The organism is Candidatus Kosakonia sp. 282A-S69, assembly GCF_029433855.1.
Lineage (GTDB): Bacteria > Pseudomonadota > Gammaproteobacteria > Enterobacterales > Enterobacteriaceae > Kosakonia > Kosakonia cowanii_A.
In genome coordinates this window covers 1,256,957-1,371,450 of the sequence record NZ_JAROAU010000003.1, presented here as the reverse complement: position 1 = coordinate 1,371,450, position 114,494 = coordinate 1,256,957, and the positions used below count along the sequence as shown (strand labels likewise).

Sequence of the window (114,494 nt, the reverse complement as noted above, 5' to 3'; positions counted from 1 at the left end):
AGTCTGACAGTTCAGCGTTAGCGGGCGCGATGGAATTTCAGGCTTTGAATAATTTCCTGATACTGCTGTTGGTAAGACTCACTGAATTCTCCCGGGCAGGTGCCGACATAGCTAACCATTTTTTGACCCGCAGCGGGATCGGCCAGCAAAATGATGGTCTGACGCTGATAAATGATCCGGTTGTCATTGCTGAACTGATAAAAGAGCTCGACGGCAGGATTACCGTCAACGTCTAACATTTGGGAGGATTCGAGGTGAAAATCGGTGAGCGTCATCTCCAGCTCGCGGATCTTTCTGGCGGCGACGGTATGAACCTTATCATCGGCTTTGGCGCTGGCACGAGAGACAACAAACGTAAATTCACTGCCACCGTTATTACTGTGTGTTAATACATTCATAGTTCTGTCTTTTTTATATGTCGGACGAGACTAAGGTCGTTTTGAAGAAGAAGCCATAGCTCCCTGAGGCAAGGTGAAATGAAACGCGCGGGATAACGTTCCCGCGCGTGACCGGGCCAGGCGGCCCGGGCGAACCACGGCTATCGCGGCTGCGGATTGATAAGCCAGGTACCGGGGGTAGCTATATCGATAGTCTGGCTGCGAGTCTGACCATTGCCTTCCAGCACTAGCTCATAGCGACCCGGCTTCACTTTCAGAGAGGCGAAACCGTTGGTGGCCGGTGAAACGGACTGGCTTTCGCCGTTGAGCGTCAGCTTCTCGCCCTCGTTCATACGAACAAAGAGTTGCGCTATCGGAGCCTGCGAGGCCGCCGGCGCGGCGCTCGCCGTTTCGCTCTGGCTTTGCGCTGGCGGTGTCGCAGGCTGCGTGACTGGCTCGGTCTGGCGCGGCTGCTCAACAGGTGCGCTGTTCTGCTGCGGCTGCGTGTTACTCACGTTTTCCGTCGCGGCCTTCTCTGGCTCTGAGCTGCCGCTGAACAGCAGCGCGCCCGCGATAACGCCGACAACAACACCTGCGCCGACCAGCGCAGGAAGTTTGTAGCGCTGCCAGCCAGCAACGTCGACTTTTTCCGGCGTCTCTTCAACCGGCACCAGCATGGTGCCAGGTTGCTTCACGTTCAGCACATCGTCAATCCCGGCGACTGGCATCTCAATCAGCGCGGCAAACTCGTCCACCGACTGCGGACGATCTTCCATCTTAAGCGCCAGCGCGCGATCCACTGCCTGCAACAGCGCCATGGAGTAGCCTGGCAGTCCGCGCTGGGTCAGCGGGACGTAGGTATCCTGAATGCTACGCACCACACTGACCGGCGGCGGAGAGCCGATGATCATGGTGTGCAACACGGCCCCCAGGGCATAGATATCGGTCCATGGCCCCTGCTCGCTCTCATTGTCGTCGGTATATTGCTCTATCGGCGCATAGCCCGGACGCAGCATGGTTTCGGTTTCATCAGAAACAGAGCCAATACTGCGGCGCGCTGAGCCGAAATCGAGCAGCACCGGCAAGCCATTTTCCTGAATCTGAATATTATCCAGCGAAATATCGCGATGGAGATAACCCTCATCGTGAATGGTCTTGATTGCCCCCAGCAGCATCGGCAGCATGCGGCGGATCCACGCTTCATTGATCAGCGCCGGATTCTTCTCGCGCAGGCGCGACAGCGTCGTGCCGCTGTAGAACACCGTCCCCATGTAGGCGGTGTCGTTCTGCACCCAGAAACGCAGCACATGCAGCAGGTTCGGGTGGTTAAAACGGGCCAGTAAACGGGCTTCCTGAATAAAACTGTTCAAACCGGCAGTAAACGCTTTGCTGAAGCGCTCGCTACGCAGCACCAGCGTCATGTCGTCGTTACGCACTGCCAGCGAAGAGGGCATAAACTCTTTAATCGCGATGGTTCGCTCAAGCTGGTGATCCCAGGCGCGATAGACGATGCCGAACCCTCCACCACCGATCACTTCCTTAATTTCAAACTCATTGAAGCGATATCCCGGTGGCAGCGCGTTCGGTACACTCCGGTTGTTATCGTGATCCGTCATATTGGAAAACTCTCTTGATAATGGCGTTACGCCGCAAACTGACAGTGAAACTCACCCTGCTCAAACGTGACACGTAAACGCTTATAATGCTCGTCTCGCGCGCTGGCGTCGAGTAATAGCTGGCTCATAAGCGGCAGCAAAGTGTTGGTAAGAATGGCGTCTACCATACGGCCGCCCGATTCCACTTCCGTACAGCGCGCAACGATCTGTTCAACCACGCTCTCATCAACTTCAGAAATGATGCCATGGTTCTCTTCGAGACGACGCTGGATGCGCTTAAGCTGCAGACGGACGATCATCGCCAGCATCTCATCGCTCAGCGGATAGTAGGGCACCACCAGCAGACGGCCCAGCAGCGCAGGCGGGAAAACCTGCAGCAGCGGCGCGCGCAGCGCGTCACGCAGTGCGTCCGGCTCCGGCATCAGTTCAGGGTCGGCGCACATGCCGGTAATCAGATCGGTACCCACGTTGGAGGTGAGGATGATAATGGTGTTACGGAAATCGATGTGGCGACCTTCGCCATCTTCCATCCACCCTTTATCGAACACCTGGAAGAAGATCTCATGCACATCCGGATGCGCTTTTTCAATCTCGTCCAGCAGCACCACGCTGTAGGGACGACGGCGCACCGCTTCCGTTAATACGCCGCCTTCGCCATAGCCAACGTAGCCCGGAGGCGCGCCTTTCAGGGTGGAGACCGTATGCGCTTCCTGGAACTCGCTCATATTGATGGTGATGATGTTCTGCTCGCCGCCGTAGAGCGACTCCGCCAGCGCCAGCGCGGTTTCGGTTTTACCGACACCAGACGGGCCGCAGAGCATAAATACGCCGACCGGCTTGTTCGGATCGTCAAGGCGCGCGCGCGATGTGCGAACACGTTTGGCAATCAGCTCCAGACCGTGACGCTGACCGATGACGCGTTCATTTAAGGTATCGGCCAGTTTCAGCACCGCGTCGATCTCATCTTTCACCATCCGGCCCAGCGGGATGCCGGTCCAGTCAGAGACCACGGCGGCAACCACGTTGGCATCCACGGAGGTAAAGAGCAGCGGCTCATCGCCCTGCAATGCGCGCAGCGCGTTTTGCTGCTCGGTAAGAGTGGCGCGCAGCTCGGTCAACGACTCTTCCGGTGCGGTATGAAGCTGTGCGCGCTGGGCGATAATGCTGTCCACCAGCGCCTGCTCCTGCTCCCAGCGCTGCGTTAACGCATCGCGCTGTTCCGCCAGTTTCTCCAGATCGGCCTGCAGTTTCACCACGCGCTCGCTGTCACCCACGGCGACTTTGGCTTCACGGTTAGCGATCTCGATCTCCACGTCCAGCGCATCAATGCGGTGCTGGCAATCTTCCAGCTGCGGCGGGGGTGAACTCTGGCTGACGGCCACACGGGCACAGGCGGTATCCAGCAGAGCAACTGCTTTGTCCGGCAGCTGACGTGCCGGAATGTAGCGGTGCGACAGCTTCACGGCCGCCACCACGGCTTCATCCAGCAGCAGTACGCGGTGATGTTTCTCAAGCGCCGACACGGTGCTGCGCAGCATCAGCACCGCTTTCTCTTCATCTGGCTCGGCGACCTGTACGGTCTGGAAACGACGGGTCAGCGCCGGATCCTTCTCAATGTATTTTTTATACTCAGCCCAGGTCGTGGCACCGATGGTGCGCAGCTGCCCACGCGCCAGCGCCGGTTTCAGCAGGTTGGCGGCATCGCCGGTGCCCTGCTGGCCACCAGCGCCAATCAGCGTGTGGATCTCATCGATAAAGAGAATGATCGGCGTCGGGCTGGACTGCACTTCATTAATCAGCGCCTGCAGACGCGCTTCAAACTCCCCTTTCATCCCCGCGCCCGCTTGCAGCATGCCGATATCAAGCAGCCACAGCTGAACGTCAACCAGCGGCTCGGGAACGTCGCCGCTGGCAATACGCAGTGCCAGACCCTCCACCACGGCGGTTTTCCCTACCCCGGCTTCACCGGTCAGCAGCGGGTTGTTCTGGCGACGGCGCATCAGGATATCGACCATCTGGCGGATCTCTTCGTCGCGACCGACAACCGGATCGATCTTGCCGTCACGCGCACGAGCGGTGAGATCCTGACCATACTGGGCAAGCGTCCCCTGCTGAGCGGGTGCGGCCACGCCGCTGTCGTCACTCAGGGGAACCGTTGCCTGCTGCGTCTCTTTGCTATTGGCGAAAATAGTGTCGAAATTGTCCAGCAGCGCATCGGCACTGACGCGATCAAACTGCGCAGAGATGCCTTTCAGAACGTTGGCGAGACTCCAGGTTTTCAGGATCCCCGCGAGCAGGTGTCCGCCGCGAATGCGGGTGACGCCGAATTTCAGCGAACCGTAGACCCATGCACGCTCAACCGCTGTATCAATATGCTCTGACAGGTCGGAAACGGAACTTGCGCCGCGCGGCAGTTTATCCAGCGCGGCGACGATATCGCGGGTCAGCGCCTGCTCATCAAGGGAAAAGTGGCGGATAACCTGCTGCAGATCGCCATCCGACTGCTGCATCAACTGATGCAGCCAGTGAACCAGCTCCACATAAGGGTTACCACGCAGCTTACAAAACGCGGTGGCGCTCTCCAGCGAGGTGAATAAGAGTGTGTCGAGTTTGCCGAATAACACGGCGCGGCTGATTTCTGACATGGGTTCTTCCATTATTCATAATTAATTAGCACTTCATCCTTCGTGCTGTCTCGTCGATGGCGGCCCCATCTCCTTTGTCGCTTACGGGTGTAAGCGTCCGGGATACGCTGGCTTACCGTGCAACGCAACGCGAATGATTTTGTGCAGACGTCAGACTGGGATGCAAAATCGAAGGATTACCCCTCCGGGCTAAATACCAAATCTCCACGCGCTTCTGGCCTCGGTTGCATACCGAGCCAGGCGCTATACCCCAGACGGCTGTCGCCGCCCAGCGCTGCGCCGACCACATCTTCGCTGCGCAGAATCACTTTCACCGCCCACTGATACTCAATGCCCAGATACTGGCGCACCCAGTCACGCAGCGCGGCGATATACTTCTCTCCCGGCAGAAAGCGCCGGTAGGTTTCAGCCGGGAGCGGGCCGATCTCAATGCGAAATTTATGGCACACGTCGCGCACCGCCTCGCCAAGAAAGGTCGACTGCCCCAGACGCGGCGCATGTCGCCCTCCCTGAAGGCGCGCGCGCTCACGCGGGCTGAGCGGCATCCACTGAGGCACGTTCTCGACAATGTTTACCGGCACGTTGAAATAGCCGCGCAGGATCTTCGCCAGCCCCTCTGGATCGCGGCCGTTGCGGGTTAGATGCCCCGCCAGCGCGAAGCGGGAGTGGGGGCTGAGCGTCCCCTTCTCCAGCTGTCCCGGCTGCCCCATACCGATCAGCGAAGCGATATAGTGCTCGAAGCGGTTATTGTCTTTGCGATCGAGGGAGACCGTCGGCTGGGCATCCGCCCACGCACGATAAAAGAGGAGCGTCAGCCGGTGATGGAAGAGATCGGCAAAGGCGCTCATGCTCTCATCCTGATGGTGATCGATACGCTCGCGCGCATACTCTGTCAGGTGGATAGGCAGCGGGCCGTTGGGGCCAAAAAGGCCAAAGCTGTAAATCGACACATCATACAGCGGCGACGCTTCGCGCTTTTTCACCCCGGCGAGCGTTGCCGGCGCGAAGCTGAGCGACGGCGTTTGCCCGATGCGCAGCGACTCAAAGCGCGGCAGCGGCGCGCGCCCTAGCGGGTAGCGCTCCCCGCCGCGCGCATCCACGCGACGCAGCAGGGTAAAGAGATCGTAACGCCACGGCGTCGCCATCACATTCTGCCAGAAGGCATCCGGCAAGCTGTTAACGCGGATAATCGCAGGCTTGAGCGCGGACGTCTCGGTCATATCAGTGCCCTCTTGCCCATCCGCGGCGGCCAGTAACCCACTTCGCCGCGCTGCTGGCTCTTGAGGGTAAACTCCGTAAAGCTGTTCATGCCGACCAGACGGGCAAAGACGCGCTCCAGTACGCTGCCAAAGAGCCATGGGCTGAAGCCGGAGAAGGCCTGCTCATCCACGGTAAGGGTAATGCCAACACCTCGGGCAAAGACAATCGGCCCCGGCTCCGGCACCCGGCGGTGCACCGGCTCCAGCACGCAATGGCGCACCCCCTCAATCTGGCGCGCCACCGGCGCTTCCGCCAGCCGGGTATAGAGCCCAAGCAGCTGGCGCAGCGCCGCAGCGCCCTCGCCGTTTTCGCCATCCATCAGGCTGAGATAGTTCATCTGCAGCTGGCTGATTAAGCGCCAGGTGCTGAGCCCTTCCGCCAGCGCGGGTCGCGGCGGCGTCGGTCCTTTACGCAGCTTGAGTGATTTTACCGGCAGCGAATCGGGCAGCACAAATTGCCCCATATCCTGCTGCAGCATCAGCGGCAGATCGCGGCTGGTGCACAGCACTTCGGCGGTGATGTAGCGTAAATCTTCGCGCCACGGCGCATGCTGCTCATCCACCAGCGAAGCGAACACCTCAGAGCCGATATAGCCGGTGCGGGTGCCGTAGCGCTGAGCGTGCTCAGAGAGCGCGCGCTGCTCGCGCCTTACCGAGAAGTAGGCACCGTAATTGCCATCATCCTGGCTCCAGCTGCTCCAGAAAGGACGGAAAGTCTGCTCATCGCGCTGACCATCGACACTGGCGTGAATTTTGCCAACAGAGTAAATCTCATAATCGAGCGGACGGATATTATCGACCACCAGATGGTATTCGTGCAGGCTTTCGCTCAGCTTCTGCCGCTCGGCGACCTTCGGAAAGAGGTTGATGACCGGTGTACAGTGCAGCGCCAGGTGATTCTTATCCACCACCCGCTCCAGCTGACCGTCCGCTTTATCAAGCAGGATAATGATGTCGAAAGATTTGGCTTCACCGCTGCCCTCCAGCATCGTGCGCAGCCCCTGCAGGCTGATGAAGAGGAAACGCGACGGGAAAGCAAAATACTCTTGCAGCAGCCGGTAACCGTCAAAATTGCGCAGATCGTCAGGTAACAGAGACTGGTTCGCTTCAAAGCCCTCCTGGCGCAGCGCATCATCCGCCAGCACGTGCAGTGCCGCCTGCGGCGCATTTGCCTGGCAAACCATGCCTACCTGATGCTCCATCAGCAGCTCAAGCAGTTGCAGCGCCTGCATATCAGGCCCGCTCAGGAAGAGCTCCAGACGATCGAAATCGAGATGGCTGAGGTTGACCGGGCCATCGCAGCTCAGGCGAATACGCAGCGCGCTCTGCGCCCCGCGCTGGCTTAAACCAACCTGCGCCAGAGGGAGATCGGCAGGTACGCCGCCAAGCTCTACCTGGCTAATTTGCAGCGGCAGTAGCGTGACGTCGTGCGCGGTGGTGTAGCTACAGGTGACGCCATTCTTCTTCATCACCTGGCTGTCCATCATGGTGCCGCGCGGCACCATAAAGCCGTTGCTCAGATCGCCTTTGGCACTGTCCGGCTGCAGTTCCGCAATCGCCATTGAGGGCGTTGGCGCCAGGTAGTTTGGCGCGACCATCTCCAGCAGACGCTGGGAAAAGCGCGGAAACTCGGCGTCCATTTTTAACTGTACGCGGGATGTGAGAAAGGCGAAGCCCTCCATCAGACGCTCGACATAGGGGTCGGAAACGTCCATCCCACGCATGCCCAGACGTCCGGCCACTTTTGGGTAGCGCCCGGCAAACTCCTGGCCCATTTCGCGCAGCCAGGCGAGTTCGCGGTTGTAGTACTCCAGTAATTTGCTTTCCATGAATTACCCCGCGTCTTTCAACTCGAAATGCCCGTTTTCAAGATCCACATCGGTACGAAAAAGGAACTCCAGCGGATAGGGCACACACCACAGACGACCTTTGATCTCAATCGACAGGATATTGTGCAGATCCAGCGATTTGGTATCGGAGATGCAGCGCACCTGCAGGCCCTGCGGCAGGATGCGCGGCTCAAAGTGCAGGATCGCATCGGTGAGCTTGCGCTGAATATCATTCCATTCGATATCGGACATCCGCTTGCCCGCCAGCGGCGAGACACCGAAGTTGACCACCGAGCGGCGCACCTCATCGAAGCCGGAGAGATCCTGCTGCGCTTCGTTATTGATGGTATTAAACAGCCACTGCAGATCGCGCAAAACATTGCGGCGCAGGGCCGAGTGGGTAATCAGATTGTTATTCGCAGGCTCCTGCTTTTTGTCCGGCGCGTCGTCCGTCAGACGATCAAGCAGCGAGGGCTGCATTTTGTCGCGTGCGCCAACGGTATCTTTGCCGCGACGCGAGCGCCAGCCGCTGCGCAGCAGATCGCCCTCATCGTGTTGTGCAGAGTTACTCATTCGTCGCATCCGCAGCGAAGGTCACCGTAGCGAGATCGAGTAGTGAATATTCGGCACCATCATTGAGCCACACCTTTTGCCCGTGCCCGAGGTAGTGCGCCGACTCGCCCGCCAGAGGCTGCCATTCGGTGACGCGACAGAGCTTGAAGCGATCTTCCGAACTGGCATCGAGCGGATAGCGCGCCGGGATCTGGCACACCTGTTCGCTGCCATCGCGCAGGCGCACCAGCGTGTGACGCCACACCAGGTCAGTGACACTGGCAGGTGCCTGAAACTGCATCGCCGAAATGGCGCTAAACGGCAGCCAGAAGTAGCGGCCATTCACAATCGCTTCGCATACCGGCCCGAAGCGGCCATCACCATCCATTAGCCAGTCGAATGCCACCGTCTGCCCATCCTGCATCGCGAGCTGGCCGGGGTTAGCGTCGGCCTTCTCCAGCGCCGCGTCACGCAGCGCGTCGACATCACTGCCCTGCGGATCCAGCGCGCTAATCATCTCTGCCAGCCACGGATACTGCTCGATTGGCGCAACCGGACGTGCGCGACCGGCCATTACATCGGCACGCTGACGCTCGCCTTCGATCGCCTGCTCAAGGAGGGTCACGGTCGGCTGTGCCTGCGGCTTGAGCCCCTGCCAGCTTTTTAACTGCGCCTGGGCACGTGTCCAGTTGCCATCGAGACAGAGCAGCTGCGCGAACGCGGCGCGTAAGTCAGCATCGCCCGGCTGGCTGCGGATACGGCTTTCGAGCTGCGCGAGGCTATCCTGCAGTGATTCACCCGCCAGTTGTTGAAATAAGGTATTCATAGCGGTTCCTTAGTTGACGGTTTTGTAAGTCCCGACGGCGGGATCGCGCAACTGCGGATGCAGGGAATCAATCAGCAGAATATTGAGGCGGGTGCCTGGCTCGAACCACGGTGTCCAGACTTTGCGCACTTCATCCAGCCGCGCTTTTAAGCGCGTGGCATCGCTGGCGACTTCGCGCGAAATCTCTACGGCGACGGTGCCGTTAGCCTGCCAGCCGTTGAGGCTGTTGACGTAAGGCAGGATCATCCAGCTTTGCGCCAGGCTGCCTTCGCTCACCACCATACGTTCATTATTCACGGTGGTGATCAGCAGACGGTCGGCGTCCACTTTGTCGCTCAGGCCGCTCACCGGGAAGCCGTGGACGAAGGTCATGGTAATTTTCTTTTCAGCGCCATTGCTGACCTGCGTAACATCGCTGCGACCGTTCAGCCAGCCGCCCTTCTCGCACTTGCCATCCTCTTTAGCAGGGATGAAGAGTGCCGCCGCGCTGGCGTCGCCCTGCCAGAAGGTGCGCAGATGGCAACCATCCTGCAGGGTGAACTCCTGCCACGGAGCGCGGTTGGCGGGCGGGGAGAGATCTTCAGGGCGACCAACCGGCTGTTGCAGCGTGGAGGTTTGCGCTGGCGCTGCGCCGTTTGAGGTGACAATCGGCTGCCACTCTTTGGCTTTATCTGCGGTCCCTTCGGCCAGCATCGCGCCCTGCGCGTCGGTCAGTTTCCAGTGCACCTGCGTCAGGGCACCGCACTGGTTTTCCAGCAGCGCACCAAGGCGGGGTAAGAAGTTGTTCAGAACGGAAGGCTTTTTCTCGCCGCCGGTGACAATGCGCAGCGGCAGCGTCTTGCCGCACCAGCTTTTGGGGGTGTTATCCTCAACATTGTCGATCCAGACATCCAGTTTTTGCGAAGGCGATTGCACGATGCGGTAGTTTTCTGCCTGCGCGCTGCCACATGCCGCAAGCAGGGCCAAACCCGGTAGCCAAAGTTTCATAAAAGTCCTTGTAAGCTGTATCAATCACGAAGAGGGAAAAACTGAGCGGCTTCAGAGATCGTATGCAAAAGCGTGGTCTCCTGAGGCGTACCCATCCACACCGCCACGGCGCTGTAGTTATCCTGCTGGGTTTGTGACCCGGCACCGTTCTTTAGCAGGATCTGATTCATTAATGTCAGCCACTCGTCTGGCGTATTAACCATATGCAGCGACTGTTGCATCTGCTCTTCGGTAACGCCGTGCCAGAAACCATCTGTACACAGTAAGAAGGCGTCACCATCTTCAATCGGCACCACATCGCTGTAGCTCGGCTCACGCTCATCTTCGCCGAGGCCAAGCGCGAAATAGAGCAGGTTACCGTTAATACCTTCGACCTGATGTCCGGCATCTTTCATCTGCTGGACCAGGCTGTGATCGGTGGTGACATGGTAGAGCCAGCCGCGGCGAAAAAGATAGAGGCGGCTGTCTCCGGCATGGGCCCAGTAGGCCAGCTCATAATCGCGATCGATAAACAGGCTGACCATGGTGGTACCCATGCGGTTGTAATCCTGTACCGCTTGCTGCTCTTTTCGAATTGCACGATTCGCGCCGTTGATGTAGTTGCGAATGTACTGGGCATTGAGGTGCTCATCGCCGTCAAACTCGGTGATGATGGCATTACGCGCCAGCTCGGCCGCCTTGTCACCGCCGGGCAAACCGGCGATGCCATCGCAGACGACAAAACAGGCGGCGCGCTCGCCGATGGTTTCTCCGGTCTGATCCTGATTACTGGCACGCTCGCCTTGTCGTGATATTGAGGCGGTGCTGATATTCATTCTTCCGATCCGCTTTGTGAGTCTTTGTACTGGTTAACCTCCATGTCGTAAGCGTGGAGGAACGCTTCACCGAACAGGGTATGGAAGTCATCGTCAATCTCACCGGCGGTTTGCGCATAGGTGCGCACAAAGTAGTCCCACATTGCGGCCTTGCGGTTGGAGAGTACGCCAAGACGTGAAGTCGCACCATCACGTTTCGCGTCCTCTTCCAGCTGCTCAGGATTAAAGGATTGCAGCATCGCCGCGATAATGGCACGGATACCGGAGATCATCCCCAACTGGTGCGCCTGCAGATCGATCAGCGCATCGCGCACCGATTTTTTCGGCGGCATAAAGCCCGGCATGCGGTTGCCGAACATCTGCATCAGAACGGTTTTACCCGACGGCAGCAGTTTGAACGGGTTGTTTGCATCGTCCAGCACCATTGTCATATCCGCTTTCACGCCGCGCTTTAAGATCGAACGCGAAGAGAGCAGCGCGACGGTGCCCTGCGAAAACATACTCAACATCTGGCCAAACTGGCGCATGTTCTCTTTATCAAACTGCGGAACGGGCTGCATGTCGCCAAGCCCCATCCCCTCCAGCAGCGCTTCAAGCAGCTCGCCTTGCAGCACATCGCCGCTGTCGCCGGAGGTGCTGGCAGGGGCGGCTTTCGCGCCGGGGCTCTGCACCGGATCGATACGCAAGCGCCCTTTCGGCGTCTGCGCCGCGCTGCGCTGAACTGCCTGCGGCGTCGGCAGCGTAATACCAGCATAATCCTGCGGCTCCTGCTGCTCCTGCACGCCTTCCTGCAACGGCATCGGTTCTTCTTCGGCGAAGAGCGGTGTGCCGCGCAAATCTTCTGCGTGCAGGTCGGTAATAATCGGTTGCTGCTCTGCCGGCGGCTCGCTGGCCTGCAAGTCGGTAATGATTGGCTGCGCCGGCTCCTGCGCTTTCGCCGGGGCAATCTCATCAGCATGGGCCAGCGGGACGGCACCGCTCAGCAGCCCAAGCGGATCGTCGCTACGCGCCTGCGGGGCACTACCACTGCCGCCAAACAGCGCCAGCGGATCGAGTTCGTCACTCTCAGGCGCACTCTCTTTAGGCGCCTGTACCGGTTCAACCGGCGGGACCAGGGTCGATGGCGTGGCGTCGTTAAAGATGCTGTCGTTTTTGAACAGCTGCTCGTCGTTGAACAGATTGTCCGAATCAAGCGATTTCGGTGCCACCAGCGGCTCATGGTTATTTAACAATGAGAGCGGATCTTCCGGGTTGCGCTCCGGCTCTTTCGGTTCGGCAAAGGGGTTGAAGTTTTGCGGCTCGGCGGGCCTGGCGCGGCTGCTGGAGATGCTGTCAGAGATAGAGAACTCCTGCATCAGGCTGTCCCAAATCTCCGTCGGCACCGAGGCTGGCGCACTCTCTGCGGCGTTTTTTGGCGCAGCAGTGGGTGCAGGTGCAGGCTTCGCCGCCGGAGCAGGCGTCGGCTTCGGATACATCTCCTCGGCCATGCGGCTTACCGGCTGGGTGTCCTGAATGAGATCGCTCACTTCGATGCGGTATTCATCGATACCGAGAATATCCCCATCCTGCAGCTCCACCTGACGGCCGCGCTCCAGCGGAATGTCGTTCAGCACAACGCGCGTAACGTTGCCGCGGTTGGTGACACGGCATTCACCCGTGCCGGAGATATGAACAATGGCCTGCAGACGGGAAATAGAGCGGTCGTTATCCGGCAGCACCAGATTATTGTCGGTGCCGCGGCCAATGGTGCCGCCCGGAGGATAAAAGTCGCAGCGGCTTTGCGGCGGCTGATGACCGGGTTTATTGGTGATAATAGTGAATCGCATCGCGTATTCCTGCTGGAGTTATGTGCACTCAAACGGCGCCGTTTTAGGTAAAGCGGCTGCGTTTGAATACGGGCCCTGAAAGCGTTTACTCAGCCCAATGCGGGGAAGGCGGTACGCCCTCCCCGTTAGTGTGAAACGGCTCAGACGCCATCGAGGCTGTGTGCCAGGGTTTCAAGACGATCGGTCATCGATTTTTTCAGGCACTGCGTGTCCGCATTACAGCTGTTGCGCTGGTTTAACCACGCTTTCTGCTGTGATTGCAGCTGTTTGTCGAGATCTTTATTACCGACTTTCACCGCTTCCTCGCGGAAAGAGCGGTACGAACGCGCGACGCTGTTGTCCAGCGATGCCAGTTCGCGATCGCTGCAGATCGCTTTTTCAGGAGCAGAAGCCGCTTTAGCACAATCAAACGATGCTTTCGGTTTGCTGTTTTTATCTACAGGCGCGAGTAACAGGATGGTGCCATCAGTCCAGTTGAGCAGTACGCTTTTGTTAACGACTGCAAGCGTGGCATCGGCGCCCGGATCACCGTTAGAAAAATTTCCCGATGCACAGGTAATGTTTTCCACCTGCACCTTCGCTTTGCCGTCTAAGCCCAGCTCATAGGTTTTGGCTGCGTCTTTCTCCGGAATAGATTGCGTTGCCGCAATCCAGGCGTTGAGCGTGGAGCCGCTCTCTTTTAGCGTTGGTGTCTGGCAGTTTGTTCCCCCCGGCAGCGACGTTGAGATGCCGTGATCGGTGACGCTTAAAAAGCGCCCTACAAGGCGATCGTCATTGAACTGGTAGTTCAGTGTGCGTTCCGATTCGGTATTGATAAAAGCTTGCTTAACCTGCCATTCGCCGTTGACGAGTGAATTATCTGCCCGCGCAAGTGAAGGTAACAAGGTCGCTGCGGAGATTGCCGCCGCCAGCATCACGATTTTATGCGTCTTCATCGGTCAGTTTTTCCCATAGTCGCCGTTTAAATAAAGGTTTACTTCAAAGTTACGACGATTGATCAAGCCTTTCATCACTTTATGCTTACTGGTATTGGCGCGCTTAATTTCTGTCATCGCGTCAGAGATCTGGCCGCGGTTGATAAAGCTGAATACGTTGTCCAGGCGTCCTCCCGGGTTATAAGCGAAGGAGACCAGCGCATCAAACTCATACTGTTTGAGCTGCACAAAAATACCATTTCTAACCTTGCTGACGTACGGAGGAACCGTTGCGCGCAGTAAGTTTGTCTCCTGCTCGTCCGTAAGGCGCACCAGTGTGGCATTGTCTTTCACAAACTGGCTCGCTTTGTCATCATGCAGACCGGAGGCTTTGCTGATCTTCTCCGCCGTGACGCTATCAAGACCGATTTCAATCATTTTCGCTTTGATGGACTGCTCAGAGCGCCCTTTCATATCGTAGCCCGGCCCAAGCGTAACGCCGCTCGCGCCGCCTGGCCAGTGCAGATAACAGCTTTTGTTCGCCCAGGCTTCGCGATGAAAAATGAAGCTCATACCGCTGGCGGAAATATCCATTGCGCCAACCGCCTGACGCCCTGCGCTGCCGGAGATGGGCGGCTGCGGTGCGCGGGTTGTCACGGGTTTGCCCAATGCAGCGAGCGTACGACGCCCGACAATACCGTCCACATGGAGATTCTGTTTTGCCTGGAACTGTTTGACGGCCGTTTCCGTTTTGAAGCCGAAAATACCATCATCACCGACGTTGAACCCTGCCTTACTCAGCAGTTGTTGTAACTCTTTAACATTCGTACCACGATCACCCTTGCGCAGAACACTCATTCGTTCATCCTCAAAATATTCTTTAATATTTATACGCATTCAAACGACACAGCTTTCAGCAAAGCTGCTGCGTTTGAGTAGCAATAGCTCTGTCGCAGGAAGCAGGCTATTTGATAAGAGGGAGTCAAAACTAAAGAGGAATTTGTGGTGTTGGCAGACAGAAAACAGGGTGAGCCCTTGCGGGCTCACCGAAGCAATTACGCTTCTTTGTTTTCTTTGATGTTCCAGCCAGCGCTGGTTTCAGCACCTTTACCGCCGGAAGAGGACTGCTCCCAGTACTGCTGTTTCACTTTCGCAGCCTGGAACGCATAGGTCACACCTACGGTGTCGCCGTTGTCAGCACCGGTGTACTGAACGGAGGTCACCAGCACGTCTTCCAGAGTGATGCGCGCATATTCAACCTGCTGACCACCTGCTTTGCAGACAGATAGTTCAACTTTGGTCAGATGCTTGCCGCTGGAGCAGTGCTTCAGGATAGCGGTAGTAGATTTGTCAATGAGTGCATTTACATGCAGGTCGTTGAAATTGACTTTACCGGCACCGCCGCCACCGCCAACGCTCATGTTCCCTGGCTGTGAAGCACCCCAGGAGAAAGATGTGATATCAGTCCAGCCGGTGTGGTTAGAGTCTTTAGACTCACCCGTAACTCCATCGACCTTCAGAAACATATCAATAGCCATAATATTTACTCTTCGTTAATGATAAATATTGCTTTCGAAAAAGCGCTTATATGGCAAATGGGTAAGCATGGGGCTGAATAAAACCGTCCATATTTTACCTCTGCCTCTTTACATTCCGAAAAAACGGTTGTTTTTCCAGAAATCCTATTCTCTCACACAGAGAAATTTAATCTTTTAAAGTGATGGTTTGATTACCGTAATTAGTTTAATTCCCAGAACCAGATTTCCTTGCAATGCGGAAAACAGTTTGAATTGCAAATAAACGAATTACTTGTTAGGGGCTCAAGCATATCAATGTGTCCACCGCCATAACCATCAATTCTATTGAAAAAAACGACACCACGACGTTTTAAAAGGGCCCGACCACCTTCTGCTTTGTCAGTGTAAATTTCCGCACTACCAAAAATATGGGGTTTATTGAGTTGGTCGGCCAGGAGTTTGGCTCCCATTTCAAATTTTTTACCTTTTAATGGGCCTTTTCTGATTGTAAAACGCCCTGAAAACTCAATGTTACATTTTAACAGTGCCAGGCTCATTCTTACTGCGCAAGTGTTTTCGTACTGGCGGCCTTGCCGCAGCAATGCCTGAAAATCATAGCCTATCTCTGAAAACAGGTCATCAGAGTCAACAAAACCTGTTCGCACATCATTTGAAGAGTAATGTTGCTTTTTCAACTGTTCATATAACGGCCTCATTTTTTACTCCTTTCAGCACAAGGAAGAATATCGGCCATCGATCTAACAATATACTCAGCTGCAGGTTGTTCTCTTTCCTCTGATTTCATTTTTGATAAACTTGAATAAATATATTCATGCGCGGAGCTGGGAAGTATTTTTTTGTAGTCACACCACCTTTTACCTTCAGTTGCATCCAGTACGCCTAAAAAATACATATCAGCTTTAATGCGCTCACGTTCGTTTTTTTTATTGTTCCAGGCATTGAAAAAACGCTCGGCGGTGAGTTTAACATCATGGCCTGTTAACAGTGTAGGATCGCGCGGAAATACGGAAGTATCATCCTCCGGTAAAGATTCAGCCCGGGGATATTCATAAGATTTAGTGGCCGCTAAAACCATCACTGGCAATGCTATTAAACTAATAATAAGTACTGCTCTTATTTTCATCACAAATCCCTCTGTTTCGAAAAGTGTTAGTTGACCGTAAGCGCATCGCGCTTACGGTCTTACAGCCTTACGCCTCTTTAGTTTTCAGCGACGGCAGTTTTGAAACCAGACGCAGAGAAACGGTCAGACCTTCCAGCTGGTAGTGCGGACGCAGGAAGAACTTCGCCGCGTAGTAGCCTGGATTGTCTTCGATCTCCTGCACCTGCACTTCTGCAGCAGCCAGCGGTTTACGCGCTTTGGTCTCCTGCGAGGAGTTCGCCGGGTCACCGTCGACATAGTTCATCACCCAGTCGTTCAGCCAGCGCTCCATCTCATCACGCTCGCGGAAGGAGCCGATTTTGTCACGTACGATGCACTTCAGATAGTGCGCAAAGCGGCAGCAGGCGAAGAGGTACGGCAGACGGGAAGCCAGACGCGCGTTAGCGGTGGCATCAGCGTCGTGATACTCCATCGGTTTCTGCAGCGACTGAGCGCCGATGAAGGCAGCAAAGTCGGAGTTTTTGCGATGGATCAGCGGCATAAAGCCGTTTTTCGCCAGTTCCGCTTCACGACGATCGCTGATGGCGATCTCGGTCGGGCACTTCATGTCCACGCCGCCGTCATCGCTCGGGAAGGTGTGGCAAGGCAGGTTTTCTACCGCACCGCCAGACTCAACGCCGCGGATGGAGGTGCACCAGCCATACTCTTTAAAGGAGCGGTTGATGTTGGTCGCCATGGCATAAGCAGCGTTCGACCAGGTGTAGTTGTTGTGGTTAGCGCCATCGGTCTCTTCTTCAAAATCGAAGCTGTCAACCGGGTTGGTACGGATACCGTACGGCAGACGAGCCAGGAAGCGCGGCATAACCAGGCCCAGATAACGCGCATCTTCAGACTCACGCAGCGAGCGCCATGCAGCGTACTCGGTGTTCTGGAAAATCTTCGTCAAATCGCGCGGGTTAGCCAGTTCCTGCCAGGACTCCATCTGCATTACGCTTGGCGCGGTGCCGGTGATGAACGGGCAGTGTGAGGCCGCACCGATGCGCGCCATTTCACCCAGCAGCTCGACATCCTGCGGGCTGTGGTCGAAGTAGTAGTCGCCAACGAGGCAGCCAAACGGTTCACCACCGAACTGGCCATACTCTTCTTCGTAGATTTTTTTGAACAGCGGGCTCTGATCCCAGCCAACGCCTTTATAGCGCTTCAGGTTACGTCCCAGCTCCTGCTTGGAGATGCTCATAAAGCGGATCTTCAGCATCTCATCGGTTTCCGTGTTATTCACCAGGTGGCTCAGGCCGCGCCAGGCGCTCTCGAGCTTCTGGAAATCTTCGTGGTGAATAATCTGGTTGATCTGCTGTGACAGCTTCTCGTCGATACCGGCAATCAGGTTCTGAATGGTGCGGTAAGTGTCGGAGGAGAAAGTCACGGTGTTCTCCAGCGCCTGCTGCGCCAGGGTTTTCACCGCGCTTTCAACCGCGGAGCGCGCCTGATCGGTTTTTGGACGAAACTCTTTATTGAGCAGAGAGCTGAACTCGTCCTGGCTAAAGGACTGGGCACCCTGCTGCAGTTCTTGTTGTTGAGAAGGATTGCTCATCAATTATTCCTCTTTATTACCTTGCGCGCTCTCGTCACTGTTCGGCATCTGGCTGAGTGATTTCAGCAGGGTCGGATCCTGCAGCACTTTTGCAATCAGCTCTTCAGCACCGTTTTTACCGTCCATATAGGTCAGCAGGTTAGAGAGCTGGGTACGCGCTTCCAGCAGCTTGTTCAACGGTTCCACTTTGCGGGCAACGGCATCCGGCAGGAAGTCATCCATGCTTTCGAAGGTTAAATCCACGTTCAGACGACCATCACCGGTCAGGGTGTTGTCTACGTTAAACGCAACGCGCGGTTTCAGCGCTTTCATGCGCTCATCGAAGTTGTCGACGTCGATTTCAAGGAATTTACGCTCTTCAATAGAAGGTAAGTTCTCCACCGGTTTCCCTACCAGATCCGCCATTACGCCCATCACAAACGGAAGCTGGATTTTGCGCTCCGCGCCGTAAACTTCCACGTCGTACTCGATCTGTACGCGCGGCGCACGGTTGCGGGCGATAAATTTCTGACCACTGTTACTCATTGCCATGATGTTCTCCATCGAATATACGCGGTGAAGGTTTGATGGCAGGCAACATGCCTGCCGTCATAACGCGGTTTGCGTCACTCCTGACGCCCAAAAATATTTTGTAGCTGATTGACGCCGTCCGGCGCCAGATCGCGAATGATCTCCATAAAATCGAGCTCGATTAATCGCTGCACGCGGTCGATCATCAGCGGTGCGGGGTGGCTCGGCTCATGCTGGGCAAAATACTGTTTTACCTTCTCCAGCATTAACTGCGCATCCGCACGCGTGGCGACCTGCGCGGTACGCCAGTCGGTCATCGCAGCTAACGGAACGGCAGCTGCGGGTTGCGCAGTGCTCTGCGTAGGTTGTGGCTCTGATGTCGTCTCGACAGGCTCTTCAGAGCGGGAAGCGCGGCTGACACCCGCAATCATACCCACGGTCTTGAGTAACTGTTCCATTTCCGGCACCCCGCTTTCGCCCAGTTGTTCCAGCAGCCATGTACGGATGGTTTGCAGACGCCCTTCGATTTGCCCGATAGCCTCAATGCCAGGCTGACCGCCGCGCGTCAACTCATCAATCAGACGCACCCGTCCACCGGGATAGCCTGCACACTCAGTTTTGCTGCCATCGAGCAGCGACTGCGCATCACGCACGATAATCTCATCGCCGTTGCTGCGCAGTAATACGGACTGGCGCAGCGTGGTAGTAAGCGACGATTTATCGCTTAACCCGGCCAGCGCATTGATGCGAAAGAAAGGATCAAACTCGCCGCCGTCGGTCAGGGATGGCCAGAGCTGATCCCAGTAAAGGGAGAGCGCCTGCCCCAGCAACAGCAAACCATCCGCATACCCTTCAAGGCCGCGGCGGTGGGTCCAGGCGTGGGTCAACGCCATCATCACACGGATATCTTTAGTGCGTGACAACAAGCCGGTGGCCAGTTTTTCAACGCGCGTCCAGTCAGCGGGTTCAGCTGGAATAATGGTGCTGCCAAACTGCTGCTCGGCTTTCCCCAGGCTTGCCTGCTCCATCGCCTGAAAATCGGCGTCGTACTCAAGGTTTTCGCCGCACGGCTGCTCCGCAGAAACCGGAGCCAGTAACGTTTCAATAGTCATCCGCAACCTGCTTATTCATCAAACATCGGTGGGTAAAGACCGTGGCGCCCCGGTCTTGCGCCGCCTGCCGGTTCAAACAGTAGCGTAAAGAGTTGGCCGGTAAAGTTGCCGCTGTGCACATGCGTGTAGAGCGGATAACCATCGCTACGGTTGGTCCACCAGAAACTAATCTGACGCTGCGGATCAAAGCACTCGGCGGCCTGCTGCCAGCCGATCGATGATTCGCCATCGCCCTCATAACCAATCACATCGAGAATCTCCGAGCGCGCTTCCGGCTCCGCCAGCTGCACCGGCGGGATAGCAAGCAGCGCCTGATCCAGCTGCTCCGGCGAATAGCCGTTGCGCACGGCGTGCAGCATGGTGCGGCCCAGTTGCTGATACCAGTCACCCGCTTGTGCCAGGTGACGCGGCGACCACTCCAGCGGGTTGATCGCCATCAGCGCACAGAGCGGATACTGGCGGCCAACGCTGTCACGCCCGGGAAGCAGACATCCCATCTGCACCTGCTGTCCGCCCAGCATCGGCGGTACAACGAAGTTCCAGATTGGCGCATTGCTGAACTGCCGTTCACTGCCGCGCTGCTCCTCTTTTTGCCAGTTCATCAATCCCACCTGAAACCAGTGGGACCATTGACGCTGCAGAGCGTCGGGAAAGCGGCGCTGGAGAAAATCACCCGCACTGGGCAATTTTCCATACCAGCTAATTGCAGAAGTCGTAGTCATTAGGCGTTCCTTTGCAGTTCAAGGACATGCGAATCGGGGAAGCTGGAACGGATTGCGGATGCTGTTCGGCGCAAACTCCAGCGTGACCTGATGCCCGTCAACCGTGAATGTCGCCTGGCGGCTGAGGCTGCTGCTGCCAGGGCTTACGCGCGCTTTATCGAAAAAGCGGTTCAGCGCCCAGGCGCCGTTGGTCACCAGTGTTGCCGTTGTACCATTGGCCAGACCCAACTGCATGCGCACCTGATTGGTGCCGCCTGTGCCCGGCCAGCTAACAATTTGTACCGCCTGCGGACCGTGGCTGTAGCGCAGGATCTGCCCGTCCACATCCAGCGTCATATTGAGGATAGTGTTATCCATCCGCACTGTACGCACCGTGGTACGAAAAGAGGGTGTTGCACTGCCATTGGCGAAGAAGGCATCGCGAATCGACTGCGCCTGCTGGAACGGTACCAGCACCCCTTCGCTTCCCGGCAGCGTTTTGCCATCGATGCCCGGCATAAAGCGCCATGTAGCCTGCGTGGTATCGACTTTATTTGTCAGGTTGTCGCGAAAGAAGACATCCATCAAGCCGGTGCCCGGGGCAAACATGCGCGCCAGATCGTCCGGCGTCACCTCTGCGCTGGCGGAGCGCACCAGCGGGTAACGCCCGGCAATAGCCTGTCGGCAGAAGCTGCCTAGCTCGACGCTAATACGCTTACGCACATTTTCCATATCACGGCGTTGCGTATCGCTGCTGGCACCCACAGCCATGTTGCTGAACATGGTTTGCAGGCCGCCCGGCAAGCGCCCTGCACTGGCCTGCAGGCGGCTGATCGCCTCCCCGCCCGGCGCTGGCATACCGCTGTTCGCCGCATCCTGCACCGCTGTCAGGTAGCGATAGAGTTCATCAATCTGCTTGAGAAAATCATCAAAGACGATGGTTTTCCCGCCCTTCTCCAGCGGCTGCGCCAGCTCAATGATCGGCGCAAAGTGCTCGGTCACGCGCTGTTCAGGCGTCTGGTTAGCGGCCGCGTTGCCCGCGGCGCTGTTTTCGTGATTGCTGAACAGCGATTCGAGCATCTGCGTACCGCGATTGCTGCTTTCAGGCGTTTTCTCTTTCTCGCCCGCAGCGGGCTCATCGCGCACCAGTGTAAGCTGCTGGCTGAGGTTAACCACCAGACGGCGCAGCGGTGAGTTATTGCTGGAAAGGACGCGCGCAGTGTTAATACGCTGATTGAGATCGGCGCTGTTGTTCAGCTGAATATCGCTTAAGAAGCTGTCCCAGAGGGTAATGAAGTCGCGCGCATAGAGCTGGCGTACCGCGTTATCCGTCTGCTGTTTATCCTCCGGCTGCGTGGTCGAGCCCAGTACCCAGGCGTCATCTTCATGCAGCGAAGCGGTCACTGGCGCAATCTGCGCATTGAAACTGTTCCAGTAGCCGTTCGGCGTATAGAGCCCCGGGATGCCATCATTCACCGGCTTGCCGCTCTTACGCGAGAAGACCAGCTCACTCTGCGGACCACCCAGCGTTGCCAGCGACACCGGCTTCAGGTTTTCATCACGCTCCAGCAGGCGTTTAAGGCGTCCATAGACCCGGGTTGAGAGCGGCTGCTGGTTAATCATTGCCTGCTCGCGGCTGATAAGCGCCTCATCTTTTGCGTAAGGTGAAGCCTGAATCTGCGGCTCCAGCAGCTGCGTCAGGTGCCACTCCAGCTGGCGGATCTGCGCTTTGGTCACATTTTGCGGCAGATTGCGCTCCAGGTTGAGCATCACCCACGAGTGCAGGAATTTGCCATCGTAATGTTTCGGCTGGTAGAGCATCTGATACGCTTTCAGCGCTTCATAGCTGTACTCCACATCGCTGCCGTTATCGTTACGCAGCCAGGTTGTGACGCGCATTGCCACTTCCGGCAGCAGCATCTGCTCAAGTGCTTTTCGGTACAGGGCCTGCGAGGCATCTGACACATCGTTACCACGATAGAGCCCCATACGGCGGGTGATTGGCGGGTGATTGATGTCGAACTCTTCACTCTGCGGCAGTTCGGCAAGACCATTCAGCAGCGGCAGTAAGGCAAACAGATCGCCCTGCTGACGATTACGCAGCGCTTTGATCTCCTGATCCAGCGCCGGCACTTTCGCCTGGACTTCATCAAGGTAATCTTTGTTATTGCCGTAGCTGGTGAACCAGAGCGCGCTGAGGATAACCAGCAGCGCCAGCAGTGCGGCATAACCAGACCAGATCACCGCCCTGCTGCGCAGCTCCCACCAGCGGTTCTGCCCGGCGATCCCCGCCTCCTGAAAGATGACATTCTGCAGCAGGTGTTTAATAAAGAAGCTCTGCCCTTTACCGCCCGGCACCGGCTCATCTTTGCTGACGGAATCCCAGTTGTCGCCCGACTTGCCCTGCGGCAGGGAGAGCGCACGGTTAAGCTCGCCCATCACCCGATCGAAGGGCAGACCTTCCTGCGTACCGCTGGCGAAATAGATACCGCGCGGCGAGAACTCGGTTTCAAAGTTGGAACGGGCAAAAATCGTCTCCAGATAGTCTGAGAGCAGCGGACGCAGCGCGGCAAACTCTTGCGGGAAGAGGAAGCACTCAGCGCGCGCCTGCGGATCGCTCTCACGCAGCATCGTGTCCGGCAGCCCGGCATCAAGACGCTGCTGCAACAGGGCAAACTCCTGAATAAAACTGCCCTGCAGATCGAAATCGGCGAGCTTCGCTTTTTCCCACGGGAAGGTGAAGCCCCAGATCTGATCGCGCTGCGCTTTATCAAAACCGGAGAAGTAGGCGCGGAAGCCTTTAAGCAGGTCAGCTTTCGTTACCAGCACATAGACCGGGAAACGGATGCCCAGCTGCTCGTGCAGTTCGGTCAGACGCTTGCGCAGGTTGAGCGCCTGCTCCCGCGAAGCCTCGGCAGACTGAGTAAGCAGATCGGCGATGCTGATGGTGATAATCACACCGTTAATTGGCTGACGGCGACGATATTTCTGCAGCAGACCAAGGAATTTATTCCACTCGCTGGCATCCTGAACCTGTTCGCTCTCCTGCGTGGTGTAGCGCCCGGCGGTATCGAGCAGAACCGCTTCATTAGTAAACCACCAGTCGCAGTTGCGCGTTCCGCCGATGCCGCGCAGCGCTGTTTTACCAAAGCGGTCGGCAAGAGGGAACTGCAGGCCGGAGTTGACCAGCGCGGTGGTTTTACCGGAGCCTGGCGCGCCGATAATGACATACCACGGCAGTTGATAGAGGTACTGAGTACTGAAGCGCTGCGTCCAGAGACCACGCTGGCCCGGCTGATTGAAGTGCGCTTTTTTCAGTACCTGCGCCGCCTCTTCGAAACGGTCGTTCAGCACCTGATCGTCGCTGGTCAGACGTTGACGCTCAGCGGGATCTTTCGCCTCTTCACTTTTGAGGTTGTCCATCAGCTTGCGATTAAGCCACGCGTTATAGAGACGCGGAACAATGTGGCTGTGAACCCAAATCAGGTACATCACCGCAATGGCGATCATGCGGTTTTGCTCGGACTCCAGAGGACGGGAGTCGACTACCGACAGCAGCGGCCCGATCATCCAGATAACCGCCGCCAGCCCGGTAACGCCAAGGAACCCCCACAAAATGCGGTTAGTCAGCAATGAAAGCAACATGTTCATCCATTAGTTTCCTTGCGGCAGTCCGTTCAGCTCGGCGGCCGTATTTTCCGGCGACACAAGCAAGGTGATTTCGACACGGCGGTTACGCGCGCGGTTTTCGGCCGAGTTGTTCGGCGCGATGGGATCCATCTCCCCTCGCCCTTCGGCTTTCACACGCTCCGGCTGCGAAAGGTGTTTTTGCAGCAGAGACTGCACAGAGCGCGCGCGCTCCAGCGAGAGCTCATAGTTGGAGGCGAAACGTGCGCTACGGATCGGCACGTTATCACTGAAACCGACCACCAGGATTTTACCGCTGACGTTGTTCATTGCCTGCGCGACGCGGTCGATGACCGGCTCGTAACTTTCGCGGGCGACCGTCGAGGCAGAGGCAAACAGCCCGTCGCCTTTCAGGGTCACGACGCTGCGATCGGCCTCATCACGCACTGCCACCAGCCCGGCCTTGATTTCAGGACGCAGGAACTCACGCAGGTTAAGCACTGGCTGCACATGCTGCACCGGCTGTTGAACTGAGACTTCCGGTAGCTGTGTCTGGTAGATCTTCGCCAACACCGGGTTGGTGTTGTCGCCCAGCCGCCAGTTGAGCACGATATAGAAGAGGCAGGCGAGGAAACCGGCAAGCCCGGCGCAGGCCCACAATGGGATCACCGGACGCCACAACTTGCGCATCACCGGCTGATCTTCCGGGTGCGACGAGAGCGGCGGTGGGTAGTTGCCCCGTACGCCGCGGATCATCTGCCACAAACGCTGCTTGATGGTTTCAAGCTGCGTACGACCGTTGTCCATTACCCGATAGCGCCCTTCAAAACCAAGCAGCAGGCAGAAGTTGATTAACTCAAGCAGCGCAATATGCTCGCGCGGGTTTTGCGACAGACGCGCCAGCAGCTGGAAGAACTTCTCGCCGCCCCAGGTTTCGTTATGAAACGTCACCAGCAGGCCGCTACCGGACCACACGCCGCGGCTGCCCCACGGCGTCAGCGCGGCGGCTTCATCCAACGCGGTGCAAAGACAGTAGCGTGCGCCCACGATGACTTCGTACGCCAGGCCAGATTGCTGGCAGCGCACTTCAAAACGGCGAATTTCATCAATCAGGTGCTGACGTAGCCCGCTTTGGTCGTCATGAGAGACCGAATAGCGGATCTGCGGTATCGCGTTGAGCAGCGGATTTGCGGCCGCTACCAACGGATTGTTACCACTTGCTCCTGCCAGGACGGCATCGCTGCCGGAGGCGTGTTGTTGCTGCATAGTGTGCGCTCGCTGTGTTATTCCGTCGGGCTACGGATGGCCCAAAATTCCATATCAAGACCGGGGAATTCGCCCGCGAGATGCAGTGCGAAAGCGCCCGATTTTTCCATTTCGTTCCAGAGCTCGCCGCCCTTTTCCAGTTCAAAATAGTTATAACCGGCGTGCCATGGAATTTGCGGCGGTGCAACGGGCATGCTGCGTAGCTTCATGCCGGGCAGCTGAAGCTGCACCAAATCGCGAATTTTGGTTACCGGCGCGACTTTCATCTGCGCCGGGAAGTGGGTTTGCAGAAGTTCGCCCGGCACGCTGGCTTTCACTGCCAGCACAAAACCAAACTCACGCGCCATCGTGGTGGTTGGCAGCGTGGCGATATTCAGGCCGTGGGTGCGTTCGGTAAGCGGCAGCTGGATGGCATGCTCTTCCATTACCAGTGACAGACCCTGGCGCAGCATCAGCTGCAGTTTGCTGAAGCAGCCAGCAAGATCGTCATGGTCATAAATCGGTAGCGTCTCTTCCGGCGAGCGCGCCGCGGTCCAGGTGGTGAGCTCGGTGGCAAACGCCAGCCAGCTGCGCCATAGCTCTTCCGGGTGGATCATCGGCAGCGATTTCAGGTGCGACATCTGCCCGACATGGTGGTTGATAAGCGCCAGCAGCGAGAACTCCACCATTTCGGAAGTGTTGAAACGCCCCGGCTGGCGCAGGCGCTGGCCAATCTGCTGGCTGCGCTGCATCAGCAGGCTCTGCAGATCGTTCATAACGGCGTAGAGAGAAGGGTTATTGACCGCGTTTAACATCGGCGGAATGTAGCGGTTGTCGATACGCACCTGGTTGTCGTTGCGCTTTTCCAGCACATGCGCCACGCCAATTGCCGTCCACTCCGCGCTGAGATCCTTCTCCAGCATCAGTTTCAGGCGCAGACGGCCAAACTGCACCGCGGCTGGCCCAACGGACATCGCGTTGTCGTCATCGACTTCGCTCTCCCAGGTGATGTAGCGCGCCAGCGAATCTTTCTCTTCGCTGAAAATCACTTCATCACGGCCGCCACGTCGGGCTGGCAGCGCCAGCACCACGCGTTCGTTAGTGAGATTGTCCGGGATCACCAGAGGGGTTGGTGCCTGGCGCGCATCGTTGAAAGAGAAGAAGGTGCCGTCTGGCAGCAAGCCGCTGGCATAACTGACGGCAATGCATCCCTGGCGAAGCATCGCATCATCCAGTTCGATATCAAGGTAGCCCCACAGATAGGGGCGCTGCAGGGTTCCCCACTCGCGAATATGGTGCTGGAGATAGCTTTCCGCGCGTTGAAAATGGTGAGGACGCAGAAACATACCTTCGGTCCAGACGACCTTTTCTGCTTTATTCATACTGTATTCCTGTCAGGATGGCGCTATTTGGAAATCACGCGTATTCCGTTAACGTCGAGAAAGATGTTGGCTTCCAGCGCATCTTCTGACGATTTCCAGAACTCATAGAAGTGAGACTCGCCCTGTACCGGAAGCGGCAGGGAGATTCGCCATTTTTTGCCGTCGAGCGCCTGATACTCCGCCATCACGCCGATGTAGCGCGCTTCAGGCGAACTGTTGCCGGTCAGCGTTTTTGACAGCTGACCGGGCATCAGGAAGAACTCATCACTGTTCAGCAGATTGCCGCCCAGTGCGCTATCGGCGTTGTTTTGCAGCGACCAGAAATCGGCGGACATAAATGTCGCGTCCGATTTCAACAGCAACACCCTGACTTTAAGGGGAGCGGACTCATTGATTTGCGGATGAGCCCTGAACTGAAGGTTATAGCTGGTAGGTACGCTGTGTGAAGACGATCCACAACCGCTGGCCAGGGTGGCCAGCACAAAGAAAAACACCAGGCTAATCTGGCGTACAACCGAATTATTATTCATAGCAGGTACTCATCACGGCTGGATTAATCGATGATCCAGGTCCCGGATTTTACGTTTTTGCACGCTTTACCGCTGCCGTCGACCGTTACGCAGTTCGCTTTTTTACGCTGAACTTTGCGGCGATCGTTACGCAGGGTTTTTTCGTACAGTTCGCTTTTAACGACCGCACGCATCGGCACGTAGCCAATCAGCTCTTCCTGACCTTCATCGGCCAGCGCCATCCAGAAGTGTTCAACCTGGCCAAGCACAACATAGGTTTTGCCCGCTTCCAGCTGGCGAATCACTTTGCCGCCGAAATCAGGTTTGCTCATGACGGAAGCCGGGTAGAGCGCGCGGTAATCTTGCTTAACGGGTTCGAACTCTTTCGGCGGCAGTACGGCATAACGGTGAGTAAGGGTTACGCCATTAACTTCACTGGTAACAATGGTGTCGTCGGAAGGTGCGGGTTTCGGGTGTTTTACACAGCCAGAGACGCCAAAAGCAAAAAGAAGAGCCAATACGATTCGCATGTTCATAGGGTTTGTTCCATTGCAAATATATTACTGTGTTGACGTGCATCGTTATGGAGAGGGGAAATGAAATCGTTATGAATGACTCAGTTCCTTGTCCGATAAACGACCTGATAATGAATTAAGGGCATAGCTACCGCACGAGCCTGTCCGCAAGGACCGCCGCAACAATATTACTTTTCATTGACTATCGTGACATGATTTTACAGATCGGATAATTCAATTCAATATCATTGCCGAGCCGTTGAAAAACTATTACTTAATTCTTTTGCAAATTAGGATAAATCTCAAGAAATAATTTCACTTAAGCAGATATTCGGCAAAATTTTGTTCTGAGATGAATACCTCTTTGCCAATTATAAGGCTAACGCGATGAATAATAATAGAAATTTTATATGCAAAAGCAGTTAGTATGTAGCCTCAAATATGAGATAGGAATATTCCTAAAAGTCAAAAGCAACCACGCAATACTACAATATTTGGTAGCTCATATACCACCTTGACCGTGTAACCTTTGCATCAGGAATGTTTATTTGGGACTTTTCTCCGCTAACGCCTCTTTTTTTGCGAAATATATCGACTTTTACTCTTCGAATTCTGCAAAAAAACGATAGTTACGGACAAAACTATTACTCCGGTAAATCGCTTTTACAAGGTTCATACACAAATTTATTTTATTCAGTGTGGCTAAAATCTAATAAAGTGCTCTTAACGGAATCCATTCAGCCGCCCGACCGGGATGAAAGATGATGCAAGCGCCAGCGTGCTCTCTTTAATGTATCGCTCTCCTGCCATACATTCTGCCCCCTTACCCCTCTGAAACACATCAAACAAGTTGCCAGCTCAGGTGCGAGAGGTAATTACTCCGGATTGACACAAAATGGCGGGCACCGCACACGAATTGTCTGAGATTCGTCTATGGTTTTGGTCAAGGTTGAATGCAGCGGCCCGCTGCGTGTTCGCTAAGGAGAAATCGATGATAAAACCTGTTTTGCGCCAGCCGCGCACCCTTTTTCTGGTCATACAACTTGCGTTGGGTGGAACACTATTTGCCGCAAATGCCCCAACGTTCGCTGCTGAGGCGCAAAACCCGCCGCAAACCCCTGACATTCTTCTTGGTCCGCTATTCAGTGATGTGCAAAGCGCGAAACTCTTCCCCGATCAAAAAACCTTTGCCGATGCTGTTCCCAAGGGCGATCCGTTGATGATCCTCGCGGATTACCGCATGCAGCGGAACCAGAGCAGCTTTGATCTGCGCCATTTTGTCGAGGTGAACTTTACGTTGCCGGAAAAAGGTAAGCCCTATGTCCCGCCTGCCGGACAAAGCCTGCGTGAACATATCGACGGCTTATGGTCAGAACTGACACGCACCACAGACAGCGCGGGCAAATGGGATTCGCTGTTGCCGCTGCCTAAACCCTATGTCGTTCCCGGCGGTCGTTTTCGCGAAGTCTATTACTGGGATAGCTACTTCACTATGCTCGGCCTGGCTGAAAGCGGCCACTGGGACAAGATCGAAGATATGGTCGCCAACTTCGGGTATGAAATTGATACCTGGGGACATATTCCTAATGGCAACCGCAGCTACTATCTCAGCCGTTCTCAACCGCCCTTCTTCTCATTGATGGTGGAGTTACTGGCAACCCATGATGGCGATGACGCGCTGAAAACCTGGCTGCCGCAGATGGAGAAGGAGTATCAGTACTGGATGGAGGGTGCCGATGCGCTGCAGCCGGGTGAGGCGAATAAGCGCGTGGTGAAATTGAGCGATGGCAGCGTGCTGAACCGCTACTGGGATGACGCGTCAACGCCGCGCCCGGAGTCATGGCTGGCCGATGTCACCACGGCGAAAAACAATCCGAACCGCCCGGCCACGGAGATCTACCGCGATCTTCGCGCGGCGGCGGCCTCAGGCTGGGACTTTAGCTCCCGCTGGATGGACGATCCTCAACAGCTTGGCACGATCCGCACCACCAGCATCGTACCGGTCGATCTCAATGCGCTGATGTTTAAGATGGAGAAGATGCTCTCCCGCGCTTATCAGGTCTCTGGCGATAGCGCTAAAGCGAGCCACTACGATGCGCTGGCAACAGCCCGGCAAAAAGCGATTGAAACCAATTTGTGGAACACCAAAGAGGGGTGGTACGCCGATTACGATCTTAAAACCAAAAAGGTGCGTAACCAGCTGACCGCTGCAGCCCTCTACCCACTGTTTGTTAACGCGGCAGCGAAAGATCGCGCTGACAAAGTGGCAGCGGTAACCGAAGCGCGTCTGTTAAAAGCAGGCGGCATATCCACCACAACCGTAAAAAGTGGTCAACAGTGGGATGCTCCGAACGGTTGGGCACCGCTACAGTGGGTCGCTACCGCCGGGTTGCAGAACTACGATCACCAAAAACTGGCGATGAGCGTCAGCTGGCGCTTCCTTACCAATGTTCAGCACACCTACGATCGCGAGCAGAAGCTGGTGGAAAAATATGATGTCAGTTCCACCGGCACGGGCGGCGGCGGCGGCGAGTATCCGCTGCAGGATGGCTTTGGCTGGACGAACGGCGTGACGCTAAAAATGCTTGATCTCATCTGCCCGAAAGAGAAGCCGTGCGATAGCGTGCCGGAACAGCAGACTGCTGAGAGTGCTAAGCCTGTCGCTGAACCGGCTGCCCAGAAAGTGGCACAGTAGCGCATAAAAAAAGGCCGCGTGAGAGTGCGGCCTTTTTTCAGAGGAGATCTGTTACCGGCGTAACAGGCGGAAGACCGCCAGCACCACAATCGCGCCGATCACCGCGACGATAAAGCTGTGCATGTCGAAGCCCGTAATGTCGCCGCCATAACCGAACATTGTTGCCAGCCAACCACCGACCACTGCCCCGACAATCCCCAGCACACAGGTCAGAATGAAGCCGCCGCCGTCGCGTCCAGGCATAATGAATTTCGCGATCACGCCCGCAATCAGGCCAAATACAATCCACGCGAGAATACCCATATTCACTTTCTCCTTTCGTTTATGACGTGTAAATGAACACACCACCTTGCAGTGCGTTGCGTACAGTATAGATGCCTTACGCAAAAGCGCTGTCATCTCACAGACTTAATTAAAACCTTAATGAAATAATTACTACCATTTGTATTAAGTTCTGGCATAGATTGCCGATAACCCAAAGACGTTGTGTCAGTATTGAGGAGCCATTCGGCGTGAGCAATTACAGTGAGCAGTTCCTGAAACAAAATCCTCTGGCCGTGCTGGGTGTCTTGCGCGACCTGCAAAAAAATCAGGTGCCGGTCTGCATCAGCTGGGGTAGCGGTCAATTTATCAGCAAAATTCTTGAGGTGAATCCCGAGATGCTGGTGATGGATTTTGGCAGTAGGGAGTATGAGAACAGCGTCGTTCAGCGTGCGGGGAAAGTCACTATTACCGCTGAAACGCATGGCGCTAAGGTTGAATTCACGCTTAATGCGCTCACTACGGGTGATTATCAGGATCTGCCTGCGTTTATCACGCCGCTACCGGAAACGCTCTGGTTTATTCAACGTCGGGAGTATTTTCGTATTAGCGCCCCCCTCCACCCTGCTTACTTCTGTAAAGCGAAGCTGCCCGATAAGAGCCAGCTGCGTTTTCGTCTGTTCGATCTCTCATTGGGCGGCATGGGTGCTCTGCTGGAGGGCGAATTGCCGGAGAGTGTGCAGCCTGGCATGCGTTTCTCCCAGGTTGAGCTGGATATGGCATCGTGGGGGCAGTTCTACTTTGACGCGCAGTTGATTGCGGTGGGCGAGCGCAAAGTGGTGGACAGTAAAAATGACACCATCGCCACGCCAAGACTGAGCTTTCGTTTTTTAAATGTCAGCCCTGGCGTCGAGCGCGAACTCCAGCGCATTATTTTTGCGCTGGAGCGCGAGGCGCGCGAACGCGCCAGCCGGGTGCGCTGATTACATCGCATCCATCGCTTTTTGTACTTTCCAGATATAACGCGGAGCTTGCGGCGCGGGGTGCTTTTCCGCTACGTGCTGCAAAAAGCCCTTCGGACTTAACGAGTTAATTTCGTCAATCGCCTCCTGGCGGTCTGAAGAGAAGGTGCGCAGCAGCGCGCCCGCGCCATTCACATACGAAACGACCAGCGCGTACTGCATTACCAGCGGATCTTTAATACCGGCAAGGGGGCCATGTTCAAGAATGCTCAGATAGGCCGCGCCCATCGAGATATTGCGCTCCGGGTTTTTCAGCTCGCGCGTTGAGGGTTGCCCGCTCCAGCCCATACGACGATAGACTTCGCGCCCCGCCGTAGACGCCTTCAGTTGCATCAACCCCACCGCATTCGACTTACTGACCAGCTCCGGGTTGCCCCCGGACTCCACGGCAATCATCGCCGTAATCAGTTCCGGACTTACACCCCACGACGCGCCCGCTTTTTCGGTAATTGGCATCCACTGCATCGCCCGTTTGACGGGGACTTCCGGGTTCCAGTCGGGATTACGATAATCCTGTTTTGTCGAGCTGCAGCCCGCCAGCAGCAACACTAAAAAGGCAAACCATCTTAATTTCACGCCAGAAAATCCTTATATAAGCTGTACATCACGGCGGATGACAATGACCAGGGTTAGCGGCATGATAACTGTTTGTTTAGAGATGTCAGCAAGGAAATGCCATGTCCACTTTCCATTTAGTTGCCCCCTCCGGGTACTGCATTAATCAACGTGCTGCGGCGCTGGCCGTTGAACGGCTGACCCGCGAGGGGCACCAGGTCAACAATCAACAGGTGATTACGCGACGTGAGGAGCGTTTTGCCGGCAGTGAAGCTGAAAGGCTGGCAGACATTAATGACCTCTCCCGCCTGGTTGGGGAGAATCTGATCGTCATGCCGGTGCGTGGCGGCTATGGCGCGAGCCGCCTGTTGGCTGACATTGACTGGCAGGCGCTGGTGAAACGCCAGCAGCAGCAACCGCTGGTGATTTGCGGCCACAGCGACTTCACTGCTATCCAGTGCGGCCTGCTGGCGGCGGGCGGCACCATCACCTTTAGCGGCCCGATGCTGGCGGGCAACTTTGGTGCTGAACCGCTTAATGCCTTTACGCAAGAGCACTTCTGGCGAGCAATACGCAATAAAACCTATACCGTTGAGTGGGACGGCGACGGGCCGCGCTGTCATGTAGAAGGGACGTTATGGGGCGGCAACCTGGCAATGCTGACGTCACTGATTGGCACCCCTTGGCTGCCGACACTGCCTGGCGGCATTCTGGTGGTTGAAGATATCAATGAGCATCCCTACCGCGTTGAGCGCATGCTGCTGCAGCTGCTCTACAGTGGGATTCTGGCGCAGCAGCGCGCGTTGATCCTCGGCAGTTTCTCCCATGCGCAGCCTAACGATTACGATGCGGGCTACACTTTAGAGAAGATGGTGGCCTGGTTACGTTCACAGGTGGCGATCCCGGTGATCGCCGGGCTGGATTTCGGCCACGAAGCGAAGACCGTCACATTGCCATTGGGTGCGCACGCCACGTTGCAACACGCTGAAAAATCAACGCTGACCCTCACGGGTCATCCCACAATCTCGGCGTAAAAAAAGCCCTTAATGCCCTTATTAAATTGCTTTTTCTGCCGTTATTATACTGTGTCGTACTAAATCCGGGTCCGTGCCGGGAACTCACCGAGAAGAGAAGGAGATGCATACCATTGGACGCTGGGGCGATAATTAGTCTGTTTATTCTGGGTTCTGTACTGGTAACCTGCAGTATTTTATTGAGTTCGTTCTCATCGCGCCTTGGTATTCCGATTCTGGTCATTTTCCTGGCAATTGGCATGTTGGCAGGCGTTGACGGCATCGGCGGCATCCCCTTCGACAACTACCCATTGGCCTATATGGTCAGTAACCTGGCGCTGGCGATCATCCTGCTTGACGGCGGTATGCGCACGCGCGCCAGCTCGTTTCGCGTCGCACTTGGCCCCGCGCTCTCGCTGGCGACCATCGGGGTATTAATCACGTCCGGCCTGACCGGCATGATGGCCGCCTGGCTGTTCAAGCTCGATATCATGGAAGGCTTCCTGATTGGCGCGATTGTCGGCTCTACTGATGCAGCGGCGGTCTTCTCGCTGCTCGGTGGTAAAGGGCTGAACGAGCGTGTCGGCTCAACGCTTGAGATTGAATCCGGCAGCAACGATCCAATGGCGGTGTTTCTGACCATCACGCTGATTGAGATGATCCAGACCCACCACGCCACTATCGATTTCACCTTCTTTCTGCATATTTTGCGCGAGTTTGGTCTCGGCATTCTGCTGGGTGGCGCGGGCGGTTATTTACTGCAACAGATGATTAACCGCATTGCCCTGCCGCCCGGCCTCTACCCTTTATTAGCCCTGAGCGGCGGGATTCTGGTTTTCTCCGTCACCACGGCGCTGCATGGCAGCGGCATTCTGGCGGTCTATTTGTGCGGTTTTGTGCTGGGCAATCGTCCTATTCGCAACCGTTTCGGCATCCTGCAGAATTTCGATGGCCTCGCCTGGCTGGCGCAAATTGCGATGTTCCTTGTGCTGGGCCTGCTGGTCACACCGTCCGATTTAATGCCGATTGCACTCTCTGCGCTGATCCTCTCTGCGTGGATGATCTTTATCGCCCGCCCGCTCTCTGTCTTCGCCAGCCTGCTCCCCTTTCGCGGCTTTAACCTGCGTGAGCGCGTCTTTATCAGTTGGGTGGGGCTGCGCGGCGCGGTGCCAATCATTCTTGCCACCTTCCCGATGATGGCCGGGCTGGATAACGCTCGTCTCTTCTTCAATGTTGCCTTTTTCGTGGTGCTGATTTCGCTCCTGTTCCAGGGAACCTCGCTGGGCTGGGCGGCGAAAAAAGCGAAAGTGGTGGTGCCGCCGGTTGGCTGGCCGGTCTCGCGCGTTGGGCTGGATATCCACCCCGATAATCCCTTCGAGCAGTTTGTTTATCAACTGAGCGCCGATAAGTGGTGCGTCGGCGCGGCGCTGCGTGACTTACATATGCCGGAAGAGACGCGCATTGCGGCGCTGTTCCGCGACAACAGCCTGCTGCACCCGACTGGCAGCACGCGGTTACGTGAGGGGGACGTGCTCTGCGTAATTGGTCGCGAAAACGATCTTCCGGCCCTCGGGAAACTCTTCAGCGAGTCGCCGCCGGTGTCGCTGGATCAACGCTTCTTTGGCGACTTTATCCTCGAGGCGAGCGCCAAATTTGCCGATATTGCGATGATTTACGGTCTTGATGAGGGGCTTGAGCATCGTGATAACCAGCAGACGCTTGGTGAGATTGTGCAGCAACTGCTGGGTGCCGCTCCGGTGGTGGGCGATCAGGTTGAGTTTGCTGGCATGATCTGGACCGTGGCGGAGAAGAGTGAAAATGCGGTATCAAAGGTGGGTATAAAAGTGGTGGAAAGCGAGGCGGAGTAAGCGCCTCGCCAGAAGTTACATTGTCACAACAGGCACGCGCGGTGCCAGCGCGCACATCAATTCATACCCAACCGTATTGGCCGCCGCCGCGACATCATCAATCTTGATCTCCCTGCCCCACAGTTCCACCGGCGCGCCGATACTGGCGTGCGGGCACGGCGTGAGATCGACCGTCAGCATATCCATAGAGACTGCGCCCACCACCGTAGTGCGAATGCCATCCACCAGCACCGGCGTGCCGGTGGGTGCCTGGCGCGGATAACCATCCGCATAACCACACGCGACCACACCGATGCGTTGCTCCGTCTGCGCACGATAGCGACATCCGTAGCCGACGGCATCGCCGCTTTTCAGTGTCTGTACGGCAATGATTTCACTACTCAGTGTCATCACCGGGCGAATACCGCTGTTTGCCACATCCTGCCATCTGCCTGACGGAGAGGCACCGTAGAGAATAATGCCGGGACGAACCCAGTCAAAATGCGCCTCCGGATGCCATAACGTCGCGGCTGAGTTCGCGAGAGAGCGCGGTAATGGCAGCCCTTCCGCCGCCTGCTCAATGCGCCGCATCGGCTGCGAAATGCCGTCCGGGCGCTCCGCTTCAGCAAAATGCGACATCAGTGTGATATTGCCGACGCTGGTAAAGCTGCTCAGCTGCTGCCAGACGCTGTGCACGCGCTCTGGTAGAAAACCGAGGCGGTTCATGCCGCTGTTGATTTTAAGGTAGATATCAAGCGGTGCCTGCAGCTTCGCATTTTTCAGCAGATTAAGCTGCCAGTTACTGTGAACCCCGCTGGTAAGACGATACTGGTCATAAAGCGCCAGCTCTTCAGCATCGAAAAAACCCTCCAGCATCAGAAGAGGCCCTTTCCAGCCGCGCTCGCGCAGCAGGATCGCCTCTTCAAGATTGAGCATCGCAAAGCCATCGGTTTTATTGAGCGCTGACCAGATACGCTCCAGACCGTGACCGTAAGCATTTGCCTTGACCACCGACCAGACTTTGGCATCAGGAGCCGCGCGGCGCACTATTTGCAAATTGTTGGCTAACGCCTGTAAATCGAGGGTCGCCAGTACCGGACGAGACATGTCTGTTCCTTACGCCTGTCAGCTATGTACACCGTGAAGATGCTGGGCACGCGCAGGCGTGAACCCCGGAAGATAACGCGCCACGCTCAGATCATCTGCGGCGATAGCCGGCGTATTGCCGGTCATCAGGTCACTGAGTAACTGGCCTGAGCCGCAAGCCATTGTCCAGCCGAGCGTACCGTGACCCGTATTGAGCCACAGGTTTTTAAACGGCGTGCGGCCAACCACCGGGGTGCCGTCCGGCGTCATCGGACGTAAACCGGTCCAGAACGTCGCCTGCTCAACATGCCCGCCGCGCGGGAAGAGATCGCGTACCACCATCTCCAGCGTTTCGCGCCGCGGTTGTAACAGCTCGGTATTAAACCCGACAATCTCTGCCATACCGCCGACGCGGATGCGCTGATCGAAGCGGGTAATGGCGATTTTGTAGGTCTCATCAAGAATGGTTGAAACGGGTGCGCCATCCTCTTGCGCCACCGGAATGGTCAGCGAGTAGCCCTTGAGCGGGTAAACCGGGATATCGACAATCCCCTTCAGCAGGCCGGTGGACCAGGAGCCAAAAGCCATCACGTAAGCATCGGCTTTCACCACCTCTTCGCCGCACTTCACGCCGTAGATCTTTTCGCCTTCATAGAGCAGACGATCGACCGGCGTGTTGAAGCGGAATACCACTCCGGCTGATTCAGCCATCTGCGCCAGCCGCTGTGTGAAGAGCTGGCAATCACCAGTTTCATCATTTGGCAGCCGCAACCCACCCGTCAGCTTGTGCGCCACTTCGCCCAGTGCCGGTTCCACCTCGGCCAGACGCGCCGACTCCAGCAACTGATAAGGCACGCCAGCTTCCTGTAACACAGCGATATCACGGGTGGCGTTTTCATACTGTTCGGCGGTGCGGAAGAGTTGCAGCGTCCCGCCCTGTCGCCCTTCATACTGGATGCCGGTGGTTTCACGCAGCAGTTTCAGACAATCACGGCTATATTCAGCCAGGCGCACCATACGCCCTTTGTTTTCCATATAGTGCCGGGTATCGCAGTTGCGCAGCATTTGCCACATCCATTTCAGCTGCGATGAGGAGCCGTCAAGCTTGATGGCGAGCGGTGCATGGCGCTCAAACATCCATTTGATCGCTTTCAGCGGCACGCCGGGCGCGGCCCACGGTGCAGCGTAGCCCGGTGAAATCTGCCCGGCGTTGGCGGCACTGGTCTCCAGTGCCGGCCCCGGCTGGCGATCGATTACGGTGACATCATGTCCGGCCTGGCGCAAATACCAGGCGCTGGTGACGCCGACAACGCCGCTGCCCAAAACAACAACTCGCATATCCCTTCTCCCGTGAGTAAAGCACAATCATCTGATTACAAATTGATAACTCAGATGAAAATATTATTCAACATATGGCTTTTTTATGGTGACCCCCCTCACAACATCGCCGCCCGGTAAGGGCTGCGGATATTCAGCATCTCCTGCTGCGCACCCTTACGCCGCAGCATAATATTTTACCAACATGCTTTTTTACGCGGTGAGTGAGCGGGAATATCGTGAAGATTTGGTGAGGGCTGGCGTACACTTTTAAATCAGTGTTCTATGCTTGAAATGAGACGCTCCATACAGAGAGTGTCGAGAACAATGAGGGCGCGCTAATGGCTACGATTGACTCAATGAATAAGGATTCTATTCGTCTGAGCGATGGACCCGACTGGACATTCGAACTGCTGGATGATTACCTGGCAGAGATTGACCGGGTGGCGAAACTCTACCGGCTGGATACCTATCCGCATCAAATCGAAGTGATCACCTCAGAACAGATGATGGATGCCTACTCAAGCGTCGGCATGCCGATTAATTACCCCCACTGGTCATTCGGCAAGAAGTTTATCGAAACCGAACGGCTCTATAAACATGGCCAGCAGGGCCTGGCCTATGAGATTGTCATTAACTCCAATCCCTGCATCGCTTATCTGATGGAGGAGAACACCATCACCATGCAGGCGCTGGTGATGGCACACGCCTGTTACGGGCACAATTCCTTCTTCAAAAATAACTACCTGTTCCGCAGCTGGACCGATGCCAGCTCGATTGTCGATTACCTGATCTTCGCACGCAAATACATCACCGATTGCGAAGAGCGCTATGGGGTGGTCGAAGTGGAAAAACTGCTCGACTCCTGCCACGCGCTGATGAATTACGGCGTTGATCGCTACAAGCGTCCGCAGAAAATCTCGCTGCAGGAGGAGAAAGCACGGCAAAAAAGCCGGGAAGAGTATCTGCAAAGCCAGGTGAATATGTTGTGGCGCACCCTGCCAAAACGTGACGAAGAGGTCGCGGTCGCCCAGGCGCGCCGCTACCCGGCGGAGCCGCAAGAGAACCTGCTCTACTTTATGGAGAAGAATGCGCCGCTGCTGGAGCCGTGGCAGCGCGAGATCCTGCGCATCGTGCGCAAAGTGAGCCAATATTTTTACCCGCAAAAGCAGACACAGGTGATGAACGAAGGGTGGGCAACGTTCTGGCACTACACCATTCTTAACCATCTCTATGACGAAGGGAAAGTGACCGACCGCTTTATGCTGGAGTTTCTGCATAGCCACACAAATGTGGTGTTCCAGCCGCCTTATAACAGCCCGTGGTACAGCGGCATTAACCCATACGCGCTGGGTTTTGCCATGTTCCAGGATATTAAGCGCATCTGTCACTCACCGACGGAAGAAGATCGCTACTGGTTCCCGGATATTGCCGGTTCCGACTGGCTGGAGACGCTCCATTTCGCGATGCGTGATTTCAAAGATGAGAGTTTTATCAGCCAGTTTATGTCGCCGAAGATCATGCGTGACTTCCGCTTCTTTACCGTGCTCGATGACGATCGCAATAACTATCTGGAGATTGCCGCGATCCATAATGAAGAGGGCTACCGCGAGATCCGCTCGAAACTCTCTTCACAGTACAACCTCAGTAATCTTGAACCCAATATCCAGGTGTGGAACGTCGATCTGCGCGGCGATCGCTCACTGACACTGCGCTACATTCCGCATAACCGTGCCCCGCTCGATAAAGGACGCCGCGAAGTGCTGAAACATGTGCACCGTTTATGGGGGTTTGATGTGCTGCTCGAGCAGCAAAACGAAGATGGCAGCGTTGAGCTGCTGGAGCGCTGTCCGCCGCGAAGCAACGTGCTGTGATGTAGAAAACCCCTCTTACGAGGGGTTTTTTGTCACTATCGACTTTGTAGTGCGAGATCGCCTGGCATTGTTTTCTGCATCTTATGCCAGATCTCCCCGCTGTCATGACCGTAGCGACGAACCAGTTCGTAAACCTGATCGTGCTGGGCATGCTCGCAGATCTCTGCCAGTCGATGGTAAAAACCGAGTGCCAGGCTGCGTGCTTCCGGGCTGGAAAAGTAGTGGCGACCAATGCGGGTATAGAGCCCTTTCATGCCGTTCAGGATCAAACCATAGATCGGGTTACCGGAAGCAAATGCCAGCCCACGAAAAATGTTGTAATCCAGCTCCGCAAACGCATCGGCGTGATCTTCTACTTCACGCGCGGTGGAGAGCACCTTTAATGCATCTTCAGGATGCTGGCGAAACGCGGTACGAATGAAAATCGTGGAAATGTTGGTACGCACGGACAGCAAGTTATCGATCAACTGCGGTACGCTTTCGTGATCCAGACGTGCCAGCGTTTCCAAAATATTCAGACCTGAGGTTTCCCAGAAATTGTTCACTTTTGTCGGTTTGCCATGCTGGATAGTAAGCCAGCCATCCCGGGCAAGTCGCTGCAGAACTTCACGCAGTGTGGTACGAGTGACGCCAATCAGTTCAGAGAGCTCGCGTTCAGCAGGAAGAATCGAACCGGGAGGAAAGCGACTATTCCAGATACTTTCAATGATGTACTCTTCCGCGAAACCCGCCGGGCTCTGCGCCTTAATGACCATATAAGATTTCCATAACACAGCTAAGCAACGAACACTCATCATACCAAAGCATACAGTGGTCAGGTAGCGTAGGGGTGGAAGAAAAAAGGCGATCATCGTTTTATTTTCACGAATTTGCTACATGAATATTTCTCGGAAATATGCGTTAAATCCAAATAATTAACTGCAGATCGGCCAAAATGGCGTAGGCGATGTTTCACTTTTTGCTGACTAAACATTCCATTACGCATTATTTTGCCCCCGCTAGTGGCCTTGAGATTGATTTCGTTTACACTGCGGTCTCTACGCATCTCCAGGGAAATGATTATGTTGCGATATTTGAATAAGTGCTCACACGGGCGTGGAGCCTGGCTGTTGATGGCGTTAACCGCCTTTGCGCTTGAGATGACAGCGCTGTGGTTCCAGCATGTCATGTTGCTAAAGCCGTGTGTTTTATGTATTTACGAGCGCTGCGCCCTCTTCGGCGTGATGGGTGCAGGCATTGTCGGCGCCATTGCGCCAAAAACGCCGCTTCGCTTTGCTGCCCTTGCCATCTGGATCTATAGCGCTATTCGCGGCATCCAGTTGACGTGGAAACATACGCAGATTCAGCTCCACCCCTCCCCGTTTATGACCTGCGATTTTGCCGCGCGCTTCCCGGAGTGGCTGCCGCTGAGCAAATGGCTGCCGCAGGTGTTTGTCGCTTCGGGCGACTGTGCGCAACGTCAATGGGAGTTTCTGTCGCTGGACATGCCGCAGTGGCTACTGGGCATTTTTGTCGCCTATCTGGTGGTGGCATTGTTGGTGCTGATTGCGCAGTTCTTCAGGCCGAAGAAACGCGATCTCTTCGGTCGATAAAAAAACGCTCCTTCGGGAGCGTTTTTTATTGAAGAAAATGTGGTGAGAGACTGGGCTTAATCTGCCCAATCCGGCTTATTCAGGATATGGGCTTGCCAGTCGCGCACTTCAGACTCTTTCACCGCAATGTGACGAACCGAAATACGCTCAGCGTGCATCGCCGCTTTTGACCCGGTACGCAGCGGGTGCCAGACCGGCAAACTCTTACCTTCTGCCAGCAAACGGTACGCGCAGCTTGGCGGCAGCCATTCGAAGGTCGGCAGATTTTCACGCGTCAGCTTGATGCAGTCCGGTTCATATTCGAAACGGCGTTCATAGTTACGGCACTGGCAGGTTTTGATATTTAACTGGCGACAGGCGACGTTGGTGAAGTAGATCTCGTCAGTGTCTTCATCCATCAGTTTGTGCAGGCAGCACTGCCCGCAGCCATCACAGAGTGACTCCCACTCCGCGTCCGTCATCTGGTCGAGAGTTTTGCTTTGCCAGAAAGGGGTGTCGCTCATGATAAAATCCGCCATTGGTAACCAGGGTGCACCTTATAACCACTCTGGCAGAGGGATGCAAGTTTTGCCGCCCGCATGAGCGGCAAAAACCTTACAGCACGCGGGTCGACAGGGAGAGGCCATTGAAGCGCAGATCCAGTTCATCGCCGCTGCTGAGCGGGCCGACGCCTTCCGGCGTACCCGTGAGGATCACATCACCCGCTTTGAGTGTAAAGAAGCGGCTCATATAGGCAATCAGCGGCACGATTTGGTGGATCATCTCTGAAGTGCTGCCCTGTTGGCGAATCTCGCCGTTAATTTTCAGCTCCAGCGAGGTATTTTGCGGATCGCTCTCAAACTCAGCGACCGGAACAAACCCCGAAATGGGACAGGCATTGTCAAACCCTTTAGCCTTCTCCCACGGCTGACCCGCTTTTTTCAGTTTGCTTTGCAGTTCGCGCGCGGTCAGATCCAGCGCCACGCCGTAGCCCGCTATCGCTTTTTGGACATGCTCTTCGGTGGCATGGCGCAGCGTTGCACCAATTAGCACCGCCAGTTCAATTTCATGATGCACCGAGCCGAGTTCAGTTGGCAGCACCAGCGGCTGGCGAAGGTCGCACAATGCGGATTCAGGTTTAATAAACAGCACCGGCTCTTCCGGCGTCGCGCTGCCCATCTCCTTTATATGCTTTGCATAGTTACTGCCGACGCACACCACTTTACTCACCGGGTAATCCAGCAGTGCACCCTGCCAGTTATGATGTTGATACATGTTTAGCCTCTCCGGTAACACATTGAACATGAGCGAAAAATGACTATCCGCGCCGTCTGTCGGTTTGTCAAATCACAAAATGAGAGGGGTTGAGAGAATAGAAAAGAGACGGCGGAAGAATCCGCCGCCTTTAGAGAGGGTTATTGCTTACCATTTGCCGCGAGATGGGCTTTAAGTAAATTTTCCGGCGGCGGTGGCACCTGTAAATAATATCCCTGCTCAGCAAGCGCAGTTTTTACTTTTTCCAAATCCGCGCCGGCTAATTTTTTACTACCGTCGAGGGGTAAAATCATCGCCAACTGCGGTTGGCCGAAACTTTGCATTAATGTTTCCGGGACGCGAGAAAAATCGTCTCTTTTTTCTACATAAAGATAGGTCTGTTCACGCCGGGTACTTCGATAGATCACACAAAACATACTTTTACTCGGAATTAGGAGGTGGTTACTTGCCTGAATATAACAGGGACTATAACATGCCCGGTAGTCTTCAGAATATCACCCCGATTTCGGGTGTTTAGAGCAAAATGAGTAAGGTCAGGATGTCAAACACGCCCATCGAGCTTAAAGGCAGTAGTTTTACCTTATCTGTGGTTCATTTGCATGATGCAAAACCCGAGGTTATTCGTCAGGCGTTAGAAGACAAAATCGCTCAGGCTCCTGCATTTTTGCAGCATGCTCCCGTGGTGGTGAATGTCTCAGCACTGGAAGGTCCGATTGACTGGCCGCAGCTGCATAAAAGCATTGCCGCCACCGGCCTGCATGTAGTGGGTATCAGCGGCTGCAAAGACGCTGGGCTGAAAGCGGAAATTGAACGCGCCGGCTTTCCCATTCTGTCGGAAGGCAAAGAGAAAGCGCAGCCACGCCAGGAGCCCGTTGCTGAACCGGTATCCGTCGCCACGCCGGCCATTAAAACACGGCTGATTGATACCCCGGTGCGCTCAGGTCAGCGCATCTATGCGCAGAACTGCGACCTGATTGTCACCAGCCATGTGAGCGCTGGCGCGGAGTTAATTGCCGATGGCAATATCCACGTCTACGGCATGATGCGCGGGCGCGCGCTGGCGGGCGCAAGCGGTGATAATGAAGCACAAATATTTTGTACCCACCTGACGCCGGAGCTGGTCTCTATCGCAGGCGAGTACTGGCTGAGCGATCAAATCCCGGCCGAATTTTATGGCAAAGCGGCGCGTCTGCAACTGGCAGGTAACGCTTTGACAATTCAACCCTTAGATTAAGCCCTTTTAACAAGGAACTCCTATGGCACGCATTATTGTTGTTACTTCGGGTAAAGGGGGCGTTGGCAAGACCACCTCCAGCGCGGCCATCGCTACTGGTTTAGCCCAGAAGGGCAAGAAAACGGTCGTTATCGACTTCGATATTGGCCTTCGTAACCTTGACCTGATCATGGGCTGCGAGCGCCGCGTTGTATACGATTTCGTTAACGTTATCCAGGGCGACGCAACGCTGAATCAGGCGTTGATCAAAGATAAGCGCACTGAAAACCTCTATATTCTCCCGGCATCGCAGACGCGCGACAAAGACGCCCTCACCTATGAAGGCGTTGATAAGGTATTAGAAGATCTGAAAAAAATGGACTTCGACTTTATCGTCTGTGACTCACCGGCTGGCATCGAAACCGGCGCGCTGATGGCGCTCTACTTCGCTGATGAAGCCATTATCACCACCAATCCCGAAGTATCGTCCGTGCGTGACTCTGACCGTATTCTGGGAATTCTGGCCTCTAAATCACGCCGTGCGGAGAGAGGTGAAGAGCCGATTAAAGAGCATCTGCTGCTTACCCGCTACAACCCGGGCCGCGTTAATCGTGGCGACATGTTGAGCATGGAAGATGTGCTGGAAATTCTGCGCATCAAACTGATTGGCGTGATCCCGGAAGATCAGTCTGTACTGCGGGCCTCCAACCAGGGCGAGCCGGTGATTCTGGATACCAATGCTGACGCAGGTAAAGCGTACGCCGATGCCGTGGAACGTCTGCTGGGAGAAGATCGTCCTTTCCGCTTCATAGAAGAAGAGAAGAAAGGTTTCCTCAAACGCCTGTTCGGAGGATAAGTTATGGCATTACTCGACTTTTTTCTCTCCAGAAAAAAGAATACCGCCAGCATCGCTAAAGAACGCCTGCAGATTATTGTTGCAGAGCGACGCCGCAGCGACGCTGAACCCCACTATTTGCCGCAGCTGAAGCGCGATATTCTGGAAGTCATCTGTAAATATGTACAGATTGATCCGGAAATGGTCACGGTACAACTGGAGCAGAAAGGGGACGATATTTCTATTCTGGAGTTGAACGTCACGTTGCCTGAAGCGGAAGAGACAAAATAATCTCCGCAACAGTGCAATAAAAAAAGGCAGAATAAATTCTGCCTTTTTTCTTTCCTCGCCTGAATACACTGTAATTATTTACAGCGTTATTGCGGATACTCCGCTAATAAGGCGTTTAGTCGATCGGCCATCAATTCACCGCGCCAGCCGCTGATTAATTCCGGCAGGCTGGTTTGTGTCTTCAATTTCCAGTGCCAGTTTAATAACTGATTAATCTGTCGACGCGACGCCAGCAGCTCAACGCTAATATTCTCGCTTTCACTTATTGTCTGCACCTGCGCCTTAATTGCTTTAAACGCTTTGCGATAACCGGGCATATCCATCAAATTACGTAGCGGTTCAGGCAACGTCTCTTCCGGCAGCTCCTGCGCCTGCGCGACCAGCGCCAGCAGGGTTTTACCATGAAAACGGATTTCGCTGCCGGAGAGACCGAGGCTATCCAGCTCGCCGAGGCTGCCCGGCATATAGCGTGCGACCGCCCAGAGATTCTCTTCGCGCACGACAAAGTTAACGGCCATATCGCGCTCGCGCGCCTTACGCAGACGCCAGGAGGCCAGCAGTTGCAAACAGGCCAGCTGGCGCGGGCGCAGCTGCCAGGCGTTGGTGATTTCACGCCAGGCTTCATCAGGTGCCAGCACTTCCTGGCGACGCTGCATCATCAAACGACACTCGTCGAGCGCGGCGGCCAGTCTGCCAGCCTGCTCGGTCTCCGTCAGCAGTTTCCCGGCAATAGGCAGCAGGTACCAGACATCCGCCGCCGCATAGTCACACTGACGCTCAGTCAGCGGACGGGCCAGCCAGTCGGTACGGGATTCGCTTTTATCAATTACCGTCCCGGTAAACTCCTCAACCATTGAGGCGAAGCCCCATGACATCGGACGACCGCAGAATGCCGCAAGGATCTGCGTATCAATCATCGGCTGCGGCTGAACGCCAAATGTATTGAGGAACACTTCCAGATCTTCGCTGCCCGCGTGCAGATACTTGGTGATTGCACTATTGGTGAGCAGGTCGCGAAACGGCGTCCAGTCGGTAATGGTCAGCGGATCGATAAGCGTTACACGCTCGCCGTCATACATCTGCAGCAGACCGAGTTGCGGGTAGTAAGTGCGGGTGCGGACAAATTCCGTATCGAGGGCAATGGCTGGAAACGCACTGGCTGCTTCACAGACGGCGGCCAGCGCGTCGTTCGTCGTTATCATCTGGTAATTCAAATCATTTTCTCTTCAGTTTGCGCCCATAAAAAACGCCGACTTTAACCGGCGTTCGGGAGGCTAACGGATAGCTCAGGCGTTATTGTCCACTTTGGCGCGCGCTTCGTCACGTAATTCTCGTCGCAAAATCTTTCCGACATTCGATTTCGGCAGCTCCGCGCGGAACTCCACCTGCTTCGGCACCTTGTAGCCGGTCAGCTGTCGGCGGCAGAAGGCGATCAGCGCCTCTTCGCTCAGGGATGCCTCTTTTTTCACTACAAACAGCTTCACCGCTTCGCCGCTGTTCGCGGACGGCACGCCGACGGCAGCCACTTCAAGCACACCGGGGTGCTGCATCACCACATCTTCGATCTCATTCGGATAGACGTTGAATCCGGAAACCAGAATCATATCTTTTTTGCGATCGACAATTCGCAGGAAACCCTCGTCATCCATCACTGCAATGTCGCCGGTGTGCAGCCAGCCATCACGCAGGATCTCATCGGTTGAGTCGGGACGTTGCCAGTAGCCGAGCATCACCTGCGGCCCTTTGATGCAGAGCTCACCCGGTTCGCCCGGGGCGACTTCGTTGTTATCGTCATCTACCAGCTTCGCTTCGGTCGACGGCACCGGCAGGCCAATGCTGCCGCTGTGGTAGTCGATGTCGTGCGGGTTTACGCTTACTAGCGGTGAGCATTCGGTCAGGCCATACCCTTCGAGCAGGTACTGCCCGGTCAGTTTCACCCAACGATCCGCCACCGCCTGCTGCACCGGCATCCCACCTCCGGCGGAGAGGTGCAGCGAGGAGAAGTCGAGCTTTCTGAACTCGTCATTATTGAGCAGCGCGTTAAACAGCGTGTTCACGCCGGTCATGGCGGTGAAGGGATATTTGCCCAGCTCTTTCACCAGACCGGGAATATCGCGCGGGTTGGTGATCAGCAGGTTCTGCCCGCCCAGCTCGATAAACAGCAGGCAGTTCATGGTCAATGCGAAGATGTGATAGAGCGGCAGCGCGGTGACCACCAGCTCTTTGCCGCGATGCAGCAGTGGCCCGTAAGTGGCGTTCACCTGTTCGAGGTTAGCCAGCATATTACGGTGGGTGAGCATCGCCCCTTTCGCCACGCCGGTAGTGCCGCCAGTATATTGCAGAAACGCCAGATCCTCGGGCACCAGTTCCGGTTTGACATATTGCATGCGGTAGCCGTTTTGCAGCGCGCGACGAAACGAGATGGCGTCCGGCAGGTGATATTTAGGCACCAGCCGTTTGATATATTTAACAACAAAGTTGACCACCGTCCCCTTCGCCGTCGAGAGCTGATCGCCCATGCGGGTCAGGATGACGTGGCGCACCTGAGTTTTGTCGACAATCTTCTCCAGCGTGTGGGCAAAGTTGGAGACAATAACAATTGCCGCCGCGCCACTGTCATTAAGCTGATGCTCAAGCTCACGGGGCGTGTAGAGCGGGTTAACGTTTACAACAATCATCCCGGCACGCAAAATCCCGAACAGCGCGACGGGGTATTGCAGCAGGTTCGGCATCATCAGCGCCACGCGATCGCCTTTTTGCAGGCCAAGCCCCTCCTGGAGGTAGGCGGCAAACGCCCGGCTGCGCTCCTCGAGTTTACGGAAGGTCATCACCTCGCCCATGTTAATAAACGCCGGCTGATCGGCATAACGGGCTGCTGAGTGTTCAAATAATTCAACCAGGGATTGATAACGGTCAGGGTTGATCTCCGCAGGCACATCGGCGGGATAACGATTTAACCAAACCTTTTTCAATGCATCACCTCTAAAATGAGTGTTTGTTGTCATCGCAGCCCCAGTTAACAAACAAGAAATTAACATAATATTAACTCAGCGTACCAGTTTGAAAATTAACCGGACGGAAGGTTGCGAAGCGCGTCACTAATTATTTTTGTCATCAAATACAGGAAACAAAAACAGCGGCCGGGCCGCTGTCTATTTTTCCTGTCAAAACAGGATATTACTCTGTTACGACCGTTTGTACGCGAGCGGGTTCGGGAGGATACCAGCCCCAGGGACCGTAGCCTGTACGCCAGGGATAAGGCCCCGGACCGGAGAACCAGGGATCGAGCGGCTGCGGCGGCATCATAATTTGCTGCTGCAGACGCCAGCGTTTATAGCCGTTCACCTGCATGACCATATAGGTGTATGAAGCGCTGCCCACTTTGCCCGCTTCTGTGCCGGTAATCGGCCCCACCACGGTGACCAGCTGGTTACGGAAATCGACCGGGTCAACAAAGCCGCTGATGTCTGCATAGATACGCCCAATGGAGGGTTCGCCCAGTACCGGACGCGCGCCTTCATCAAGCGGAAGAGAGGCGATCTCCAGCCTGGTTTTGCCCTGCTGGTTGATCACATTAATCACTTTCCCGCCGAAGCGCCCCTCCTGGCCAACATAGAGCGTTGGGGCATTCATCACCCGCACTAAATCTTGCTGCGGTGTCGGGCTGGAGCCCTTGATCGCATCAGGCACCGTTACGCACCCACTTAACGCCACCGTTACCAGCCCTGCCAGTAACAGCCGCATAAACCCTTTTTGACCCGCCATCATGCGACCCCTTAACTCAGTTAGTACTACTGAGATTCATTCCCGGCCTGGAAGTTTCTTCCACGCCACTTCGTTACGCAAATAAACTGGCTCCGCCTGTTCAACGGCAACATATTTTTGCGCGGCAAAAAGTTGACGGGCGATGGGCAACATATCTTCCGCCGCGGGCAGTAACATCTCGCCGTCCGTCAGCGTAAGGGGGCTACTGGCGGCCAGATCCGGCCATGCGCCCCAGCCGGTGCCAACCATCGCCCAGCAACCTTCCAGCTGCTGCAGACGCTCGCTTACCGCCTCAGGCTTCAGCACCGCTTCAGTCTCTTCTCCTTGCCAGACGCCATCGGCATCGCGCTGATACTCAGCCCAGTAGAGTTCGCCCATGCGGGCATCAATCGCTGCCAGCACGCGGGTCGCACCGGTTTTACGCCAGGCGCCCTGCGCCATCGTCGCCAGCGTCGAGACGCCAATCATCGGCAGTTCCGCGCCGAGCGCCAGGCCCTGAGCGATCCCGATACCGATACGCACGCCGGTAAAGCTACCCGGCCCGCGGCCAAAAGCCAGCGCGTCGAGATCGGTCAGTTTGACCTCAGCGTCGGCAAGGGCAGCTCTGACCAGCGGCAGAATGCGTTGAGTATGTTCACGGGGGCAGAGTTCGAAGTGAGCGAAGGTCGTACCGTCATTCCACAGGGCGACAGAACAGGCTTCTGTGGCGGTATCAATAGCCAGAATTCGCATGGGTATAGCAGTCCAGATTCAACAAAATGGCGCGCATCTTACCATACTTCGCGAAAAATTACTCCGCTGCGGGCCCGGCAAGAAACTCCACCGCGCGGCGGATATCCCGCGTGCGCGGTGCCGGCGGCAGGCTGGCGAGAAACACCGCGCCGTAGGGGCGCATCACCAGCCGGTTATCGCAAATCACCAGCACGCCGCGATCGTCAATATCGCGGATCAGACGACCAACGCCCTGTTTGAGGGTAATGACCGCATCCGGGAGTTGCACTTCATCAAAGGGATCGCCACCGCGCAGGCGGCAATCTTCCATCCGCGCTTTCAGCAGCGGATCGTCCGGCGAGGTAAATGGCAGCTTATCGATGATCACCAGCGAAAGCGTATCACCGCGCACGTCGACCCCCTCCCAGAAACTGCTGGTGGCCACCAGCAGCGCGTTGCCGGCGTCAACAAACTGCTGCAGTAACTGGCCTTTACTGGTTTCACCCTGCAATAGTACCGGCAGGCTGAGGGTCGCACGGAACTGTTCTGCGAGATCGCGCATCATGGCGTGCGAGGTACAGAGCATAAAGCAGCGCCCGTTATTGGCCTCAATCATCGGCCTTAACATCGCCGCCAGCTGGCGTGCGGAGCCAGGCTGGTTGGTCTGTGGCAGATTGCGCGGCACGCAGAGCAGAGCCTGGCGCGGGTAATCGAAAGGGCTCGGCAGCAGCAAAGATTGTGCTTCGTCGATGCCTAAGCGCGCGGTGAAGTGATGCAGATCGTCATTAACTGACAGGGTCGCGGAGGTGAAGATCCAGCTCCCCTTCTTCTCTTTCATCACCTCCTGGAACTTATCGGCAACGGTCAAGGGCGTCAGCGCGAGCGTAAAGTTGCGCGAGGTGCACTCATACCAGTAGCTGTATCCAGGCTGGTTAATCTCTTTCAGCCGCTTGAGGCGGGCACGGTAGAGTGTGGCGCGCTCGAAGGCAGCGTCCAGCACCGCCGAGCGCCCAAGGGAGAGTTTTGCCACGTCGTAACAGAGCTCAAGCGCGTCATCGAGCAGCAGCAACGCCCGCTGAATGCGCGCATCAGCCAGCAGTTCGCGCAGGTTACCGCGATAACCCGGCTCGCCGAGCTGCAGGCGGAAATCCTGCGCGCTTTGTGCCAGCCGGTCGGCGCACTTTTGCAACTGCGCGGTATCGCGTAAATCGGTGCGGTAGGCGATGGTGAAATCTTTTGCCAGATCGAGCAGCTGGCGGCTGGAGAGGGACTGGCCAAAATATTGGCTGGCGATATCGGGCAACTGGTGCGCTTCATCAAAGATCATCACCTCAGCTTCCGGGATCAGCTCACCGAAACCGCTCTCCTTTACCACCATGTCAGCGAGAAAAAGGTGGTGGTTGACCACCACTACATCGGCGTCCATCGCTTTTTTGCGCGCCTTCACCACGAAGCACTCTTTATACATCGGGCAGTCGCTGCCCAGACAGTTGTCGTTGGTGCTGGTGACCAGCGGCCAGGCGGCGGAATCCTCGGCCACGCTGACGCAGGTGCTGATATCGCCATCTTTTGTCTGGTTAGACCAGGAGCGCAGCAGAATAACGTCGCTCAGCGTCTGTACCGGCAGATCGCCACCGGCAATCGCCTGCTGTTCGAGACGCTCAAGACAGAGGTAGTTTGAACGGCCTTTAAGCAGCGCCGTGCGGCCGGTGTACTCCAGCGCTTTTGAGACGGTGGGCAGATCGCGGCTGTAGAGCTGATCCTGCAAGGCTTTCGAACCCGTGGAGATAATCACTTTCTTACCGGCACGTAGCGCGGGCGCAAGGTAGGCGTAGGTTTTACCGGTTCCGGTCCCCGCTTCCACCACCAGCGGCTGCGTTTTTTCAATCGCTTCGGTCACGGCGTAAGCCATCTGGCGCTGCGGTTCGCGCGGTTTAAATCCCGGTATCGCTTTGGCAAGCTGGCCGTCTGTTGCAAAATCGTCCGTCACACTACCCCCTGGTTAAATCGCCAGTGATTATGTCAGGGCGAGCGGATTTACGCCAGCCAGGTTTTTGTGGCACTCTTCCCGGCGAATCTTTGCAACCAGGAAGGAAAAGGTGATGACAATTGTGCGTATTGACGCGGAAGCCCGCTGGTCTGATGTCGTGATCCATAACCAGACGCTCTACTACACTGGCGTGCCGGAAAATCTCGACGCCGACGCCTTTGAGCAGACAGCCAACACGCTGGCGCAGATTGACGCGGTGCTTGAAAAACAGGGCAGCGATAAGTCACGGATCCTTGATGCCACTCTTTTTCTTGCTGACAGCGATGATTTTGCGGCGATGAATAAGGCCTGGGATGCGTGGGTCGTGGCGGGCCATGCACCGGTGCGCTGCACCGTGCAGGCGAAGCTGATGAATCCGCGTTATAAAGTTGAGATTAAGATTATCGCGGCGGTGTAACTACTCCTCCTCGTCGTCCTCATCTTCGAAGCGCGCCACGATCCGCTCGCCGGTATGGCTGGCGCGCAGCTCTTGCGCCACCAGGCTTATAGCCTCACCGCTGCTCATTCCGCCGGCCATAAGCTCCTGAATACGTTCGACTGCTTTCTGCTGCTGTTCGTGACTGAGGGCGGGTAATCCTGCAAACATGGTCAACTCCTGATAAATTATCGGCGCTAATTATCCCACGCGTCTGTGCACTAAGCCAGAGAAGACGCTCAAGAGCCAGGAATCATGAAACAGTTAACCCCTGCCCAACTCTCGCTCCCGTGGCGCCGCGATGCCGCGGAGTTCTATTTCGCCCCGCTCAGTGCGCAGCCGTGGGCGATGCTGCTCCACTCGGGTCATGCCGACCATCCCCATAACCGGTTTGATATTTTAGTTGCCGACCCGCTGACGACGCTGACAACACAGGGCGATATCACTTATCAGGATGGGCGTGAGTCGCAAGGCGATCCTCTGCAACTGCTGCAACAAGCACTGGATGCCTGCGGCCTGCGTGCTGAACAGACGAATGATCTCCCTTTCCAGGGCGGCGCGCTTGGGCTGTTTGGTTATGATTTAGGCCGCCGCTTTGAAAAACTGCCCTCACGTGCTGCGCAGGATATTAGCGTCGCCGATATGGCGGTCGGCATCTATGACTGGGCGCTGATTGTTGACCACCAATTGCAGCGCGTAACGCTATTGAGCCACGGCGATGTGGCTGCGCGCCTGGCCTGGCTTGAGACGCAGAGCGCACCATCGCAAGCAGACTTTCGTTTAATGTCTGGCTGGCAGGCCAATATGAGCCGCGCGGAGTATGGCGAAAAGTTTCGCCAGGTGCAGGCCTGGCTGCGCAGCGGCGACTGCTATCAGGTCAATCTTGCGCAACGTTTTCAGGCGCGTTATAGCGGCGATGAATGGCAGGCGTTTGTGCGCCTTAATCAGGAGAACCGCGCGCCGTTCAGCGCCTTTCTGCGCCTGCCGCAAGGAGCGATCCTTAGCCTCTCGCCAGAACGTTTTATTCGTCTGACGGGCGATGAGATCGAAACCCGACCCATTAAAGGCACGTTGCCGCGTCTTGCGGATGAGCAGGCGGATGCTGAGCAGGCCGCTCGCCTCGCCGCCTCGCCAAAGGATCGCGCCGAGAATGTGATGATTGTCGATCTGATGCGCAACGACATCGGTCGCGTGGCGGTGCCGGGTTCGGTGCGGGTACCGGAGCTGTTTGTGGTAGAGCCCTTCCCGGCGGTACATCACCTTGTGAGCACCGTGACGGCGAAATTGCCACCCGGGCGGCACGCCAGCGATCTTCTCCGCGCGGCGTTCCCAGGCGGGTCGATCACCGGTGCGCCGAAAGTGCGGGCGATGGCAATTATCGATGAGCTGGAACCGCACCGGCGCAATGCCTGGTGTGGCAGCATCGGTTATCTCAGCGTGTGCGGCAACATGGACACCAGCATCACCATCCGTACCGTCACCGCCTGCGACGGGCAGCTTTACTGCTCTGCGGGCGGCGGGATTGTCGCCGACAGCGACGAGGATGCGGAATATCAGGAAACCTTTGATAAAGTTAACCGTATCCTGCGGCAACTTGAGAGGTAATTCGTGGAGCAATCGGTGTTAACTCTGGATAACTTTTTATCGCGCTTTCAGCTGATGCGCCCGCAGCTTAATGCCGCCGCTCTGAATGCGCGCCAGGCAGCAGTGCTGGTGCCGATTGTGCGGCGTAAAGAGCCGGGCCTGCTGCTGACGCAGCGCTCCGCCATGCTGCGCAAACATGCCGGTCAGGTCGCCTTTCCCGGCGGCGCGGTCGACAGCACCGATGCCTCGCTTATCGCCGCCGCGCTGCGTGAAGCGCAGGAAGAGGTAGCGATCCCGCCTGAATCGGTCGAGGTGATTGGCGTCCTGCCGCCAGTTGATAGCGTTACCGGCTTTCAGGTCACGCCGGTGGTCGGCATTATTCCACCCGACCTCCCCTGGCGCGCCAGTGAAGATGAAGTCGCGGCGGTGTTTGAAATGCCGCTCGCCGAAGCGTTGCGGCTTGGGCGTTATCACCCGCTGGATGTGCATCGTCACGGTAATGCCCACCGGGTGTGGTTATCGTGGTATGAGCATTATTTTGTCTGGGGCATGACCGCGGGGATCATCCGTTCGCTGGCGCTGCAAATCGGCGTGCGCCCATAAGCTATACTCTGTTTTGCGCACTTTGTGACGGCGAACTCGCTATTAGTTTAATAGAGGCCAGCGATTAGTTTAATTCATGTGAATAGTTAACCTGCTGGCACCCTTCCCTCTTACACTATGCGCAGTTATTACATCGTTACTGGAAACCCAGTAACCCTGTCAGGAGTGTAAATGTGATTAGTCTATTCGACATGTTCAAAGTGGGGATTGGTCCCTCCTCTTCCCACACTGTTGGCCCGATGAAGGCCGGGAAGCAGTTCGTCGATGATCTGGTCGAAAAAGGATTGCTGGAAAACGCCACCCGCGTTGTGGTGGATGTTTACGGCTCACTCTCCCTTACCGGGAAAGGACACCATACCGATATCGCCATTATTATGGGTCTGGCGGGCAACGAGCCGGCCACTGTCGATATTGACGCGATTCCGGGGTTTATCCGCGATGTGGAAAACCGTGGGCGCTTGCTGCTGGCGCAGGGTCGTCATGAAGTCGACTTTCCGCAGAATGACGGCATGCGTTTTCACAGTGACAACTTGTCGCTGCACGAAAACGGCATGCGTATCACTGCCCTGAATGGCGACGAGGCCATTTACAGCAAAACCTACTACTCCATCGGCGGCGGTTTTATTGTTGATGAAGAGCATTTTGGCAAAGAGACGCTCGACTCCGTCTCCGTGCCCTACCCGTTTAACTCCGCGACGCAGATGCTGGAATACTGCAAGCAGACCGGGCTCTCTCTCTCCGGGATGGTGATGCAGAACGAACTGGCGCTGCACTCGAAAAAAGAGATTGAAGAGTACTTCGCCAACGTCTGGACCACCATGCGCGCCTGTATCGATCGCGGGATGAACACCGAAGGCGTGCTGCCGGGTCCGCTGCGCGTACCGCGTCGCGCCTCAGCCCTGCGCCGTCTGCTGGTCTCAAGCGATAAGCTCTCCAACGATCCGATGATCGTTGTGGATTGGGTTAACATGTTCGCGCTCGCGGTGAACGAAGAGAATGCGGCGGGCGGTCGCGTCGTGACGGCTCCGACCAACGGTGCCTGCGGTATCGTGCCGGCGGTACTGGCCTATTACGACCACTTTATTGAGTCCGTCAGCCCGGATATCTATATTCGCTACTTCCTCGCTGCCGGGGCGATTGGCGCGCTCTATAAAATGAACGCCTCCATTTCCGGTGCGGAAGTAGGCTGCCAGGGCGAAGTGGGCGTCGCCTGCTCAATGGCAGCTGCAGGTCTGGCAGAACTGCTGGGTGCAAGCCCTGAGCAGGTTTGCGTTGCCGCAGAGATTGGCATGGAGCACAACCTCGGTCTGACCTGCGATCCGGTCGCCGGCCAGGTGCAGGTTCCCTGCATTGAGCGTAACGCCATTGCCTCAGTGAAGGCGATCAACGCCGCGCGAATGGCTATGCGCCGCACCAGCGCACCGCGCGTCTCCCTCGATAAGGTTATTGAAACCATGTACGAGACCGGCAAAGACATGAACGCCAAGTACCGCGAAACCTCACGCGGTGGTCTGGCTATTAAAGTGCAGTGTGACTAACTCCCCCTCTCTCAGCGCCGTTCAACCGAACGGCGTTTTTTTATCCGCTACGCCACAGATCGAGAATATTCCCCGCCGTTTATGCATAAGCTGAGCCATTTCCCGCTACACTTCAACTGTTCTGGCATGGCAATCAGGCCAGGGATATTACGGGCGATCGGCGCATGCAAACGGCTCAGCGGATCATCAAAAGCTATCGACAGCGGCGCGCGACAGTCTGCGTGCTGGCGGGCATCGTCGCCCTCTTATTGACCCTCGCCTTTCGCTTTATTTCCGAGCGTAACCTCAACCAGCAGCGCGTCGCCACTTTTACCCATCACGCGGTGGTGAATTTTGATCGCCTACTGCTGCCGCTGGAATCGACCCGGGAAACTGTTTCGCCGCTGGTCGGCAAACCGTGCAGCGAGGTGCATCTGCAGCTGCGCAAAATCGCTGCCAGCCTGCAGACGGTACGATCCATCACACTGGTGCATGATGGCACACTCTATTGTTCGAGCATCTTTGGCGATCGTAACGTCCCTGTCCACCAGCTCCAGCCAAGTCTGCCGGCGAAAACCACACTGCTGGTACTGTCGACTGATCAATCCCTGCTGAAAGATCGTCCGGTTCTGATCGTCTGGTTCCCCACCACTCCGGATGGGCAAAGTGGCGTGATGGAGGTGGTCAATATTGAACTGCTCAGCAACGTCATGCTGGAGCCGCAGCCGCCGCTCATCACCCGCGTGGCGCTCTCCGTCTCCGGGCGGCATCTGGTGCAGGGTAAAGGTCTGCTGGAAAACTTACCGCTGGGCGAAGATGAGAAGCGCTATCAGCGTAACTCACAACTCTTCCCCCTGGCGGTGAGCGTCAGCGGCCCCGGCGCGACGCGACTGGCGCTGCAACATCTGCCCTCACAGTTGCCGCTGGCACTGATGATCGCGCTATTAACCAGCGTGATTACCTGGTTTACCACTGCCAGCCGTATGAGCTTTGCCCGCGAGATTAACCTTGGCTTAATTGGCCGCGAATTCGCGCTCTTCTGCCAGCCGGTACTGCATGCGCAGACCCTGAAATGCGTCGGCGTTGAGATCCTGTTGCGCTGGCACAATCCGCGTCAGGGCGCGATTTCGCCGGAGGTGTTTATCCCTATTGCCGAGGCGCAGCATCTGATCGCGCCGCTGACGCGTTATGTACTGATTGAGGTGCAGGCGCACCGCCACCTCTTTCCGACCGATGCGCAGTTTCATATCGGCATTAATGCTGCTCCCAGCCACCTGCGTGATGGCGAGTTACTAAAAGATTTGCACCGGTTATGGTTTGTTCACCATCCGGTTCAGCAATTAATTATTGAGCTCACCGAGCGCGATGCGCTGCAGGATGTCGATTCACACATGATGCGCGAACTTCATCACAACGGCGTGAAGATCGCGATTGATGATTTCGGTACCGGCAACAGCGCCCTGAGCTGGCTGGAGAAGCTGCAACCGGACATTCTGAAAATCGACAAATCCTATACCGCGGCGATCGGCACCGATGCAGTTAACTCTAAGGTCACTGACATCATTATTGCGCTCGCGCAGCGGTTGGATATTGAACTGGTGGCAGAGGGGGTGGAAACCCCGCAGCAGGCGCAATATTTGCGTCAGCAGGGGGTGCAGTCACTACAGGGGTATCTGTTTGCTCAGCCGATGCCGATTGAGAACTTCCCGGCGTGGTTAGCCGGGAAGGAAACGCCAGCCGCGCATGACGACCAGCGGGATCCGCTGATGACGATTGAGGATCACTCCTCTTCGTCGTGAGGCGGTTGCTCTTTAACAATACGCACCAGATCGACGCGGTAGTCGTTCGCTTCCATCACGGTGATATGCAGTGGCGCAATGGCAAAGGTTTCGCCCACCGGCGGGATCTGCCCCCGTGCGGCAATGACCAGGCCTGCCACGGTGGCGATATTCTCCTCGTCATTAACGAAGTTATCGAGATCCAGCGTGTGCTGCAGCGCGTGCAGGTCGGTGGTTCCCTTCACCAGCCAGCCGTCGCCGTCGGCCACGATCTCTGGCGTTTCATCCGCGTCAGGAAACTCACCGGCAATCGCCTCCAGCACATCCAGCGGCGTCACCAGCCCCTGCACCACGCCAAACTCATTGGTGACAATCACGAAGCTGCCGCGCGCACGGCGCAAGACCGCCAGCAGTTTGATTGGATCGAGGGTTTCCGGTACCACAATCGCTGGAGAGCCCGACGCGATGGCGGCCACGTCGACGCCCTCTTCCAGCGAAACCAGCAGCTCTTTGGCGCGCACAATACCAATCACTTCATCCAGTTCGCCGCGGCAGACCGGGAAAAGGCTGTGCGGGGAGGAGAGCAGTTGCTGGCGGATCTCGTCAACGCTCAGGTTGGCATCCACCCAGCTGATATCACCGCGCGGCGTCATGATGCTGCGCAGCGAACGGGAGGCGAGCGTCAGTACGCCGTTGATCATATAGCGCTCCTCTTCTGCAAACGCGCCCTCCGGCACGGTTACAGAGGCGTCGCTGTCTGTCTCGGTTTGCGTCGCATTCTGACGGCGACCGCCCATCAGACGCACAATCGCATCCGCGGTGCGTGCACGCAGCGGCAGGCGCGACTGATTGCGCAAAAAGTTACGGCGGGCAATCTGGTTGAAGAACTCAATGATGATCGAGAAGCCAATCGCGGCGTAGAGGTAGCCTTTTGGAATATGGAAGCCAAAGCCTTCTGCGACCAGGCTCAGACCAATCATCAGCAGGAAGCTCAGACAGAGCACCACGACCGTCGGATGCTGGTTCACAAAGTTCGTTAACGGCTTTGAGGCGAGCAGCATCACCGCCATGGCGATCACCACCGCGGCCATCATCACCGGCAGGTGATTCACCATACCGACTGCGGTTATCACCGCATCAAGGGAGAAGACCGCATCAAGAATAACAATCTGCGTCACCACGACCCAGAAGCTGGCGTAACCTTTACCGTGCCCGCCATCGTGATCGCGGTTTTCCAGCCGTTCATGCAGCTCCGTGGTCGCCTTAAAGAGTAAGAAAATACCGCCCAGCAACATGATTAAATCACGGCCGGAGAAGGTGAGGTTCCAGACGGAGAAGAGCGGCTGGGTAAGCGTCACCATCCATGAGATCAGCGACAGCAGGCCGAGTCGCATCACCAGCGCCAGCGACAGGCCAATCAGACGCGCTTTATCGCGCTGCTTCGGCGGCAGCTTGTCGGCAAGAATGGCGATAAAGACCAGGTTATCAATACCCAGCACGATTTCCAGTACAACCAGCGTCAACAAACCGATCCAAATCTGCGGATCCATTAAGAATTCCATGACAGGCTCCTGCTCAGGAAAACAGTAGACGGTGCGCGAATGTGCGCAGGCGTAATGACATTGATTCTATTTGAAAGAGGGTGAAATTCACCGGAATGCGTGGCGCGGGATGGCCAAAAAGTGAACTGACGTCGGTGACGATCCATACGATGGGCTATGGCCCTTTACTCCTGGTAACTTAAACGGAGGTTAAACATAGCAAAGAGCCTAGGTGGCTGGCAAAGATTTACCAGACTTTGCAAAATGTATGGTTATTTTTCGCTACAAAATTTCATTTTTATGAAAGCTAAATTACGGATCTTCATCACATAAATTATTTTTTCACTCTCTAAAATAATTCGCGAAAGTTCCTAAACTTCTCTTTGAGTTTATCTCTGAATCGATTCGCTTTTTTTGGTGCCGATTCACAATACATCCATCGCGTGGATGTTAACGACAAGAATAAGGAGGTAGCAAGTGACCATTGCTATTGTTATAGGCACACATGGTTGGGCGGCAGAACAACTGCTTAAAACCGCTGAGATGCTGCTTGGCGAGCAGGAGAATGTCGGATGGATCGATTTTGTTCCCGGTGAAAATGCCGAGACATTAATCGAAAAATATCAGGCACAGCTGGCAAAACTGGATACCAATCAGGGCGTGCTGTTTCTCGTCGATACATGGGGTGGCAGCCCGTTTAACGCCGCCAGCCGCATTGTCGTCGATAAAGAGCATTATGAGGTAATAGCCGGCGTAAATATCCCCATGCTGGTGGAAACCCTGATGGCGCGTGATGATAACCCCACTTTCGATGAGTTGGTGGCGCTGGCCGTTGAAACCGGACGCGAAGGCGTGAAGGCGCTGAAAGCGCAGCCGGTGGAAAAGCCCGCTCCTGCTACGGTTCAGCCGGCGGCAGCGCCGAAAGCCGCTACCCCTGCTAAGCCGATGGGGCCGAACGACTATATGGTCATCGGTCTGGCGCGTATTGATGACCGCTTAATTCACGGCCAGGTCGCCACCCGCTGGACCAAAGAGACCAACGTCACCCGCATTATTGTCGTCAGTGATGAGGTGGCCGCCGATAACGTGCGTAAAACGCTGCTGACACAGGTTGCGCCGCCGGGCGTAACGGCTCACGTTGTCGATGTTGCGAAGATGATACGCGTCTATAACAACCCGAAATATGCCGGTGAACGCGTGATGCTGCTCTTCACCAACCCTACCGATGTCGAGCGCATCGTCGAGGGCGGCGTGAAACTTACCTCGGTCAATATTGGCGGTATGGCCTACCGTCAGGGCAAAACCCAGGTCAATAACGCCGTTTCCGTCGATGAGAAAGATATCGCTGCGTTTCGCAAACTCAACGATCGCGGCATTGAGCTGGAAGTCCGTAAAGTTTCAAACGATCCGAAACTGAAAATGATGGATTTGATCAGCAAAGTGGCGAAGTAACCGCGACGACCTGATTGACTCAGTTTTCACACTTACGTCTGATTTAGCTATAGGAGAAGTACAATGGAGATTACCACTCTTCAGATTGTGCTGGTGTTCGTCGTCGCATGTATTGCCGGTATGGAGTCGATACTTGACGAGTTCCAGTTCCACCGTCCGTTGGTGGCATGTACCCTGGTCGGTATCGTTCTGGGTGATATGAAAACCGGTATCATCATCGGCGGTACGCTTGAGATGATCGCGCTCGGCTGGATGAACATCGGTGCGGCGGTCGCCCCGGATGCCGCGCTGGCCTCGATTATTTCTACCATTCTGGTTATTGGCGGTCATCAGAGCATCGGTGCCGGTATTGCGCTGGCAATCCCACTCGCCGCAGCAGGCCAGGTGCTGACCATCATCGTGCGTACTATTACCGTCGGTTTCCAGCATGCAGCAGATAAAGCCGCGGACAACGGTAATCTTACCGCGCTCTCCTGGATCCATGTCTCCTCCCTGTTCCTGCAGGCAATGCGTATCGCCATCCCGGCAGTGATTGTTGCTATCTCTGTTGGTACCAGCGAAGTGCAGAGCATGCTTAACGCCATTCCGGAAGTGGTTACCAGCGGTCTGAATATCGCCGGTGGCATGATTGTGGTGGTTGGTTATGCGATGGTCATCAATATGATGCGTGCAGGCTATCTGATGCCGTTCTTCTATCTCGGCTTCGTGACCGCGGCCTTTACTAATTTCAACCTCGTTTCACTGGGTGTGATCGGCGCAGTGATGGCCATTCTCTATATTCAGGTTAGCCCGAAATATAACCGCTCTGCAGGCGGCACTGCGCCGGCGGCAGGTGCCAACGATCTTGATAACGAACTGGATTAACAGGTGAACGACATGGTTGATATGACGAAAACTCCGACTGAGAAAAAGCTCACCCAGAGTGATATTCGCAGCGTGTTCCTGCGTTCTAACCTCTTCCAGGGCTCGTGGAACTTTGAACGTATGCAGGCGCTCGGCTTCTGCTTCTCAATGGTACCGGCGATTAAACGCCTCTATCCGGAGAATAACGAGGCCCGCCGCCAGGCGATTAAACGTCACCTGGAGTTCTTTAACACTCACCCTTACGTTGCTGCGCCGGTGCTTGGCGTTACGCTGGCAATGGAGGAGCAGCGCGCGAACGGCGCAGAGATTGACGATGGTGCCATCAACGGTATCAAAGTCGGTCTGATGGGGCCTTTGGCAGGCGTCGGCGACCCGATTTTCTGGGGCACCGTGCGTCCGGTATTCGCGGCGCTGGGTGCCGGGATCGCCATGAGCGGCAGCCTGCTCGGCCCGCTGCTCTTCTTCTTCCTCTTCAATATCGTGCGTCTTGCCACCCGCTACTATGGCGTGGCGTATGGCTATCGCAAAGGGATCGACATTGTTAAAGATATGGGCGGCGGTTTCCTGCAAAAACTGACCGAAGGGGCGTCAATCCTCGGTCTGTTTGTGATGGGCGCTCTGGTTAACAAGTGGACACATGTGAATATTCCGCTGGTGGTATCGCAAATTACCGACCCGACCGGCAAAACGACCGTGACCACGGTGCAGACTATCCTCGACCAGCTGATGCCGGGCCTGGTACCGCTGCTGCTGACTTTTGCCTGTATGTGGCTGCTGCGTAAAAAAGTGAACCCGCTGTGGATCATTGTCGGCTTCTTCGTGATTGGGATTGCCGGCTACGCCATCGGCCTGCTGGGCCTTTAAACGACGTTGTCATCACCGGGGGCGTTACTGCCCCCGTTTTTTATTTAAGGAGATGAGATGACGATTACGGATAGCGTGCTGGTACTGTTTGTTGCTGCCCTGCTGGCTTTCGCGCTGTATGACGAGGTGGTTATGCCCCGGCGCAAAGGCAAAACGCTGCTCACCGTTCCGCTGCTGCGCAGAAGCCGAACCGATGGCGCCATCTTTGTCGGCCTGCTGGTTATTCTGATTTATAACAACAGCGCGCACGGTGGGTCATCATTAACCATGTGGTTATTATTTGCGCTGGCGCTGCTGGGTATTTACCTTTTTTGGATCCGCGCCCCGAAAGCCATCTTTAAATCTCACGGTTTTTTCTTTGCTAATGCCTGGATTGAATATAACCGCATTCAAGAGATGAATTTATCGGAGGATGGTGTACTGGTGATTCAATTAGAGCAGCGGCGATTACTTATTCGTGTACGAAATATAGACGACCTCGAGAAAATTTACAGAGTAATGGTTAAAACTCAATAAGTTAGTAAATGCAAGCTTTCCTCACCCCGCACAAAAAAGAGGCTTGAATATAGCCTCTGCTATATTTCCTGTAAGAAATTACCTATGTTTATTAACGTTATTTTCACGTTGGAAGCCAAATGACAATCATTATCGGCGGAGACCGTCATGAATATTTCTCTGCTGTTGTTTTATATTCTAAAAATATGGTAAGGTGCGTCCGTCGTTGGGGAGTAGCCGATTTCCGCTCTACGGAAATGTACGTGTCAACATACTCGTTGCAAAACGTGGCACGTACGGACTGAACATCTTTCAGTCAGGCGAGACCATTGACACACCAACTGCTGTTTACTGGGGGCAGTGGTGTGTTATATGGAACTCCCGGTCAGGACGCACAGATGAACTTATCCGCCACCCTGCTTCTCGCCTTTGGTATGTCGATGGACGCCTTCGCCGCCTCTATCGGTAAAGGTGCCACGCTCCGCAATCCTAAATTTTCCGAGGCCCTGCGTACCGGTCTTATCTTCGGGGCGATTGAAACCTTAACCCCGTTGCTGGGCTGGGGTCTTGGCATGCTTGCCTCACAATTTGTGCTGGAGTGGAATCACTGGATAGCTTTCGTACTGCTGGCATTTCTTGGCGGAAGAATGGTGCTGGAAGGCGTGCGCGGCAATGACGATTGTGACGCTGAAATGCCGCACCGCCACGGTTTCTGGTTGCTGGTCACCACCGCGATTGCCACCAGCCTGGATGCGATGGCCGTCGGTGTCGGGCTCGCATTCCTGCAGGTCAATATTCTCACTACCGCGCTGGCGATTGGCTGCGCCACCCTGATTATGTCGACTCTTGGCATGATGGTGGGCCGTTTTATTGGCCCGCTACTGGGGAAACGCGCCGAGATCCTCGGCGGCGTAGTGCTTATTGGTATTGGCGTGCAGATCCTCTACAGCCACTTTGCCAGCTAGTTTTCCCGCCGCAAGCAGTGGATGGTGAAATCCGTCTGGCAGCGAAAGCTTTTTGTCGCCGCCAGCTGTTGCCATACTTCCGGCTTCGCCCGCCAGGCAAACGGTGTCATTTGCAGGAGCGCAACCGCCTCTTCGCCGCTGAGCGCCATTTCATAGGCGAGAGACTGTTCGGAAATCAGTGAAAACCCTTCGATTTCACCGCTGTTTGGCGCATGCAGCTGCACCTCATCGTAAATCAGACCCTTCAGTTCCATTAAGTGGCGCGGCCCGGGGGCGGCGGTGATCACGACGCCCTGCGGTTTCATTACGCGCGCCAGCTCCTGCGCTTTACAGGGCGCGTAAATACGCACCAGCCCATCAATGCTGTTGTCGTCAAAGGGTAAACGGTGGCTGGAGGCGACGCAGAACATCACCTGCGGATAACGTTTCGCCGCTGCGCGAATCGCTGCTTTTGAGACATCAAGCCCGACGGTTTGCGCGCCGCGCTCGCGGGCCACGCTGGCAAATGCCTGCGTGTAGTACCCTTCCCCACAGCCGATATCGAGCAGCGCCGTCGCCTCTGTCGGTAATGTCTCTTCAAACAGGTTGCAGATTTTATCGCGAAGAGGCTGATAGTGTCCGGCGTCGAGAAATGCACGGCGCGCCTGCATCATTTCAACGTTATCACCAGGATCGCGCGAGCGTTTATGCTGGACGGGCAATAAATTGACGTAACCCTCTTTGGCGATATCAAACTGATGCCGCTGCGGACAGATAAATGCACGCTCATGGCGGCTTAACGGTGCGTGGCAAAGGGGGCAGCTGAATGGCATAAACACTCCGGGGAGAAAGACTTTTTCAAAGGGCGAAGTGTACCGTCAAATGTTGCAGCAGGGAAAATAAAAAGCCCCGCACAATGGCGAGGCTTGATAATTGACATTGATACGCGAAACGCGTCTCAAGCTCAGAGGTGTCGAAATCAGATAGCAGTTACGTTAACTGCAGCCGGGCCTTTCTGACCGTCCTGAATTTCAAACTCAACGTTCTGGCCTTCAGCCAGAGTTTTGAAGCCGTTACCCTGAATAGCAGAGAAGTGTACGAATACATCTTTGCTGCCGTCAGCCGGAGTAATGAAACCAAAACCTTTAGACTCGTTGAACCACTTAACTTGACCTTTAATCTTTGCCATTTGCAAAATTCCTTAATGTATATACTTCGCCCGCAGGCATTGACTGAGAAAACTGAGACATTACTGCTTGAGGCACTAATATAAGGTTCGGCAGAGAAGCTGTATTCAACGAAACGTTTTACTCAGGACTTCTTTACTGAAAATGCCACACATAAACAGAACTGTACCTCGATTGACCCACAACGTGTTATCACATAATACGTAAACTATGGCAAGCCATTTTTAGATATGTCTCGATCCGCCGCACAAATTCCAGGGTAAGCGAAACAAACACTATTCATTTATTCACTTCAATGACCGTTATAGCAGCCGCTGCATAAGCAGGTTTACCGGGTAAACGTAGACCACTTCTTTCGATTCATCAAGTAGTTCCATGCAGTTTCACAGTATACTTAATGCTCATGCGTTTCGCTTATATGCTAAGAACTTTGTGCGAATAGTTATGCTGATTATGGGATTAGGAAGATTCTCAAATGATTATTGCACTATGCCGAAACTATTGCTGAGGTTAACTATGGATAATTACTGAGCAAATAAACACAGGCGTGCACCAAAATAATGAAATTATGATGACACTGCATCATTTAAAGGCAATAAAAACGTTTCGTGCAAATTAGACAGACGCAATTTTAATACAGCTTACTTTTTATGGCGTTCGGCTTAAATGACGACAGGGATAAATACTGACCAATTTTCAGGATCCTGAAGTTATCATTTTCCCCTGCCGCTTCGCTTAAAGCGCGCTGTAACTCCATAACCGGCTCGTCCAGTGATTCATCGGCCAGTTCAAATACGCCCCAGTGAATGGGAAAAGCCAGCGGCGAACCCAATTGCTGCCACAGCGAGACCGCACTTTGTGGATCCATATGGTTTGACGACATGAACCAGCGCGGTGCATAGGCACCGGCAGGCAGCGCCGCCACGTCAATTTTTCCAAGACGCTGCGGGATCAGCAGGAGCTCTTCGCTGTAGCCCGTGTCACCGGGAAACCAGAAACGCAATGCGCAGGATTCAACAATCCAGCCGCACCATAACGAGCGGTTACGATCCCATGGCGTGCGCATACTCCAGTGCTGTGCGGGCACGGCTGTTAAATGTAACCCGTTGAGAGAGGCTTGCTGCCACCAGTCCAGCTCGGTCACAACGCGCGCGCCAAAACGTCGAAGCGTATTCCCTACCCCGAGAGGGACAAAGATTTTTACCTCAGGAAATCGGCGCAGCAGTGCCTGAATCGTCCAGCGATCCAGATGATCGTAATGGTTGTGAGAGATAAGAATGGCATCAAGAGCCGGAAGTTCGTCAATAGACAATGCAGGCGGTGTACGTCGCAGGGGACCGGCGAAACGCAGCGGGGAAGCACGTCGGGAGAAAACCGGATCGGTGAGCAGGTATTTGCCCTGCACACGGAGAAGAACAGAAGCATGACCAAGCCACCATAGGCCATCGTCACCCTGTGTAAACTCGGCTTTTTGCCACCATGCCTCAATAAAAGCGTCATACCCCGCGATCGGTGGACGGGGAAGCCCGGCGGCTTTGCGGGCCTGGCGCCAGCGTTTTACATCGCCGGGTTGATGCGCCACGGCAGTCGGGTTACAAAAACCGTCAGGCGTATGATGGGAGAGCGCGGGATTGTACCAGGGATTTTTCCAGACCATCTCTCCACCCCTTCCTGATTAGCGTTCAGCTACCAGCCGGATAAACTCATCGTCCTCACCCCTGGTCTTGCTTTTTTCGACCTCAGAGAGAGATGCTTTTTCCGGCTCGTTCGCTTCACAAAGACGTCGCAGCAGCGCATTTTGCCGTTTTTGCTGATCGAGCAGCGCTTCAAGCAACTCAATCTGCTCATTCGTACGCGAGCTGGCACGATTGATAAAGAACCACAGCACCAGACCGATAACCAGAACCACCACAGAAACCAGCATTGACGCAAAATTTAACGCGCCAGAATTCAAGATTTCGTTCATTTCACATCCTCAAAGTTGACGCGGCATTTTACCACTGGCTCTCAGGAAGGAAATCTTTCACTGCAAAAATGCGCTTACCAGGGAATGAATTTATTGATAACACAAATACCACTAAAAAATTGGACATCCTGATCGCACATGACATTGAGCATTTGAGTCCAGAGCAGCAGGCAGACCACCACCACGGCAATCAGCAACAGCCATCTAAATTTTCTCACTCCATTCTCCGAAACATTTCAAGGTGTAACCACACTAGCACGGCTTCCTTAAACAGCGCGTAACTGTACCCCCTTTCGGTATTTTTAGGAATGTGTGACTTGTTTCATCCAATAAAAGACGTAGCCTTAATGCCAGACTTAATCGATGTGCAAGGAGCAAACATGCGTACACTTATTCGAAGCGTTATGGTTATCGCGCTGCTGTGGATCGGGCTCTTGCTGAGCGGTTATGGTGTGCTGATTCACAGTAACGAAAATGCAGCAGGCCTTGGTTTACAGTGCAAATACGCCACCGCACGCGGCACCAGTACGGCGCAATATGTTCACTCCAGTAACGGATTTTTTGGCCTTGCCAACTGCCCGCTGATGCGTAAAAGCGATAACGTTATTGATAACGGCTGATTTTTTCCATGAAAAAGCCGCCCCGGAGGGCGGCTTTTTTGGCAATTATCAGAACGGATAGTCGTTATAGCCCATCTGTTCAGAAATTTTGCGCGCTGCCTGATGCAGCATTTCCACATACTCGTGCAGACGCTCTTCGGAGAAACGCAGGGTCGGGAAAGAGATACTCAGACCGGCGATTACCACACCAAAACGGTCAAACACCGGCACGCCGATGCAGCGTAGTCCCTCTTCCTGCTCTTCATTATCTTCGCCGTAACCCTGCTGGCGAACGATATCCAGCATCGGCAGCAGATCTTCGGTGCTGGTAATGGTGCGATCGGTGCTGCGTTTGTATTCAACGCCTTCGAGAATCTGTTTCACTTCATCGCCATCGCGCCACGCCAGCAGCACCTTACCAATCGCGGTGCTATAGAGCGGATTGCGACGACCAATACGCGAATACATGCGCAGGTTATACATCGAATCTATCTTGTGTATATAGACGATGCTGTCTTCATCGAGAGCACCCAGATGGATGGTCTCTTTCGTCAGGCGAGAGAGTTCACGCATCTGGATATCCGCGCTGCGGATCAAATCAACGTTCTGCAGTGCACGCGCACCAAGTTCAAATAACTTCAGCGTCAGGGAATATTTCTCTGACTCCCCTTCCTGTGCCACGTAGCCTAACGACTTCATAGTCTGCAAAAAGCGATAAACGGTGCTTTTTGACATCATGACGCGCTGTGAAAGCTCGGTAATACCGATTTCACGCTCTTCGCCCAAAGCCTGCAAAATGCCAAAGACCTTCAATACAGAAGAGACAGAATCTGGCTGCTTGTCCAAATCCGCGATTGCCATTAATCACCTCATCGCCTGTGTTTTATAAAAATCAGAATAGTTTTTTATTATAAATTCGTCGACCTTCAGTCGCAATGCACGAATGCCTGGTTCGTTACAAATCTGCGACATTACGCCTGAATAGCGCTGATGCCGCGATTGCAGAAGCTATTGCGCGATGTTCTGCTGAATTAACCACGTGCGGCTCATACCACTCCCGCCGTTTAACGCTGATTAAAAACAAAAAAAGCGCGTCAACGGACGCGCTTTATCATTTGTGTCGGTGATTACTTGAGGTATGCACCGGAACGCAATGCTTCAATGCGTTTATCCAGCGGCGGGTGCGTCATAAAGAGGTCGCTCAGCGATTTAGACTTACCGTTGATGCAGAACGCCATCATGCTGCTCGCTTCCTGCGGCTCATAGCTGGTTTTCAGCCTTTGCAGCGCAGCGATCATTTTCTCACGTCCTACCAGGCGGGCTGAACCCGCATCGGCATGGAATTCGCGGTGGCGCGAGAACCACATCGTGATAACGCTCGCCAGAATACCAAACACCAGTTCAAGCACCGTCGCGACGGCAAAGTAGACCAGCGGATTACCGTTACTCTCTTCACCCTCTTCGCGATCTCCGCCCATGAAGCCAGCGGCAATCTGGGCAAGAATGCGCGAGATAAAGATCACGAAGGTGTTCACAATGCCCTGAATCAGCGTCATGGTCACCATGTCACCGTTGGCAATATGACTGATTTCATGGGCGATGACCGCTTCGGCTTCATCACGGCTCATGTTTTGCAGCAGACCGGTGCTGACGGCGACCAGAGAAGCATCGCGGCGCGCACCGGTGGCGAAGGCGTTAATATCCGGCGCGTGATAGATCGCCACCTGCGGCATCGCAATGCCTGCCTGGCGAGACTGCTGCGCGACGGTTTCCATCAGCCAGCGCTGCATATCGTTGGCAGGCTGCTCAATGACTTCACCACCTACAGATTTCAGCGCCATCCATTTCGACATCAACAGTGAAATGAACGAGCCGCCAAAACCAAACAGCAGCGCCATAATCATTAACCCCTGAACGCTGCTCGACTGAATGCCCGTCAGGCTAAGCACAAGGCCGAACACCAACATGACAGCCAGGTTAGTCAACAGGAAGAGCGCGATTCGCATCATAATTTTCTTTTAACCTCGATTTAACAAAACGCACTATGCGGTTACACACATCGTATGGGCGTGCGGGCTATTTTCAAGCATCACGGCTGCGTAAGTCACGAGAAAAACACAACTTTACATTTTGTAGCAGGATGCTTACGCGGTGGGGATTGTTAAAAAAAACAGGCACAATCGCTTGTGCCTGTTGGGGGAGTTACTTCGCAGAAGCCGTTTGTGCTGGGGGCTGATCTTTTTCAAGATGCGCCAGGTCGAGTGCAATATGCACCGTCTCATCAAGATAAGGGTCTGGCTCCTGATAATCCTTCGGCAGATCGTCCAGTTTCTTCAGTAGCGGCTTGCCTTCCCGTTTGAAGCGATCGTTGAGGCGAGAGAGACGAATAGCGTCATCCTCCGCGTTCTCTTTTTCACGCTGCGCCAGGTTCAGCGATACCATATCGCGCTTCGCTTTCAGGGCTTCAAAACGCGCAATGTCCTTATTGATGTACTGGAACTCAGGATCTTTCGCGATACGCTCATCATGCTTTTTCAGCAGTTCGGGTCCAAAAGGTTTCAAATCGCCGGCGCGCACAAAGGTGGCAGCATTAATGCTGTCCCACGGCAGTGCATTATCCTCGAATTTCTCCCCGGTTTCCGTTACCTGTGTGCCGGTCGGCATGATGATATCCGGCGTTACGCCTTTACGCTGCGTACTGCCACCGTTCACACGATAGAACTTCTGGATGGTGTACTGCACCGAACCCAACGCTGGCCATTCCGGGCGCAACATCTGATCGTAGATACGGTTGAGCGAGCGATACTGCTGTACGGTGCCTTTACCGAAGGTCGGTTCTCCGACAATCAGCGCGCGACCATAATCCTGCATTGCTGCGGCGAAGATCTCCGAAGCCGAGGCGCTGAAGCGGTCAACCAGCACCACCAGCGGGCCTTTGTAATAGACCACGCCATCGGTATCGCTATCTTCACGCACTTTGCCGTTGTTATCGCGCACCTGCACCACCGGGCCGGACGGGATAAAGAGACCAGAGAGCGAGACCGCTTCCGTCAGCGCCCCGCCACCGTTGGCGCGAAGATCGATAACCACGCTCTTAACGTTCTGTTTTTCCAGCTTCTGCAGCTGCACTTTCACGTCATCGGTCAACCCAACGTAGAAGCCGGGGATGTCCAGCACGCCGACTTTTTCTTTGCCGACGGTTTTAACGGACATCTTCACAGCGCGATCTTCCAGGCGAATACGCTCGCGCGTCAGCGTAACAATGCGCGTTTTGGTCCCCTTACCCGCAGGCAGGATCTCAAGACGCACTTTGCTGCCTTTCGGCCCTTTGATTAGCGCAACCACATCATCAAGACGCCAGCCGATAACATCGACCATATTCTGCCCGGTCTGACCGACGCCAACGATGCGATCGCCGACGCTAATCGCTTTACTCTTCGCGGCCGGGCCACCGGCAACCATAGAGTTAATCACCGTATAGTCATCATCGCCCTGCAGCACCGCGCCGATCCCCTCCAGCGAGAGGCTCATTTCGGTATTGAACTGTTCGGTATTACGCGGCGACAGGTAGTTGGTGTGTGGATCGATTTCACGCGCAAAGGCAGTCATCGCCAGCGAGAAGACATCTTCGCTGTTAGTTTGCGCCAGACGGCGGATGGCGAACTTATAGCGACGAGAGAGGGTCTCGCGGATCTCTTTCTCATCTTTTCCTGTGAGCTTAAGGCTCAGTTCGTCATATTTAACCTTGCTGTCCCACAGCGCATTCAGCTCGGCCTCATCTTTAGGCCACGGCGCTTTGCTGCGATCGAGGTTAAACGAGTCGTTACCGGTGAAGTCCATCGGCCGCTCCAGCACTTTAAGGGCGTACTGATAGCGCTCAAAACGGCGCTGCTGAGCCTTATTGTAGAGATCGTAAAAGACGTCCAGTTTACCGCTGCGCAGCTCATCGCCAATCTCATTTTTCTTCTGCGAAAAGTGCTCAACGTCGCTGGCCAGCAGGACATTATGGCTGTAATCGAGCAGATTAAGATAGCGGGTGAAAATCTTTGCGGAGAAGGCGTTGTCCAGATCGAACTGGCGGTAGTGGGAGCGCGTAAAACGCGAAGTGACGCGCTCGCTCACCGTCGCGTGCTGCGTCTCTTCTTTTAATACCGGGATTTGATCGGCCCGGGTAATATCTTCCACAGCCAGGGCGTGGCCTGTTACGAATAACAGGCCCGCCAACGCTGTGCGCTTAAACAAAGTGTTCATGCCAGGCCAGGCCTCCGTTTCAGAACAAGAGATGTTCTGCGCGTACAATCATCGACATACCCGAGCTAAGCTGTACGCGAACGCCGTCTTTGGTGATTTCAAGCACGGTTGCGCTCATCGCGTTATTACCCGCTTTCACTTTCAGGTCCTGACCCACGCTCAGCACGGAGATGTCAGAAACTGGCGTATGGCGCTCTTCCTGCTGCGGTTGCGCTGCGCGTTCGCGCTGCGGTTTAGCCGCCGGCTTATCGGCGCGAGGCTTGCGCTGTTCTGCGCCCTCTTTACGGCGCGGAGCCGGGCGAGGTTTGCGCTCACGACGCGGGGCGTCTTCCTGACCAGCAGCAGCAGCAGCTTCACGTTTTTTGGCTTGTTGCTCAGCGCGTTGCGCCTGCACTCGCGCTTTCGCTTCTTCAAGCTGCTTGCGGGCATGCTCAACGTGTTGCTCATCCAGCACGCCACAGGCGTTGCCGTCGAGATCGACACGCGTCGCGCCAGCTTTAATACCGTACAGGTAACGCCAGCTCGAAGTATAAAGACGTAGAGCGGAACGAAGCTGGGTTTTACTGAGATTCATCTCACCCTCAACACGCGCCACTAAATCCTGAAAGATACCGATTTTCAGGGGGCGTGCCTCGCCTTCAGCACTAAAACAGTGAGGGAAACGTTCGGCCAAAAAAGCGATCACTTCTTTACTGCTATTCAACTTAGGTTGATTTTCCATGAAATTTCCTGATTACAACGGACGTTGCCAACAAGCGCAGGCATGAACAGGCGTCATTATAATGACGCTAACAGTAAATGCTACGTTATCCGTTGATTATCCTGCGACAGTCGCAAAGAATTTTTGATAATCGGTCGCCGCAAGGCACTGTTCCAGATGGGAAACCAGCTCGCGCAGGCCCTTTTCATCCTCTTCGCCAAAGCGCGAAAATTCGACGCTGTCGATGTCCAGCACGCCAATGATCTGACCACTTACTGTGATCGGCAGCACAATTTCAGAGTTACTGGCCGCATCGCAGGCGATATGCCCGTCAAATTGATGAACGTCTTCAACCCGCTGCACACGGTTTTGCGCGACAGCGCTACCGCAAACACCGCGCCCGACAGGAATACGAACGCAGGCGATTTTCCCCTGGAACGGCCCTAACACCAACGTGTCACCCTCCAGTAAATAGAAACCGGCCCAGTTCACCCCATCCAGACGTTCAAACAGCAGCGCGCTGGTGTTAGACAACGTCGCTAAAAAACTGGTTTCACCTGCCATTAATGCCTGAAAATCGCGGTTTAAGTCCGCGTAAAACTCTGCTTTGTTCATTATCCAACCACTTTGGTGTCTTACTGAGTAAACGGCTAAGCCTAATAAAATAAGCATTAAATGCGTTGATGCTCAAGATGTTCTCATCATGAGTTAATATAGATGCATCTAATCCTTTTCTGATCCGGCCGATGGCACTAAAGATACAACACATTTCGCTTAACAAAAAAATTGCGATCCATCATGTCGGCGAAGCTTTGCCACGGGCACATTATCAGCGCTGCCCGCAATGCGATACGCTTTTTGCGTTACCGGTTATGAAATCGCACCAAAGTGCATTTTGTCCCTGCTGTGACGCCAAAATTCGCGATGGACGCGACTGGTCATTAACCCGTCTTGCCGCCATGGCGGTGACGATGCTGATGCTGATGCCTTTTGCCTGGGGCGAACCCCTGCTCCACTTTTACCTGCTGGGCGTGCGTATTGACGCCAACCTGCTACAGGGAGTCTGGCAAATGACCTCCCAGGGTGATGCGCTGACCGCCGCGATGGTGCTTTTCTGTACCGTCGGCGCGCCACTGGTGCTGGTCACGGCAATCGCCTATTTATGGTTCGGCAACCGGCTCGGGATGAATCTACGCCCGGTTTTGCTGATGCTTGAGCGCCTGAAAGAGTGGGTAATGCTTGATATCTATCTGGTCGGTATCGGCGTCGCCTCAATTAAAGTGCAGGATTACGCTTTCCTGCAGCCGGGCGTCGGTCTTGTCGCCTTTGTCGCGTTGACCATTCTCAGCGTGATGACGCTGATTCATCTCAACGTTGAGCAGCTGTGGGAGCGTTTTTATCCGCAGCGCCCGGCAAAGCGCCCCGACCCGCAGCTGCGCGCCTGCCTCGGCTGCCACTTCACCGGCCTGCCTGACGCCCGCGGCAGATGCCCGCGCTGCCATGTTCCGCTCCGTTATCGCCGCCGACACAGCCTGCAGAAGTGCTGGGCGGCGCTGATTGCCTCAATGATTTTTCTCCTGCCCGCTAACCTGCTGCCGATCTCGGTGGTTTATGTCAACGGGTCGCGGCAGGCAGATACCATTATGTCGGGTATCATTTCGCTCGGTAACAGCAATATCGCCGTGGCCGGTATCGTCTTTATCGCCAGTATTCTGGTGCCTTTTACTAAGGTGATCGTACTGTTTACCCTGCTGGTCAGTATTCATTTTAAATTTGAACAGGGGCTACGCACTCGCATTCTTCTTCTGCGCTTTGTGACCTGGATTGGGCGCTGGTCGATGCTCGATCTGTTTGTCATCTCGCTGACAATGTCACTGATTAATCGCGACCAACTGCTCGCCTTTACTATGGGACCCGCTGCGTTTTATTTCGGCGCGGCGGTTATTTTGACTATTCTTGCTGTGGAATGGCTGGACAGCCGCTTACTTTGGGATGCACATGAGTCAGGAAAACCACGCTTCGCCGACTGAAGCGCGCATTAAAACAAAACGCCGCATTTCACCGTTCTGGTTGCTGCCGGTGATCGCCTTGCTGATCGCCGGCTGGCTGGTCTGGAGTAGCTATGAGGATCGCGCCAACACCATCACCATCGACTTTATGTCCGCTGACGGCATCGTCGCCGGACGTACGCCCATTCGCTATCAGGGGGTGGAAGTCGGCACGGTGCAGGATATAAGCCTGAGCGATGATCTGAAGAAAATTCAGGTACGCGCCAGCATCAAAGCCGATATGAAAGATGCGCTGCGCAACGAAACGCAATTCTGGCTGGTGACACCGAAAGCGTCGCTGGCGGGCGTCTCGGGGCTGGACGCGCTGGTCGGCGGTAACTATATCGGCATGATGCCAGGCAAAGGTGAACCGCAGGATCACTTCACCGCCCTCGACACCCAACCGAAATACCGCCTCAATAACGGCGATTTAATGATCCATCTGCACGCGCCGGATCTCGGCTCGCTCAACAGCGGTTCGCTGGTCTATTTCCGCAAGATCCCTGTTGGCCGTGTATATGACTACGCCATCAACAAAAATAAACAGGGCGTCACGGTGGATGTGCTGATTGAGCGCCGTTTTACCAATCTGGTGAAAAAAGGCAGCCGCTTCTGGAATGTCTCAGGGGTAAAAGCAGACGTGGGTCTGAGCGGTGCGAAAGTGGAGCTGGAGAGCCTGGCCGCACTGGTGAACGGCGCTATCGCCTTCGATTCGCCGGATGACTCGGCGCCTGCGGCAGCCGAAGATGAATTTGGCTTATACAAAGATCTGGCCCATAGCCAGCGCGGCGTGATCATTAAGCTCGATCTGCCCAGCGGCCAGGGGCTGAAAGCGGGCTCAACGCCGCTGATGTATCAGGGGCTGGAAGTGGGCGAACTGACAGAGATCACCCTCAACCCTGGCGGTAAAGTGACCGGTGAGTTGACGGTCGATCCGAGCGTGGTCAATCTGCTGCGTGATAATACGCGCATTGAGATGCGCAACCCGAAAGTCTCTCTTAGCAATACCAACCTTAGCTCGCTACTGACGGGCAGCACGCTGGAGCTTATCCCGGGCGAAGGCCAGCCGCGCGATCAGTTCGTTGTACTGCCCGCAGATAAAAACCTGCTGCAGGAGCCGGGAGTCATTACGCTGACGCTTACCGCACCGGAGAGTTATGGCATCGATGCCGGGCAGCCGCTGGTGCTGCACGGTGTGCAGGTCGGCCAGGTGCTGGAGCGTAAGCTGACCAACAAAGGCGTCTCCTTCGCCGTAGCTATCGATCCGCAATATCGCGATCTGGTGCATGGCGACAGCAAGTTTGTGGTTAACAGCCGCGTGGATGTCAAAGTTGGGCTGGATGGCGTTGAGTTCCTCGCCGCCAGCGCCAGTGAGTGGATCAGCGGCGGCATCCGCATCCTTCCGGGTGATAAAGGGGAGATGAAGCCCACCTACCCGCTCTTCGCCAACCTTGATAAAGCGCTGGAGAACAGCCTTAGCGATCTGCCCACCACCACCCTGACGCTGACGGCGGATACCCTGCCGGATGTGCAGGCAGGCTCGGTGGTTCTCTATCGTAAATTTGAAGTGGGTGAAGTCATCACTGTCCGCCCGCGGGCCAATGCCTTTGATATCGATCTGCATATCAAACCGGAGTATCGCAATCTGCTTACCGCCGACAGCGTCTTCTGGGCAGAGGGCGGTGCGAAGGTGCAGCTCAACGGCAGCGGATTGACGGTGCAGGCCTCTCCGCTTTCACGCGCGATTAAGGGTGCCATCAGCTTCGACAATCGCAGCGGTGCGGGCGCACGGCTGCGTAAAGGCGATAAGCGTATTCTTTACGCCTCAGAAACCGAAGCGCGTGCTGTCGGCGGCCAGATCACACTCCATGCCTTCGACGCTGGTAAGCTGGCGCAAGGGATGCCGATTCGCTACCTCGGCATCGATATCGGGCAGGTACAGGAGCTTCACCTGCTGACGGATAAAAACGAAGTACAGGCCAGCGCCGTGCTCTACCCGGAGTATGTTCGCACCTTCGCCCGCGCCGGATCGCGCTTCTCGGTCATCACACCGCAGATCTCTGCCGCTGGCGTGGAGCATCTCGACACCATCCTGCAGCCCTATATCAACGTTGAGCCGGGGCATGGCGATGCGCGCCGCGACTTTGAACTCGCCGAAGCGACAATCACCGATTCCCGTTACCTTGATGGGTTGAACATTGTCGTCGAGGCACCGGAAGTGGGTTCAATGAATATCGGCACACCGGTGCTGTTCCGCGGTATTGAAGTCGGGACGGTGACCGGCCTCGCGCTGGGCACCCTCTCCGACCGCGTGATGATCGCCATGCGCATCAGCAAGCGTTACCAGCATCTTGTGCGCAATAACTCGGTCTTCTGGTTAGCCTCCGGCTATACGCTGGACTTTGGCCTGACCGGCGGCGTGGTGAAAACCGGTACCTTTAACCAGTTTATTCGCGGCGGGATCGCCTTCGCCACGCCACCGGAAACGCCGCTGGCACCGAAAGCGCAGCCGGGCAAACACTTCCTGCTGCTGGAGAGCGAACCGAAAGAGTGGCGGCAGTGGGGTACCGCGCTCCCCCGTTAACCTGCGAGCTCCGGCGTGCCTGCGCCGGAGCCTTTATGCTACACTGCGCGCCTCTTTTTTTCCTTCTGGGGCGCCCCGTGGCTCAAAACGCTGTTTATCTTCCTGAAGAATTTCTCGCCCAGATGCGCCTGGCGATGCCTGAGCATCTCGATTTTGATGCGTTTATTGCCGCCTGCCAGCGCCCGCTGCGCCGCAGTATTCGCGTCAATACACTGAAAATTTCTGTCGATGACTTTCTCGCGCTGGTCGCGCCCTATGGCTGGCAGTTAATGCCGGTGCCGTGGTGCGCGGAGGGCTTCTGGATCGAGCGCGACGAGGAGGAGAGCCTGCCTTTAGGCAGTACGGCGGAGCATCTGAGCGGCCTGTTTTACATCCAGGAAGCGAGTTCAATGTTGCCGGTTACCGCGCTGTTTGCCGGGGAGGCGATGCCGCTGCGCGTGATGGATGTCGCCGCCGCGCCGGGGTCGAAAACCACGCAGATAGCCGCCCGGATGGGAAATCAGGGTGCCATTCTCGCCAATGAGTTCTCTGCCAGCCGCGTCAAAGTGCTGCATGCGAATATTAGCCGCTGCGGTATCCAGAATGTGGCGTTGACCCATTTCGACGGCCGCGTGTTTGGAGCCGCCTTGCCTGAGCTGTTCGATGCCATTCTGCTCGACGCGCCCTGCTCCGGTGAAGGGGTGGTGCGTAAAGATGCCGATGCGCTGAAAAACTGGTCCCACGCCAGCAACCTGGAGATTGCCGCCACGCAGCGCGAACTCATCGACAGCGCCTTCCATGCCCTGCGCCCCGGAGGCGTGCTGGTCTACTCTACCTGCACGCTCAATCGCGACGAAAACGAAGCCGTCTGCCACTGGTTAGCGCAGCGATACCCTGATGCCGTTGAGTTCGAACCTCTGGACAAATTGTTCGACGGTGCAGAGCAGGCATTGACGGCAGACGGCTTCCTGCATGTCTTTCCACAAATTTTTGACTGCGAAGGGTTCTTCGTCGCCCGCCTGCGTAAAACCGCAGCGGTCGAGCGCTTACCCGCCCCAACCTACAAAGTCGGTCAATTTCCGTTTGCGCCACTGAAAGCACGCGAGAGTGCTGCTGTTACCGCCGCTGCGGCAGAGGTCGGCTTATGCTGGGGTGATTCTCTGCGTCTGTGGCAGCGTGATAAAGAGATCTGGCTCTTCCCGGCCGCCATCGAAGATCTGATCGGAAAAGTCCGCTTTTCCCGCCTCGGTATGCGCCTCGCGGAGACGCATAATAAGGGCTACCGCTGGCAACATGAAGCCGTGATCGCGCTGGCCGGCGATAGCAATCCGCTCGCTTTCGAACTGACATTAGAGGAGGCGGAAGCGTGGTATCGGGGCCGCGATATCTACCCACAGGCCTTGCCAGCCGGGGAGGAGGTAATTGTGACCTTCCAGGGTCAGGCGCTGGGGCTTGCGAAAAAAGTGGGTTCACGGCTGAAAAACAGCTATCCGCGCGAGCTGGTGCGCGACGGTCAGCTTTTCGCTGGAAAGGCGTGACGCCGCGCATAAAAATCGCATTTTTTGACTGGCGACTTCCCGGCTGTTGTACCAGGCTGAAATGTGGGCGGCTTTACTGGTCGTACCACATTTTAACGATCGACGGAGAGCATTATGACGAAAACCAGCGTGCGCATTGGCGCATTCGAAATCGATGATGCCGAGTTGCAGGGAGAGAGTCAGGGTGAGCGTAAACTGCATATTCCATGCAGTTCAGATCCCGATTTATGTATGCAGCTTGATGCCTGGGACGCGGAAACCAGCATTCCTGCGATCCTTAACGGCGAGCATTCGGTCCTTTATCGCGAACATTACGACGAGCAGTCTGACACCTGGATTATGCGTCTTGCCTGATCCGATGAGAACCCGTCCCTGAGACGGGTTATTTACCTGCCTGATTTCCCCTGCCCCTATTCATCCCCTACACTTATCGTTACGTTGTACAGAACCGAGGATGTAATGTTCGCGCTGGTCTTATTTGTTTGCTACCTGGACGGTGGATGTGACGACATCGTGGTCGATGTCTTTAATAGTGAGCAACAGTGCCTGGCTGCGATGGACGATCAGCGTATGCGTCACGGCGGTTGTTTTCCCGTAGAAGATTTTATCGATGGCTTCTGGCATCCGGCGCGCGACTATAGCGATTTTTAACTACTGCAGCTGCACCAGCGTTAACTCACCGCCGAACACTGCCCCGGTGTCGATATAGTGCTGATTATGGGCATCGAAGCGCGCTTTCAGCGGCGTATGCCCGAACCAGAAGTCATCCGCACCGGCAATCGGTTCACCTTTCCCGCACAGCAACTGGTTGAGGCGCTCCCGCCGCCATAGCACCGACTCGCTATCCACCTCTTTTTGCCAGCCGTATACAGTCGCCGGATAATCAGCATGCGCAATGATATTCAGCCCGCGGGAGGTTTGAAGCTCCAGAATATAGGGCAACTCTGCGCACTTGCGCAGAGCGTCACGCGCCCGTGCTTGCTCCTCTTCGCCAAGCTTCGCAAACCAGCCGCCGCCGTTCATCTGCCACAGCGCGCGGTTGTTTTCCCGCAGGGCGTCAATGGCCATCTGCTCATGGTTGCCACGCACGGTGATGAACCAGCGCTGATTAAGCAGCGCCAGACACTGCAAACTCTGCGGGCCACGATCAATCAGGTCGCCGACGCAGATCAGCAGATCTTCATAAGGGTCGAAGTGACGCTCCCGCAGCGCCTGCATCAAGCGTTGATAGCACCCATGCAGATCGCCCACCAGCCAGATATGACGCCACTGCGCGCCGTCGATACGTTGATACATAAGCTTCCCCCTTTTTCAGTATAGGAAACAGGCGCGCGCATCACCTGAACGATCGAGCGTTTTGAGCGTAGCGTTGTGAAAAAAGAGAGCGTCATTAGTCGGGTTAAAAAATGACAGTAGTAACGAGTCCTCAGAATGTTCCAACATAACGTGCGGTGGCAGGCCGTCGTACTTTGAACTGCATACTCATAATAAAAAAGGAGAAAGGTTTTAAGATATCTGTTGAAGGAAGGAACTGATTTCCTGGCGACATCGTGAACTATCATTGTCGCCTGGGGGTTATGACCAATGAGGTTTATCCTGGCATCCCCATAAAATGGAATAATTTTATAACTACGGCCTATTTAATGAGGTTCTGTATTCATGCCTTCTCCTGACAGCATTCCAGGCGTAACTTCATTATTATTTTTGTCAGTGATGTGCAGATCACCACTCCAGGAAATATTCATATTTATCGCGCGGCTCTTAACATGCCGACTGCGTAAGGCTGGAGCAACATTGGCTCCTTTCATACCACAAGCCTCTGCCATTACATTGGCTTCGCACGAGCTCTTTGCATCGTTTCCATGGTCCCATTCAATTTCTGCGCCATCATTCGCAAGCTGCCTGCTTATCTGATTATGTTATGGTTTGAACCGAACATGGTGTTTTCGGTATATTTCAGGAAACCCTGGGAAACCCCAGATTAAACCGCCATATTACAGAGAGATAAAAAAAGACCGAATACGATTCCTGTATTCGGTCCAGGGAAATGGCTCTTGGGAGAGAGCCGTGCGCTAAAAGTTGGCATTAATGCAGGCTAAGTCGCCTTGCATCTTAAGAATAGATGACGACACCAGCTTTTCCAGTCCGCGACAAATGTGGTCAGAAAAATCCGGTAATTGTCACGTTTATCATAAAAAAACGCAGGCGGTGTTAACCGGGCCTGCGTTTTTTATGCTGAATCAGGATGAATCCTGTCACTTCTGGCAGAGGGATTTCGCGCGCTCAATAAAAGGGGCGAGGCTCATTTTCTGCCCGGGATGTTCTGGGTCATCAACCTGAATGATGCTGATCGGCTGACCGGTGCTTTTCCCGCTGTCGACCTGCTTCTGCGCGATATCATTGAGCGGATACTGCACCAGCGTGCTCGGGTTGATGGCGAACAGGGCATTGCCCGGCCTGCAGGTCAGCATTATCTCTTCGCGATTGAAGGCCCATTTCTCTTTGCCAACCTCGAAACGGCTGACGGTAATCACCTGCGGCGCAGCCAGCGCGGCGGCTGAGCTGGTCAGCATCAATACTGCAATCACACTCTTTTTCATTCTTTTCACCAGATTTATTCAAAAAGGCTCCCAGGTGGCAAACAGGCTTACCGCCGCCAGTACCAGCGCACCGATTATCAATTCTGCCCGGGTTAACGTTATAAAGCGCTGCCGCGCTCCGTTCTCGTCCAGGCTCAAGCGTGGCACCAGAACATACCGGTTCACAAGCGCGATTGCCACCATCAGCGCGACAAGCGCACATTTGAGCAACAACATCCGCCCCCAGCCGCTCTGCCACGGCCACGCCAGCCCCTGAATCAACACCGCATTCACAATGCCGGTAAGGATAACGCCCGCCACCGCCAGGTGACCATAACGAGAGAAGCGCATCATCGCGCCAATAGCCGCGGGGTGGCCGCGGTCACGCGTAAGCTGCATACAAAACAGCACCGGCAACAGGCCGCCCAGCCACATCGCCCCGCACAGTAAATGCAGCGCATGGTTGATATGTTGCAGCACACCAGCAAGCCCTTCGCGCATCGCTGCGTGGCCGAGACCTGCTGCCAGCAGAAACTGCAGCGCCGTCAACAGCAGCAGCTTCCTTTGCTGCGCTGGCTGCAACAGCCCGGTAAAGAGGGTTAATAGCGCGAGGAAAATTTGCCAGGCCAGCAGTGAACCCGCTTGCGTACCGGCAACCGCTCGCCAGATCGTGGGCTGCCACACCTCGGGCCAGCCGCCGGCCATCATCCCCCCCTGCACGGCATAGAGCAACAGCGCGCTCAGTGCCGTAAGGATCAGGCAGACGCGCTGCAGCGGCAGGAAGTGTTGGGAGAGTGTCCGGCGCAGATCGCGCGGCGCCAGCCAGGCGCCGAACAGCGCGCTACCAAACAGCAGCATCAGGGCAGCGAAGTGGAGAAAGCGCAACCCGACAAAGAGCGACGACAACATGTTACTTCACAGAAAAGCTGTACTGCCCGTGCGTTTTATGGCCGTCGACCGAGACCACATGCCAGCTGACGGTGTACTTACCGGCGGTCAGCGGTTGTTCGAGCGGCACGATCATCTGGGTCTTATCCTTTTCGTTGCGCTTTACCGCCCCGGTTTTGATCGCCTTCTGCTGCGCGTCTGTCACTTTAATGCCGCTAAACGCAGGTTCAATGCCTTCTGAAAAGTTGAGCGTTAATGCCTGCGGTGCCGCAGTGACATCGGCGTCCGCAGCCGGGTACTGCCCTTTGAGGTGGGCATGCGCCAGCACTGCCGGGGTGGCAAAAAGTGCGGTGATAAGGGCAAAAGCGCGTAAGCGCTGTGTCGGAGAGATAAGCATAGAGTCATTCCTTTTTGTTATGCATACGATATAGAGGATAAACCTGTACAATAGTTGAGTCGAGTCTCATCGCCGCCACGCTTGTCTTTCTGCGACAGCCTTAGTAACTTTTGCCGCCTGAACTGAGGAGAACATCATAATGACCAATCTTGCGCAGCTCGAACAAGAAGAGATGGATAAGGTGAATGTCGATCTGGCCGCCGCCGGGGTTGCCTTCAAAGAGCGCTACAATATGCCGGTGATTGCCGAGGCGGTTGAGCGCGAACAACCCGAACATCTGCGCGGCTGGTTTCGCGAACGCCTGATTGCCCACCGGCTGGCCTCCGTCTCGCTCTCTCGCCTCCCCTATGAGCCGAAAGTGAAATAATGGAGCCGACTATGTTACGTGTTATCGATACAGAAACCTGCGATTTGCAGGGAGGTATCGTCGAGATCGCCTCGGTGGATGTGGTAGACGGGCAAATCGTTAATCCGCAGAGCCACCTGGTACGCCCCGATCGTCCCATTAGCCCGCAGGCGATGGCAATCCACCGCATCACCGAAGCGATGGTGGCAGATCAGCCGTGGATTGAAGAAGTTGTACCCTATTATCACGGCAGTGAGTGGTATGTGGCGCATAACGCCAGCTTTGACCGCCGCGTGCTGCCAGAGATGTCCGGCGAGTGGATCTGCACCATGAAACTGGCGCGTCGTTTATGGCCGGGGATCAAATACAGCAATATGGCGCTCTATCACTCCCGCAAGCTCAGCGTACAGACGCCTGCCGGTTTGCATCACCACCGCGCGCTCTACGATTGCTACATCACTGCTGCCCTGCTGATAGACATCATGCAGGTCTCGGGCTGGACCGCAGAGCAGATGGCCACCATTACCGGACGCCCGGCGCTGATGACCACCTTTACCTTTGGGAAATACCGTGGCAAGCCGGTTGCTGAAATCGCCGACCGCGATCCGGGCTACCTGCGCTGGCTGTTTAACAACCTCAACAGCATGAGCCCGGAGTTGCGTTTAACGCTCAAACACTACCTTGGCGAGGGGTAATTACCCTTTGCCGGGCAGAGTCCCCTGCGCCAGCGCGATCAGAAACGCGTACTCCAGTGCGACACCCTCATAGGATTTAAAACGACCCGATTTACCGCCGTGCCCCGAATCCATATCGGTACAGAGCAGCAGCAGATTGTCATCGGTTTTATATTCCCGCAGTTTCGCCACCCACTTTGCCGGCTCCCAGTACTGCACCTGTGAATCATGTAAACCAGTAGTCACCAGCATATGCGGATAGGGGTGCGCGCCGATGTTGTCGTAGGGGCTGTAGCCCTTCATATAGTGGTAGTAGGTCTCATCCTGCGGATTGCCCCACTCCTCAAACTCGCCGGTCGTTAACGGGATCGACTCATCAAGCATGGTGGTGACTACATCGACAAAGGGCACCTGGGCAATCACGCCGTGGTAGAGAGAAGGACGCATGTTGATCACCGCGCCCATCAGCATGCCGCCCGCACTGCCGCCCATTGCATAACAGTATTGCGGTGAACCGTAGCCCTGCTCCAGCAGACTGTCGGTAACATCAATAAAGTCATTGAAGGTATTTTGCTTGTTGAGGAATTTCCCCTCTTCGTACCAGGCATGACCCAGCTCGCCGCCGCCGCGAATATGGGCTATCGCGCAGACGAAGCCGCGATCCAACAGGCTCAGGCGGCTGCTGCTGAAATCGGCATCAATACTCGCCCCGTAGGAGCCGTAGCCGTAGACCAGTAGCGGGTTTTCGCCTTTGCGAAAATGGTTGTGGTTGTAAACCAGCGAGACGGGCACTTCAACGCCATCCCGTGCGACCACCCATACATGCTCGCTGCGGTAGTCACTTGCGTCAAAGCCCGCCACTTCAGTCTGCTTCAGCACGCGACGTTCGCCGGTGTCCATATCCAGCTCAAACAGAGTATCTGGCGTGGTCATTGAGGAGTAACCGTAGCGTAGCCGCGAGGTTTCCGGCTCGGGATTATAGGCAAGCCAGGTGACGTAGGCCGGGTCGTCAAAGGCGATACCGATCACTTCGCGGGTTTTACGGTTGATCTGCCGCAGGCTTGTCAGGCCGCGTTGCCGCTCTTCAACCACCAGCCAGTCGGTAAAGAGAGTAAAGCCTTCCAGCATAATGTGATCGCGGGCGGGGATCAGCACTTCCCAGCGCCGCTCATCACGCACTTTGGTGCGATAGAGGCCGAAGTTTTTACCATCGCGGTTGGAGCGCAGGTAGAAGGTGTGCTGGTAGTGATCGAGGCTGTACTCATGCTCTTTGCGCCGCGGTAAAAAGCAGAGCGGCTGCGCATCCGGCAGTTCGGCATCAAGCAGCAGCACCTCGCTGGTGGTGGCGCTGGCAAGATGAATAGTGATGTAGTGCTGCGAAGTGGTTTTGCTCAGCCCCACGTAAAAGGTGTCATCCTTCTCCTCGTAGACCAGCTCATCCTGCTGCGTCGGCGAGCCGACCGTATGCCGCCAGACCTGATAAGGCAGCAGCGTCGTGGCATGTTTACGCACGTAATAGACGGTCTCAGAATCATTCACCCAGACAAAATCAGGCGAGACGTTATCGAGCACCTCCGGGTACCAGTTGCCCGTCTCCAGGTTGCGAAAGCGTAAACCATACTGCCGCCTTGAGAGAAAATCTTCCGCCAGCGCCATAATGGTGTTATCGGGCGAAATGTCGAGACCCCCCATGGTGTAAAACTCGCTGTGCGAGGCGCGCTGATTGGCATCCAGCAGGGTGACCCAGTCGTCCCATTCAGAGCTGAGCACCGACTGGCGCTGGTAGATAGCGTATTCGTTGCCCGGCTCATAAATGTGCCGGTAACGATAGCCGTTACGAATATAGGGGGCGGAGACTTCACGCTGCGGAATACGGGAGATGATCTCCTGCAGCAAGTTATCCTGCAGGGCTTGCTGGGAGGCCATCAACTCCCGACCGTAGTCATTCTCCTGATGCAGATAATCAAGCACCTCTGGCTGAGAGCGCGTGTCATCCCGCAGCCAGTAGTAGTTATCGACGCGGGTATCGCCATGAATGGTCATGGCGTGGGGGATCTGTTTTGCTTTCGGCAACATAGCTCTTATCTTTTTTCTGTTTTCCATCCTATAAGGGTGGCAAAACAAACGCGCGTTGCAAGCGAAACGTTATCGCGCTCAGGTTGTAAGGGCGCGTTTTTGCTGCTGAAGATCCTGTTCGATGCCCTCACGGACGTCCTGCGGCACCTTCAGGGCATCGCCCAGCGCGTTGAGATAGCTGCGCTCCATAAAGTGGTCAATGTCAATCACCGCACAACTGAGGAAGTAAAGTTCCAGCGCTTCCTCCTCATTTTTGACCCCCTGCGCCAGCCGTGCCGGATCGAGAGGCTGCTCCAGTGCTTTCGCCACCAGCTCGCGCCCCTGAGTTTCGATCCCCGCCTCGCGCAGCTGCGACTCAATGGCCGCCTGCTCCTGCGCATCGATATGGCCGTCGCTCTTCGCTGCAAAGACCAGCGCCAGAATCAGGCGCTCGGTGCGCACGTCCAGCGGCGACTGCTGCTGCCCAAACTGCGGTTCATCCTGATGGGTTTCGCGAATGCGATCTTTGTATTTGTTCCACAGCACCGTACCGGCTACCGCCCCGCCGCCCACCAGTAGCGCGCCAGTACCATATTTAGTGAGTAATTTGCGTGACGATTTGTTAGCGACCAGCAGACCGGCAAGCCCGCCCAGCGCCCCTGGCACCAGCAGCTTGTTTAACCCCTGGGCCTCGGAGGAGGAGGTATTCGACGCCCCACTTTTTTGACCCAGCAGCGACTGTAATTGATTTAACCAGTTCATGATTTTCCCTCGCTTAAGCTCTGTAGTCAGGCAAGAGTAAGCGAGGGGGATGTCAGGAAGTGTCTGTATCTGGAAAGAATAGGAAAATTATGGCGCTACTGCTGCGTTCTGTACGCCGCGCTGCCCGCCGGGCAGTCGACCATTACGCGATAGTGAATATCGGCGCTTTTACCGCGCACGGTTAAGGGCACCGCCCATTTATCACCCTTGCCAGTCACCTCTTGCGGATTAACCCATACCACCGGATCCGCCTGACCGATTATTTTCTGATCGTCCGCCCAGCGCACAATGCGGTTCTGCAGATAGTCGCGCTTAACGCTGGCGGCGATGCCCTCAGCATTAAGCCCTTCACAGGAAGGAAACTTCACGACTTTTTGTGCAGCGGCATCTGCCGCCATGCTGCCCGCCAGCAAAAACAGACCGGTTACTACCCCTGCTATTTTCATGCTTATCTCCTGGTTAATACCCATTCAAAGCATGGTACAAATTGCTGGCGGTGCAACATCAGGCGACTTTCGCCCGCTTGCTGGCGCTTTTAATATCAACCGCGTCAGAGGATTCATCCTTAGCATTTTTTTCCGGGAGTGCGCCCTCTTCGCTCTCTGTGCCGGGGAGTTTGCCGGATTTCAGGATGCCGTTGAGCGCATCTTTTTGCTCGGCGAGCCACATCGCCATGCGTTCACGGGTCTCCTCTTCCAGAGCTACCGGACCGGTGCCTAACCAGTCGCCCAACACTTCGGCCAGGTCGAGCATTTTGTCGTAAGCATCGGCTTCCTTTTTGCTGGCAAAAGACATCTTTTCCTCACCTTCGCGAATGACTACGTATTTAACTTCTACCGCCATGATGCAGCCTCGTTTTACTGTGTATTTGTACAGTATAGTAGCGCGATGAAAAAACCACCGCAAGTGGAAAAGACAGACGCAAACGTTTTCGTTATACTGCGCCCACTTTTTTCTAATGGTACTTTGCTATGACTCTTTTAGGAACCGCGCTGCGTCCGGCAGCCACGCGTGTGATGTTATTAGGCTCAGGCGAGCTGGGCAAAGAAGTGGCTATTGAATGTCAGCGGCTCGGTATCGAAGTGATTGCGGTGGACCGCTATGCGGATGCTCCGGCCATGCAGGTCGCGCACCGCTCCCATGTGATTAACATGCTTGACGGCGCAGCGTTAAAAGCACTGGTCGCCGAGGAGCAGCCGCACTTTATTGTGCCGGAGATCGAAGCCATCGCCACCGACGCCCTGATTGAGCTGGAAGCGGCTGGTCAGCGTGTGGTTCCCTGCGCACGCGCCACCAAGTTAACGATGAACCGCGAGGGGATCCGTCGCCTCGCAGCAGAGGAGTTGCAGCTCCCCACCTCGACCTACCGTTTTGCCGATAGTGAAGAGAGCTTCCGCCAGGCGGTAAGCCAGATTGGCCTGCCCTGCATTGTGAAACCGGTGATGAGCTCCTCAGGTAAAGGGCAGAGCTTTATTAAATCTGCCGATCAGTTGGCTTCCGCCTGGGCCTACGCGCAACAGGGCGGTCGCGCCGGTGCCGGGCGCGTCATTGTCGAAGGGGTGGTGAAGTTTGATTTTGAAATCACCCTGCTGACTATCAGCGCGGTGGACGGCGTCCACTTCTGTGCACCGGTGGGTCACCGTCAGGAGGATGGCGATTATCGTGAATCCTGGCAGCCTCAGCAGATGTCGGCGGCAGCGCTTGAGCGCGCCCAGCAGATCGCCCGTGACGTGGTGCTGGCGCTCGGGGGATATGGCCTTTTCGGCGTCGAACTCTTTGTCTGCGGCGATGAGGTTATTTTCAGTGAAGTCTCCCCGCGCCCGCACGATACAGGAATGGTGACGCTGATTTCGCAGGATCTCTCCGAATTCGCCCTGCATGTACGCGCCTTTTTAGGCCTGCCGATTGGCGCAATCCGCCAGTACGGCCCGGCCGCCTCTGCGGTGATTTTGCCCCGCCTGCACAGCCAGAATGTCACCTTTGATAATCTGCAACATGCCGTTGACGCAGGCGTGCAGCTGCGCTTGTTCGGCAAGCCGGAGATTGAAGGATCGCGCCGTCTGGGCGTGGCGCTGGCAGTCGCAGAGGATGTTGAGAGTGCGGTGGCCCGCGCCGTGGCGTCAGCAAATGCGGTGCAGGTCAACGGATAAAAAAAGCCCGGTGCGCATAGTGCGTCCGGGCTACTCATAAGGTGGGCTTTATACCTGCCTGCTGTTTACAGCTTCGCACCTTCAACGGCTTCGCGCGCCAGTTTAGTGATGCGATCATAATCGCCTGCTTCCAGCGCGTCGGCCGGAACCAGCCACGAGCCGCCGATGCAGAGCACGCTTTTCAGCGCCAGGTAGTCACGGTAGTTCGCCGGAGAGATGCCGCCGGTCGGGCAGAAACGCACCTGCGAGAAGGGACCCGCAATGGCCTGCAGGGCTTTGGTGCCGCCATTGGCTTCCGCCGGGAAGAACTTGAACTCTTTCAGGCCGTAATCCATACCCAGCATCAGTTCGGAAACGGTGCTGATGCCCGGGATCAGCGGAATGGTGCCTTCGGTGGCAGCTTTCAGCAGCGGCTCGGTCAGGCCGGGGCTGATGGCAAACTGCGCGCCTGCTTCGGTAACTTCAGCCAGTTGCTGCGGATTCAGCACGGTGCCAGCGCCGATAATGGCGTCAGGAACTTCTTTTGCAATAGCGCGGATAGCGTCAATCGCGCATGCAGTGCGCAGCGTCACTTCCAGCACACGAACACCACCTGCAACCAGCGCTTTCGCCATCGGGACAGCGTGCTCCAGTTTATTTACCACGATCACCGGTACAACCGGGCCGGTTTTCAGGATGGCTTCTGCACTTGTTTTCCAGTTTTTCATCAGTCTTTTTCTCTCGCCAGAATGAAATCTTGTCGTCTTAAAAAGTGATACAGGTTGCGCCCTGCTCTGCGCCGGAGAGCTTCTCTCGCAGCGCGCCGAACATTTCACGGCCTGTGCCCACGCGCATCGCGCTAAGGTCAGGAATATGCGGCTGACGTGCGGCCAGTTCGGTGTCAGCCACCAGCAGGGTCAACTCACCTGTCTGCCCGTTAACCCGGATAATGTCGCCATCACGTACTTTTGCCAGCAATCCACCGTCGTAAGCTTCGGGGGTTACATGGATTGCCGACGGCACTTTACCTGATGCCCCTGACAGCCGTCCATCGGTAACTAAGGCAATTTTGAAACGGCGGTCCAATAATACACCAAGTGGCGGCATCAGTTTATGTAATTCTGGCATGCCATTCGCTTTCGGCCCCTGATGACGGACGACCACCACGCAATCGCGATCCAGCAGACCCGCCTCAAAGGCCGGTAAAACGTCATGCTGGCTCTCAAACACCACCGCTGGCGCTTCGATGATCTGGTTCTCTACTGGCACGGCGGAGGTTTTCATCACCGCACGCCCAAGGTTGCCGCTCAGCACTTTAGTGCCGCCATGCTGCGAGAAGGGCTTATCAATGGTGGCAATAATCGAATCATCCAGCGATGCGGTAGCGCCTTCACGCCAGTCGAGTTCGCCATTGTTGAGCCACGGCTCCTGGGTGTAGCGGGTCAGGCCGAAACCGGCCACGGTATTCACCTCTTCATGCAGCAAACCGCCCTTCAGCAGCTCGCGCATCAATACTGGCACACCGCCCGCCGCCTGGAAGTGGTTAATGTCTGCCGGTCCGTTCGGGTAGAGGCGTGCAAGCAGCGGTACTGCCTCAGAGAGTTCGGAGAAGTCATCCCAGTTGATGATAATGCCCGCCGCGCGCGCCATTGCTACCAGGTGCATGGTGTGGTTGGTTGAACCGCCGGTTGCCAGCAGGGAGACGATGCCGTTAACCACGACTTTTTCATCGATCATTTTGCCGAGCGGCATCCATTCGTTACCGTTCCCGGTTAAACGCGTCACCTGGCGGGCAGCGGCTTCGGTCAGCGCTTGACGTAGCGGCGCATCCGGGTGAACAAAGGAGGAGCCGGGCAGCTGCATGCCCATAAACTCAATTACCATCTGGTTGGTGTTAGCGGTGCCGTAAAAGGTACAGGTGCCCGGAGCATGGTAAGAGGCGGCTTCCGACTCCAGCAGCGCCATGCGATCGACTTTACCTTCCGCATAGAGCTGGCGAATGCGCACCTTCTCTTTGTTTGCCAGGCCGCTGGCCATCGGGCCTGACGGCACAAACAGCGCAGGCAAGTGACCAAACGACAGCGCCGCCATCGCCAGCCCCGGGACGATTTTGTCGCAGACGCCGAGGTATAGCGCACCGTCAAACATATTGTGCGACAGCCCCACCGCGGCGGACATGGCAATCACTTCGCGGCTCAGCAGCGACAGCTCCATTCCATCCTGACCCTGCGTCACGCCATCACACATCGCCGGTACGCCGCCCGCCACCTGGCCGACCGCATTCACTGAGTGCAGCGCTTTACGAATAATGTCGGGATAGACTTCATAAGGCTGATGTGCAGAGAGCATGTCGTTGTAGGAGGTGATGATGGCGATGTTGTTGCGCAACATGCTTTTGAGCGAGGCTTTATCCTCTGGCTGGCAGGCGGCAAAACCGTGCGCCAGGTTACCACAGGCCAGCGTTGAACGACGAACGGTGTTGCTTTTCGCCTGCTCAATGCGTGCAAGGTAGGCTGAACGGGTTGCGCGTGAACGTTCAATAATGCGATTTGTTACGCGTAACATTACTGGATTCATAGAGGCTCCTGAAATTTATCTGTTCGGGGAGAGCGTGCTAACCGTGCTTTTCACTATGCGTAACAAGCTTAAAACAACCGTGTACCGCGCCCCAAAGGCAAAATCACTTTAGCCAGTGTAATAAAAAAAGCCCCGCTGGTGAATCCAGCCGGGGCTTCGAAACAGAAAAATTGTTCGCAGAGCTGTGTTAGATCATGTTACCGGTAAAATTGCGCAACATAGCAGGCTCAGGTTACTCAAACTCGTTCCAGGAGCGACCATCGCGGGTGATCATCGCAACCGACGCGACAGGGCCCCAGGTACCGGCCTGATACGGTTTCGGTGAGTCATTATCCGCAGCCCAGGCTTCGGTAATGGAGTCGACCCACTTCCACGCCTCTTCCACTTCATCGCGGCGCACAAACAGCGCCTGAATTCCGCGCATCGACTCCAGCAGCAGGCGCTCGTAAGCATCTGCCAGGTGAGTCTCGTTGAAGGTTTCGGAGTAGCTCAGATCCAGCTTGGTGGTCTGCAGATTGTGTTTGTGATCCAGCCCCGGCACTTTATTGAGGATCTGGATATCAACCCCTTCATCAGGCTGCAGGCGAATGGTCAGCTTGTTCTGCGGCAGCTCCTGCCAGGACTCTTTAAACAGATTGAGTTCCGGGTTTTTGAAGTAGACCACCACTTCTGAACATTTGGTCGGCAGACGCTTACCGGTGCGCAGATAGAAAGGCACACCCGCCCAGCGCCAGTCGTCGATATCAACGCGGATCGCAACGAATGTTTCGGTATGGCTCGTCTTATTCGCGCCCTCTTCTTCCAGGTAGCCCGGCACTTTCTTGCCCTGGGCAAAACCGGCAGTGTACTGGCCGCGCACGGTTTTTTCCCGCACGTTAGTGCGATCGATACGGCGCAGGGATTTGAGCACCTTCACTTTCGCGTCGCGAATGCTGTCGGCGGTGAGATCGGACGGCGGCGACATCGCGATCATGCAGAGCACCTGCAGCAGGTGGTTCTGGATCATATCGCGCATCTGCCCGGCCTGGTCGAAATAGCCCCAGCGCCCTTCAATGCCCACCTCTTCCGCGACGGTGATCTCTACATGATCAATAGTGCGGTTATCCCAGTTATTCACGAACAGAGAGTTGGCAAAACGCAGCGCCAGCAGGTTAAGCACCGTCTCTTTACCAAGGTAGTGGTCGATACGGTAAACCTGGCACTCTTCAAAATATTCGCCCACCTGATCGTTGATCTGACGGGAGGTTTCAAGGGAGTTACCGAGCGGTTTCTCCATGACAACACGAGCCGGTTTGGCGTTCAGTTTCGCCGCGCCAAGCCCTTTACAGATCGCACCGAAGGTATCCGGCGGCATCGCGAAGTAGTTAATGGTGGTGCGGTTTTTCTGATCCAGCATCGCGCCGAGGCGTTTGAAGGCAGGCGTGTCGTTGACATCAAGATTACAGAAATCGAGACGACCGCTCAGCTTGTCCCATAAGCTTTCGTCGATCTTCTCTTTCATAAAGGTTTCGAGCGCTTCACGGACCACTTTGGTATAGGCTGCTTTGTCCCAGTCAGCACGGCCAACACCGAGAATCCGCGTCTCATCATGAATTTGACCGGCTTTTTCCAGCTGGTACAGGGAAGGCAGCAATTTTCGGCGTGCGAGATCGCCTTTCGCGCCGAAAATGACCAGGTCACACGCCTGGGCTGTTTGGACTACCGCCATGTCACTCTCCTCAGTTAGCTATCCTGAAGCTATCATCCGCTTCAGTTGTAATTTTATTACACTGCACTGTACTGCTTTTACGTAATTCCCGAAACTATCAGGCCTTGTCAGGAAGTGCGTTATTGGGTCGTCATAAAAAATGGCCATATTTGCGCCAATTGCGCCGCTTATTTGCCCGCCAGCCGCTGGCGAAAATCCGACTTTGATCATGTTATGAAAAAAAACAACAACATTTCAGCGTACTGCTTACCTTTCTACCCTGCGCAGGCGTAATATCGACGCAAACTGCGTAACGATTCGCGCAATCAGTGTAATCGTTTCACCAGGAGCGCATTAACGCCTATGAATATGCTGGAAAAAATCCAGTCCCGACTGGAACACCTTAGCAAATCAGAACGAAAAGTCGCGGAAGTGATCCTCATCGCGCCGCAGCTGGCCATCCACTCCAGCATTGCCGCACTTGCGCAACAAGCGGAGGTCAGTGAACCGACGGTAAACCGCTTTTGTCGCAGCCTCGATACGCGCGGCTTCCCCGACTTTAAGCTGCATCTGGCGCAGAGCCTCGCCAACGGCACGCCCTATGTTAATCGAAATGTCGATGAAGATGACAGTGTTGAAGCCTACACCGGCAAAATCTTCGAGTCGGCAATGGCAAGCCTCGATCATGTGCGTCAGTCCCTTGATATGGCAGCAGTTAATCGCGCCGTCGATCTGCTAACGCAGGCGAAAAAAATTGCCTTCTTCGGTCTGGGCTCTTCCGCTGCCGTCGCCCACGATGCGATGAACAAGTTTTTCCGCTTCAACGTACCAGTGGTCTACTCCGATGACATTGTGCTGCAACGCATGAGCTGTATGAATTGTAGCGATGATGATGTCGTTATGTTGATTTCCCACACCGGGCGCACGAAAAGCCTGGTGGAGCTGGCGCATCTGGCGCGTGAAAACGATGCCATGGTGATTGCACTGACGTCTGCAGGAACGCCGCTGGCGCGTGAAGCAACCCTTGCTATCACGCTGGATGTCCCTGAAGATACAGATATCTATATGCCGATGGTCTCCCGGCTTGCGCAATTGACCGTCATTGATGTGCTGGCGACCGGATTCACGCTGCGGCGCGGGGCAAAATTCCGGGATAACTTGAAGCGAGTCAAAGAAGCACTCAAAGAATCGCGCTTTGATAAGGAATTGCTTATCAAAGACGATAACCGTTAAGAGACGATAACTAAAAAACGCTAGTTACTTACGCTATTCGGTTAGCGGCCTTGCCTGTCACGGCGCGCGTAACCCGAATTCATGTTCACGCAACACCTCGTTATTTCAGTCAACGGAGTATTACATGTCCAGAAGGCTTCGCAGAACCAAAATCGTCACCACTTTAGGCCCGGCCACCGACCGTGATAACAACCTCGAAAAGGTTATCGCTGCGGGCGCTAACGTGGTGCGGATGAACTTCTCACACGGAACACCGGAAGATCATAAATTACGCGCGGACAAAGTGCGTGAGATTGCGGCAAAACTGGGACGTCATGTTGCTATCCTTGGCGATCTACAAGGACCGAAGATTCGTGTCTCCACTTTTAAGGAAGGTAAGGTTTTCCTTAACGTCGGCGACAAATTCCTGCTCGACGCCAACCTTGGCAAAGGTGAAGGCGATAAAGAGAAAGTCGGTATCGACTACAAGGGCCTGCCTGCTGACGTCGTGCCGGGCGACATCCTGCTGCTGGATGATGGTCGCGTGCAGCTTAAAGTGCTGGAAGTTCAGGGCATGAAGGTCTTTACCGAAGTGACCGTCGGCGGCCCGCTCTCTAACAACAAAGGCATCAACAAGCTGGGCGGTGGCCTTTCTGCGGAAGCGCTAACCGATAAAGATAAAGCGGATATCGTGACCGCCGCGCTGATCGGCGTTGATTATCTCGCCGTCTCCTTCCCGCGCTGCGGGGAAGATCTCAACTATGCACGTCGCCTGGCGCGCGATGCAGGCTGCGATGCGAAGATTGTCGCTAAAGTCGAGCGTGCAGAAGCAGTGTGCAGCCAGGATGCGATGGACGATGTGATCCTCGCCTCCGACGTGGTGATGGTGGCTCGTGGCGACCTGGGGGTTGAAATTGGCGACCCGGAACTGGTAGGCATCCAGAAAGCGCTCATCCGCCGTGCGCGCCAGCTGAACCGCGCGGTGATCACCGCGACGCAGATGATGGAGTCGATGATCACCAACCCAATGCCGACCCGCGCGGAAGTGATGGACGTGGCGAATGCCGTGCTCGACGGCACCGATGCGGTGATGCTTTCAGCGGAAACCGCCGCCGGGCAATACCCTTCTGAAACCGTTGCCGCGATGGCGCGCGTCTGCCTGGGCGCAGAGAAGATCCCGAGCATTAACGTCTCCAAGCACCGCCTCGATATTCAGTTCGACAATGTTGAAGAGGCCATTGCCATGTCGGCGATGTATGCCGCCAACCACCTGAAAGGGGTGACGGCGATCATTTCGATGACTGAATCGGGCCGTACGGCGCTGATGACCTCGCGTATCAGCTCTGGTCTGCCGATCTTTGCCCTCTCCCGCCATGAGCGTACCCTTAACCTGACCGCGCTCTACCGCGGCGTGACGCCGGTCTATTTCGACAGCCATAACGACGGCGTTGCCGCGGCCAACGATGCGGTGAACCTGCTGCGTGATAAAGGTTACCTGCTCTCAGGCGATCTGGTGATCGTGACGCAGGGTGACGTGATGAGCACCATCGGCACCACCAACACCACGCGTATTCTCACCGTCGAATAACGGATTGCCCGGAAAGCAAAAGGCCTCTCGAAATGAGAGGCCTTTTTTGGGCTATTTCTTTTTATAGAGCTCTTTGCGCTTATAGGGTTCGATTTCGCCTGGCTTGCGCGTTTTCAGCAGCTTCAGGATCCAGGTGTACTGCTCCGGATGCGGGCCGACAAAGTTCTCCACCTCTTCATTCATCCGCCGCGCAATGGTGGTGTCATCTGCCGTCAGCAGATCGTCCATTGGCGGGCGCACCAGAATCTTCAGGCGGTGCGTTTCGGCATCATAAACCGGGAAAAGCGGCACCACACGGGCGCGGCACACTTTCATCAGGCGGCCAATCGCCGGCAGCGTCGCTTTGTAGGTGGCGAAGAAGTCGACGAACTCGCTCTGCTCGGGGCCGTGATCCTGATCCGGCAGATAGTATCCCCAGAAGCCGTTGCGTATTGAGTGGATAAAGGGCTTGATGCCGTCATTGCGCGCATGTAAGCGGCCACCGAAACGCAGGCGCACCTTGTTCCACATGTAGTCGAAAACTTTATTGCCCTGATTATGAAACATCGCTGCCATGCGCCTGCCCTGGGAGGACATCAGCATTGCCGGAATATCGACGCCCCAGGCGTGGGGAACGAGGAAAATGACGCGCTCATCGTTGCGGTGCATTTCGTCGATAATCTCTTTGCCCTGCCACTCAATACGGGAGGCAACTTTTTCCGTGCCGCGCAGCGCCATTTCAGCCATCAGCACCATCGCCTGCGGCGCGGTAGCAAACATATGATCGATGATCGCTTCGCGCTCGGCTTCACTCTTTTCAGGGAAGCAGTAATAGAGGTTAATCTGCGCACGACGGCGGGCGCTTTTTCCGCGTCGTCCGGCAAAACGTCCCAGTTTCGCCAGAAGCGGATCGCGAACAGAGGGCGGGATCAGGGCGACGCCGGCAAAAGCCAGCACCCCAAGCCAGGCGCCCCAGTGACGCGGATGGCGAAACTCGCCCTCAAACTGAGGAATGTATTCACTGTTATTTTTTTTCGTTTCCATGCATCGTCCGCTGGTCAAAAATCTCAACAAGATAAGGGGATAGTGTAGCGATGCGTTATCTTTCGCACAAAAGTAAAAGCCGATGCTAAGTCAGCACCGGCTTTGAACGCCTGATTATTACGCGAATTACTCCAGTCGCAGCTGAGGTAATACCTCTTTCACCTGCGCCAGGTAATCCTTACGATCCGAACCGCTCAGCCCTTCCGTTCTTGGCAGTTTAGCGGTCAGCGGGTTCACGGCCTGCTGGTTAATCCATACTTCATAGTGCAGATGTGGCCCGGTGGAGCGCCCGGTGTTGCCCGAGAGCGCGATACGATCGCCACGCTTCACTTTCTGACCGGGTTTCACCAGCAGCTTACGCAGGTGCATATAACGCGTGGTGTAGGTGCGCCCGTGGCGGATAGCAACATAGTTGCCCGCCGCGCCGCTGCGTTTCGCAATCACCACTTCACCGTCACCGACGGCCAGCACCGGCGTACCCTGTGGCAGAGCGAAGTCGACGCCTTTGTGCGGCGCAACACGCCCGGTGACCGGATTAAGGCGACGCGGGTTGAAGTTAGAGGAGACGCGGAACTGCTTCGCGGTCGGGAAACGCATAAACCCTTTCGCAAGCCCGGTGCCGTTACGATCGTAGAACTTGCCATCTTCGGCACGGAACGCGTAGTAATCTTTACCGTCAGAGCGCAAACGCACACCGAGCAACTGGCTCTGCTCCTGTTTGCCGTCGAGCATCTCACGGGACATCAATACAGAGAACTCATCGCCTTTTTTCAGTTTGCGGAAGTCCATTTGCCACTGCATCGCTTTGATGACAGCGCTGACTTCACCGCTGGTCAGGCCGGCCTCTTTCGCGCTGGCAACAAAACTGCCGCCAACCGTGCCTTTCATCACCTTATTGACCCAATCGCCCTGCTGCATCTCGCTGGACATCTTGAAGCCATTTTCCGTGCGGTCATAAGTACGGGTTTCGCGGCGTGACATCTCCCACGTCAGACGCTGCAGATCGCCATCGGCGGTCAGTGTCCACGAGAGCTGTTGCCCGATCTTCAGGTTACGCAGCTCTTTATCCGCAGCGGCAAGCTGGCTGATGTTGCCCATATCAATGCCGTACTGGTTCAGGATGCTGCTTAGGGTATCGCCGGTCGAGACAACATATTCGTGCACACCGGCTTCGTTGGCGGTTTTCTCATCCAGCTCATCTTGCGGAATATCGTCAACGTCATCCGCCGTGGACTGGTCGATAGGCTCACTGGCTTCAGGGAGTAAAGAGCGGATTTCACTCTTCGGCAGCTCGATGGCTTTGACAATCGGCGCGCTATTTTCGGGGTGATAAACGTAGGGCCGCCAGACGGCGACCGTGAGGGTCAGTACGGTGAGCGACCCCAGCATCACGCGATGGGGTCGCGGCAAATTGTTAAATGCCAGGGCGACAGAGCGGGCTATCTGTTGCACGTGTTCACTTCCTCGTTATTCTCCTTTCAGGCAGCTCGCATATTGGGAAGAAAGTTGCGTAAGGAACTGGGGATAGCTCTCTTTACCCAACTTGATACTGGTGCCGAGTGGATCCAGCGTTCCCATGCGAACGGAGGTTCCTCGTGCAACAGCTTCAACGACCGCTGGCCTGAACTGTGGCTCAGCAAAAACGCACGTCGCTTTTTGCTCAACCAACTGTGTTCTGATTTCATGTAAACGCTGCGCACCAGGCTGAATTTCAGGGTTGACGGTAAAGTGACCCAGCGGAGTCAGACCGTAGTGTTTTTCAAAGTAGCCGTAGGCGTCATGAAAAACGAAATACCCCTTCCCTTTCAGCGGTGCCAGCTCGTTACCGACCTGCTTATCGGCCTGGGCTAATGATGCCTCAAATGCCTTCAGGTTGGCGTCCAGCTTGGCTCGACTTTGCGGCATAACTTCCACTAATTTATCGTGGATTGCAACCGCCGAAAGCCGTGCAATCTCTGGGCTTAACCACAAATGCATGTTGTACTCGCCATGATGGTGATGATGCTCACTATTTTCGTCGTGATCGTGACCTTCATGCCCCTCATGCTCATCTTCTTCAGCGCCTTTGATCAGCTGCGATTTCACGCCATCGAGTTGCGCCATGACCACCTGTTTTTGCGCAGGTACCTGCCCGGCAGAACGTACCATGAAGGCTTCCATTTCCGGACCAACCCAAAAAAGTAAGTCCGCGTTTTGCAAGCGTTTTACATCCGATGGACGCAGAGCATAATCATGCTCGGAGGCGCCGTCTGGCAGGATAACTTCGGTGGTGGTCACGCCATCTGTAATGGCGGAGGCAATAAAACCCAGCGGCTTCAGAGAAGTGACGACGGCAGCGTTAGCGGATTGTGCTGTCAGGGCGAGAAACGCAGCGGAAAGCGCTGCGCAAAGAAGCGTATTTTTATGTAACATAATGCGTCTATTCATCGTAATGAGTGTGTGGAATGTGATATTATAACATTCGACAACTTCTGCAACCCCTTAAATGCTATGACGAATCTTATAACGCTTGAAAATGTCAGCGTCGCTTTCGGTCAACGCCGCGTGCTCTCTGACATCTCTTTAAATTTGCGTCCCGGTAAAATTCTTACGCTGCTCGGACCTAACGGCGCGGGAAAATCGACGCTGGTGCGCGTCGTACTGGGCCTGGTAGCACCCGACGCGGGGGTTATCAAGCGCGATAAGGCGTTGCGCATCGGCTATGTTCCGCAAAAACTGCAGCTCGACGCTACGCTACCTCTTACTGTAGGCCGCTTTATGCGCCTGCGCCCCGGCACACGTAAAGACGATCTTATCCCGGCGCTGAAACGCGTACAGGCTGCCCATCTTATCGATGCGCCAATGCAGAAACTCTCCGGCGGTGAAACGCAGCGCGTGCTGCTTGCCCGCGCTCTGCTCAATCAGCCGCAGCTGCTGGTGCTGGATGAGCCAACCCAGGGCGTCGACGTTAATGGCCAGGTTTCGCTCTATAACTTAATCGACGAGTTGCGCAAAGAGCTGGATTGCGCGGTGCTGATGGTCTCCCACGATCTGCACCTTGTGATGGCAAAGACCGATGAAGTGCTCTGCCTTAATCATCACATCTGCTGCTCCGGCACCCCGGAAGTGGTCTCGATGCATCCCGAATTTATCTCTATGTTCGGCCATCGCGGCGCAGAGCAGCTTGGCATTTACCGCCACAACCACAATCACCGCCACGATCTTCAGGGCCGCATTATTTTACGCCAGGGTAACGGACACTCATGATTGAACTTCTACTGCCCGGCTGGCTGGCCGGGGTTATGCTCGCCTGCGCCGCCGGGCCGCTTGGCTCATTTGTCGTCTGGCGACGGATGTCCTATTTCGGCGATACGCTGGCACATGCTTCTCTGCTCGGCGTCGCCTTTGGTTTGCTGCTGGATGTTAATCCGTTTTACGCGGTCATCGCCGTGACGTTACTGCTGGCGGCAGGCCTGGTATGGCTGGAAAAACGACCCCATCTGGCGATCGATACGCTGCTGGGTATTATGGCGCACAGCGCGCTCTCGCTTGGCCTGGTCGTAGTCAGCCTGATGTCCAACATCCGCGTGGATTTGATGGCCTATCTCTTCGGTGACCTGCTGGCCGTTACGCCACAGGATCTGATCGCTATCGCCCTCGGCGTGGTACTGGTGGTGGGGATCTTGTTCTGGCAGTGGCGCAACCTGCTGTCGATGACTATCAGCCCGGAGCTGGCCTTTGTCGACGGTGTGAAATTACAGCGCGTGAAGCTGCTGCTGATGCTGGTTACCGCCCTCACCATTGGCGTGGCGATGAAGTTTGTCGGCGCGCTGATTATCACCTCCCTGCTGATCATCCCTGCCGCCACGGCGCGGCGCTTTGCCCGAACGCCGGAGCAGATGGCCGGGGTGGCTGTCGGCGTTGGGATGATTGCCGTCACCGGCGGGCTCACCTTCTCCGCCCTCTACGACACGCCAGCTGGCCCCTCTGTGGTGCTCTGCGCGGCAGTGCTGTTTATCTTCAGCATGATGAAAAAGAGCGCCAGCTAACGGCTCTGCCAGCGCCGGGCGGCGCTGGCAATGCTTAGGGCATTTCCGGCGGTGTAATGCCGAAGTGATCCCATGCGCGCGGCGTTGCCATGCGACCGCGTGGCGTACGCTGTAAAAAGCCCTGCTGAATCAGATAAGGCTCCAGCACATCTTCAATAGTCTCGCGCTCTTCGCCAATCGCCGCAGCAAGGTTATCCAGCCCCACCGGACCACCAAAGAATTTATCAATCACCGCCAGCAGCAGCTTGCGGTCCATATAGTCGAAGCCCTGGGCATCCACATTGAGCATATCAAGCGCCTGGGCGGCAATCTCTGCGTTGATGTCGCCATCGTGCTTCACTTCAGCGAAATCGCGCACGCGGCGCAGCAGGCGGTTGGCGATACGCGGCGTACCGCGTGAACGGCGCGCCACTTCCAGCGCGCCCTCTTCGCTCAGTTCCAGCCCCATAAAGCGCGCACTACGCCCGACGATATGCTGCAGATCCGCCACCTGGTAAAACTCCAGGCGCTGAACGATACCAAAACGATCGCGCAGCGGCGAAGTCAGCGAGCCCGCACGGGTCGTCGCGCCAATCAGCGTAAAGGGCGGCAGATCGATTTTGATAGAGCGCGCGGCCGGGCCTTCGCCAATCATGATATCGAGCTGATAATCCTCCATCGCCGGGTAGAGCACCTCTTCCACCACCGGCGACAGGCGATGAATCTCATCGATAAACAGCACGTCATGAGGTTCAAGGTTGGTCAGCATGGCGGCCAGATCGCCCGCTTTTTCCAGCACCGGGCCGGAGGTGGTGCGCAGATTAACGCCCATCTCGTTAGCGACGATATTTGCCAGCGTTGTTTTACCGAGCCCCGGCGGGCCGAAAATGAGCAGGTGATCCAGCGCATCGCCGCGCAGTTTGGCCGCCTGGATAAAGATCTCCATCTGCGAACGCACCTGCGGCTGTCCGATATACTCATCCAGCAGCTTTGGTCGAATCGCCCGATCCGCTACTTCTTCTACAATCGTGCTGGCGGCGGCTACCAGGCGGTCTGCTTCAATCATCCTCTACCTCACAACGCCGCACGCAGCGCTTCACGGATCAGGGTTTCACTGTTGGCGTCCGGACGCGCAATTTTGCTGATCATCCGGCTCGCTTCCTGCGGTTTATAGCCCAGCGACACCAGCGCGGCAACGGCTTCTTGCTCGGCATCATCCGTGGCCGGGCTGGCCGGCGAGGCCAGCACCAGATCTACCGCCGGCGTAAAGAGATCGCCATGCAGCCCTTTAAAGCGATCTTTCATTTCAACAATCAGGCGCTCAGCGGTCTTCTTACCAATGCCCGGCAACTTGACCAGCGCGGCGGGATCTTCACGCTCAACGGCATTAACAAACTGCTGAGCCGACATGCCGGAGAGGATCGCCAGCGCCAGCTTCGGACCGACACCGTTGGTTTTGATCAGCTCACGAAACAGGGTTCGCTCCTGTTTGTTGTTAAAGCCGTAGAGCAACTGCGCATCTTCACGCACCACAAACTGGGTAAAGACGGTCGCCTCTTTGCCGGCATCCGGCAATTCGTAGAAGCAGGTCATCGGCATATGAACTTCATACCCTACCCCTCCGACCTCGAGCAGGACCAGCGGGGGTTGTTTTTCGACAATAATGCCTCTGAGTCTGCCTATCACGTGACGCTCCTGCGCTAAGTGCTAAAAAAGTAATGCTGTATCATAAAAAAAGGCTGGATAGATATCCAGCCGATAATGAAGGAAAAAGCGCGAGCGTGCTTCAGGAATTCACGTAATAGTTCGCATCGTGCAGATCGGTTAATAAATCACGCCCTGCAGGTTGCCATCCCAGCGTTCTGCGCGTCTTTTCGCTTGAGGCCGACATCTCCATGCCAGCGAAGCTGGCAAACCCGCCAAAATGTGACGCGCCACGCGGCTCTGCGGGCACCCCGACCATTTTGCCGATAGCAATGGCAATCTCACGCATTGTGATCCCCTCTTCCGCCACCGCATGATACACCGGTTGCGTCACACCGCTTTCCAGCGCCAGCCGGTAGACATTTGCCGCGTCATTTCGGTGTACCGCCGACCAGCGGTTGTTCCCTTCCCCCTGCCACGCAGAAACCCCGCTCTGTTTCGCAAGCGCGATCAGGAAAGAGATAAAGCCACGATCGCCCACGCCATGTACCGTTGGCGCCAGCCGTACGCAGGCTGCCCGAACACCCTGTTGCGCAAGCGCCAGCGCGGCCTGTTCTGAGCGGCGCAGGTATTCCGGCCCGCTGGCGGGCGCGTCCTCTTCTGTCGCCGGGCGTCCTGCTGCCAGCCGCGCAAAGCCGGAGGTCACCAACAGGGGACGCGCACTTCCGCGCAGCGCGTCACCCAGCACGTTAATGGCGCGCTCATCCTGAGCGCAATTTTCTGCAAAGCGGGAGAAATCATGATTGAACGCGGTATGGATCACCGCATCGGCCTTTGCCGCCGCATCAAATAACACCTGGCTGTCGTCAAGCGTGCCGTAAACCACCTCTCCACCTGCGGCGATAAGCGCCCGGGCTTTCTCCTCATTACGCGCCAGGCCGCTCACCTGATGGCCCGCAGCTAATAACACCTCTGCTACTTTTGCGCCAACCCAGCCGGTCGCGCCCGTCAGAAAAAGATGCATCTGTCTCTCCTTATGTTGACTCGCGCCGCTATCCTGCTGAATATCCGCGATGGGGAAAAGTAGTGACATTATCGTGGTATAAGGACTAACAGGATGCAGAGCGCAAAAGATCTGGGCAGTTATCTGAAGTCCCGCCGGGCGCAGCTCGACCCGCAGGCGCTGGGTTTTCACACCGCGCGCCGACGCACACCGGGGCTGAGACGAGAAGAGGTGGCGCATCTGGCCTGCATTAGCGCCACCTGGTACACCTGGCTTGAACAGGGCCGCGGCGGGATGCCTTCACAGGAGGTACTGGAGCGAATTTGCCAGGCACTTTGCCTCGGCGGGCGTGAGCGCGAGTATCTGTTCCATCTTGCCCTGGGACGAGCACCGGGCGTTGACTATGCGCCAGCCGCAACGGTATCCGGCAGGCTACAGAAAGTGCTGGAGAGTATGCCCTGTAGCCCGGCGATGATCCGCAACGCCAGTTGGGATGTGCTTGCCTGGAACGCAGCCGCCACGGTGGTACTGGCCGATTACGCCACCCTTCCCGCTCAGGAGCGCAATATCCTGCGCCGCATCTTTCTTAACCCACAGACGCGTGCAGCCCAGGCTGACTGGCAGGAGCTAACGCGTTTTCTGGTGGCGGCATTTCGCGCAGAGACGACCCGGGCCGGTGCGTCACTTGAAGTCCAGCCGCTGGTCGAGGAGCTGAGCGCGGCGTCGCCGGAGTTTGCCAGACTATGGCAAAGCAATGATGTGGAGGTGATGGGCGAAGGCACAAAAGTGCTGTTCCATGCCAGCGCAGGTCGGCTCTCGCTGGAGTACTCCAGTTTTTCCGTTGAGGGGCAACCCGATCTTACGCTGGTGGTCTATAGCCCATCGGGCGAGGAAGATGCGGATAAAATCCGCTTGCTGTTACAACAGAAGAGATAAAAAAGCGCCGCAACCCGGCGCTTTTTAACGTAACCGACCACGCGCCAGGTTGAGCCGTGTGCTGCTCACCTGTAATGCGTTCTGGCTGACATGGCAGTGGGTAATGGCAATCGCCAGCGCATCGGCGGCGTCTGCCTGCGGGTTGGCGGGAAGTTTTAACAGCGTGCGCACCATGTGCTGCACCTGGCTCTTCTCCGCGCTACCAATGCCGACCACCGTCTGCTTAACCTGACGGGCGGCATACTCAAAGACCGGTAAGTCCTGATTGACGGCGGCGACAATCGCCACACCGCGCGCCTGCCCCAGTTTCAGCGCCGAGTCAGCGTTTTTCGCCATAAAGACCTGTTCGATAGCGAAAAAATCCGGCTGAAACTGCGTGATGATCTCCGACACGCCCGCATAAATCAGCTTCAGGCGCGACGGTAGATCGTCAACTTTCGTGCGGATGCAGCCGCTGCCAAGGTAGGTCAGCTGGCGGCCTGTCTGGCGGATCACACCATAACCGGTGATACGTGAACCCGGGTCGATCCCGAGAATAATCGCCATCGTGCCTCTCCGCTTAACTCAATAATTCCGCGACCTCTACCACCCCAAATATTTCCGTTCACCGGAGGGCGGCCACGCTGTGCACTCCCAGTCACAGAGATTCAATACGTGACCGGGACGCACCAGCAGAGCCACCGCCCTGTAGGCTGAAAATAGCGGGTATTACAGGGTTGCTGCGACTTCGTCGGAGATCTCACCGTTGTGATAAACCTCCTGCACATCGTCACAATCTTCGAGCATATCGATCAGGCGCAGCAGTTTTGGCGCGGTTTCCGCATCCATATCCGCTTTGGTCGACGGGATCATCGACACTTCAGCGTTGTCCGCTTTCAGGCCGGCAGCTTCCAGCGCATCGCGCACGGCACCCATCTCTTCCCAGGCGGTATAAACGTCAATCGCGCCATCGTCGTAGGTCACCACATCTTCAGCACCGGCTTCCAGCGCCGCTTCCATAATGGTGTCTTCGTCGCCCGCTTCGAAAGAGATCACACCTTTCTTGCTGAACAGGTAGGCCACGGAGCCGTCGGTACCCAGGTTGCCGCCGCACTTGCTGAACGCGTGACGCACTTCGGCAACGGTACGGTTACGGTTGTCACTCAGACACTCGACCATTACCGCGGTGCCGCCAGGGCCGTAACCTTCATAAATGATGGTTTCCATGTTCGCGTCGTCATCGCCGCCGACACCGCGGGCGATGGCGCGGTTCAGGGTGTCACGCGTCATGTTGTTGGACAGCGCTTTATCTACCGCCGCGCGCAGACGCGGGTTAGAGGCAATATCGCCGCCGCCCAGACGTGCCGCTGTCACCAGCTCACGAATAATTTTGGTGAAGATCTTACCGCGTTTCGCATCCTGTGCCGCTTTGCGGTGTTTGGTGTTGGCCCATTTACTGTGACCTGCCATAAAAAATTCTCCAGAAAAAACCGCCGTTCAGGCGGCGTTAATAACAAATTCTTCAATCGCCTGCCGGTTGCTCCACGACTTGGTCAATGCCGCCGCAACGGGCGCATCAAGCCAGCGGTACGCCAGGTGTTCGGTAAACACAATCGGGCACTCGTGGGGCAGCGCCAAACAAAACCAGGATTCGGTGTTGTGTGTCACACCCGGCGCGTAGCGATGACGTAAATGACTGAAAATTTCAAATTCCACCGTGCGCTGGCAGTCAATCAGACGATGCGGCGCTGCGTCGGCATCGATATTGACCTCTTCCATCACTTCGCGCACGGCGGCCTGCAACGCGCTTTCACCCGGCTCCAGGCTGCCGGTGACCGACTGCCAGAAATCGGGATCGTCGCGTCGCTGCAACATCAGCACCCGTTTTGTCTCTTCGGCATAAATCACTACCAGCACAGAAACGGGGTGCTTAAAGGACATCTTATTTGCTCTCCGGCGTCTCTTTTTTGATAACCGAGATACCCAGCTCCGCCAGCGCGGCCGGGTTACCGAAGCTCGGCGCTTCAGTCATCAGACAGGCAGCCGCCGTGGTTTTCGGGAAAGCGATAACATCACGGATGTTGTCGGTGCCGGTCAGCAGCATGGTCAGGCGATCGAGACCAAACGCCAGACCCGCATGCGGCGGCGTACCGTATTTCAGCGCGTCGAGCAGGAAGCCGAACTTCTCGCGCTGCTCCTGCTCATTGATACCGAGAATGCCAAACACCGTCTGCTGCATTTCGCCGTTATGAATACGTACGGAACCGCCGCCCACTTCATAGCCATTGATAACCATATCGTAGGCGTTGGCAATCGCTGTTTCCGGTGCCGCTTTCAGCTCAGCCGGGCTCATATCACGCGGCGCGGTGAACGGGTGGTGCATCGCGGTCAGGCCGCCTTCGCCGTCGTCTTCAAACATCGGGAAGTCGATAACCCACAGCGGCGCCCATTTGTTTTCGTCGGTCAGGTTCAGGTCTTTACCCAGTTTCAGACGCAGCGCGCCCAGCGCATCGGCAACCACTCTCTTGTTATCAGCGCCGAAGAAGATCATGTCGCCATCCTGCGCACCGGTGCGCGACAGAATTTCACTCACAATCTCAGCGTTAAGGAATTTCGCCACCGGGCTGGTGATGCCCTCGAGGCCCTTCGCCGCTTCGTTAACTTTGATATAGGCAAGGCCTTTCGCGCCGTAAATTTCGACGAACTTGCCGTACTCATCAATCTGCTTACGGCTAAGCTGCGCGCCGCCCGGCACCCGCAGTGCAGCAACGCGGCCTTTGGCATCGTTGGCCGGGCCGGAGAAAACTTTAAACTCGACCGCTTTCAGCAAGTCGGCAACGTCCACCAGCTCCATCGGGTTACGCAGATCCGGCTTATCGGAACCGTAGCGACGCTCGGCTTCGGCAAAGGTCATGATGGGGAAATCACCGAGATCGACGCCTTTCACCTCCTGCCACAGCTGGCGAACCAGCGCTTCCATCACTTCACGCACCTGCGGCGCGGTCATGAAGGAGGTCTCCACATCGATCTGGGTAAACTCCGGCTGACGGTCAGCGCGCAAGTCTTCATCGCGGAAGCATTTGACGATCTGGTAGTAACGGTCGAAGCCGGACATCATCAGCAGCTGTTTAAAGAGCTGCGGCGACTGCGGCAGCGCGTAGAATTTGCCTTTATGAACGCGGCTCGGCACCAGATAATCGCGCGCGCCTTCCGGCGTCGCTTTGGTCAGCATCGGCGTTTCGATGTCGAGGAAACCGTGGTCATCCATAAAACGGCGCACGAAGCTGGTGATTTTCGCACGGGTCTTCAGACGCTGCGCCATCTCCGGACGACGCAGGTCGAGGTAGCGGTACTTCAGACGCGCTTCTTCAGTATTGACGTGGTTAGAATCGAGCGGCAGCGCGTCGGCGCGGTTGATAATGGTCAGTTCGGTGGCGAAGACTTCCACCTCACCGGTGGCCATCTCTTTGTTGGCGTTTTTGCCTTCGCGGGCGCGCACAGTACCGGTAATTTGAATGCAGAACTCATTACGCAGTTCAGAGGCGAGCTGGAACGCATCCTGACGGTCCGGGTCGAAAAACACCTGCACGATGCCTTCACGATCGCGCATATCGATAAAGATAAGGCTACCGAGGTCACGACGGCGGTTGACCCACCCACAAAGCGTTACTTGCTGTCCAACATGGGACTGATTGAGCTGCCCGCAATATACTGTACGCATGAGATATCCTTTAATTAGCTGCGCATGACCCACCACCTGCGGCGCAGGCGCGCTGGGGGCAGCTATTTTCGTATGTCACATCTGGATGAAAAAAGGGGGCTATTATACTGGAAATAATGACTCACGATAAGCCCGCTACCGACTGTACGCACGTTTGCTGCGCGCTTATTGCGCATTCTCACAAAATTTAACAAAAATTGTAAACCCGGCGCGCAGAAAGAGCGCGTAAGGTAACGCCCCAACGCAATTATTTTCAGGAGTGAAGATGCTGGAACTCAATACAGCGAAAACGGCACTGGTGGTTATCGATCTTCAGGAAGGCATTCTGCCCTTTGCTGGCGGCCCTCACGCTTCGCAGGATGTCGTGACGCGCTCGGCGCGGCTGGCGGAGAAGTTTCGCGCCAACGGCGCGCCGGTGGTACTGGTGCGCGTCGGCTGGTCGGCTGATTTTGCCGAAGCGCTGAAGCAGCCGGTGGATGCCGCAATGGGTGGTCACGGCCTGCCGGAAAACTGGTGGGACTACCCGGCTGCGCTTGGCAAGCAGGCTGGCGATATTGAAGTCACAAAACGCCAGTGGGGCGCTTTTTATGGTACCGATCTGGAGCTGCAGCTGCGCCGTCGCGGTATCGACACCATCGTGCTGTGCGGCATTTCGACCAATATTGGCGTCGAATCCACCGCCCGCAACGCGTGGGAGATGGGCTTTTCGCTGGTGATCGCCGAAGACGCCTGCAGCGCCGCCGATGCTGAACAGCATCAGGGCAGCATGAAAAACATCTTCCCGCGCATTGGTCGCGTGCGCAGCAGCGAAGAGATTATCGCCGCGTTATGATCTATATCGGCCTGCCGCAGTGGTCGCACCCAAAATGGGTGCGCCTTGGGATCACCTCCCTTGAGGAGTATGCCCGTCACTTCAATTGTGTCGAAGGCAACACCACGCTCTATGCGCTCCCGAAAGCGGAGATTGTCGCGCGCTGGCACGATCAAACCAGCGATGATTTCCGCTTCTGCTTTAAGTTTCCCGCCACCATCTCCCACCAGGCGGCGCTGCGAAACTGTGATGATTTAACCCACGAATTCTTTAGCCGCATGTCGCCGCTGGCGGGCAGGATTGGGCAATACTGGCTCCAGCTGCCTGCGACCTTTGGCCCGCGCGATCTCCCTGCGCTGTGGGCTTTTCTTGATGCACTCCCCGCAGGCTTTACCTACGGTGTCGAGGTGCGCCACCCCGCCTTCTTTGAAAAAGGCGAAGAGGAGAAAGCCCTCAACCAGGGGCTGCACGCCCGCAAGGTCAACCGGGTGATACTCGACAGCCGTCCGGTGCACAGCGCGAAACCGCACAGTGAAGCGGTGCGTGAAGCTCAGCGTAAGAAACCGAAAGTACCGGTGCACGCGCTGGTCACCGCCGCACATCCGATGGTGCGCTTTATCGGCAGTGACGACATGGCCCAGAACCGCCAGCTCTTCGCCGTCTGGTTAAACAAGCTGCCAACCTGGGAGCAGACCACCACCCCCTATCTGTTTCTGCATACGCCCGATATCGCCCACGCCCCGGAGCTGGTGGAGACCCTGTGGCAGGATCTTCGCACGGCGATGCCTGTCGTCGGCCAGGCCCCTTCCCTGCCGTTACAATCTTCTCTTTTTTAAGCGCAGCACCTATCATTGATGAGCCATCGCCGTAACCTTAAAGGGAGTTTGTATGGTAAGCGCGTTGTATGCCGTGCTGGGTGCATTGTTACTGGTTAAATTTGCTTCTGATGTGATTCGTCTGCGCAGGCAGTACCGCGTGAGCGTTGGCGACGGCGGGTTTAGTGAGTTGCAGAACGCGATGCGTATTCACGGTAACGCCGTTGAGTACATTCCTGTTGCGCTGATCCTGCTGCTGTTTATGGAGATGAACGGCGCGCAAAACTGGATGGTGCATCTCTGCGGCATGATGCTGATTGTCGGCCGCCTGATGCACTATTACGGTTTGCATCACCGGCTTATCTACTGGCGGCGCTACGGGATGGGTGCCACGCTCTGCTCCCTGCTGCTGATGGTGCTGGCCAACGTGTGGTATATGCCCTGGGAGTTGGTTTTCTCCCTGCGTTAGCGCACAATACGCCCCTTTGTTTTCCCGGATATTTACACTATGTCTCACCGCGACACGCTTTTTTCCGCGCCTATCGCCCGCCTCGGCGACTGGACCTTTGATGAACGGGTAGCTGAAGTCTTCCCGGATATGATCCAGCGTTCCGTTCCGGGTTACTCCAATATTATTTCGATGATTGGCATGCTGGCGGAGCGCTTCGTGCAGCCCGGCACGCAGGTTTACGATCTCGGCTGCTCGCTGGGCGCCGCCACGCTCTCGGTGCGCCGCAATATTCATCATGAAAATTGCAAAATTATTGCCGTCGATAACTCGCCCGCGATGGTTGAACGCTGCCGTCGTCATATTAATGCCTATAAAGCGCCAACGCCGGTTGAGGTGATTGAGGGCGATATCCGCGATATTGAGATTAATAACGCCTCGCTGGTGGTGCTCAACTTCACCCTGCAATTTCTCGAGCCTGACGACCGTCTAAAGCTGCTGCAAAAAGTTTACCAGGGGCTGAACCCCGGCGGCGCACTGGTACTGTCGGAGAAATTTAGTTTTGAAGATCACACCGTCGGCGAACTGTTGTTCAATATGCACCACGACTTCAAACGCGCGAATGGCTACAGCGAGCTGGAGATCAGCCAGAAGCGCAGCATGCTGGAGAATGTGATGCTGACGGATTCCGTTGAAGCCCATAAAGCGCGCCTGTATCGTGCAGGTTTTGAACACAGTGAATTGTGGTTCCAGTGCTTTAACTTCGGTTCTCTGGTGGCACTGAAGGCGGCGCAGTCATGATTGAGTTTGGCCGTTTTTATCAGCAGATCGCCACCGGTCCCCTAGCCCACTGGCTGGAGACCTTACCGGCGCAAATCGCCGCCTGGCAGCGCGAAACCCTGCACGGGCAGTTCAAGCAGTGGAACAACGCGGTTGAATTCCTTCCCAGCCTGACGCCGGACTCGGTCGATTTCGTCAATGGCGTCACCGCGCGTAGCGCTGAACCGTTAAGCGCCGGGCAGTTAAAGGGGATGGAGACGCTGCTGCGTAACCTGATGCCATGGCGCAAAGGGCCGTTTTCACTTTACGGTCTGGATATCGATACCGAATGGCGTTCGGACTGGAAGTGGGATCGCGTTCTGCCGCACCTGACTGACCTGCGCGGGCGCACCATTCTGGATGTCGGCTGCGGCAGCGGCTATCACCTGTGGCGCATGATTGGCGCTGGTGCGCAGCTGGCGGTCGGTATCGATCCGACGCAGCTTTTCCTCTGCCAGTTTGAAGCAGTGCGCAAGTTATTAGGCGACGATCGCCGCGCGCATCTGCTGCCGCTCGGCATTGAGCAGTTGCCAGCGCTGAACGCCTTCGACACCGTCTTTTCGATGGGCGTGCTCTATCACCGTCGCTCGCCGCTGGAGCACCTCTGGCAGTTGAAAGATCAACTGGTTAAAGAGGGTGAACTGGTGCTGGAAACACTGGTAGTGGAAGGCGATGAAAACACCGTGCTGGTGCCTGGCGACCGCTACGCGCAGATGCGTAACGTCTACTTTATCCCCTCCGCGCTGGCGCTGAAAAACTGGCTGGAGAAGTGTGGTTTTGTCGATGTCCGCATCGTTGATGCCAACGTGACAAGCTGCGATGAGCAGCGCCGCACGTCGTGGATGGTGACCGAATCGCTGGCCGATTTCCTCGATCAGAACGATCGGACTAAAACGGTAGAAGGCTATCCTGCGCCGCTGCGCGCGGTGCTGATTGCCCGTAAACCGTAGACAAAAAAAGGCCCCTGTTAATGGCAGGGGCCTGGTACAAGCAAGCATCACATTGGGCGACATGATGCGGCGGTAAAAACGGTTACTGGCGGTAGTTAACAATCAACGCTTTCATCTTTGCTACGGCCTCTTTGTCGACACCATAGCGGGCATACTCATCAGCGCTCGCATCGGACGACATGGATAAGCCGCTGTTGCGATAACGCATCGGCGAGGCTGTCCAGCGCCCCGCCGAGCTATGCACCTCTTTCACACCGGCGCGAAGAAAGACTTCGAGGTTGTCAGGACGCACGCCTGCGCCAGCCATAATGATTGGAACACCGGGAAGTGCATTTAGTTCCGTAATAAGTGAAACTCCTTTTTCCGCCGTTGCCTGCTGCCCCGATGTCAGGATGCGCGCTACGCCTGATTGTGCCAATATTTCAACGGCCTGGTGCGGATCGGCGCACATATCGAAGGCACGATGAAATGTCACCGCCATCCCCTCTGCGGCGCGCATTATCTGCTCCATTCTCGCCACATCGACTTCACCGTCCTCATTGAGCACGCCGGTCACTACGCCCGGAAAGCCAAGTTCACGCACCCGCGCGATATCCGCCAGCAGCACGCGAAACTCATCTTCGCGATAGCAAAAATCACCGCCGCGTGGTCGCACAATCGGGTGCACGGGAATGGTCACTGCCTCACGAACCGCCTGCAACGCCCCGAAGGATGGCGTCAGGCCGCCCTCTTTCGGCGCAGCGCAAAACTCAATACGATCGGCTCCATGCTGCTCGGCGATAAGCGCATCGTCGACGCCGTAACAGCAGATCTCCAGTAATGTCATGACTTCTCCTTTTCCTCTTATCGCCCGCGCAGACTGGCCTCACGCCTTGCCTTTACTGCTCGCTGACAACAATCGCCTCAATGCTCCACGGGTGAAACTTCACGGTTACCTTGCCATCCGTCACGGCCAGCGTCGGGTTGGGCAGCCGCTCGCGCTCGCCTTTTGGCGAACTGGTTTTTACCGCGATCCCAGGCTGGCTCAGCCCTTCGTCGGCCAGCAGCGCCAGCGCCCGCGCATTCAGGGTTTCCACCTCCCCCGGCAGGACGATTTCAATGTGCTCCCACCCTTCATGGGGATAGCGCTTCTCCCCCGGCCAGGGCAGCTCCACCACGCTGAATTGCCAGTGGGCAACGCAGACCGGTTCGCGCAATTTGAACAGGCAGATGGGGCGGCCATTAATAATATTTTCTGACAGCAGTTCGCCGCACTGCTCAAACCCGCGCCGCCAGCGCTCCGCCGTGGCGTTCTGATGGCACCGCAGGGAGATATGGTCGGCATCCAGGGGTGCGATAGCCAGCCCAAGACGGGAAGTGAAATTTTGCAGATCTGTCGCAAAACGCGGAAGATCTTCCACGATATCCTGCAACTCTTCGATAGTTTGCCAATGGCGCATAACAGTGCTCGCAACTCATAACAAAGCGCATAATCTACCGTGTTATGCGGTGCTGACGCCACCGGGCATTTGCAGTATACTCCCGCCTTTCATAAACACCCGGACGCCGCCCTCTTTCGCGGCGTCGCAAATGTAAGGTATCCCGGTGAATATTCAGGCACTTCTCTCAGAAAAAGTCAGTCAGGCCATGATTGCGGCAGGCGCCCCCGCAGAGTGCGAAGCGCAGGTCCGGCAGTCAGCAAAAGTTCAGTTTGGCGACTATCAGGCTAACGGCGTGATGGCAGTTGCAAAAAAACTGGGCATGGCCCCGCGACAACTCGCTGAGCAAGTTCTGACTCACCTCTCCCTCGATGGCATCGCCCATAAAGTGGAGATCGCAGGTCCAGGTTTTATCAATATTTTCCTCGCACCGGAGTTTCTCGCAGAGCACGTTGACCAGGCGCTGAAATCCAACCGCCTTGGCGTCAGTGTTCCTCAGCCGCAAACCATTGTGGTGGACTACTCCGCGCCAAACGTGGCGAAAGAGATGCATGTCGGTCACCTGCGCTCCACCATCATCGGTGACGCCGCCGTGCGCACCCTTGAGTTCCTCGGTCACAATGTGATTCGCGCGAACCATGTCGGCGACTGGGGCACCCAGTTCGGCATGCTGATCGCCTTCCTCGAACTCAAGCAGCAGGAGAACGCAGGAGAAATGGCGCTGGCGGATCTGGAAGGGTTCTACCGCGAAGCGAAAAAGCACTACGACGAAGATGCCGCGTTTGCCGAGCGCGCGCGCAGCTACGTGGTCAAACTGCAGGGCGGCGATGAGTACTGCCGCGAGATGTGGCGCAAGCTGGTCGATATCACCATGAGCCAGAACCAACAAGCCTATGAGCGCCTGAACGTTACCCTGACGCGCAAAGACGTGATGGGTGAAAGCCTCTATAACCCGATGCTGCCAGGCATCGTCGCCGATCTGAAAGCCAAAGGGCTGGCGGTCGAGAGCGAAGGCGCCACCGTGGTCTTCCTCGACGAATACAAAAACAAAGAGGGCGAACCGATGGGCGTCATCATCCAGAAGAAGGATGGCGGCTACCTCTACACCACTACGGATATCGCCTGCGCGAAGTACCGTTATGAAACCCTGCATGCCGATCGCGTGCTCTACTACATCGACTCCCGCCAACACCAGCATCTGATGCAGGCGTGGACCATCGTGCGTAAAGCGGGTTACGTGCCGGAATCGGTGCCGCTGGAGCACCACATGTTCGGCATGATGCTGGGTAAAGATGGCAAGCCGTTTAAAACCCGCGCGGGCGGTACGGTAAAACTCTCTGACCTGCTGGATGAAGCGCTTGAGCGCGCCCGTCGCCTGGTGGCTGAGAAGAACCCGGATATGCCGGCCGACGAGCTGGAGAAGCTGGCGAATGCGGTCGGTATTGGCGCGGTGAAATATGCCGATCTGTCAAAAAACCGCACCACCGATTACGTCTTCGACTGGGACAATATGCTGGCGTTTGAGGGTAACACCGCGCCCTATATGCAGTACGCCTATACCCGCGTGCTGTCGGTGTTCCGCAAAGCGGGCGTTGAGGAGCAGGTGCTGGAAAATGCGCAGGTCGCCATCCGCGAAGAGCGTGAAGCGCAGCTGGCCGCGCGTCTGCTGCAGTTTGAAGAGACCCTGAGCGTGGTTGCCCGTGAAGGCACGCCGCACGTGATGTGCGCTTACCTTTACGATGTCGCTGGCCTCTTCTCGGGCTTTTACGAGCACTGCCCGATCCTCACCGCCGAAAGCGATGAGATCCGCCTGAGCCGCCTGAAGCTGGCGCTGCTGACGTCGAAAACCCTGAAGCTGGGCCTGGAGACGCTGGGCATCGAAACCGTCGAGCGCATGTAATTGCCGGATGGCGGCTGCGCCTTATCCGGCCTACGCCACCATTCAGGCCACGTGACCCGTAGGCCTGATAAGCGAAGCGCCATCAGGCATGACGCCCGGTATACACCTCAACGCCGGATGGCGGCTGCGCCTTATCCGGCCTATGCCACCATTCAGGCCACGTGACCCGCAGGCCTGATAAGCGAAGCGCCATCAGGCAATGACGCCCGGTATACACCTCAACGCCGGATGGCGGCTGCGCCTTATCCGGCCTACGCCACCATTCAGGCCACGTGACCCGCAGGCCTGATAAGCGAAGCGCCATCAGGCATGACGCCCGGTATACACCTCAACGCCGGATGGCGGCTGCGCCTTATCC

Annotated in this window: 112 protein-coding genes, 2 pseudogenes and 1 riboswitch; of the genes and pseudogenes, 39 read left to right on the top strand and 75 right to left on the bottom strand. The window is 55.9% G+C overall.

From position 1 onward, the window contains the following. Positions 1-17: 17 nt before the first annotated feature. From PU683_RS12180 to PU683_RS12065, 24 genes and pseudogenes are all read right to left on the bottom strand, one after another. Positions 18-401, bottom strand: a pseudogene (locus PU683_RS12180) (DcrB-related protein); the annotation flags it as partial. Between the two features lie 137 nt (positions 402-538). Further along, positions 539-1,993: a serine/threonine protein kinase gene (locus PU683_RS12175; protein WP_277171789.1), complete on the bottom strand. Its 1,455-nt coding sequence runs from the start codon at positions 1,991-1,993 to the stop codon at positions 539-541. A gap of 26 nt (positions 1,994-2,019) precedes the next feature. Then, complete coding sequence (gene tssH / locus PU683_RS12170; protein WP_277171787.1) at positions 2,020-4,638, bottom strand: type VI secretion system ATPase TssH; 2,619 nt, start codon at positions 4,636-4,638, stop codon at positions 2,020-2,022. 176 nt (positions 4,639-4,814) lie between these two features. Beyond that, positions 4,815-5,858 carry a type VI secretion system baseplate subunit TssG gene (tssG, locus tag PU683_RS12165; protein ID WP_277171785.1) on the bottom strand — a complete coding sequence of 348 codons (1,044 nt, stop codon included), beginning with the start codon at positions 5,856-5,858 and terminating at the stop codon, positions 4,815-4,817. Beyond that, the gene (gene tssF / locus PU683_RS12160; protein ID WP_277171783.1) at positions 5,855-7,726 is read right to left on the bottom strand and encodes a type VI secretion system baseplate subunit TssF; all 1,872 of its coding nucleotides are present in this window, start codon (positions 7,724-7,726) and stop codon (positions 5,855-5,857) included. The genes tssG and tssF overlap by 4 nt, the downstream gene beginning before the upstream one ends. Before the next feature lie 3 nt (positions 7,727-7,729). Beyond that, positions 7,730-8,299 carry a type VI secretion system baseplate subunit TssE gene (gene tssE / locus PU683_RS12155; protein WP_277171781.1) on the bottom strand — a complete coding sequence of 190 codons (570 nt, stop codon included), beginning with the start codon at positions 8,297-8,299 and terminating at the stop codon, positions 7,730-7,732. Next, positions 8,292-9,104 (bottom strand): type VI secretion system accessory protein TagJ, encoded by an 813-nt coding sequence (locus PU683_RS12150; protein ID WP_277171779.1) that lies wholly within the window; start codon positions 9,102-9,104, stop codon positions 8,292-8,294. The genes tssE and PU683_RS12150 overlap by 8 nt, the downstream gene beginning before the upstream one ends. 9 nt (positions 9,105-9,113) lie before the next feature. Then, positions 9,114-10,091, bottom strand: a complete 978-nt coding sequence (locus PU683_RS12145) for a hypothetical protein (RefSeq protein ID WP_277171777.1) — start codon at positions 10,089-10,091, stop codon at positions 9,114-9,116. A 20-nt stretch (positions 10,092-10,111) separates the two neighbouring features. Then, complete coding sequence (locus PU683_RS12140) at positions 10,112-10,906, bottom strand: PP2C family protein-serine/threonine phosphatase (protein WP_277171775.1); 795 nt, start codon at positions 10,904-10,906, stop codon at positions 10,112-10,114. Next, a complete protein-coding gene (gene tagH / locus PU683_RS12135; RefSeq protein WP_277171773.1) occupies positions 10,903-12,732 on the bottom strand; it encodes a type VI secretion system-associated FHA domain protein TagH in 1,830 nt (609 codons plus the stop codon). The genes PU683_RS12140 and tagH overlap by 4 nt, the downstream gene beginning before the upstream one ends. A gap of 140 nt (positions 12,733-12,872) precedes the next feature. Further along, on the bottom strand, positions 12,873-13,667 hold the full coding sequence (locus PU683_RS12130) for a lysozyme inhibitor LprI family protein (RefSeq protein WP_277171771.1): 795 nt from the start codon (positions 13,665-13,667) through the stop codon (positions 12,873-12,875). Positions 13,668-13,670: 3 nt separating this feature from the next. Then, positions 13,671-14,504 carry a peptidoglycan-binding protein gene (locus PU683_RS12125; RefSeq protein ID WP_277171769.1) on the bottom strand — a complete coding sequence of 278 codons (834 nt, stop codon included), beginning with the start codon at positions 14,502-14,504 and terminating at the stop codon, positions 13,671-13,673. Between the two features lie 197 nt (positions 14,505-14,701). Beyond that, a complete protein-coding gene (locus PU683_RS12120) occupies positions 14,702-15,184 on the bottom strand; it encodes an Hcp family type VI secretion system effector (RefSeq protein ID WP_023480099.1) in 483 nt (160 codons plus the stop codon). Positions 15,185-15,384: 200 nt separating this feature from the next. Further along, positions 15,385-15,879 (bottom strand): T6SS effector amidase Tae4 family protein, encoded by a 495-nt coding sequence (locus PU683_RS12115; protein WP_277171767.1) that lies wholly within the window; start codon positions 15,877-15,879, stop codon positions 15,385-15,387. Next, positions 15,876-16,307, bottom strand: coding sequence for a Rap1a/Tai family immunity protein (locus PU683_RS12110; RefSeq protein WP_277171765.1), 432 nt, complete (start codon positions 16,305-16,307; stop codon positions 15,876-15,878). Before PU683_RS12110 ends, PU683_RS12115 begins: the two co-directional genes overlap by 4 nt. A 67-nt stretch (positions 16,308-16,374) precedes the next feature. Next, positions 16,375-17,877 (bottom strand): type VI secretion system contractile sheath large subunit, encoded by a 1,503-nt coding sequence (gene tssC / locus PU683_RS12105; RefSeq protein ID WP_023480123.1) that lies wholly within the window; start codon positions 17,875-17,877, stop codon positions 16,375-16,377. Positions 17,878-17,880: 3 nt separating this feature from the next. Continuing rightward, positions 17,881-18,408 carry a type VI secretion system contractile sheath small subunit gene (gene tssB / locus PU683_RS12100; protein WP_277171762.1) on the bottom strand — a complete coding sequence of 176 codons (528 nt, stop codon included), beginning with the start codon at positions 18,406-18,408 and terminating at the stop codon, positions 17,881-17,883. Positions 18,409-18,482: 74 nt separating this feature from the next. Beyond that, positions 18,483-19,499: a type VI secretion system protein TssA gene (gene tssA, locus PU683_RS12095; RefSeq protein WP_277171760.1), complete on the bottom strand. Its 1,017-nt coding sequence runs from the start codon at positions 19,497-19,499 to the stop codon at positions 18,483-18,485. An 11-nt stretch (positions 19,500-19,510) separates the two neighbouring features. Further along, on the bottom strand, positions 19,511-20,221 hold the full coding sequence (tagF, locus tag PU683_RS12090) for a type VI secretion system-associated protein TagF (RefSeq protein WP_124968090.1): 711 nt from the start codon (positions 20,219-20,221) through the stop codon (positions 19,511-19,513). An 18-nt stretch (positions 20,222-20,239) separates the two neighbouring features. Then, positions 20,240-23,851, bottom strand: coding sequence for a type VI secretion system membrane subunit TssM (gene tssM, locus PU683_RS12085; protein WP_277171756.1), 3,612 nt, complete (start codon positions 23,849-23,851; stop codon positions 20,240-20,242). Between the two features lie 3 nt (positions 23,852-23,854). After that, positions 23,855-25,093 (bottom strand): DotU family type VI secretion system protein, encoded by a 1,239-nt coding sequence (locus PU683_RS12080; RefSeq protein WP_277171754.1) that lies wholly within the window; start codon positions 25,091-25,093, stop codon positions 23,855-23,857. A gap of 17 nt (positions 25,094-25,110) precedes the next feature. After that, positions 25,111-26,454: a type VI secretion system baseplate subunit TssK gene (gene tssK / locus PU683_RS12075; RefSeq protein WP_277171752.1), complete on the bottom strand. Its 1,344-nt coding sequence runs from the start codon at positions 26,452-26,454 to the stop codon at positions 25,111-25,113. A gap of 23 nt (positions 26,455-26,477) precedes the next feature. Then, positions 26,478-26,984 carry a type VI secretion system lipoprotein TssJ gene (tssJ, locus tag PU683_RS12070; protein WP_023480035.1) on the bottom strand — a complete coding sequence of 169 codons (507 nt, stop codon included), beginning with the start codon at positions 26,982-26,984 and terminating at the stop codon, positions 26,478-26,480. A 23-nt stretch (positions 26,985-27,007) separates the two neighbouring features. Then, positions 27,008-27,499 carry an SH3 domain-containing protein gene (locus PU683_RS12065; protein ID WP_277171749.1) on the bottom strand — a complete coding sequence of 164 codons (492 nt, stop codon included), beginning with the start codon at positions 27,497-27,499 and terminating at the stop codon, positions 27,008-27,010. Between the two features lie 970 nt (positions 27,500-28,469). Here PU683_RS12065 and PU683_RS12060 point away from each other — a divergent pair. After that, positions 28,470-30,173 carry an alpha,alpha-trehalase gene (locus tag PU683_RS12060; RefSeq protein ID WP_277171747.1) on the top strand — a complete coding sequence of 568 codons (1,704 nt, stop codon included), beginning with the start codon at positions 28,470-28,472 and terminating at the stop codon, positions 30,171-30,173. Between the two features lie 51 nt (positions 30,174-30,224). Here PU683_RS12060 and PU683_RS12055 read toward each other — a convergent pair whose 3' ends face one another. After that, a complete protein-coding gene (locus PU683_RS12055; RefSeq protein ID WP_277171745.1) occupies positions 30,225-30,476 on the bottom strand; it encodes a GlsB/YeaQ/YmgE family stress response membrane protein in 252 nt (83 codons plus the stop codon). Between the two features lie 209 nt (positions 30,477-30,685). Here PU683_RS12055 and ycgR point away from each other — a divergent pair, with 209 nt between their 5' ends. Continuing rightward, positions 30,686-31,417, top strand: a complete 732-nt coding sequence (gene ycgR, locus PU683_RS12050; protein WP_277171743.1) for a flagellar brake protein YcgR — start codon at positions 30,686-30,688, stop codon at positions 31,415-31,417. On the opposite strand, the gene emtA is transcribed toward ycgR, so the two are convergent. Next, the gene (gene emtA, locus PU683_RS12045; RefSeq protein WP_277171741.1) at positions 31,418-32,032 is read right to left on the bottom strand and encodes a membrane-bound lytic murein transglycosylase EmtA; all 615 of its coding nucleotides are present in this window, start codon (positions 32,030-32,032) and stop codon (positions 31,418-31,420) included. Between the two features lie 101 nt (positions 32,033-32,133). On the opposite strand from emtA, the gene ldcA reads away from it, so the two are divergent. Beyond that, a complete protein-coding gene (ldcA, locus tag PU683_RS12040) occupies positions 32,134-33,045 on the top strand; it encodes a muramoyltetrapeptide carboxypeptidase (RefSeq protein ID WP_277171739.1) in 912 nt (303 codons plus the stop codon). A 113-nt stretch (positions 33,046-33,158) separates the two neighbouring features. Beyond that, positions 33,159-34,892 carry a potassium/proton antiporter gene (locus PU683_RS12035; protein WP_277171736.1) on the top strand — a complete coding sequence of 578 codons (1,734 nt, stop codon included), beginning with the start codon at positions 33,159-33,161 and terminating at the stop codon, positions 34,890-34,892. Positions 34,893-34,907: 15 nt separating this feature from the next. Here the strand turns inward: PU683_RS12035 and dadX are convergent, their stop codons facing one another. Both dadX and PU683_RS12025 read right to left on the bottom strand, forming a co-directional pair. After that, positions 34,908-35,978 (bottom strand): catabolic alanine racemase DadX, encoded by a 1,071-nt coding sequence (gene dadX, locus PU683_RS12030; RefSeq protein ID WP_277171734.1) that lies wholly within the window; start codon positions 35,976-35,978, stop codon positions 34,908-34,910. Between the two features lie 18 nt (positions 35,979-35,996). Next, positions 35,997-37,295, bottom strand: coding sequence for a D-amino acid dehydrogenase (locus tag PU683_RS12025; RefSeq protein WP_277171732.1), 1,299 nt, complete (start codon positions 37,293-37,295; stop codon positions 35,997-35,999). 320 nt (positions 37,296-37,615) lie between these two features. Between PU683_RS12025 and PU683_RS12020 the strand changes: the two genes are divergently transcribed. Further along, a complete protein-coding gene (locus PU683_RS12020; protein WP_277171730.1) occupies positions 37,616-39,148 on the top strand; it encodes a SpoVR family protein in 1,533 nt (510 codons plus the stop codon). Between the two features lie 35 nt (positions 39,149-39,183). Here PU683_RS12020 and fadR read toward each other — a convergent pair whose 3' ends face one another. Continuing rightward, the gene (gene fadR / locus PU683_RS12015) at positions 39,184-39,903 is read right to left on the bottom strand and encodes a fatty acid metabolism transcriptional regulator FadR (RefSeq protein ID WP_277171728.1); all 720 of its coding nucleotides are present in this window, start codon (positions 39,901-39,903) and stop codon (positions 39,184-39,186) included. A gap of 306 nt (positions 39,904-40,209) precedes the next feature. Here fadR and dsbB point away from each other — a divergent pair, with 306 nt between their 5' ends. Further along, positions 40,210-40,740: a disulfide bond formation protein DsbB gene (dsbB, locus tag PU683_RS12010; RefSeq protein WP_277171726.1), complete on the top strand. Its 531-nt coding sequence runs from the start codon at positions 40,210-40,212 to the stop codon at positions 40,738-40,740. A 56-nt stretch (positions 40,741-40,796) separates the two neighbouring features. On the opposite strand, the gene PU683_RS12005 is transcribed toward dsbB, so the two are convergent. The 3 genes from PU683_RS12005 to PU683_RS11995 form a co-directional block, all read right to left on the bottom strand. Then, complete coding sequence (locus PU683_RS12005) at positions 40,797-41,243, bottom strand: cysteine cluster protein YcgN (RefSeq protein ID WP_277171724.1); 447 nt, start codon at positions 41,241-41,243, stop codon at positions 40,797-40,799. 91 nt (positions 41,244-41,334) lie between these two features. Continuing rightward, positions 41,335-41,994 carry a fumarylacetoacetate hydrolase family protein gene (locus tag PU683_RS12000; protein WP_277171722.1) on the bottom strand — a complete coding sequence of 220 codons (660 nt, stop codon included), beginning with the start codon at positions 41,992-41,994 and terminating at the stop codon, positions 41,335-41,337. A gap of 140 nt (positions 41,995-42,134) precedes the next feature. Then, positions 42,135-42,410, bottom strand: coding sequence for a YcgL domain-containing protein (locus PU683_RS11995; RefSeq protein WP_277171721.1), 276 nt, complete (start codon positions 42,408-42,410; stop codon positions 42,135-42,137). A gap of 122 nt (positions 42,411-42,532) precedes the next feature. On the opposite strand from PU683_RS11995, the gene minC reads away from it, so the two are divergent. The 3 genes from minC to minE are packed head-to-tail and all read left to right on the top strand — an operon-like array spanning position 42,533 to position 44,333. Further along, complete coding sequence (minC, locus tag PU683_RS11990; protein ID WP_277171719.1) at positions 42,533-43,228, top strand: septum site-determining protein MinC; 696 nt, start codon at positions 42,533-42,535, stop codon at positions 43,226-43,228. Between the two features lie 22 nt (positions 43,229-43,250). Continuing rightward, positions 43,251-44,063 carry a septum site-determining protein MinD gene (minD, locus tag PU683_RS11985; RefSeq protein ID WP_277171717.1) on the top strand — a complete coding sequence of 271 codons (813 nt, stop codon included), beginning with the start codon at positions 43,251-43,253 and terminating at the stop codon, positions 44,061-44,063. Positions 44,064-44,066: 3 nt separating this feature from the next. Then, the gene (gene minE, locus PU683_RS11980) at positions 44,067-44,333 is read left to right on the top strand and encodes a cell division topological specificity factor MinE (RefSeq protein ID WP_004384978.1); all 267 of its coding nucleotides are present in this window, start codon (positions 44,067-44,069) and stop codon (positions 44,331-44,333) included. 86 nt (positions 44,334-44,419) lie between these two features. Here minE and rnd read toward each other — a convergent pair whose 3' ends face one another. From rnd to yoaA, 5 genes are all read right to left on the bottom strand, one after another. After that, a complete protein-coding gene (gene rnd, locus PU683_RS11975) occupies positions 44,420-45,547 on the bottom strand; it encodes a ribonuclease D (RefSeq protein WP_346771061.1) in 1,128 nt (375 codons plus the stop codon). 72 nt (positions 45,548-45,619) lie between these two features. After that, positions 45,620-47,305: a long-chain-fatty-acid--CoA ligase FadD gene (fadD, locus tag PU683_RS11970; RefSeq protein ID WP_277171652.1), complete on the bottom strand. Its 1,686-nt coding sequence runs from the start codon at positions 47,303-47,305 to the stop codon at positions 45,620-45,622. 205 nt (positions 47,306-47,510) lie between these two features. Beyond that, on the bottom strand, positions 47,511-48,098 hold the full coding sequence (locus PU683_RS11965) for a Slp family lipoprotein (RefSeq protein WP_277174280.1): 588 nt from the start codon (positions 48,096-48,098) through the stop codon (positions 47,511-47,513). A gap of 36 nt (positions 48,099-48,134) precedes the next feature. Next, positions 48,135-48,830, bottom strand: coding sequence for a tRNA (adenosine(37)-N6)-threonylcarbamoyltransferase complex dimerization subunit type 1 TsaB (tsaB, locus tag PU683_RS11960; protein WP_277171650.1), 696 nt, complete (start codon positions 48,828-48,830; stop codon positions 48,135-48,137). A 58-nt stretch (positions 48,831-48,888) separates the two neighbouring features. Then, positions 48,889-50,799 carry a DNA repair helicase YoaA gene (gene yoaA / locus PU683_RS11955; RefSeq protein WP_277171648.1) on the bottom strand — a complete coding sequence of 637 codons (1,911 nt, stop codon included), beginning with the start codon at positions 50,797-50,799 and terminating at the stop codon, positions 48,889-48,891. Between the two features lie 112 nt (positions 50,800-50,911). Between yoaA and PU683_RS11950 the strand changes: the two genes are divergently transcribed. Beyond that, positions 50,912-51,256, top strand: coding sequence for a RidA family protein (locus PU683_RS11950; protein WP_277171646.1), 345 nt, complete (start codon positions 50,912-50,914; stop codon positions 51,254-51,256). Here the strand turns inward: PU683_RS11950 and PU683_RS11945 are convergent, their stop codons facing one another. Beyond that, a complete protein-coding gene (locus PU683_RS11945) occupies positions 51,257-51,445 on the bottom strand; it encodes a YoaH family protein (protein WP_277171644.1) in 189 nt (62 codons plus the stop codon). 84 nt (positions 51,446-51,529) lie between these two features. Here PU683_RS11945 and pabB point away from each other — a divergent pair, with 84 nt between their 5' ends. The 4 genes from pabB to PU683_RS11925 all read left to right on the top strand — a co-directional run bounded on the left by pabB (position 51,530) and on the right by PU683_RS11925 (position 56,777). After that, positions 51,530-52,879, top strand: coding sequence for an aminodeoxychorismate synthase component 1 (gene pabB / locus PU683_RS11940; RefSeq protein WP_277171642.1), 1,350 nt, complete (start codon positions 51,530-51,532; stop codon positions 52,877-52,879). A gap of 3 nt (positions 52,880-52,882) precedes the next feature. Continuing rightward, complete coding sequence (locus PU683_RS11935; protein WP_277171640.1) at positions 52,883-53,461, top strand: CoA pyrophosphatase; 579 nt, start codon at positions 52,883-52,885, stop codon at positions 53,459-53,461. Between the two features lie 173 nt (positions 53,462-53,634). Beyond that, a complete protein-coding gene (gene sdaA, locus PU683_RS11930) occupies positions 53,635-54,999 on the top strand; it encodes an L-serine ammonia-lyase (RefSeq protein WP_277171638.1) in 1,365 nt (454 codons plus the stop codon). A 164-nt stretch (positions 55,000-55,163) separates the two neighbouring features. Continuing rightward, entirely contained in the window at positions 55,164-56,777 is a 1,614-nt protein-coding gene (locus PU683_RS11925) for an EAL domain-containing protein (protein WP_277171636.1), read from the top strand. Here the strand turns inward: PU683_RS11925 and yoaE are convergent. Continuing rightward, entirely contained in the window at positions 56,759-58,318 is a 1,560-nt protein-coding gene (gene yoaE, locus PU683_RS11920) for a CNNM family cation transport protein YoaE (RefSeq protein WP_277171634.1), read from the bottom strand. The two genes, PU683_RS11925 and yoaE, sit on opposite strands and share 19 nt — an antisense overlap. Continuing rightward, positions 58,306-58,464 carry a protein YoaL gene (locus PU683_RS22430; protein WP_431190937.1) on the bottom strand — a complete coding sequence of 53 codons (159 nt, stop codon included), beginning with the start codon at positions 58,462-58,464 and terminating at the stop codon, positions 58,306-58,308. Before PU683_RS22430 ends, yoaE begins: the two co-directional genes overlap by 13 nt. Before the next feature lie 310 nt (positions 58,465-58,774). Here PU683_RS22430 and manX point away from each other — a divergent pair, with 310 nt between their 5' ends. The 5 genes from manX (at position 58,775) to mntP (ending at position 62,937) form a co-directional block, all read left to right on the top strand. Next, positions 58,775-59,749 (top strand): PTS mannose transporter subunit IIAB, encoded by a 975-nt coding sequence (gene manX / locus PU683_RS11915; protein ID WP_277171632.1) that lies wholly within the window; start codon positions 58,775-58,777, stop codon positions 59,747-59,749. A 63-nt stretch (positions 59,750-59,812) separates the two neighbouring features. Beyond that, a complete protein-coding gene (locus PU683_RS11910; RefSeq protein WP_277171630.1) occupies positions 59,813-60,613 on the top strand; it encodes a PTS mannose/fructose/sorbose transporter subunit IIC in 801 nt (266 codons plus the stop codon). 12 nt (positions 60,614-60,625) lie between these two features. Then, positions 60,626-61,477, top strand: coding sequence for a PTS mannose transporter subunit IID (locus PU683_RS11905; protein ID WP_187799092.1), 852 nt, complete (start codon positions 60,626-60,628; stop codon positions 61,475-61,477). Between the two features lie 57 nt (positions 61,478-61,534). Beyond that, entirely contained in the window at positions 61,535-61,993 is a 459-nt protein-coding gene (locus PU683_RS11900) for a DUF986 family protein (RefSeq protein ID WP_277171627.1), read from the top strand. 195 nt (positions 61,994-62,188) lie between these two features. Then, a riboswitch (yybP-ykoY riboswitch) is annotated at positions 62,189-62,364 on the top strand. 6 nt (positions 62,365-62,370) lie between these two features. Further along, the gene (gene mntP / locus PU683_RS11895) at positions 62,371-62,937 is read left to right on the top strand and encodes a manganese efflux pump MntP (RefSeq protein WP_277171626.1); all 567 of its coding nucleotides are present in this window, start codon (positions 62,371-62,373) and stop codon (positions 62,935-62,937) included. Here mntP and rlmA read toward each other — a convergent pair. The 6 genes and pseudogenes from rlmA to mgrB all read right to left on the bottom strand — a co-directional run bounded on the left by rlmA (position 62,934) and on the right by mgrB (position 66,287). Beyond that, positions 62,934-63,749: a 23S rRNA (guanine(745)-N(1))-methyltransferase gene (gene rlmA / locus PU683_RS11890; protein WP_277171624.1), complete on the bottom strand. Its 816-nt coding sequence runs from the start codon at positions 63,747-63,749 to the stop codon at positions 62,934-62,936. The two genes, mntP and rlmA, sit on opposite strands and share 4 nt — an antisense overlap. 146 nt (positions 63,750-63,895) lie before the next feature. Then, positions 63,896-64,105, bottom strand: coding sequence for a transcription antiterminator/RNA stability regulator CspE (cspE, locus tag PU683_RS11885; RefSeq protein WP_001062678.1), 210 nt, complete (start codon positions 64,103-64,105; stop codon positions 63,896-63,898). Positions 64,106-64,117: 12 nt separating this feature from the next. Then, positions 64,118-64,258, bottom strand: a pseudogene (locus tag PU683_RS11880) (DUF2627 domain-containing protein). Between the two features lie 476 nt (positions 64,259-64,734). Further along, positions 64,735-65,760, bottom strand: a complete 1,026-nt coding sequence (locus PU683_RS11875; RefSeq protein WP_277171622.1) for an MBL fold metallo-hydrolase — start codon at positions 65,758-65,760, stop codon at positions 64,735-64,737. 18 nt (positions 65,761-65,778) lie between these two features. Beyond that, positions 65,779-66,069: a YebO family protein gene (locus PU683_RS11870; RefSeq protein WP_277171620.1), complete on the bottom strand. Its 291-nt coding sequence runs from the start codon at positions 66,067-66,069 to the stop codon at positions 65,779-65,781. Between the two features lie 74 nt (positions 66,070-66,143). Continuing rightward, positions 66,144-66,287: a PhoP/PhoQ regulatory lipoprotein MgrB gene (gene mgrB / locus PU683_RS11865; RefSeq protein WP_187799098.1), complete on the bottom strand. Its 144-nt coding sequence runs from the start codon at positions 66,285-66,287 to the stop codon at positions 66,144-66,146. Between the two features lie 162 nt (positions 66,288-66,449). On the opposite strand from mgrB, the gene PU683_RS11860 reads away from it, so the two are divergent. Further along, positions 66,450-66,689: a YobH family protein gene (locus tag PU683_RS11860; protein ID WP_277171617.1), complete on the top strand. Its 240-nt coding sequence runs from the start codon at positions 66,450-66,452 to the stop codon at positions 66,687-66,689. Positions 66,690-66,737: 48 nt separating this feature from the next. Here the strand turns inward: PU683_RS11860 and kdgR are convergent, their stop codons facing one another. The 5 genes from kdgR to PU683_RS11835 form a co-directional block, all read right to left on the bottom strand. Further along, a complete protein-coding gene (gene kdgR, locus PU683_RS11855; RefSeq protein WP_277171615.1) occupies positions 66,738-67,529 on the bottom strand; it encodes a DNA-binding transcriptional regulator KdgR in 792 nt (263 codons plus the stop codon). Between the two features lie 266 nt (positions 67,530-67,795). Then, complete coding sequence (gene htpX / locus PU683_RS11850) at positions 67,796-68,677, bottom strand: protease HtpX (RefSeq protein WP_277171613.1); 882 nt, start codon at positions 68,675-68,677, stop codon at positions 67,796-67,798. 193 nt (positions 68,678-68,870) lie between these two features. Continuing rightward, the gene (gene prc / locus PU683_RS11845; protein ID WP_277171612.1) at positions 68,871-70,919 is read right to left on the bottom strand and encodes a carboxy terminal-processing peptidase; all 2,049 of its coding nucleotides are present in this window, start codon (positions 70,917-70,919) and stop codon (positions 68,871-68,873) included. A 19-nt stretch (positions 70,920-70,938) separates the two neighbouring features. After that, on the bottom strand, positions 70,939-71,640 hold the full coding sequence (proQ, locus tag PU683_RS11840) for an RNA chaperone ProQ (RefSeq protein ID WP_277171611.1): 702 nt from the start codon (positions 71,638-71,640) through the stop codon (positions 70,939-70,941). Between the two features lie 96 nt (positions 71,641-71,736). Next, positions 71,737-72,234 (bottom strand): GAF domain-containing protein, encoded by a 498-nt coding sequence (locus PU683_RS11835; protein WP_277171610.1) that lies wholly within the window; start codon positions 72,232-72,234, stop codon positions 71,737-71,739. 131 nt (positions 72,235-72,365) lie between these two features. Here PU683_RS11835 and yebS point away from each other — a divergent pair, with 131 nt between their 5' ends. From yebS to PU683_RS11810, 5 genes are all read left to right on the top strand, one after another. Further along, entirely contained in the window at positions 72,366-73,649 is a 1,284-nt protein-coding gene (yebS, locus tag PU683_RS11830) for a membrane integrity lipid transport subunit YebS (protein WP_277171609.1), read from the top strand. Further along, positions 73,618-76,251: a PqiB family protein gene (locus PU683_RS11825; RefSeq protein WP_277171608.1), complete on the top strand. Its 2,634-nt coding sequence runs from the start codon at positions 73,618-73,620 to the stop codon at positions 76,249-76,251. Before yebS ends, PU683_RS11825 begins: the two co-directional genes overlap by 32 nt. Before the next feature lie 77 nt (positions 76,252-76,328). Continuing rightward, positions 76,329-77,768, top strand: coding sequence for a 16S rRNA (cytosine(1407)-C(5))-methyltransferase RsmF (gene rsmF, locus PU683_RS11820; protein WP_277171607.1), 1,440 nt, complete (start codon positions 76,329-76,331; stop codon positions 77,766-77,768). 114 nt (positions 77,769-77,882) lie between these two features. After that, positions 77,883-78,122: a YebV family protein gene (locus tag PU683_RS11815; protein WP_023480127.1), complete on the top strand. Its 240-nt coding sequence runs from the start codon at positions 77,883-77,885 to the stop codon at positions 78,120-78,122. Between the two features lie 105 nt (positions 78,123-78,227). Further along, positions 78,228-78,419: a YdfD/YebW family protein gene (locus PU683_RS11810; RefSeq protein ID WP_023480173.1), complete on the top strand. Its 192-nt coding sequence runs from the start codon at positions 78,228-78,230 to the stop codon at positions 78,417-78,419. On the opposite strand, the gene pphA is transcribed toward PU683_RS11810, so the two are convergent. From pphA to yobA, 5 genes are all read right to left on the bottom strand, one after another. Next, positions 78,420-79,064 carry a protein-serine/threonine phosphatase gene (gene pphA / locus PU683_RS11805; protein ID WP_277171606.1) on the bottom strand — a complete coding sequence of 215 codons (645 nt, stop codon included), beginning with the start codon at positions 79,062-79,064 and terminating at the stop codon, positions 78,420-78,422. Between the two features lie 344 nt (positions 79,065-79,408). Beyond that, positions 79,409-79,576, bottom strand: coding sequence for a hypothetical protein (locus PU683_RS11800; RefSeq protein WP_277171605.1), 168 nt, complete (start codon positions 79,574-79,576; stop codon positions 79,409-79,411). 447 nt (positions 79,577-80,023) lie between these two features. After that, positions 80,024-80,368, bottom strand: coding sequence for a YebY family protein (locus tag PU683_RS11795; protein WP_277171604.1), 345 nt, complete (start codon positions 80,366-80,368; stop codon positions 80,024-80,026). 18 nt (positions 80,369-80,386) lie between these two features. After that, positions 80,387-81,256 (bottom strand): copper homeostasis membrane protein CopD, encoded by an 870-nt coding sequence (gene copD / locus PU683_RS11790; protein ID WP_277171603.1) that lies wholly within the window; start codon positions 81,254-81,256, stop codon positions 80,387-80,389. Between the two features lies 1 nt (position 81,257). Next, positions 81,258-81,632, bottom strand: coding sequence for a CopC domain-containing protein YobA (gene yobA, locus PU683_RS11785; RefSeq protein ID WP_277171602.1), 375 nt, complete (start codon positions 81,630-81,632; stop codon positions 81,258-81,260). Between the two features lie 136 nt (positions 81,633-81,768). Between yobA and PU683_RS11780 the strand changes: the two genes are divergently transcribed. Together PU683_RS11780 and exoX are read left to right on the top strand one after the other, a co-directional pair. Beyond that, positions 81,769-81,999 (top strand): DNA polymerase III subunit theta, encoded by a 231-nt coding sequence (locus PU683_RS11780; RefSeq protein ID WP_034813210.1) that lies wholly within the window; start codon positions 81,769-81,771, stop codon positions 81,997-81,999. 11 nt (positions 82,000-82,010) lie between these two features. Then, positions 82,011-82,673: an exodeoxyribonuclease X gene (gene exoX / locus PU683_RS11775; protein ID WP_277171601.1), complete on the top strand. Its 663-nt coding sequence runs from the start codon at positions 82,011-82,013 to the stop codon at positions 82,671-82,673. On the opposite strand, the gene ptrB is transcribed toward exoX, so the two are convergent. The 4 genes from ptrB to PU683_RS11755 all read right to left on the bottom strand — a co-directional run bounded on the left by ptrB (position 82,674) and on the right by PU683_RS11755 (position 86,312). After that, the gene (gene ptrB / locus PU683_RS11770) at positions 82,674-84,728 is read right to left on the bottom strand and encodes an oligopeptidase B (protein WP_277171600.1); all 2,055 of its coding nucleotides are present in this window, start codon (positions 84,726-84,728) and stop codon (positions 82,674-82,676) included. Positions 84,729-84,806: 78 nt separating this feature from the next. Then, positions 84,807-85,472, bottom strand: a complete 666-nt coding sequence (locus PU683_RS11765) for a tellurite resistance TerB family protein (protein WP_277174279.1) — start codon at positions 85,470-85,472, stop codon at positions 84,807-84,809. 92 nt (positions 85,473-85,564) lie between these two features. Further along, on the bottom strand, positions 85,565-85,915 hold the full coding sequence (gene yebF, locus PU683_RS11760) for a protein YebF (RefSeq protein ID WP_277171599.1): 351 nt from the start codon (positions 85,913-85,915) through the stop codon (positions 85,565-85,567). A gap of 58 nt (positions 85,916-85,973) precedes the next feature. Next, positions 85,974-86,312, bottom strand: coding sequence for a YebG family protein (locus tag PU683_RS11755; RefSeq protein ID WP_277171598.1), 339 nt, complete (start codon positions 86,310-86,312; stop codon positions 85,974-85,976). 128 nt (positions 86,313-86,440) lie between these two features. Here PU683_RS11755 and purT point away from each other — a divergent pair, with 128 nt between their 5' ends. Continuing rightward, positions 86,441-87,619: a formate-dependent phosphoribosylglycinamide formyltransferase gene (gene purT, locus PU683_RS11750; protein ID WP_277171597.1), complete on the top strand. Its 1,179-nt coding sequence runs from the start codon at positions 86,441-86,443 to the stop codon at positions 87,617-87,619. 65 nt (positions 87,620-87,684) lie between these two features. Here purT and kdgA read toward each other — a convergent pair whose 3' ends face one another. The 3 genes from kdgA to zwf all read right to left on the bottom strand — a co-directional run bounded on the left by kdgA (position 87,685) and on the right by zwf (position 91,883). Next, positions 87,685-88,326, bottom strand: coding sequence for a bifunctional 4-hydroxy-2-oxoglutarate aldolase/2-dehydro-3-deoxy-phosphogluconate aldolase (gene kdgA, locus PU683_RS11745; RefSeq protein ID WP_277171596.1), 642 nt, complete (start codon positions 88,324-88,326; stop codon positions 87,685-87,687). Positions 88,327-88,363: 37 nt separating this feature from the next. Continuing rightward, positions 88,364-90,175 (bottom strand): phosphogluconate dehydratase, encoded by a 1,812-nt coding sequence (edd, locus tag PU683_RS11740; protein ID WP_277171595.1) that lies wholly within the window; start codon positions 90,173-90,175, stop codon positions 88,364-88,366. A gap of 232 nt (positions 90,176-90,407) precedes the next feature. Further along, positions 90,408-91,883 carry a glucose-6-phosphate dehydrogenase gene (gene zwf, locus PU683_RS11735; protein WP_277171594.1) on the bottom strand — a complete coding sequence of 492 codons (1,476 nt, stop codon included), beginning with the start codon at positions 91,881-91,883 and terminating at the stop codon, positions 90,408-90,410. A 342-nt stretch (positions 91,884-92,225) separates the two neighbouring features. Here zwf and PU683_RS11730 point away from each other — a divergent pair, with 342 nt between their 5' ends. Beyond that, the gene (locus tag PU683_RS11730; protein WP_277171593.1) at positions 92,226-93,095 is read left to right on the top strand and encodes a MurR/RpiR family transcriptional regulator; all 870 of its coding nucleotides are present in this window, start codon (positions 92,226-92,228) and stop codon (positions 93,093-93,095) included. A 124-nt stretch (positions 93,096-93,219) separates the two neighbouring features. Next, positions 93,220-94,662 carry a pyruvate kinase gene (pyk, locus tag PU683_RS11725; protein WP_277171592.1) on the top strand — a complete coding sequence of 481 codons (1,443 nt, stop codon included), beginning with the start codon at positions 93,220-93,222 and terminating at the stop codon, positions 94,660-94,662. A 51-nt stretch (positions 94,663-94,713) separates the two neighbouring features. Here pyk and lpxM read toward each other — a convergent pair whose 3' ends face one another. The 3 genes from lpxM to znuA form a co-directional block, all read right to left on the bottom strand. Continuing rightward, the gene (lpxM, locus tag PU683_RS11720) at positions 94,714-95,685 is read right to left on the bottom strand and encodes a lauroyl-Kdo(2)-lipid IV(A) myristoyltransferase (RefSeq protein ID WP_277171591.1); all 972 of its coding nucleotides are present in this window, start codon (positions 95,683-95,685) and stop codon (positions 94,714-94,716) included. Positions 95,686-95,811: 126 nt separating this feature from the next. Next, complete coding sequence (gene mepM, locus PU683_RS11715; RefSeq protein WP_277171590.1) at positions 95,812-97,137, bottom strand: murein DD-endopeptidase MepM; 1,326 nt, start codon at positions 97,135-97,137, stop codon at positions 95,812-95,814. A 15-nt stretch (positions 97,138-97,152) separates the two neighbouring features. Next, positions 97,153-98,097 (bottom strand): zinc ABC transporter substrate-binding protein ZnuA, encoded by a 945-nt coding sequence (znuA, locus tag PU683_RS11710; RefSeq protein ID WP_277171589.1) that lies wholly within the window; start codon positions 98,095-98,097, stop codon positions 97,153-97,155. A gap of 78 nt (positions 98,098-98,175) precedes the next feature. Between znuA and znuC the strand changes: the two genes are divergently transcribed. Both znuC and znuB read left to right on the top strand, forming a co-directional pair. Beyond that, complete coding sequence (znuC, locus tag PU683_RS11705) at positions 98,176-98,931, top strand: zinc ABC transporter ATP-binding protein ZnuC (RefSeq protein ID WP_023480032.1); 756 nt, start codon at positions 98,176-98,178, stop codon at positions 98,929-98,931. Beyond that, positions 98,928-99,713, top strand: a complete 786-nt coding sequence (znuB, locus tag PU683_RS11700) for a zinc ABC transporter permease subunit ZnuB (protein ID WP_277171588.1) — start codon at positions 98,928-98,930, stop codon at positions 99,711-99,713. The genes znuC and znuB overlap by 4 nt, the downstream gene beginning before the upstream one ends. 34 nt (positions 99,714-99,747) lie before the next feature. Here the strand turns inward: znuB and ruvB are convergent, their stop codons facing one another. The 3 genes from ruvB to PU683_RS11685 all read right to left on the bottom strand — a co-directional run bounded on the left by ruvB (position 99,748) and on the right by PU683_RS11685 (position 102,360). Continuing rightward, complete coding sequence (gene ruvB / locus PU683_RS11695; RefSeq protein ID WP_023480019.1) at positions 99,748-100,758, bottom strand: Holliday junction branch migration DNA helicase RuvB; 1,011 nt, start codon at positions 100,756-100,758, stop codon at positions 99,748-99,750. Between the two features lie 8 nt (positions 100,759-100,766). Continuing rightward, the gene (ruvA, locus tag PU683_RS11690) at positions 100,767-101,378 is read right to left on the bottom strand and encodes a Holliday junction branch migration protein RuvA (protein WP_277171587.1); all 612 of its coding nucleotides are present in this window, start codon (positions 101,376-101,378) and stop codon (positions 100,767-100,769) included. Between the two features lie 100 nt (positions 101,379-101,478). Then, on the bottom strand, positions 101,479-102,360 hold the full coding sequence (locus PU683_RS11685; protein ID WP_277171586.1) for an SDR family oxidoreductase: 882 nt from the start codon (positions 102,358-102,360) through the stop codon (positions 101,479-101,481). A gap of 93 nt (positions 102,361-102,453) precedes the next feature. On the opposite strand from PU683_RS11685, the gene PU683_RS11680 reads away from it, so the two are divergent. After that, positions 102,454-103,275, top strand: coding sequence for a helix-turn-helix transcriptional regulator (locus tag PU683_RS11680; protein ID WP_277171585.1), 822 nt, complete (start codon positions 102,454-102,456; stop codon positions 103,273-103,275). Between the two features lie 24 nt (positions 103,276-103,299). On the opposite strand, the gene ruvC is transcribed toward PU683_RS11680, so the two are convergent. From ruvC to aspS, 4 genes are all read right to left on the bottom strand, one after another. Next, on the bottom strand, positions 103,300-103,821 hold the full coding sequence (gene ruvC, locus PU683_RS11675) for a crossover junction endodeoxyribonuclease RuvC (protein WP_023480016.1): 522 nt from the start codon (positions 103,819-103,821) through the stop codon (positions 103,300-103,302). A 162-nt stretch (positions 103,822-103,983) separates the two neighbouring features. Beyond that, positions 103,984-104,724, bottom strand: coding sequence for a YebC/PmpR family DNA-binding transcriptional regulator (locus tag PU683_RS11670; protein WP_023480072.1), 741 nt, complete (start codon positions 104,722-104,724; stop codon positions 103,984-103,986). A 27-nt stretch (positions 104,725-104,751) separates the two neighbouring features. Continuing rightward, positions 104,752-105,195, bottom strand: coding sequence for a dihydroneopterin triphosphate diphosphatase (gene nudB / locus PU683_RS11665; protein ID WP_277171584.1), 444 nt, complete (start codon positions 105,193-105,195; stop codon positions 104,752-104,754). 1 nt (position 105,196) lies between these two features. Further along, positions 105,197-106,975: an aspartate--tRNA ligase gene (gene aspS, locus PU683_RS11660; protein ID WP_277171583.1), complete on the bottom strand. Its 1,779-nt coding sequence runs from the start codon at positions 106,973-106,975 to the stop codon at positions 105,197-105,199. Between the two features lie 265 nt (positions 106,976-107,240). On the opposite strand from aspS, the gene PU683_RS11655 reads away from it, so the two are divergent. Genes PU683_RS11655 through cmoB form a run of 5 tightly spaced genes read left to right on the top strand, consistent with a single transcriptional unit; the run spans position 107,241 to position 110,818 of the window. Then, positions 107,241-107,807 (top strand): hydrolase, encoded by a 567-nt coding sequence (locus PU683_RS11655; protein WP_277171582.1) that lies wholly within the window; start codon positions 107,241-107,243, stop codon positions 107,805-107,807. Further along, positions 107,804-108,622 (top strand): DUF72 domain-containing protein, encoded by an 819-nt coding sequence (locus PU683_RS11650; protein WP_277171581.1) that lies wholly within the window; start codon positions 107,804-107,806, stop codon positions 108,620-108,622. The genes PU683_RS11655 and PU683_RS11650 overlap by 4 nt, the downstream gene beginning before the upstream one ends. A 52-nt stretch (positions 108,623-108,674) precedes the next feature. Beyond that, positions 108,675-109,070 carry an MAPEG family protein gene (locus PU683_RS11645; RefSeq protein ID WP_277171580.1) on the top strand — a complete coding sequence of 132 codons (396 nt, stop codon included), beginning with the start codon at positions 108,675-108,677 and terminating at the stop codon, positions 109,068-109,070. 39 nt (positions 109,071-109,109) lie between these two features. Next, positions 109,110-109,850, top strand: coding sequence for a carboxy-S-adenosyl-L-methionine synthase CmoA (gene cmoA, locus PU683_RS11640; RefSeq protein ID WP_277171579.1), 741 nt, complete (start codon positions 109,110-109,112; stop codon positions 109,848-109,850). Then, positions 109,847-110,818 carry a tRNA 5-methoxyuridine(34)/uridine 5-oxyacetic acid(34) synthase CmoB gene (gene cmoB, locus PU683_RS11635; protein WP_277171578.1) on the top strand — a complete coding sequence of 324 codons (972 nt, stop codon included), beginning with the start codon at positions 109,847-109,849 and terminating at the stop codon, positions 110,816-110,818. The genes cmoA and cmoB overlap by 4 nt, the downstream gene beginning before the upstream one ends. Positions 110,819-110,900: 82 nt before the next feature. Here the strand turns inward: cmoB and cutC are convergent, their stop codons facing one another. Next, on the bottom strand, positions 110,901-111,644 hold the full coding sequence (gene cutC / locus PU683_RS11630) for a copper homeostasis protein CutC (RefSeq protein WP_277171577.1): 744 nt from the start codon (positions 111,642-111,644) through the stop codon (positions 110,901-110,903). A 52-nt stretch (positions 111,645-111,696) separates the two neighbouring features. Beyond that, positions 111,697-112,257, bottom strand: coding sequence for a VOC family protein (locus PU683_RS11625; RefSeq protein ID WP_277171576.1), 561 nt, complete (start codon positions 112,255-112,257; stop codon positions 111,697-111,699). Between the two features lie 145 nt (positions 112,258-112,402). Between PU683_RS11625 and argS the strand changes: the two genes are divergently transcribed. Next, positions 112,403-114,136, top strand: coding sequence for an arginine--tRNA ligase (gene argS / locus PU683_RS11620; protein ID WP_277171575.1), 1,734 nt, complete (start codon positions 112,403-112,405; stop codon positions 114,134-114,136). Positions 114,137-114,494 lie beyond the last annotated feature (358 nt).

Bases quoted from the DNA above. Each gene is read 5' to 3' on its own strand.
- PU683_RS12175 (WP_277171789.1), bottom strand. From the start codon at position 1,993: ATGACGGATCACGATAACAACCGGAGTGTACCGAACGCGCTGCCACCG.
- tssH (WP_277171787.1), bottom strand. From the start codon at position 4,638: ATGTCAGAAATCAGCCGCGCCGTGTTATTCGGCAAACTCGACACACTC.
- tssG (WP_277171785.1), bottom strand. From the start codon at position 5,858: ATGACCGAGACGTCCGCGCTCAAGCCTGCGATTATCCGCGTTAACAGC.
- tssF (WP_277171783.1), bottom strand. From the start codon at position 7,726: ATGGAAAGCAAATTACTGGAGTACTACAACCGCGAACTCGCCTGGCTG.
- tssE (WP_277171781.1), bottom strand. From the start codon at position 8,299: ATGAGTAACTCTGCACAACACGATGAGGGCGATCTGCTGCGCAGCGGC.
- PU683_RS12150 (WP_277171779.1), bottom strand. From the start codon at position 9,104: ATGAATACCTTATTTCAACAACTGGCGGGTGAATCACTGCAGGATAGC.
- PU683_RS12145 (WP_277171777.1), bottom strand. From the start codon at position 10,091: ATGAAACTTTGGCTACCGGGTTTGGCCCTGCTTGCGGCATGTGGCAGC.
- PU683_RS12140 (WP_277171775.1), bottom strand. From the start codon at position 10,906: ATGAATATCAGCACCGCCTCAATATCACGACAAGGCGAGCGTGCCAGT.
- tagH (WP_277171773.1), bottom strand. From the start codon at position 12,732: ATGCGATTCACTATTATCACCAATAAACCCGGTCATCAGCCGCCGCAA.
- PU683_RS12130 (WP_277171771.1), bottom strand. From the start codon at position 13,667: ATGAAGACGCATAAAATCGTGATGCTGGCGGCGGCAATCTCCGCAGCG.
- PU683_RS12125 (WP_277171769.1), bottom strand. From the start codon at position 14,504: ATGAGTGTTCTGCGCAAGGGTGATCGTGGTACGAATGTTAAAGAGTTA.
- PU683_RS12120 (WP_023480099.1), bottom strand. From the start codon at position 15,184: ATGGCTATTGATATGTTTCTGAAGGTCGATGGAGTTACGGGTGAGTCT.
- PU683_RS12115 (WP_277171767.1), bottom strand. From the start codon at position 15,879: ATGAGGCCGTTATATGAACAGTTGAAAAAGCAACATTACTCTTCAAAT.
- PU683_RS12110 (WP_277171765.1), bottom strand. From the start codon at position 16,307: ATGAAAATAAGAGCAGTACTTATTATTAGTTTAATAGCATTGCCAGTG.
- tssC (WP_023480123.1), bottom strand. From the start codon at position 17,877: ATGAGCAATCCTTCTCAACAACAAGAACTGCAGCAGGGTGCCCAGTCC.
- tssB (WP_277171762.1), bottom strand. From the start codon at position 18,408: ATGGCAATGAGTAACAGTGGTCAGAAATTTATCGCCCGCAACCGTGCG.
- tssA (WP_277171760.1), bottom strand. From the start codon at position 19,499: ATGACTATTGAAACGTTACTGGCTCCGGTTTCTGCGGAGCAGCCGTGC.
- tagF (WP_124968090.1), bottom strand. From the start codon at position 20,221: ATGACTACGACTTCTGCAATTAGCTGGTATGGAAAATTGCCCAGTGCG.
- tssM (WP_277171756.1), bottom strand. From the start codon at position 23,851: ATGAACATGTTGCTTTCATTGCTGACTAACCGCATTTTGTGGGGGTTC.
- PU683_RS12080 (WP_277171754.1), bottom strand. From the start codon at position 25,093: ATGCAGCAACAACACGCCTCCGGCAGCGATGCCGTCCTGGCAGGAGCA.
- tssK (WP_277171752.1), bottom strand. From the start codon at position 26,454: ATGAATAAAGCAGAAAAGGTCGTCTGGACCGAAGGTATGTTTCTGCGT.
- tssJ (WP_023480035.1), bottom strand. From the start codon at position 26,984: ATGAATAATAATTCGGTTGTACGCCAGATTAGCCTGGTGTTTTTCTTT.
- PU683_RS12065 (WP_277171749.1), bottom strand. From the start codon at position 27,499: ATGAACATGCGAATCGTATTGGCTCTTCTTTTTGCTTTTGGCGTCTCT.
- PU683_RS12060 (WP_277171747.1), top strand. From the start codon at position 28,470: ATGATAAAACCTGTTTTGCGCCAGCCGCGCACCCTTTTTCTGGTCATA.
- PU683_RS12055 (WP_277171745.1), bottom strand. From the start codon at position 30,476: ATGGGTATTCTCGCGTGGATTGTATTTGGCCTGATTGCGGGCGTGATC.
- ldcA (WP_277171739.1), top strand. From the start codon at position 32,134: ATGTCCACTTTCCATTTAGTTGCCCCCTCCGGGTACTGCATTAATCAA.
- dadX (WP_277171734.1), bottom strand. From the start codon at position 35,978: ATGTCTCGTCCGGTACTGGCGACCCTCGATTTACAGGCGTTAGCCAAC.
- PU683_RS12025 (WP_277171732.1), bottom strand. From the start codon at position 37,295: ATGCGAGTTGTTGTTTTGGGCAGCGGCGTTGTCGGCGTCACCAGCGCC.
- PU683_RS12020 (WP_277171730.1), top strand. From the start codon at position 37,616: ATGGCTACGATTGACTCAATGAATAAGGATTCTATTCGTCTGAGCGAT.
- fadR (WP_277171728.1), bottom strand. From the start codon at position 39,903: ATGGTCATTAAGGCGCAGAGCCCGGCGGGTTTCGCGGAAGAGTACATC.
- dsbB (WP_277171726.1), top strand. From the start codon at position 40,210: ATGTTGCGATATTTGAATAAGTGCTCACACGGGCGTGGAGCCTGGCTG.
- PU683_RS12005 (WP_277171724.1), bottom strand. From the start codon at position 41,243: ATGAGCGACACCCCTTTCTGGCAAAGCAAAACTCTCGACCAGATGACG.
- PU683_RS12000 (WP_277171722.1), bottom strand. From the start codon at position 41,994: ATGTATCAACATCATAACTGGCAGGGTGCACTGCTGGATTACCCGGTG.
- PU683_RS11995 (WP_277171721.1), bottom strand. From the start codon at position 42,410: ATGTTTTGTGTGATCTATCGAAGTACCCGGCGTGAACAGACCTATCTT.
- minC (WP_277171719.1), top strand. From the start codon at position 42,533: ATGTCAAACACGCCCATCGAGCTTAAAGGCAGTAGTTTTACCTTATCT.
- minD (WP_277171717.1), top strand. From the start codon at position 43,251: ATGGCACGCATTATTGTTGTTACTTCGGGTAAAGGGGGCGTTGGCAAG.
- minE (WP_004384978.1), top strand. From the start codon at position 44,067: ATGGCATTACTCGACTTTTTTCTCTCCAGAAAAAAGAATACCGCCAGC.
- PU683_RS11965 (WP_277174280.1), bottom strand. From the start codon at position 48,098: ATGGCGGGTCAAAAAGGGTTTATGCGGCTGTTACTGGCAGGGCTGGTA.
- tsaB (WP_277171650.1), bottom strand. From the start codon at position 48,830: ATGCGAATTCTGGCTATTGATACCGCCACAGAAGCCTGTTCTGTCGCC.
- PU683_RS11950 (WP_277171646.1), top strand. From the start codon at position 50,912: ATGACAATTGTGCGTATTGACGCGGAAGCCCGCTGGTCTGATGTCGTG.
- PU683_RS11945 (WP_277171644.1), bottom strand. From the start codon at position 51,445: ATGTTTGCAGGATTACCCGCCCTCAGTCACGAACAGCAGCAGAAAGCA.
- pabB (WP_277171642.1), top strand. From the start codon at position 51,530: ATGAAACAGTTAACCCCTGCCCAACTCTCGCTCCCGTGGCGCCGCGAT.
- PU683_RS11925 (WP_277171636.1), top strand. From the start codon at position 55,164: ATGCAAACGGCTCAGCGGATCATCAAAAGCTATCGACAGCGGCGCGCG.
- yoaE (WP_277171634.1), bottom strand. From the start codon at position 58,318: ATGGAATTCTTAATGGATCCGCAGATTTGGATCGGTTTGTTGACGCTG.
- PU683_RS22430 (WP_431190937.1), bottom strand. From the start codon at position 58,464: ATGGATCGTCACCGACGTCAGTTCACTTTTTGGCCATCCCGCGCCACG.
- PU683_RS11910 (WP_277171630.1), top strand. From the start codon at position 59,813: ATGGAGATTACCACTCTTCAGATTGTGCTGGTGTTCGTCGTCGCATGT.
- PU683_RS11905 (WP_187799092.1), top strand. From the start codon at position 60,626: ATGGTTGATATGACGAAAACTCCGACTGAGAAAAAGCTCACCCAGAGT.
- PU683_RS11900 (WP_277171627.1), top strand. From the start codon at position 61,535: ATGACGATTACGGATAGCGTGCTGGTACTGTTTGTTGCTGCCCTGCTG.
- mntP (WP_277171626.1), top strand. From the start codon at position 62,371: ATGAACTTATCCGCCACCCTGCTTCTCGCCTTTGGTATGTCGATGGAC.
- rlmA (WP_277171624.1), bottom strand. From the start codon at position 63,749: ATGCCATTCAGCTGCCCCCTTTGCCACGCACCGTTAAGCCGCCATGAG.
- cspE (WP_001062678.1), bottom strand. From the start codon at position 64,105: ATGGCAAAGATTAAAGGTCAAGTTAAGTGGTTCAACGAGTCTAAAGGT.
- PU683_RS11875 (WP_277171622.1), bottom strand. From the start codon at position 65,760: ATGGTCTGGAAAAATCCCTGGTACAATCCCGCGCTCTCCCATCATACG.
- PU683_RS11870 (WP_277171620.1), bottom strand. From the start codon at position 66,069: ATGAACGAAATCTTGAATTCTGGCGCGTTAAATTTTGCGTCAATGCTG.
- PU683_RS11860 (WP_277171617.1), top strand. From the start codon at position 66,450: ATGCGTACACTTATTCGAAGCGTTATGGTTATCGCGCTGCTGTGGATC.
- kdgR (WP_277171615.1), bottom strand. From the start codon at position 67,529: ATGGCAATCGCGGATTTGGACAAGCAGCCAGATTCTGTCTCTTCTGTA.
- htpX (WP_277171613.1), bottom strand. From the start codon at position 68,677: ATGATGCGAATCGCGCTCTTCCTGTTGACTAACCTGGCTGTCATGTTG.
- prc (WP_277171612.1), bottom strand. From the start codon at position 70,919: ATGAACACTTTGTTTAAGCGCACAGCGTTGGCGGGCCTGTTATTCGTA.
- proQ (WP_277171611.1), bottom strand. From the start codon at position 71,640: ATGGAAAATCAACCTAAGTTGAATAGCAGTAAAGAAGTGATCGCTTTT.
- PU683_RS11835 (WP_277171610.1), bottom strand. From the start codon at position 72,234: ATGAACAAAGCAGAGTTTTACGCGGACTTAAACCGCGATTTTCAGGCA.
- yebS (WP_277171609.1), top strand. From the start codon at position 72,366: ATGGCACTAAAGATACAACACATTTCGCTTAACAAAAAAATTGCGATC.
- PU683_RS11825 (WP_277171608.1), top strand. From the start codon at position 73,618: ATGAGTCAGGAAAACCACGCTTCGCCGACTGAAGCGCGCATTAAAACA.
- PU683_RS11815 (WP_023480127.1), top strand. From the start codon at position 77,883: ATGACGAAAACCAGCGTGCGCATTGGCGCATTCGAAATCGATGATGCC.
- PU683_RS11810 (WP_023480173.1), top strand. From the start codon at position 78,228: ATGTTCGCGCTGGTCTTATTTGTTTGCTACCTGGACGGTGGATGTGAC.
- pphA (WP_277171606.1), bottom strand. From the start codon at position 79,064: ATGTATCAACGTATCGACGGCGCGCAGTGGCGTCATATCTGGCTGGTG.
- PU683_RS11800 (WP_277171605.1), bottom strand. From the start codon at position 79,576: ATGAAAGGAGCCAATGTTGCTCCAGCCTTACGCAGTCGGCATGTTAAG.
- PU683_RS11795 (WP_277171604.1), bottom strand. From the start codon at position 80,368: ATGAAAAAGAGTGTGATTGCAGTATTGATGCTGACCAGCTCAGCCGCC.
- copD (WP_277171603.1), bottom strand. From the start codon at position 81,256: ATGTTGTCGTCGCTCTTTGTCGGGTTGCGCTTTCTCCACTTCGCTGCC.
- yobA (WP_277171602.1), bottom strand. From the start codon at position 81,632: ATGCTTATCTCTCCGACACAGCGCTTACGCGCTTTTGCCCTTATCACC.
- exoX (WP_277171601.1), top strand. From the start codon at position 82,011: ATGTTACGTGTTATCGATACAGAAACCTGCGATTTGCAGGGAGGTATC.
- ptrB (WP_277171600.1), bottom strand. From the start codon at position 84,728: ATGTTGCCGAAAGCAAAACAGATCCCCCACGCCATGACCATTCATGGC.
- yebF (WP_277171599.1), bottom strand. From the start codon at position 85,915: ATGAAAATAGCAGGGGTAGTAACCGGTCTGTTTTTGCTGGCGGGCAGC.
- PU683_RS11755 (WP_277171598.1), bottom strand. From the start codon at position 86,312: ATGGCGGTAGAAGTTAAATACGTAGTCATTCGCGAAGGTGAGGAAAAG.
- purT (WP_277171597.1), top strand. From the start codon at position 86,441: ATGACTCTTTTAGGAACCGCGCTGCGTCCGGCAGCCACGCGTGTGATG.
- kdgA (WP_277171596.1), bottom strand. From the start codon at position 88,326: ATGAAAAACTGGAAAACAAGTGCAGAAGCCATCCTGAAAACCGGCCCG.
- edd (WP_277171595.1), bottom strand. From the start codon at position 90,175: ATGAATCCAGTAATGTTACGCGTAACAAATCGCATTATTGAACGTTCA.
- zwf (WP_277171594.1), bottom strand. From the start codon at position 91,883: ATGGCGGTAGTCCAAACAGCCCAGGCGTGTGACCTGGTCATTTTCGGC.
- PU683_RS11730 (WP_277171593.1), top strand. From the start codon at position 92,226: ATGAATATGCTGGAAAAAATCCAGTCCCGACTGGAACACCTTAGCAAA.
- pyk (WP_277171592.1), top strand. From the start codon at position 93,220: ATGTCCAGAAGGCTTCGCAGAACCAAAATCGTCACCACTTTAGGCCCG.
- lpxM (WP_277171591.1), bottom strand. From the start codon at position 95,685: ATGGAAACGAAAAAAAATAACAGTGAATACATTCCTCAGTTTGAGGGC.
- znuA (WP_277171589.1), bottom strand. From the start codon at position 98,097: ATGTTACATAAAAATACGCTTCTTTGCGCAGCGCTTTCCGCTGCGTTT.
- znuC (WP_023480032.1), top strand. From the start codon at position 98,176: ATGACGAATCTTATAACGCTTGAAAATGTCAGCGTCGCTTTCGGTCAA.
- znuB (WP_277171588.1), top strand. From the start codon at position 98,928: ATGATTGAACTTCTACTGCCCGGCTGGCTGGCCGGGGTTATGCTCGCC.
- ruvB (WP_023480019.1), bottom strand. From the start codon at position 100,758: ATGATTGAAGCAGACCGCCTGGTAGCCGCCGCCAGCACGATTGTAGAA.
- PU683_RS11685 (WP_277171586.1), bottom strand. From the start codon at position 102,360: ATGCATCTTTTTCTGACGGGCGCGACCGGCTGGGTTGGCGCAAAAGTA.
- PU683_RS11680 (WP_277171585.1), top strand. From the start codon at position 102,454: ATGCAGAGCGCAAAAGATCTGGGCAGTTATCTGAAGTCCCGCCGGGCG.
- ruvC (WP_023480016.1), bottom strand. From the start codon at position 103,821: ATGGCGATTATTCTCGGGATCGACCCGGGTTCACGTATCACCGGTTAT.
- PU683_RS11670 (WP_023480072.1), bottom strand. From the start codon at position 104,724: ATGGCAGGTCACAGTAAATGGGCCAACACCAAACACCGCAAAGCGGCA.
- nudB (WP_277171584.1), bottom strand. From the start codon at position 105,195: ATGTCCTTTAAGCACCCCGTTTCTGTGCTGGTAGTGATTTATGCCGAA.
- aspS (WP_277171583.1), bottom strand. From the start codon at position 106,975: ATGCGTACAGTATATTGCGGGCAGCTCAATCAGTCCCATGTTGGACAG.
- PU683_RS11655 (WP_277171582.1), top strand. From the start codon at position 107,241: ATGCTGGAACTCAATACAGCGAAAACGGCACTGGTGGTTATCGATCTT.
- PU683_RS11650 (WP_277171581.1), top strand. From the start codon at position 107,804: ATGATCTATATCGGCCTGCCGCAGTGGTCGCACCCAAAATGGGTGCGC.
- PU683_RS11645 (WP_277171580.1), top strand. From the start codon at position 108,675: ATGGTAAGCGCGTTGTATGCCGTGCTGGGTGCATTGTTACTGGTTAAA.
- cmoA (WP_277171579.1), top strand. From the start codon at position 109,110: ATGTCTCACCGCGACACGCTTTTTTCCGCGCCTATCGCCCGCCTCGGC.
- cmoB (WP_277171578.1), top strand. From the start codon at position 109,847: ATGATTGAGTTTGGCCGTTTTTATCAGCAGATCGCCACCGGTCCCCTA.
- cutC (WP_277171577.1), bottom strand. From the start codon at position 111,644: ATGACATTACTGGAGATCTGCTGTTACGGCGTCGACGATGCGCTTATC.
- PU683_RS11625 (WP_277171576.1), bottom strand. From the start codon at position 112,257: ATGCGCCATTGGCAAACTATCGAAGAGTTGCAGGATATCGTGGAAGAT.